The sequence below is a fragment of the Flavobacterium commune genome, assembly GCF_001857965.1.
GTDB classification, from domain to species: Bacteria; Bacteroidota; Bacteroidia; order Flavobacteriales; family Flavobacteriaceae; genus Flavobacterium; species Flavobacterium commune.
This window is the reverse complement of record NZ_CP017774.1, coordinates 3,229,603-3,344,945: the sequence shown is the minus strand read 5'-3', so window position 1 is coordinate 3,344,945 and position 115,343 is coordinate 3,229,603. Positions and strand designations below refer to the sequence as shown.

Sequence of the window (115,343 nt, the reverse complement as noted above, 5' to 3'; positions counted from 1 at the left end):
CGCTTTTAAAGCACGTCGTTCGGCAGTACTTAGTAAATTCTCATAAGCCGTAATGCTCATTCTGGCACTCACCCCACTTTTATGGTCGATAAATTCACTTTCTCTGGCTTCAAAACTAATTTGTTCCAATAAATCTTTGGCTAATGACGGAACATAAACCGTATCGTTTTGAGTCGCATCTAATTTGGCTTCCTGCTCGGTAATCTTTCTGGCAATCTTTAGATTTTCAGGATAATGCGTTAAAATTTGAGAACCTATCCTGTCTTTCAATGGCGTTACAATACTTCCTCGATTGGTATAATCTTCGGGATTTGCGGTAAATACAAATTGCATATCGAGTGGCATTCGCACTTTAAATCCACGAATTTGAATATCGCCTTCCTGCAAAATATTAAACAAAGCAACCTGAATTCGGGCTTGCAAATCGGGTAATTCGTTTATCACAAAAATACAACGATTGGCACGTGGAATCATCCCGAAATGAATCACACGATCATCGGCATAAGATAATTTCAGGTTCGCTGCTTTTATAGGATCTACATCACCTATTAAATCCGCAACAGTTACATCGGGAGTGGCCAGTTTTTCAAAAAAGCGTTCACTTCTGTGCAACCAGGAAATGGGAGTTTCATCGCCTTTTTCAGCGATTAAATTTTTAGCAAAACGAGAAATAGGATTGAATGGATCATCATTTATTTCAGAACCACTCACATACGGAATATACTCATCAAGTAATTCGACCATTTTTCGAGCCAATCTGGTTTTCGCCTGACCACGAAGCCCTAATAAATTGATATTATGTCGCGAAAGAATAGCTCTTTCCAACTCAGGAATTACGGTGTTTTCAAAACCATGAACGCCTTCAAATGTTAGAATTCCCAATTTTATTTTTTCCCGTAAATTGTTTCGCAATTCGTCTTTTATGGTTTTAGTTTTATAAGCCGATGCTTTTAATTCGCCTAAGGTATTTATGTTTTCTATTTTCATGTTTTTTTATTTAACCGCTAATTATATTTTTCTACCGCTAAGAATGCAAAGTTTTACGCAAAGTTCACTAAGTTTCTTTTTATTCATTAAGCTGATTTCTGCCTTCTCATTTCTAATTTCTAACCTTGAATCTACTTTAATCTCTTTTTACGATTCATTTCATAATCTTCAAAAATCATTTCGCCTAAACCTTTTAAGCCTGTGTAAAAAGCTTTTCCCTGATTGGCTTCGGTAAATTTATTGACAAATTTTTGCAAATACGGATCGCTGGCAATCATGAAAGTGGTGATTGGAATGTGCAGTTTTCTGGCCTGTTGCGCCTGAGTATAGCATTTATCAACAATATATTCATCAAGCCCGTTGCTGTTCATGTAATACGAACCATCACGTTCTCTTACACAACTCGGTTTTCCATCGGTAATCATGAAAATTTGTTTGTTGGTATTTCGCTTTCTTCGAAGTAAATCCATTGCCAATTGCAAACCAGCAACAGTATTAGTATGAAATGGCCCTACTTTTAAATAAGGTAAATCTTTGATCGCAATTGGCCAGGCATCATTTCCAAAAACCAAAATATCTAAAGTATCTTTTGGGTATCGGGTAGTAATTAATTCAGCCAATGCCATAGCTACTTTCTTGGCAGGCGTAATACGGTCTTCGCCGTACAAAATCATACTGTGACTAATATCAATCATCAAAACGGTACTCATTTGGGCTTTGAACCTTGTATCCTCAACAACCAAATCATTTTCGGTTAGCATGAAGTTATCCACGCCATTATTAATTTGGGCATTCCGCAAGCTTTCTGTCAATGAAATTCGTTCCAGGCTGTCACCAAAATGAAACTCTCTGAATTCACCCGTATGTTCATCGCCGTTTCCGGCGTATTTTGTTTTGTGATTGCCGTTTCCGGAACGTTTTAATTTACCAAATATCTGGTCTAAGGCTTGTTGCCGAATCGCTCTTTCAGTTTTTGCAGTAATGCCAAGCCCCGAAGTTCCATCGTCTTTTAATTCTTCTTTGAGGTAGCCTTTTTTCTTTAAATCTTCAATAAAGTCATCAATCGTATAGCGTTCATCAGTCAGTTTGTATTCCTTGTCTAATTCGCGCAACCAATCAATAGCTTCATCAAAATCTCCCGAAGTATGCGTGATTAACTCTTTGAATATCTCAAAAAGTTTGTCAAATGGAGATTGATTAGGAGCCTGATACTGTTTAAAATAGAATCCTTTTTTATTGCTCTTTTCCATAGTCCTTAAAATTACATCATTTTAAAATGTACTTTGACTGAACAGCTATTAATTTTAAGTTAAAAAGGAATATTCTTTTCCCCGTCCCTAAAGGGTGAAAAATCTCATGAAAGTTCATCAAATTTAGACCTTTAGGGATTGAGGAAGTTAATTTTGATGAATTTTAAACAGGCTCTAAAAATCAATAATATTCACCATCAACATAATACCAAATACCATCTTCCTGGACAAAAGTGGAAAATTCATGATGAATATGCGTTTTTTTATTTTGATCTAAATAATACGCTTTAAATTCTACTGTAGTTGGCGTGGATTTTAGCACTTCTAATTTTTGCCATTGATTAGAAGTAGCCCAAAGCAAAATATCTTCTTTAGAATGAAGACTTCTCTGGGATACATGTGTAGTTTTTACTAAATAATCGGCCTGATGGGTTGCATAAGCACTATAACGGGAGCGCATCAAAGCTTCGGCTGTTGGTGCCTTTTCTAATCCTTTGATATAAGGTTCGCAACAATCTTTAAATAATTTTTGAGAATTACAATAACAGAGACTCATACTATTAGAAACTTATATTTGACCGTTAAGCGCTACAATTTTTTGATACAATTGATTTAATAAAACCTGATATTTACTAATTTCTACTAAATCTTCATCCTCATCACTAGTGTCTAATAAATCATCTAATTGTTCGCTAACATCAACCAACTTATTATTTGCCTCTTTGGCATTTTTTGCCGCTATCAAATCAATTATTTCCTGAACTTCGGCTTTTAATGTGGCGTATTTATCGTTTTCCATTTCTATTTATTTTCTTCGTTTCTATTTTCATTGAACTTTTTGACAATCTCTTTCAGCTTTTCTTTTCTAAGCATTTCTGCTTGCTTGGCTTTAGCTTGTGCTTTATGCAACTTGTCGTTGTGTTTCTTTATGTTTCTCTCGTTATTTCGTCCCATTGCACCAATTTATTTCAACACAAAACCCTTTGGCATTGTATGATTGAATAGTTTTACAAAGTAAGGCATTTTTATATTAAAAATAAAACAAGTAATAAATAACGAAAATCTCAATAATGTTCAGCCATTTACTACAAAAAGATAAAATAATACAAAATCACAAAAAACATTAAAACGAGTAAGAATAAACCTCCGCGATTTAAAGTAATTTTACTATTTTTGGTAACATCATTGATTTTTGTCATATTTTCTACTGCATTTTAGTCATAAAATTGAATAAAAAATAAAAAACATAGTATATATAATAAATGGAAATAGGTAATCATTTTTCAAAAAACAAATACAAATCCTTAATAAGGCCTAAAAGGCTGGGACTTATAGTGTTTTTTATCTTATGTTCCATATTTTATTACATCCTTTTACAGCAATATCAAATAGCCCAAAAAGCTAAAAATGACGAAATGTACAAGACTCTGGAAGCAATTCGTCAAAATATTGATCAATCACTGAAGAACAATTATACTACAGCATTGTCTCTGGCTCTTACTATTAATGACAAAGGCGTACCTGAAAATTTTGACGAAATAGCCAAACAATTATTGGCTTCTAATAATGGTATCAATGCCGTACAATTAGTTCCTAACGGAATTATTAGTCATATTTATCCTTTAAAAGGAAACGAAGCTGCCATAGGATTAAATATTCTGACTTCTGAAAAGCATCAGTTTGAAGCTTCACAATCCATTAAAAACAGTAAAATGTATTTTGCCGGGCCTCTTGAATTAAAACAAGGCGGATTGGGCATTGTAGGCAGAATGCCTGTACATAAAGACAATAAATTCTGGGGCTTTTCGGCAGTTGTTATTCACCTGAACACCTTTTTACACAATTCAGGAATTAATAGTATTGACAGTTCTAAATATTATTTTCAACTTTCTAAAGTGAATCCCATCACGCAAAAAGAGCTGTTTTTTCTTCCGGTTAACAAAAATCTGTCTAAAAACAGTTCTGTCACCTCTGTTATTCCTGATGGAGACTGGAAATTGTATCTAACTGATAAAAAACCTCATGAGTTCTACCCTTTTCTATTCACACTTGGTTTTTTCGGAATTCTCCTTGCCGCCTTATTCGCATTTGTAACTACTCGTTTTTTAAAAAAACCGGCCGAATTAGAAGATTTACTGGAAAAGCAGGCTGATAAACTTTTAAAAAACGAAATTAAATTTAAAAGTATTTTTGATCAGGCTGCCGTAGGAATCACTTATATTGACACTAATTCAGGACAACTTTTAGAAGCAAATAAAAAATATTGTGACTTATTGGGGTATTCTGAACAGGAAATAAAACAAAAAAACATAAAATCCATTATTCACCCTGATGATTTAAAAGAGTCAATTTCTAATCTGGAAAAACTGAAACAAGGTATAATTAGAGAATATTCAGTCGAAAGAAGACATATTACAAAATCAGGAAACCTTATTTGGATCAAACTTACCATTTCTCCACTTTGGGAAATCAATACGACACCTACCAATTACATAGCTATTGTTGAAGATATAACAAAACGCAAACTTGCAGAAGAAGCCATCATTAATTCTCAACAAAAAATTGAATCACTCATTAATACTGTTGATGGAATTGTTTGGGAGTGCGACGCAAATACCCTAGAATTCACCTTTGTTAGTAAAAAAGTAGAAAATATTTTAGGTTATACTGCCAAAGAATGGATGAGTACTCCCACATTTTGGACAGATCATATTTACAATAAAGACAAAAATTTTGCGCTACAATTTTGTGCCGAACAAACGTCTAAAAAATTAAATCATGATTTTGAATACCGAATGATTGCCAAAGACGGAAGCATCGTTTGGCTCAGAGACATTGTAAATGTCATAACTGAAAATGGAGAAGTAAAATCCCTAAGAGGAATAATGATTGACGTAACTAAAAACAAAGAAACCGAAGCCGATTTAAACAACTCTTTTAATTTAGTTAGCGAACAAAACAAACGACTTTTGAATTTTTCATATATCGTTTCTCATAATCTAAGATCACACACCAGCAACATTACTTCTATTGTCGATTTAATAACAAATTCTGATTCGGAAGAAGAAAAAGAAGAAATGATTGAATTGTTAAAATCAGTTTCCGATTCACTAAACGAAACTATGCTAAACCTCAACGAAGTAGTTAATATCCAAACTAATGTAGGCTTAACAACCGAAAATTTAAACTTAAAACAGTATATAGACAATACACTTGCTATTCTTTCTAATCAAATTGAACTAAAAGGAATTCAGGTAATTTCTTCAGTCGAAAGCGATATTGAAGTCAACTATAATCCGGCTTATCTGGAAAGTATTTTATACAATTTAATATCCAATGCTATTCGTTATAGTCATCAGGAAAGACATCCGATTATACATATTGATACTTACAAAGAAGCTAAAAAAACAGTACTTAAAGTTTCTGACAACGGAATTGGAATTGATTTAAAAAGAAACGGTCATAAAATTTTTGGGATGTACAAAAAATTCAGCACCCACAAAGATTCTAAAGGGATAGGTTTATTTATAACTAAAAACCAAATTGATGCCATGGGAGGAAACATCACCGTAGAAAGTGAACCCAATCTGGGCACCACATTTAAAGTATATATATCATGACAGAAAAAACTATTTGGGTTATAGACGATGATCCTATCTACCAAATTATTATGAAAAAAATTATTCTTAAATCAGGACTTTTTTCATCCATTCGTTCGTTTCAAAATGGCAAAGATGCCATCACCGCTTTGAAAGAAATTATCTCAAACAATGATAGTTTTCCAAATATTATCCTGTTAGATATTGAAATGCCCATACTGGATGGCTGGGGTTTTATGGACGAAATAGCCATTCTAAAATCACGTATTAATACCGAAATTAAAATCTATATTTCCAGTTCATCAATAGCCATTGAAGATAGAGAAAGAGCTAAAAACAACAGCAGCATTCTGGGATATATGTGCAAACCGATAAGTATTGAAGATTTGACAAAAATTGCTTCAGCCTAATGACGAACTAACTTTTTCGGCTGTTTCCCGTTTTATTTCTTCTAAGCTTTTATCAGTATAAATTAATTCTTCGATAATTAGTTTTCTCAAAAGGCTAATATCATCACAATCATAATGCCTCGCCCAGGAAGTAAGTTCCAGTAAATTCCTGATTTGCTTAATTCTTTTAGTGGTTTCCAAGCTGTTGCGCAGCACTGCTTTTTGATTGTAATCAGGATTCATTTTATGCTGATAATTCACAGTATTCTTAGCCTGATCCATTTCCAGATAATACAATTTTTCAGTTGCATTATCGGGATAAAAACAATCCCATTTTGCAAAACCTATTTTATATTTCGATGCCGTTTCGGGTTCCATAGCAATTAATCTCCATTTGCTATTGGCCAACCGTCCCCAATGATTCGAAAGACGATACATACCTTCTTGAGTATAATAATAACTACTCCCTGCCTTACTTTCAAATTGTACTTTCAATCCTTCAACAGTATCAGGAAGCACTTCGTGAAAGACACAAAAGGTGTTTTTAAAAGAATTAGGATGTGGTTTATAGTTTTTTTGCATAGCTGCAAATATAATCAGAAAGCATAAAAACAAGTCTAAGCCACAAATAATTGATTAACTTTGCACAAAAATTTTTAAAGAAATCATCATGAGCAAAGCTTCAGAAGAAAAGATGTTACAAAAAGGAATCTATACAGGAATTATTGAAAAAGACGAAAATAACAACTTCTTTTGTGGCGAATATCTGTTAGACTACAAAATGGTTCAAACCAAATTTGCTATAGGCGATTGGATTACCATCAAGTCGGTTATAGAAAATCCAAGTGATATGAGTTATGACAAATATCCTAAAAAGTCTAAAAACTTTGATAAGGCCAATAACAAACCGCAGCAATAAACACTGATAATGTGTGTTTTACAATAAAAAAATCTTTTTTTCTTTTTTTTTACTGATAAAGTGAAAACTTAAAAAAAAGTGTACCTTTGCAAAAAAAATTGTCGAATTTGAAACTTAACAATATTTGTTTCATACTAACAGACAAGTAGTTACCTTAATTTATGAAAAAAATAGTTGAATACCGCAAGCTCTTAAATGTAGATAAAACTGCACAGCTAAAAGATTTGAAAACCATCTATCGTAATGCGATGAAAGAAGCACATCCTGATAAATTTCAAGGAGATGAAGAAGGTTTAAAAGCTGCTGAAGAAAACAGTAAAAAAATTATTGAAGCTTACCACTTTTTAGTAAGTATCAATCCTGAAACAATTAAAGCTAATTTACCTGAGTACAATGAAACTATTGCAACTGCAACTGTTACGGATTACAAATTTGTTGAAGGTCGATTAATTATTAATTTTTCTAACGGAAGTGTTTACGAATACATCAGTGTTCCTAAAGCTACTTACGTAAAAATGGTAAATGCTGATTCTCCTGCCAGATTTGCAAAAAGACACATTTTTAACGCATTTCCATACAGAAAAGTAACAAACCAAGATTAACTTAATTAATCTTGAATGATATTAAAAAGCCAGTAAAATTAATTTTACTGGCTTTTTAATTTTCATCAGAATTGGATTTTATTCTAAAACAAAATTCACACTTACATTAGCTGTAATAGTAATTTCCCCTACTGCCAGCGTTTCTTTAACAGCCGAATCACTTTCCATTGCGCCCATCGTTTTAAATCTTGCATAAACCGGTTGTGGATAATAAGCTTGAGAATTATCATTAATGGTTATTGCCTTACCAATTTTTTGACCTAAAACTGACACATAATCTTCTGCCTTGTGTTTAGCTTCTTTCATAGCCAGTTTTCGAGCTTCTGATTCGTATTGTGCCAATTTAGAAGATTGAAAAACCACATTGTCAATTCGGTTGATACCCTGACTTACCAAACCTTCCATCAACTCGTCATACTTATTCAAATCTCTAACAATAATTTCTATCGTTTGAGTAGCATTATAAGTAGTTTTCTTTTTTTCGTAATCGTATTGTGGATTTAAAGCAACACGTTGCGTTCTGTAATCTGAAGGTGCCAGATTCATTTTTTTAATCAATTTCAAAACAGCATCCATTTGTTCATCATTGATTTTTTTGACTTCTTTGGCAACATTGCCTTTGTTTTCAACAGTTGCGGTAATGGTAGCCTGATCAGGAACTACTTTTACTTTTCCTTCGCCGGATACTGTTATTTGCGGAATTGGTTTTATTTCCTGACCATAAGACAAGGTCATGAACATTAGGGATAGAAATACTACTGCTTTTTTCATTTTTTATACTTTTTAAAATTTTTAAACCAATATTCAAAAGCTGTGCCATTAAATCTTCTTCAGCTTTATTAAAATAAAAAGAATTACAATGGGAATGGTTAACAAACTAACCATCAGCGGATTTAGAAAAAGTAAATCAGGATAAACTAACAACGTAATTAAATAGCCGCCAATAGCTCCGCCAAAATGCGCCGTATGACCTATGCCATCGTTTTTAGCTTTCATGCCATAAATGGAATAGAACAAATACAATATACCAAATACATAAGCCGGTATAGGAATGATAAAAAAAATTCCTAACATCATATCAGGACGCAATAATATTGCCGAATACAAAATTCCTGTTACCGCTCCCGAAGCGCCAACAGCCCGATAATTGTAATCATTTTTATGCAAACCTAGAGTTAGCAAACTTCCAAAAAGCAAACTGGCAAGATAAATCATCAGAAAAACCCAACTCCCCAAATAGAGAATAACAACCGGAGCGAAGAAAAAAAGTGTAATCATATTGAAGGCTAAATGCGTAATATCAGCATGAAGAAATCCTGAAGTAAACATCCTAATTTGCTCTCCCGAACGAATACTTCCAATATGAAATTCGTATTTTCTAAAAAAAGAATAATCCTTAAATCCCTTATAACTAAAAAGTACATTAGCAATTATTATGGCTATCAAAAAAGTATTCATTGGCTGTTTCTATAATGATTGGTAAATATAATAATTCCGATAGTGCCGATGAGGCTTTTGAATATAAAAAAAGCTTAGTCGAAAATTTCAACTAAGCTTTTACTGTTTAGGTTTTGAATATGACTTTTATTTAAGAAATTATTCCAAATTGAATTTTGAGTTTTTTATCATTTATTTTCCGCCATTGGCACGAAGATCGGCAATACACTGTGCATCAAGTTGCGGAATTGTTCCTCCTAAAATATTGCTACCGGATTCCGATTCCCAGTACATCAAACAACTTTCTACATCGCAATGTCTTTTATGATTTGGATCCTCATGGTCTGATTGTAAAGCTGTTCCTGCATTAGTCAATCCTAAAATATGACCAAACTCATGCTCAATCACCGTAGTTTCTAAAACAGTGGTACTTGGTTTAAAAGCACCACCGCTTAGTTTTTTTACCGTATTTTCATAAATTACGAAAGAAGTATTTCTATATGCTGTCCCTAAAACAACCGAAGTATTTGTATCGGTAGCCGATTTTGCATCAGCAAAAAACGCCCAAACTGCTATTTGACTTCCATCATTATAATGAATTCGATTAGCATCTTCAATGGCTATAATTTGTGCATTCGTATAAGTTGTATTTCCCGGTGACGGAATCGCTCTTTTTTCGATACTTATCCCTCCCGGTTTGTTAATTCGACTATTTAAAAACGAAACAAAATTAGTAATTGCTGTTGCCGAAGGCTCAAAACCTTCCACATAAACTATTTCGATAATCATACTATCAAACTTATCATCTGACAATAAATCATGTGCTGAAGCTCCTAATGTTTTTTTATTATTAACTTGTATGTTTTCAGCACTGTCTTTTGAACAAGAACTTAATACTAACAGAAACAAGCTTATTACAGCAATTATTTTCTTCATTTTCTAAGTTTAAAAACTATTTTTAGAATATAAATTAAGCACAAATTAATTGCAAAAACTAATCATACTCAATTAAATTTGTTTTAAAACTAATTTTATAGCACTATTAGTCTTGCTTTCTAAAGTAATTGTTGAAGCGGTAAAACTAGTCACTTTCCATGTTTTATTAAACAAACTAAAATCAGTACTTCCTGCAAAACTCATTTGCAAATAAACGTTTGTATCCGAAGTTACAGTGTAAGTTCCTGTTGCAATGGTTGTCAAAGCATTCAAAGATTTAACTTTCCAGTCATTGGCAAAATCAATAGTAGCACCTAAATAATTATTCGTAGAATCCACTCCTGCATTGAGATACGAATTTACCTTAAAAGTACCGTTTACTAAAATAGTTTCTAAATCTTCTTTGTCATCTTCTGCTTCATCCATAGCTTCCTCAATATTCAGAGCGGTTGTAATGCTTGCTTTAAGTTCTAAATCACTATTAATTTCCATAGTAGATCCATCAGCAAGTGTAACATTAACAGGGTATTTTACAGAAAAATATTCACTATTACTCATACCTTGTATGTATGTAAAAAGTTGTTTCTCGGATGTAAAAGTCACACTTCCTGTTTGTACCAAACTGGCATCATAAGTTAGTACTGTAATAGGAAAATCAATATCCAGTGCCGAAATTGGATCTTTTCCGTCATCTTCAGCTTCATCACAATCATCAATAATAGCATCATATTGTGATTGGCTAGTTACAGTAACTTCGGTATAATCACTCATTTTTATGGTAATAGGAAATTGAATTTTTACTGAATCATCATCATTATTCAATGCTCCAAGAATATTGATTGCAGATTCATAACTCAACTGACTTACAAAAGTAAGTTCTACTCCGTTTACAATAGCGGTAAAAGGAAACTTAATAGAGGAACAAGAAGAATCATCTATAAAATCATCCGATGTTCCATCATACATTGAAACACGCTTTAAATTATTCGCTGTAGTTGAATTAGCTGTGTTCGTATTAGGATTTTCTCCCTGAACTTCATCTACTTCACTTTGGCATGATGTTAAACTAAAAATTCCCATCAATGCAATTCCTGCAATCCATTTTAATGTTTTCATAACTTACAAATTTAATATTTTCTAATAGTTTATAATGACGATTTATTCGCATTTCTATTAGTAAGACAACAGAAGCCATTTTTTCCCTACCCTAAAAAAAATAAAAATATCAAATATTTTATAAGAAACTGATTTACATACACTTTAAAGACATCAAAAAAACACATTTTTTCAAATAGTTCCAATTTCAAAAAAAATAATCTAATTTTACAAAACCCCTAAACCAATCCTACTATAAGAATGAGTGATAAAAACAATAATCTTTGCGAAGAATCTCATTTTAGCGAATTTTATATAAAAAACGTCCAGTCGGCAACCAACTTTGCCTATTACAAATCGGGCGATAGTGATGCTGCGCTGGATCTTGTTCAGGAAGCTTTTGCTAAAATTTGGGAAAATTGCTCTCAAATCGATTTTACTAAAGTAAAAACTTATTTGTTTACCACGGTAAATAATTTATTTCTCAATAGTATTAAACATCAAAAGGTAGTTATGGCTTTCGCCAAAGAAACGCCTTATTTAGATAGAACTAATCAAAGTCCCGAATACCTTTTAGAAGAAGAAGAATTCAAACATGCGCTGCAAAAAGCAATTGCCTCTTTAAGTGAAGCGCAAAGAGAGGTTTTTTTGATGAACCGAATTGACGGAAAAAAATACCGGGAAATTGCAGATTTACTGGGCATCAGTCAAAAAGCAGTCGAAAAAAGAATGTCGGGCGCCTTAAAAATTCTAAAAGAGCAAATCGAAAATATTTAATCAACTGAATAGTAGGGTAAAAAACAATTGAGTTGTCTTATCACTATAGCGAGAACTAATGAAAAAGGAAAAAGAAATATTAAAATGGCTTAACGGTGAACTTTCCAGTAAAGAAATCGAAGATTTAAAACAATCGGGAGATTTTGAAACACTTGAAAAGATTGCCCATTATTCTGCCCATCTGGCAACTCCACAAGTAGATGCGCAAGAGGCTTTGGCTGCATTAAAAAACAGAAAGCTAACTAAAAAAGAACCTAAGGTTCGAACTTTACACTTTAAAACCATTTTTAGAGTCGCAGCCGTTATCGCTGTGCTTTTAACTTCGGCTTATTTTTTATTTTATAATACAACCCAATCTTTTGAAACGGGAATTGCACAAACCAAAAGCTTTCAACTTCCCGACCATTCAGAAGTTTTATTGAACGCTTCGTCCAAAATCACTTTTAATGAAAAAAATTGGGACGAAAAAAGAGATTTAACCCTTGAAGGAGAAGCTTATTTTCAGGTACAAAAAGGAAAAACCTTTAGTGTAAAAACCGCTGATGGTGTGGTTAAAGTACTGGGAACTCATTTTGATGTAAAACAACGCAACAATTATTATGAAGTAAGTTGCTACGAAGGATTAGTAAGCGTAACTTACAATGACAAAACGGTAAAATTACCACCGGGAAAAACCTTTAGAGTCATCAACAAACAAATTGAAAAAACGGATGATTTTGATGCTGAAACACCATCTTGGTTACAAAAAGAATCCAGTTTTACACGCATTCCTTTAAATCAGGTAATTGCCGAATTAGAGCGTCAATATGATATTAAAATCGAAACTCAAGACGTTGATACTTCTAAACTTTTTACCGGAAGTTTTAGTCATACCAACCAAAAAATAGCCTTAGAAGCCATTACCATTCCGTTGCAATTAAGCTATAAAATAAAAGGTAAAACCGTAATATTTTATAAATATGAAGGTCAATAAATGGATTTTTTATATATTTTTATTTGTTGGGAGTATTTGTTGGGCACAAAAAAGCACTAACAAAACTCCTTTAACTACCATTATAAAAACCATTGAACAACAATACAATATAAAATTTTCTTATGCCGTAGAGGATATCGTCAATATTACTATCGAGAAACCATCACCTACTTTAAATCTTCAGCAAACGATTGATTATTTAAATGCCAATGTACCTCTTAATTTCAAAACATTAGACAGTCGGTACATTACCATTTCAAGATTAGATAAAAACATTAGTATTTGCGGAGTTGTGTTTACCGAAGATTCTAAAACTACACTTCCCGGAGCAACTATTCGAATTAAAAACAGTTCAGAAGGAAGCATTTCATCCAATAACGGAAGTTTCAATTTAAAAGATGTCGCTATTGATGCTGAAATTGTAATTTCTTATTTGGGTTATGAAACCAAAGAATTTAATGCCAGGGAGTTCTTTTCGACCGATAAAAATAATTGCAAAAACATCTTTTTAAAATCCACAAAAGAAGAATTAAACCCTGTTTTGATTAATGTATTCCTGACATCGGGTTTACAAAAAAATATTGACGGAAGTACCGTTTTAAACACTAAGAAATTCGGAATCCTTCCCGGACTAACCGAACCTGATATTCTTCAATCCATCCAAACACTGCCAGGCGTTGAAAGCAGCAACGAAAGCATTGCCAATATTAATGTCCGCGGAGGAACAAATGACCAAAACCTAATGCTTTGGGATAACATCAAAATGTATCATTCAGGACATTTCTTTGGATTGATTTCGGCTTACAATCCCAATTTGACTAATAAAGTAATTGTTACTAAAAATGGAACAAGTGCCGAATACAGCGATGGTGTTTCCAGTACGGTTAACATGAGTACCAATAACGAAATTAGGAATAACATATCAGGCGGAGCGGGTATCAATCTTATCAGCGGAGATGTCTTTGTGGAAATTCCTTTAGCCAAAAATCTGGAAATAGATCTTTCTGCCCGACATTCGATAACCGATATGATCAACACGCCTACTTATAGCAGATATTACAAAAAAAGCTTTCAGGACAGCGAAATCAACGCTAACAATTTGGATAAAAACACTAATTCTGATTTTTATTTTTACGATTACACGGCTAAAATCCTGTATGATTTGAACGATAAACATCAATTTAGAGCCAATATCATCGGGATTAATAATGAATTGAATTATTCTGAAAACAATAACAACGACCAAAGCCAATCTAAAGCAAGTACGCTTTCGCAAAAAAACCTGGGCTACGGTGGAAACTGGAAAGCACAATGGACAAATCAATTCAGCAGCCAACTTAGTACTTATTTTTCAAGATATAATATCGATGCCAGCGATTATCGTGTGACTACCGACCAGCTTTTAACCGAAGCCAACGAAGTTCTTGAAACAGGAACCAAGCTGAATTTATATTATGATTTGAATCAAAATATGAAATTCTTAGCGGGTTATCAAGTCACCGAAACAGGAATGCTCAACCAAACCCGAGTGAGTGCGCCGTTCTATTCCAGTACCAAAAAAGATGTTTTGCTAAACCATGCGCTATTTCTGGAAACGGAATACAACAAGAACAAAACCTATCTGAGATTAGGAATGCGTTTGAACTATTTTCAAAAATTTGAAAAATTGCTGTTCGAACCAAGAATTAATTTCAGACAAAAGTTTTCTGAGCAACTGGCATTAAAAATAGAAGGTGAATTTAAAAACCAAACCACAACACAAATCATCGATTTTGAAGATGATTTTCTTGGTGTTGAAAAAAGACGCTGGCAATTAGTCAACAACAAAGACATTCCAATTGCAAAAAGCAAACAGGCTTCGTTAGGACTGGAATTCAGTCAAAACGACTGGAACATAGAACTTACTGGATTTTACAAAATGGTGGACGGAATTACGGCTTCAAACCAGGGTTTTTACAATAATTTTCAATACAAAAAAGCGCATGGAAGCTATACCGATAATGGCGTGGAATTCTTAATTAACAAAACAACTAAAAAATACAGCACTTGGCTGAGTTACACCTACAGCATCAATAACTATGATTTTGAAAGTTTTACTCCTTCTACTTTCCCAAACAATGTAGATATCCGCCATTCGTTTACACTGGGATTCAATTACAATATTCTTGATAATTTAAAAATCTCAATTGGAGGAATCTGGCACAACGGATTACCTTATACCAAACCGGTCGAAGGAGATGAAACGGTTCAAAACGGAAACAATACTTTTGTAAATTATGATGCTCCCAATAGCCAAAACTTAGACAATTTCCTTCGTATCGATACTTCATTAAGCTACACTCTTAATTTTACCCAAAGATTAAAAGCAAGTCTTCGTGCCGGTATTATCAATTTGACCAACGAAAAAAACTACATCAACAGATACTACAAAGTGGATCCAAATAACACCGAAAAAGCAATCGAAGTCAACAATCAATCTTTAGGCTTTACACCAAATGTGAGTTTTAGAGTTAATTTTTAACTGTATCTCAGAAACTTTTTACAAAAAATTAAACTACATTTGACAATAGGATTGTTTTCCTAAATTCAACCATTAACCAACTTAATTTTTTCACTATGGGATTTTTCGGTTTTTTTCCTTTCGTTATTGCAATAATCTATTTTGGAATACTATTTGGAATATTTTATTTAATCTACACTTGGGTTAATAAGTTCATTCACTTAAAAGAAGAACACAATGACTTACTGAGAGAAATTATCAATAAAATGGACAATAAATAAAACGAAAAGCCCTTTCAAAATCAAATTTGAAAGGGCTTTTAAATTTATATAAACAGCAATTAAATTCCTGCTATTGCTTTAATTTCGTCAATGATTCGTAAAGCTAAAGCGTCCGCCTGTGATTGCAAAGGAGCTTCAGTATAAATACGAATAATAGGTTCTGTATTTGATTTTCTTAAATGAACCCATTCGTTAGCGAAATCAATTTTCACACCATCAATAGTGGTAATATCTTCGTTCTTGTATTTCTCAGTCATGGCAACTAAAATCGCATCCACATCAATTTGCGGAGTCAATTCGATTTTGTTTTTGCTCATATAATACTCAGGATACGATGCACGCAAAGCAGCAACACTCATGTTCTTGTTTGCCAAATGCGTCAGGAACAAAGCCACTCCTACCAAACTATCACGACCATAATGTGACTCAGGATAAATGATTCCACCATTTCCTTCACCACCAATAACTGCATTGTTTTTCTTCATCAATTCCACTACATTCACCTCTCCTACCGCACTGGCTTCGTAGCTTCCGTTGTGTGCATTAGTCACATCACGCAAAGCACGGGAAGAAGACATATTAGAAACCGTATTTCCAGGAGTTTTGCTCAATACATAATCAGCAACAGCTACTAATGTATATTCTTCACCAAACATTTCACCGTCATCGCTAATGAAAGCCAAACGATCCACATCAGGATCAACAACGATTCCAAGATGCGCTTTTTCTTCAACAACCAATTCACAGATATCCGTCAAATGTTCTTTCAAAGGTTCCGGATTATGAGGAAAATGTCCGTTAGGTTCGCAGTATAATTTTACTACTTCCACACCCATTAATTCTAACAATTTCGGAATAATAATTCCTCCAGATGAATTCACACCGTCAACAACTACTTTAAATTTAGCCGCTTTCACTGCATCAACATCTACCAATTCCAAGTTTAATACTTCATCGATATGAATATCCATATAAGCATCATTCTCAATAATTTCACCCAAATTATCCACATCTGAAAAATCAAACGCTTCCGCTTCCGCAATTTGAAGAATCTTTTCTCCTTCAACACCATTCAGGAATTCTCCTTTTTCATTCAGCAATTTCAAGGCATTCCACTGTTTTGGATTGTGAGAAGCAGTCAAAATAATTCCACCATCGGCACTTTCTAAAGGAACCGCAACTTCAACCGTAGGCGTTGTAGAAAGTCCCAAATCAATCACATCAATCCCTAAACCAATTAAGGTATTCACCACCAAATTATGAATCATAGGTCCTGAAATTCTGGCATCACGTCCTACCACAACCTTTAAATTCTTATTATCCTTACCATTAGTGTTTTTTAACCAGGTTCCATAAGCCGAAGCAAATTTCACTGCATCTACCGGAGTCAGGTTATCCCCTACTTTTCCGCCAATAGTTCCACGAATTCCTGATATCGATTTTATTAATGTCATCCTCTTATTTTTAAAATTTTAAGTAATTTAATATAAATTGGACACAAATATAATAATTGACTGCTTACAAAAGTCATTTAGAATTCATATTTTAGACGAATGAATTTTCTAGCACACATCTATCTTTCGGGAGACAATGATTTTATCAAAATTGGCAATTTTATGGCCGATGGTATCCGTGGGAAACAATTTGAAAATTTTACAAAGGAAATTCAAAAAGGGATTTTACTGCATAGAGCCATCGATACTTTTACCGATGCACATCCTGTTTTCAGAGAAAGTACAAAACGTTTGCACGAACGTTACCACCATTATGCGGGCGTAATTGTAGATATTTTTTACGATCATTTCTTAGCAAAAAACTGGAAGAATTATTCGGAGGAAGATTTAGAAGAATATATAGCCCGTTTTTACCAATCAATGCGGATAAACCATGATTTACTTAGCGAAAGAGCTAAAGGAATTCTGCCGTATATGGAAACACAAAATTGGCTTTCGAGCTATCAAAGCATTGAGGGAATCCATGAGATTTTAACCCGAATGGATCGCCGAACCGGAAACGAATCCAACATGCGTTTTGCTTCAGAAGAACTAAAGGAGTACTATTCTCAATTTGAACAGGAATTCATCACTTTTTTCGAAGAATTAAGAACTTACAGTAAACAAAAATTAATGTCGCTCTAAACATGTTTATAAATCAATTAGAAACAGCTTTTCAAAAACACAGTAATGCCGAAAACGCATTGCCAATGGCAAAATACATGAAAAACAAGTTCGATTTCTTTGGTATCAAAACGACTGAAAGGAGAGAATTATTTAAAGAAATTTGGAAACAAAACAAACAAGAAGTTTCTAAAAACAGCAGAGCAATTGCTTTAGCGCTCTACGCAAAAGAACAAAGGGAATTGCATTATTGCGCCATTGAAATTTTAATAAAAGAACTCAAAGGAAATTACCAAAAAGACGATATTGATTTTATTGAAAAACTGATAATCACAAATTCCTGGTGGGATAGCGTGGACACCATTGCCAAATATATTTTAGGGCAATATTTAATCGAATTTCCTGATTGCATAGAAACAACTGTTGAGAAGTTTTCTAATTCGAATAATATGTGGCTTAAGCGAAGTGCTATTTTATTCCAATTGGGTTACAAAAAAGAAACCGATTTTGAATTACTGAAAGCCATTTGCATTCAGCATCAATCTTCTACAGAATTTTTCATCCAAAAAGCCATTGGATGGGCTTTGCGCGAATATGCAAAAACTAATTCTGAAGCGGTAAAAAACTTTGTTATGGTTAATAACTTAAAGCCTTTAAGTCGAAAAGAAGCCCTTAAAAATTTAACCGATGCTTGAAATAATAGTAATTTAGCACTTTCAAAAAAATACAATAATGTTCAAAAAATATATTTCAAAATTAGAAAGTATAATTGGTTTAGCGCAATCGTTGTTAACTGAAAAACAATTTATTTTCCTTGCGAGTGTATTAGTGGGTATTAGTTCGGCCATTGCCGTAATTGTTTTAAAATCCTTTGCACACTGGGTATTTATTTTTGCTACCAATATTAATAAAATTCTAAAACTAAGTTTCATTAATAGTATTCTGCCTATCGCTGGACTTTTATTGACAGTATTTGTAATCAAACGCCTCTTAGGAGGAACTATCGAAAAAGGGACTTCGCAAATTTTATATGCTGTTGCTAAAAAAGCAAGTATCATTCCCAGAAAACAAATGTATGCACATATTGTTACAAGTTCCTTAACTGTAGGTTTAGGAGGTTCGGCAGGTTTAGAAAGTCCAATTGTGGTAACCGGAGCTGCCTTTGGTTCTAATTTTGCACAAAATTACAAACTAAACTATAAAGACAGGACCTTACTTATAGGCTGCGGTGTTGCTGCGGGTATTGGTGCAGCTTTTAATGCTCCTATTGCCGGAGTCTTATTTGCCATTGAATTTTTATTGGTTGATGTTAGTATTTCAGCCTTTACTCCTATCATGATTGCCGCTGCAACCGGAGCTTTGGTTTCTGTAATTACACTGGACGAAACCATTTTATTAAAAGTACAGCAACAAAAAGAATTTGACTACCATAATATTCCCTTTTATGTTTTACTGGGTGTGGTTACCGGATTTATTTCTGTTTATTATACTCGAAATTTCCAAAGAACCGAACATTTTTTCTCACATCTCAGATTGAGTCCCTATAAAAAAGCTCTTTTAGGTGCTTCCATATTAGCAGTACTGATTTTTATTTTCCCAACACTTTTTGGTGAGGGATACGAAAGCATCCGAACACTTGCTGATAACAATGCAGGAGAATTATTAGAAAACACCTTGTTTAGTTCTTTCCAAAACAACAAGTGGGTCATCCTGCTTTTTGTTGGTGCAACGATGATGATGAAAGTTTTTGCTACTTCGATTACCTTAGGTTCCGGAGGAAATGGAGGTAATTTTGCCCCTTCCCTTTTTATGGGCTCTTATGTAGGTTATGTTTTTGCAAAAACATTCAATCTAACAGGATTAACCCATTTACCTATCAGTAATTTTACAATGATAGGTATGGCTGGAATCTTGAGCGGATTGTTTCATGCGCCGCTAACAGCAATTTTCCTTATTGCCGAAATTACTGGAGGTTACAGCCTGATGCTTCCATTGATGATTGTAGCTTCCATCAGTTTTGCAATTTCAAAAACATTCGAAAAACATTCGATGGATGTAAAAAGCTTAGTTCAAAAAGGACATGCTTTCACCAATAATAAAGACACTAATGTACTAGCAACATTAAATACCAATTCAATTATTCATACTGATTTTTTAACCCTTTCACCCGATGAAAATCTTGAGAAATTGGTCGATTTGATTTCGCACTCCAATCAATCCGTTTTTGCGGTAGTTGATAAAGAAAAGCATTTATTAGGTGTAATTCACTTTAATGACATCCGCGAAATTATTTTTAATAAATACCGTGTAAAATATACTTTGGTCAAAGACATAATGACTCCACCAGCCGATGTTATTTATCCTTTTCATAGTATGGAAGTCGTTATGAATAAATTTGAAAAAACAAAACGAACTTTTTTACCCGTTATTAAAGACGAAAAATACTTTGGTTTTATCTCAAAATCAGAAGCATTAGAAGCCTATCGTGCCAAATTGAAATCGATGACTATTGAATAAATTTGATATCATTTTAAGAAAGAAAAAACACTAACTTCGGTTGGCGTTTTTCTTTCCTTTTAACAAAAACTTCTAAACTGTTGTATCGAAAGAACAAACCAAAATAGTAACTTTGCTGTCATTGCGATGAAAGAAGCAATCAGCAAAAAATATGTTAGACAAAGACAATACTATTGAGGTTTTAGGCGCTAGAGTTCATAATCTAAAAAATATAGACATTTCGATTCCGAGGGAAAAACTAGTAGTTATTACTGGACTTTCTGGCTCTGGAAAATCTTCCTTAGCATTCGACACGATTTATGCCGAAGGGCAACGTCGCTATGTAGAAACTTTTTCGGCTTATGCCCGACAGTTTCTGGGCGGTTTAGAGCGTCCTGATGTGGATAAAATTGACGGACTTTCTCCTGTTATCGCCATCGAACAAAAAACAACCAGCAAAAGTCCGCGTTCTACCGTGGGAACCATCACCGAAATTTATGATTTCCTGCGATTGCTTTATGCCCGTGGTGCCGATGCCTACAGCTACAATACGGGAGAAAAGATGGTTTCCTATTCGGATGAGCAAATCAAAGACCTGATTATACAGGATTTCACTAACAAGCGCATCAACATTCTTGCACCGGTAATTAGAGCCAGAAAAGGACATTATGGCGAATTGTTTCAACAAATAACCAAACAAGGTTTCCTGAAAGTGCGCGTCAACGGAGACATTCTGGATATCACGCCCGGAATGAAATTAGATCGTTACAAAACCCACGATATTGAAATTGTCATAGACCGTATCGTAGTTGACTCTTCGCCAGACAATGAAAAACGATTATCCGAAAGCATTAACACCGCTATGCATCATGGCGAAAACGTATTGATGGTTTTAGATCAGGATACAAAAGAAGTACGCTATTTCAGTAGGAATTTAATGTGTCCCTCGACTGGAATCTCATACCAAAATCCGGAACCTAATTTGTTTTCTTTTAATTCCCCAAAAGGAGCCTGCGAACATTGTAACGGACTGGGAACTGTAAACGAAATCAATGTCAAAAAGATTATTCCAAATCCAAAATTATCAATAAAAGCTGGCGGATTTTTACCTTTAGGCGAATACAAATCTTCCTGGATTTTTAAACAATTAGAAATCATTGGACAGAAATATGATTTTAAAATTACCGATGCGATAGAAACCATTTCAGAAGAAGCCATGGAAATGATTCTGAATGGCGGAAAAGAAAAATTCACGATCAATTCTAAAGATTTAGGTGTTGCCCGTGATTATAAAATCGATTTTGAGGGAATTGCCAATTTCATTAAAAACCAACACGACGAAAGTGGTTCAACAACTATTAAACGATGGGCAAAGGAATTCATGGACGAACTCGAATGTCCTGTTTGCGAAGGTTCGCGTTTAAAAAAAGAAGCTCTGTTTTTTAAAATCGATGAAAAAAATATCAGCGAATTATGCAATATGGATATTTCAGATTTAACGAAATGGTTTCATGATTTAAATTCGCATTTATCTGATAAACAAAAACGTATCGCTTCTGAAGTAATCAAAGAAATTAAGGATAGATTAGACTTCTTAATGAATGTTGGTTTAGATTATTTGGCGTTAAGCCGAAGCTCAAAATCACTTTCCGGTGGTGAAGCGCAACGTATCCGACTGGCAACTCAAATTGGTTCGCAGCTCGTTGGTGTGCTTTATATTTTGGACGAACCAAGTATTGGTTTACACCAAAGAGACAATGAAAAACTGATTCATTCTTTGGAGCAATTACGTGATATTGGGAACTCGGTAATCGTTGTCGAACACGATAAAGACATGATAGAACGCGCCGATTATGTGATTGATATTGGTCCGAAAGCAGGAAAATACGGAGGCGAAATTATCAGCAAGGGAACACCAACTGAAACATTGAAATCCAATACTATTACAGCACAGTATCTCAATGGAAAAATGAAGTTCGAAATTCCGAAAAAACGTCGTGAAGGGAATGGAAAATCTTTAAAACTGAGCGGAGCTACAGGGAACAATTTAAAGAATGTTTCGATTGAAATTCCTCTGGGGAAAATGATTTGTGTAACCGGAGTTTCCGGAAGCGGAAAATCAACATTGATTAACGAAACACTCTACCCTATTTTGAATGCCTATTATTTCAATGGTGTAAAAAAACCACAGCCGTACAAAAAAATAGAAGGACTCGAACATATAGACAAAGTGATTGATATTGACCAAAGTCCGATAGGTAGAACGCCACGTTCCAATCCAGCGACTTATACCGAAGTATTTACCGAAATCAGGAATTTGTTCACCATGACTTCCGAAAGTATGATTCGTGGTTACAAAGCGGGTCGTTTTAGTTTTAATGTCAAAGGAGGTCGTTGCGAAACCTGTCAGGGTTCAGGTGTACGAACGATAGAAATGAACTTTTTACCTGATGTTTATGTCGAATGTGAAAGCTGTCAGGGAAAACGTTTCAATCGGGAAACACTCGAAATTCGATACAAAGGCAAATCCATTTCGGATGTATTAGACATGACAATTGATGAAGCCGTTCCATTTTTTGAAAATATTCCAAAAATTCACCGAAAAGTAAAAACACTTCAAGATGTTGGTTTGGGTTATATCACATTAGGTCAACAAAGCACTACTCTTTCCGGTGGTGAAGCGCAACGCATCAAACTGGCTGGAGAATTATCTAAAAAAGATACCGGAAATACTTTTTATATCCTCGATGAACCTACTACAGGATTACATTTTGAGGATATTCGCGTGTTTATGGAAGTGATTAATAAATTGGTCGATAAAGGCAATACCATCCTGATTATCGAACACAATATGGATGTTATCAAACTAGCTGATCACATCATCGATATTGGCCCAGAAGGTGGAAAAGGCGGAGGAACTGTTGTCGCTAAAGGAACCCCAGAAGAAATTGCAAATAATAAAAAAAGCTATACAGCGAAGTTCTTGAAGAAGGAATTGATTTAATTATAATCTGCACCAAAACAAATAAAACTACTCTATGATTGCTATTCCTAATTTCCTATATAAAACTAACGAACTTGTTTTTAACAAATTAGGCTTAGAAATCAAAAGCATCTCTTTAGAAAAAGAAAGTGCCGATTATAATCCTTGTCAACTATTGCTCAATGAGAAAAAAGCACTTTTTAGAACCGCTAAAATCACTCCCACAAAAACAGGACAATTCGTTACCTTATGGAAAAGAATCCCCAAAGGTCCAATCGCTCCTTTTGCAATTGAAGACAATTTCGACTTAGTGATTATCAACACCGAAACCGAAAATCATTTTGGACAATTTGTATTTCCAAAATCAATACTTATTGAAAAAGGCATTTTTTCAACCGCTTTAAAAGAAGGCAAACGTGCTATTCGTGTTTATCCGCCTTGGGATAAAACAACAAGCAAACAAGCTCAACAAACACAACAATGGCAATTGAAATATTTCATGGTAATTCCTTTCGAGAAAGACGTAGCAAGCCAACTGTATTTTTAGAATCCAAAAAATAATTCTTTAAATATCCTTCAGTACAATACAACTATTTCACTCAAATAAAAGCATTTACTTTTTAGAAGAATATTTTTATATATTTGACTTCAAATTATATAAAATAATGTAAATCAAACAAAACCAACCAACCAACCAACCAACCAACCAACCAACCATGAACAAAATCAAATTCTCTCTGTTCTTTTTATTTCTTTTAAAAAGTCTTTTTGTTTTGAGCCAAGTTCCTAAAGAAATTCCTTTATTTCCAAATGGCATAAAAGACAATCCAATCGTTCATGAGCAAAAAGAAAGCTATGTCGATTCGCTTGTAAAACCAGGTTCTCTATCACAAAAAAATCGTGTTTTTAGCAATATCTCTGAACCTGCCTATATGATTTTCCCAGCATCCGAATCCAACAACAAACACATAGCCACAATCATATTTCCCGGAGGTGGTTTTGTTACTAATTGGGTTGATAAAGAAGGAACTGATTTAGCATTATGGCTTTCCAATCAAGGTATTACCTGCATGGTAGTAAAGTATCGAACCAACAAAAAAGATGCAAATGGTAAGTTTATCATCCCGATGGAAAAAGTCTATTTTGAGGAACTTAAAAAGGATGTAAATGCGAGTGTAATGACGATGACAGGATTAGCCGATAAATTAAAATTTGACAAAGACAAAATAGGCGTACTTGGTTTTTCGGCAGGTGGATTTATATCGGAATGGTTGACTTTTACAACGGTTAGCGAAAAAATGCCCTGGAAACCAGCTTTTGTAGGCCTAATTTATGCTGGAGACAAAATAAAATTATTGGAAAACGTCAAAGATAAAAGTACTTTACCTCCATTTTTTATGGCTATAGCCAGAGATGATAAAAAATGGACTTTAAAACGAGCACTTCCTTTTTTGTCGGCTGTTGTAGCCGAAGTTGACAAATCTGAATTACACGTTTACTCTAAAGGAGACCATGGATTTGGATTAGCTTATAACGAAGGACATTCAGTTGAAATGTGGAAAAATAGTTTTTACAATTGGTTATTAGATATTTACGAAAAATAAATTAATATCAATCTTATATAAAAGTGGCTAATAAAATAGACAAACCTATCTGTTAGCCACTTTTGTTATTTTTAAAGAAAAATATAAAACTTTTTTACCCACTTTCTAAGCAAAAAATCTTACTTTAGTAAAAAGCCTCTCTAACATTGTTAGAAACTAATATAGCTCCAAATTAAAAAACAATACTAAAATGAACAAGAAGATGAGACTAGAAGATTTTGATAATGATGAAGAAAAAATAATCCAAAATAGTTTAAAACAAAAAACATGGAATGAGATTCGTACCAATGACAGTTGGGCAATTTTCAAAATCATGTCGGAATTTGTGAATGGTTATGAAAACATGGGACGTATTGGTCCTTGTGTTTCTATTTTTGGATCAGCCAGAACAAAAGCTGATGACAAATACTATCAACTAGCCGAAAAAATTGCTTTCAAAATCAGCAAAGCCGGTTATGGTGTCATTACCGGTGGTGGTCCCGGAATTATGGAAGCAGGAAACAAAGGGGCTCATTTAGGCGGAGGAACTTCGGTAGGCTTGAACATCGAATTGCCATTTGAACAACATTTTAATCCTTATATCGACCACGATAAAAACCTGAATTTCGATTATTTCTTTGTTAGAAAAGTAATGTTTGTCAAATATTCACAGGGATTTGTGGTCATGCCGGGTGGTTTTGGAACATTAGACGAAATGTTTGAAGCCATTACTTTAATTCAAACCAAAAAAATTGCTCGTTTCCCTATTATTTTAGTCGGTAGCAGTTATTGGTCCGGATTAATCGACTGGATAAAAGCAGTCTTGGTAGAACAGGAAAAAACAGTAAGCCCTGAGGATTTACATCTGATAAAAATTGTTGATCACGAAGATGAAGTAGTCGAAGTTCTTGATAATTTCTACAAAAAATACACTCTTAAACCTAATTTTTAAAAGCTGTTTTTTAACAGCTTTTTTTATATTTTTTTGCATTGATATAATAAAAAAAATGTAACTTCAATTAGCATTAAACCCCAAACTACCGTTGAACACTATTGCTAAAATATGGCTATTACTACTTGTTGTTATTACCACAGCAAACAACAGTATTGCACAACATTATAACAAAGTTATTGCAGAAGTTGATACCGAAACTCACCTACTGAACATTGAACAGAAAATTATTTTTCACAACACTTCAGCTGACAGTATTTCAGAAATTATTTTAAACGACTGGATCAACGCTTATTCGGATGTTAAAACTCCTTTGGCAGAAAGGTTTTCGGATGAATTTTATCGCGGTTTTCATTTGGCAAAAGAAGAAGAAAGAGGTAAAACATCAAATATCAGTATTTTAAACAATGAGCTTTTACCACTATTCTGGAAAAGACCTGAGAAAAATCCGGATCTAATTGTTGTACAACTAGCCCAAAAACTAGCTCCAAACCAAAAAATCACACTTCAACTTCGTTATAAAGTAAAAATACCAAGCAGTAAATTCACTAAATTTGGTTATGACGAATTTGGAAATATTAATCTAAAAGACTGGTTCCTTACCCCTGCTTTATATACAAATCAGACTTTTGTACAATACAGCAACGAAAATTTAGACGACATCGCTAATGCTGTTTCAGATTTTGATATCGAACTAAAAGTAGCTGAAGGTTTTACAATTAATACCGATTTAGACACTGTTGAAGAAATTTCGAACAATGATTATTCTATCTACAAATTAAACGGAAAAAACAGGGTTAACTTTAGTCTTTTTATCGAACCCAAATCGACTTTTACAAATTTTAAAAGTGAAAGTTTCGAAGTGATAACTAATTTAGACGGAGACAAAATCACCCCTTTTGCTCAGGCCGAAGCAATAGACTGTGTGGTGCGTTTTGTAAAAAAACTAGTTGGCGATTATCCTTTTAAAAAAATACTTATTTCACAAACCGATTACGAAAGAAATCCTTTTTATGGACTGAACCAATTACCTTCTTTTATTCGACCTTTTACTGATGAATTTACATACGAACTAAAATTCTTAAAAACCTATCTTAATGTTTATCTCAACAACAGCCTTTTTATTGATAATCGAAAAGAAAGCTGGGTTCATGATGGTATTCAAATCTATACCATGATGAAATACATTGAAGAAAATTACCCTAACACTAAGATGATGGGAAATGTCTCTACTTTTAAATTATTAAAAAGTTTCAATCTCATCAATTTAGATTTCAACGAGCAATACAGTTATTTTTATATGTTAATGGCCCGAAAAAATCTGGATCAGGCATTGGGAACTCCTAAAAATACTTTAATAAAATTCAACGAACAAATTGCCAGTAAATACCGTGCTGGATTGAGTTTGCGTTTTTTAAACAGTTATTTAGAAAATCAGGCTGTGTCCAAAAGTATCTATGATTTTTATAGTAAAAATAAAGGCTTACAAACTACAGCAATTGATTTTGAAAACAAACTGAAACAGCAAACAAATAAAGATATTGACTGGTTTTTTAATACCGTAATCTATTCCCGAAATCTTATTGATTACAAATTCAACAAAGTCACTAAAACCGCTGACAGCATCCAGTTTACACTAAAAAACAAAACCGGAATTAACGTTCCTGTTCCTGTTTATGGAGTAAAAGGTAAAGAAATTGTTTTTAAAAAATGGCTGGAACCCGCTCCTAAAGACAGTATTTTCAACATTGAAAGAAGTAACGCCAGCAAAATTGTACTGAATTATAAAAATGAAGTTCCTGAATATAATTTAAGAAACAATTGGAAATCATTAAAGTCCTTTTTTCCAAATAATCGCCCTGTAAAATTTGTATTCATGAAGGACTTAGAAGATCCTTATTACAACCAAATTCTGTATGTTCCTACATTAGAATACAATTTATATGATGGATTAATCCCTGGAATGCGTCTTCATAATAAAACCATATTAGAAAAACCCTTTATTTTTGATATCAATCCTGCTTATTCTACTAATGCAAAAACAATATCAGGATCCGGATTTTTCTCGATAAATCAAAATTACAGAAACAGCCGATTGTACAATGTAAAATACAATATGTCAGCTTCTTATTTCCATTATGCTCCCGATGCTTCTTATACCAAACTAAACCCTAATATTCAAATTCGAATTAGAGAAAATGATTTCAGAGACAATAGAAAACAATTAATCTATTTACGTCAGGTACTCGTAAATCGTGAGAAGAGCGCCATTGTTACCAATGATCTTACAACCGAAAATTATTCAGTTTTTAATGCTAAATATTTTAATACTAAAACAGAAATCACAAAACACTTCAACTTTATCGGCGACTTTCAAGTTGCCAGTAACTTTGGAAAACTGGCTGGCGAAATTGAATTTCGAAAACTCTTTGAAAACAACCAGCAATTTAATCTTCGTGTGTATGCTGGAAAATTTTTATACAACAATACAAATTCTGATTTTTTCAGTTTTGCTCTGGATCGACCTACCGATTATTTGTTTGATTATGGTTATTATGGTCGTTCAGAAAGTAGTGGTTTCTTCAGTCAACAATTGATTGTTGCTGAAGGAGGGTTCAAATCCAAGTTAAAAACACCTTATGCTAATCAATGGATGAGTACTATAAATGCCAGTTACAAACTTTGGAACTGGATAGAAGTATATGGCGATGCTGGACTTTTAAAAAATAAATTTCAAAAAGAGACCTTTCTTTTTGACAGTGGCATCCGATTAAACCTGGTTCCTGACTATTTTGAAATGTACCTACCAGTCTATTCTTCAAATGGATGGGAAATAAGTCAGAACAATTATAATGAGAAAATCAGATTTATCATTACTCTTTCGCCAAAATCATTAATTAATTTATTTAATCGAAAATGGTTCTAAACAAACTACTTGCAATAAAGAATTGCACAATAATCAAATATTTAAACAAAAATTAATTTTTATTAAAAAAAACAATATTTTTTTTGAATAAAAACATCGAATTATAAATAGTTTTTCTTTTATTGGATTATGATAATAAGCAGTTTTTAAGTAAATTTGCGCCATGAATTATAATCTTTCAATTATGATAAAAGAAAAAAACAATGCTACATTGACTTTTGAGGATTTCAAGACTGAAGTATTGAATGATTATAAGATAGCTGTAACCAGTCGCGAATGCAGTCTGTTAGGACGCAGAGAAGTATTGACAGGAAAAGCTAAATTTGGAATTTTTGGTGACGGGAAAGAAGTGCCACAATTAGCAATGGCCAAATTCTTTAAAGATGGCGACTTTCGTTCAGGCTACTATCGTGACCAAACCTTCATGATGGCTATTGGCGAATTTACAATAGCTAATTTCTTTGCCGGATTATACGGCAATACCGATATTAAACAAGAGCCCATGTCGGCTGGGAGACAAATGGGAGGTCATTTTGTAACTCATAGTTTAAACGAAGACGGAAGTTGGAAAAACCTGTCTAAACAAAAAAATTCCAGCTCTGATATTTCTCCTACTGCTGCTCAAATGCCTCGTTTACTGGGTTTAGCCCAAGCATCTAAGGTTTATCGCAAAATAAACAATATTCCTAATCAAAGTAATTTTTCCAACAAAGGAAATGAAATTGCCTGGGGAACCATTGGAAATGCCAGTACATCCGAAGGAGTTTTTTTTGAAGCCATAAATGCCGCCGGAGTTTTACAAGTACCAATGTTAATTAGTATTTGGGATGACGAATACGGTATTTCGGTACACGCAAAACACCAAACTACTAAAGAAAACATCTCTGAAATCTTAGCTGGATTTCAACGCGATAAAAACAGTAATGGAATTGAAATTTTCACCGTAAAAGGCTGGGATTACTCTGACTTGATTACTACTTACGAAAAAGCATCAAAAATTGCCCGAGAGCAACATGTTCCCGTTTTAGTTCACGTAACCGAATTAACACAACCACAAGGACACTCAAGTTCAGGATCACATGAAAGATACAAAAGCACAGAACGACTGAACTGGGAAAGAGAATTTGACTGTATCAGACAAATGAGACTATGGATGATAGCTATTAATATCGCTTCTGCCGAAGAACTCAACGAAATTGATACCGCTATCAAAAAAGAAGTTTTAGAAGGTAAAAAGGCTGCCTGGAATTCATTCATAGCCCCTATTGTTAGTGAGAAAAACGAACTCGTTAGCTTATTGGAAAAAATTGCTCCTTCAAGTAAAAACAAAGAAGAAATTCTAAAACTTTCAAACAGCCTAAAAAACATTAAAGATCCTCTAAAAAAGGAAATCCTAGCTACAGCCCGAAAATCTTTACGTTTAGTTGTTAACGAAGTTCAGGGAAAAGAATTATCACTTTGGATACAAAAATACACTCAAATAAATCAGGCTACTTTCAGTAATCATCTTTATTCAGAATCTAAAAATAATGTTTTTTCAGTTAAAGAAGTATTACCTACTTATGCCGCAGATGCCAGAAAAGATACAGACGGACGAATGATTATCCGTGATAACTTTGATGCTTTATTTGCTAAATATCCTGAGGTGCTTATTTTTGGAGAAGACTCAGGAAATATTGGCGATGTGAACCAAGGATTAGAAGGAATGCAGGAAAAATACGGAGAAACCCGTGTTGCCGACGCAGGTATCCGAGAAGCCACTATTATTGGTCAGGGAATAGGACTCGCATTAAGAGGATTACGACCAATTGCCGAAATTCAATATCTTGATTATTTATTGTATGCTATTCAAATTCTGAGTGACGATTTGGCTTCATTGCAATACCGAACAGTAGGAAAACAAAAAGCACCATTGATTATTAGAACCAGAGGACATCGCCTGGAAGGGATTTGGCATTCCGGTTCTCCTATGGGAATGATTATCAATGCTATTAGAGGAATTCATGTTTTAGTTCCCAGAAACATGACTAAAGCTGCCGGTTTTTACAATACATTACTAGAATGCGACGAACCTGCCTTAGTTGTTGAATGTTTAAATGGTTATAGATTAAAAGAAAAAATGCCTTTGAATTTTGGTGAATTTAAAACACCAATCGGTGTAGTTGAAACCACAAAAGAAGGTACTGATATTACACTTGTTTCCTATGGTTCTACCCTTAGACTAGTAGAACAGGCGGCCAAAGAATTAGCCGAAACCGGTATTGATTGCGAAGTAATTGACATTCAATCCTTAATCCCTTTCGATATCAATCACGATATTGCCAAAAGTCTAAAGAAAACAAATCGCCTTTTAGTAATTGACGAAGATGTTCCTGGAGGAGCTTCAGCTTATATTTTACAAAAAATAATTGAAGAACAAGATGCTTATCAGTTTTTAGACAGCAAACCGCAAACTCTTTCAGCAAGAGAACACCGTCCTGCTTATGGAACTGATGGAGATTATTTTTCAAAACCTTCTATCGAAGACATTTATGAAAAAACATACAATATTCTTTCAGAATCTAATCCTGTAAAATATCCAAAATTATATTAAAATTGTATTTTCCGCTATAAACAAAAAAAGTCCCGAATTTTTCATCGGGACTTTTTCATAAATCAATGAGGCAACTTATTTTTTAGAACTCCATATAAAAAAGTTCCCAGTACAGCTCCCAGAAGCACCACAATAACACTTGTAAAACCAGCTCCAATCAAAATAAATATGGGACCCGGGCAAGAACCCGCTAATGCCCATCCTAATCCAAAAATTATTCCGCCTAAAAGATAACGCGCTGTTGAATGTTCCTTATCCGGAATACAAATTGGAGCCCCCGAATAATCTTTTAAATGGTATCGTTTTATAATTTGGATTCCTACAATACCTGTCAAAACAGCCACCATAATAATTCCATACATATGGAAGGATTGAAATTGGAACATTTCATAAATTCGATACCAGGAAACCGCTTCTGATTTGGTTAATACAATTCCGAAAACAAAACCAACTAATATAAACTTTACTAATTTCATATTTTAATATTTATTATTTTTTATAGGTAATACCTGTCTGCCGACAGGCAGGTGTAATTCGCATATAACCAATTTAGTAATTATAACCAATTTTAGTTGATGCTCATTTCATTACTTATACAATTAAAGGTAAAATAAAATGAGCCATAATTAATCCGCCAATAAAAAATCCCATAACAGCTATTAAAGAAGGAAGTTGTAAATTACTCAATCCCGAAATAGCATGTCCTGAGGTACATCCTCCGGCATAACGAGAACCAAAACCAATTAAAACCCCACCAATAATTAAAATCAAAATCGATCTTGGAGATTCAAAAACCTGATTCGAAAACAAGGCATCAGGCATTAATTTTCCTTGTGGCGCATCAATATTCATCATTTCAAGCTGTGCTATCGTTTCAGGATTTATCGACACATTAGAAGCGTCACTTAAATAATGAGTAGCGACAAAGCCTCCTAACATTGCTCCGGCTACTACAGCAAGATTCCAACGCTGTGATTTCCAATCAAAACTAAAAAAAGCTACTTTTTTTCCTGCACCTGCTATACTACAAAGCGTTCTTAAATTAGAAGACATTCCGAAAGATTTTCCGAAATAAATTAAAATCAGCATTATCAAGCCAATTATAAAACCCGAAATATACCATGACCAGGTATGATAAATCAATTCCATATTTTTTATTTTTTTGTCAAAGTTAAAAAGTATGTTCCCATTGGAGTGTGAGAAATGTTACATTCGATAAAATTAATTCACTTTCTTTAAAAAAAAGCAAATTAATAACTCCATTTTTGAAGTTCTCAATATCTTTGCAAGACTATTACAAAACCAACTATTCCCAAATTAATTCATTTATGAAATCACAATTGATAACCCATTTACGTAAGCAAATTCAAGGAAATAAAAAGCTGATACTTTTTATGATCTCTAAAAAAATAATTGTTACTCTGATCATATTATTTTTAAGCAGTTCTTGTATAAGTACAAAATCTACTTTAAAAAACGTAGATGACAATGCTCCTAATCTTAAACTAGCCAAAGACAATACTTTTGTCATTACTGAATACAGCAAAAACAAGAAATATGGCTATGATAAAGATTATCCCATCAATATTTTTTATTATAACACCTACAATGAACAAATCAATGAAGAACGTTTTTTGAACGCCTTAGCTGGACCTAAAGGAGAAAAAATCAGCTTTACTAAATTAGAAACCTGTTGTCCGTTCCCAACTAAAAGAAGTACTATGGGAGCCGGATTTTTAAATGTTTACGAAATCCGTTGGCAAGGTCAAAAAAAACCTGTTGTTTTATATTTGAACATCTATGAAAAAGGTGCGTTAATGTGTCCTGTAGGTTTAAGCATTCGAAAAAAAGAATAAATCCTCAACTAAAAAATAGTTGCTTTAGCCTTAATTTAATAGCTTATTAAAATCGGCAAACTCAAAAATCATAACTACCTTTGCAATCATTAAAAATCACTTATGAACATACAAAATATCCCTCAAATTAAACATACTGAAAGCGGTAATTTTTTCTTACTTTCAGGGCCTTGCGCCATCGAAGGAGAAGAAATGGCATTGCGCATTGCCGAAAAAATTGTTGGTATCACTGACAAGTTACAAATCCCTTACGTTTTTAAAGGTTCTTTCAAAAAAGCAAACCGTTCCAGAATTGACAGTTTTTCCGGAATTGGAGACGAAAAAGCATTAAAAATCCTTAGAAAAGTTTCTGAAACTTTCCATGTTCCTACTGTAACAGACATTCATACCAATGAAGATGCTGACATGGCAGCTCAATATGTAGATGTTTTACAAATCCCTGCTTTTTTAGTACGTCAGACGGATTTAGTTGTGGCTGCTGCCAATACAGGAAAAACAGTCAACCTGAAAAAAGGACAATTTATGAGTCCGGAAAGCATGAAACATGCCGTACAAAAAGTGTTGGATTGCAATAATCAAAACGTAATGGTGACTGATCGCGGAACTATGTTTGGTTATCAGGACATGATTGTTGATTTTAGAGGAATTCCTACTATGCAACAGTATGCTTCTACAGTACTTGATGTCACGCATTCATTGCAACAACCCAACCAAACAGCAGGAGTTACCGGCGGAAGACCTGATATGATTGAAACCGTTGCCAAAGCTGGAATTGCTGTAGGTGTTGACGGGATTTTTATTGAAACCCACTTTGATCCGGCTAATGCTAAAAGTGATGGAGCGAATATGTTGCATCTGGACTATTTTGAAGATCTAATGACCAAATTAGTCGCTATTAGAAAAACAATTAACGCATTCTAATTTTAAATTTATAATTAACATTTTCGTGAAAAAAATATTCACTACTGCTTTTATTACATTCTTATTCACTAACTGTCTAAGTGCTCAGGAAACAATTAAAATACAAGATAAATATACCGCTCATAACAAAGGAAAGTTCTTTGTTTCATGGGGCGGAAACAGAGAAAGTTATTCTAAATCGGATGTGACTTTTAAAGGAGAAGGTTATAATTTTACCATCGATAATATGGTTGCTCATGATAAACCAAAAGGCTGGCATATTGATTATATTAATCCCGCTCGAATGACCATTCCTCAAACCAATTTAAGAGTGGGTTACTTTATCAATGACCATTACAGCATTGCAATAGGTGTAGATCACATGAAATATGTAATGACTCAAAATCAAACGGCAAATGTTACAGGAACTATCGACATAGGCTCTGACTTTGATGGAACTTACAATAATACTTCTACCCAAATGACTGAAGCCTTTTTAAAATTCGAACATACTGACGGACTGAATTATGTAAATACCGAATTTTCAAGACATGATGATATTTCGACATTATTCAAAATTAAAAACACTGATAAAATCCAGGTTAATTTAACAGAAGGTATTGGTGTTGGAGTACTTTATCCAAAAACCAACACTACTTTATTAGGAAAAGAACGTCATGATGATTTTCATATTTCAGGCTTTGGAACTTCTGTAAAAGCCGGTTTAAACCTTACTTTCTTTAAGCACTTTTACATTCAGGGAGAATTAAAAGCAGGATATATCAACATGCAGGATATTCGCACTACACAAAGCAATGCCGATAAAGCTTCGCAGGATTTTTTCTTTCTGCAAAGAATTATTGCTTTTGGAGGAATTTTCAGAATATAAATTCTGAACCATTTTATTTTAAAGAGGTTTATTGCCCGGTAAACCTCTTTTTATGCTCTTAACATACAATTCAATCTATTTTATAAGTATTTTTAATGATTAAAATACTTATCTTATTTTAGAAAAACTCCCCAAGTCTTTTTAAAAAACCTATTTATTACAATACCGACATTATTTTAATAAATAACTATGACAAAAAATAGAGAAAATGGCGTTGTTCAGGATTTTGATTTTTTTAGCAACTTCGAGAAGTTTTTTGACCTATCACAAGATTTGTTTTGTATTGCAGGATATGATGGTTATTTTAAAAGAATAAATCCGGCAGTTTCAAAACTTTTAGAATATTCTAACGAAGAGTTATTAGCAAGACCAATAAACGATTTTGTTTATAATACAGATAAAGAAAAGACCAGTTTAGCCAGAAATGAACTTAAAAACAAGATTCCATTATTTAGCTTTGAAAACAGATATTTAACTAAAAGCGGACGAATAGTTTGGCTTTTATGGACTTCAATACCTGTTGAAGAAGAAAAATTAATCTATGCCGTAGCTAAAAACATTACTGATAAAAAAGAATTAGAACAGGAACGAAAACTACACATCAAACAACTTACCGAAATAAATAAAGAGTTCAAACAACTCAGTTATTCAGCAGCACACGATTTAAGATCGCCAGTTAATAATATGCTTTCTATTTTTGAATTGATGGATACCAATAACATTCAAAATGAAGAAACTTTAGAATTTATTTCTATTTTAAAAAGCACCGCAGATACCTTAAAAGAAAATCTGGATCAATACATCCGACTTTTAAATTCGAAAAACCAAACCGATTCACAATTAGAAGAAATTGATTTAAAAACTGCTTTGGATGAAGTTTTGATTGCCATAAATTCATTAATCCAAAATTCAAAAACTACAATAAATATCGACTTTTCTGTAACCGACAAAGTATATTTCAACAAAGCTTATTTGAAAAGTATTTTTTTAAACCTGATAACAAATGCTATCAAATACGCTAAATCGGATATTTTACCGGAAATAACCATTCGTTCAGAAAAGCGCAACAACAAAACGCAGTTGATAATTTCAGACAACGGAATTGGATTTGATCTCGAAAAAGTTAAAGATAAAGTTTTTGGTTTGCACCAAACCTTCAATGAACACATTGACAGCAACGGTATTGGACTCTATTTAGTATATAACCACGTTACTAATCTGGGAGGTCATATCAGTCTTGAAAGTGAAGTTGATAAAGGAGCTAAATTTGAAATAACTTTCAACAACTAAAAACAAAGATTTCATCTCACAGATTCACAAATTAAAACAATACAAGCTGTGAATCTGCGAGATAAACCCCTTAAAATTGAACTATAATTTCTTAGCGTTTTTTACTTTTTGATCCGTAATTGCAATCGCCAGTACTTCGCTCATTTCTTTTACATAATGAAAAGTAACACCTGTTAAGTATTCTGCTTTAATTTCATCAACATCACTTTTGTTTTCATGACACAAGATGATTTCTTTGATATTAGCTCTTTTTGCAGCCAGAATTTTTTCTTTAATTCCGCCTACAGGCAATACTTTTCCTCTAAGGGTTATTTCACCTGTCATTGCTATATGTTTCTTAACTCTTTTTTGTGTGAAAAGAGAAACTAACGAAGTTAACATCGCAATTCCGGCACTTGGGCCGTCTTTAGGCGTAGCACCTTCTGGAACATGTAAATGAATATTATATTTAGATAACAATTCAGAACTCAAACCTAATTGATCCGCATTGGCTTTGATGTATTCCAAAGCAATTGTAGCCGATTCTTTCATTACCGTACCTAAATTTCCGGTAATACTCATTCCACCTTTTCCTGGTGAAAGTAAAGATTCTATAAAAAGAATATCGCCACCAACGCTTGTCCAGGCTAATCCTGTAACTACTCCGGCTACATCATTACTTTCGTATTTATCACGCTCTAATCTTGGAACTCCAAGTACACTTACAATGTCTTCATCAGTCACTTTTTTATTGTACTCCTCCTCCATGGCAACTGATTTTGCTGCGTTGCGAATCACTTGAGCAATTTTAGCTTCCAGTCCACGAACACCTGATTCACGGGTATATCCTTCTACAATTTTTTCCAATTGTTTTTTTCCAATAGTTAAATCTTTCGAAGTCAATCCATGCTCTTTTAATTGACGTGGAAACAAATGCTGTTTGGCTATTTCTACTTTTTCTTCAATAGTATAACCTGACATTTTGATAATTTCCATACGGTCTCTCAAAGCTGGCTGGATAGCACTCATATTGTTGGAGGTAGCAATAAACATCACCTTAGACAAATCATAGCCTAATTCGACAAAATTATCGTAAAAAGCGCTGTTTTGTTCCGGATCTAAAACCTCTAATAATGCCGAAGACGGATCGCCATGATTACTATTAGACAACTTATCAATTTCATCCAAAACAAACACCGGATTTGATGTTCCCGCTTTTTTTAAACTCTGGATAATCCTTCCTGGCATCGCACCAATATAGGTTTTTCTATGTCCGCGAATTTCAGCTTCATCACGCAATCCTCCTAAAGAAATTCGAACATATTCTCTACCAAGTGCTTCAGCAACCGAACGTCCAATAGAAGTTTTACCCACTCCAGGAGGTCCTGTTAAACAAATAATTGGCGATTTCATATCGTTTCTCAATTTCAAAACAGCCAAATGCTCTATCATTCTTTTCTTTACTTCTTCCAGTCCAAAATGGTCACGGTCAAGTATTTTTTGAGCATTTTTTAAATCGAAATTGTCTTTCGAATATTCATTCCAAGGCAAATCCAATAGCAATTCCATGTAATTTCTCTGGATACCATAATCAGGAGCCTGCGGATTCATACGTCGCATTTTTGTCAATTCTTTTTCAAAAATAGTCTGCGTTTTTTCATCCCATTTTTTCGACTTAGATTTCACTAACATCTCGTCCATTTCTTCTTCCTGAGTCGAACCACCTAATTCTTCCTGAATGGTTTTCATCTGTTGGTGAAGAAAATATTCTCTTTGTTGTTGGTCTAAATCAAAACGTACCTTAGATTGAATATCATTTTTTAATTCGAGTTTTTGCAACTCAACATTCATATATTTAAGAGTCTCTAAAGCCCTGTCTTTTAAATTATTGATAGCTAGTAAATCTTGTTTTTCTTTAACAGATAAATTCATGTTAGAAGTAACAAAATTGATTAGGAAAGACTGACTTTCAATGTTTTTTATAGCAAAAGTAGCTTCACTTGGAATATTCGGACTGACCTTAATAATCTGGATAGCCAATTCTTTAATAGAATCCAAAATTGCTAAAAATTCAGAATCTTCTTTATCTGGTCGCTCTTCTGAAAAATCTTTTATCAATGCCGAAATATAAGGTTCTTCAGAAGTTACCGATTCGATTTCGAAACGTTTTTTACCCTGTAGAATCACGGTTGTAGTTCCGTCAGGCATTTTAAGTACACGCAAAATACGTGCAACTGTGCCAATAGAATTGATATCTTCTATTGATGGATCTTCGATTTCTTCATTTTTTTGAGCTACAACACCAATAATTTTTCCATCAGCATTTGCATCATCAATTAATTTGATCGATTTATCTCTGCCGGCTGTAATAGGAATTACCACACCCGGAAACAAAACCATATTTCGCAATGGCAAAATAGGAAGAGAATCAGGCAATTCTTCTTTTATCATTTCTTCTTCATCTTCCGGAGTCAATAAAGGAATCAATTCTGCTTCAGAATCGAATTCTTGTTGTGACAGATTGTCAATAGTAAGTATTTTATGTTTTGACATAGTGTAATTTAAGTCTTTTTGTCATTAAACAATTCAACCGCTCAATAACAAAGTTAGTATTTTCATGTTTTATACTACTGTAAATCAATTAGTAATATAAAATCGTGTTTTGTATAGTGTATATAAGTCAATCTTTATGCCATAAAGCCCAAAAGAAAACCCTCAAAAGATAATTGTCATTTGAGGGCTTTTATTTTATAAAAAAAACAGAAATTATTTTAATATTCCACATCAAAAGTACCTTCGGTTATTACAAATGGAATCGCTCCATCAGTTGTAAACTGAAAACTTCCTTTGATTCTGTCACTTGTTTTAGAAGTAATTGTAATATTTCCAGAAATTGCTTTGTATTCATCATCAGCATCTTCATAATACCCCTGAACATCCCCACTCAAAGTATTAGTAATAGTATAACTTCCTGTACTCAAAGTGTTTTTTATATCAATTGATAAATTATTTAAATTAGCATCTAAAGCACCGATAGTTATGAAATCATTAATTTCAGCAGTAAAAATATCAGTAGCAGCAAAATTAGCACTACCTACTTTTGCTGTAAAAACATCATTAGTTTCTTCCTGAGTTACATACGGAATGTCTTTAAAACTACCATTTGTAAACTGAATTGCCGCCCTGGGATTATCCGGATCAGTCCAATATCCTTTAAATTGAAAAGTTCCCGATATGGTTTTCTTTTCCGTATCAATTTTAGTAATAATAATCGAACCTGTGTTCTCAGTTGGATTATCATCATTTATAGCCCAATAACCATACTCTGTACCTGCTGGTGTATAAGCTACAAGATTCACGTTGGCTGCATAAGTCCCTACAGTATTTCCTTCTATCATAATTCCAAAGGCCTCCCCTTTAGAATTAATTGCTGAAATTTCGATAAAATTTCCTGAAATTATAGCTTGAGTTTCTTTTGCTGTCCATGTATTACCATTAAAATCAGCCTTAAAAACTCCTGAAGCCGAATTGCCCGGAACTGTTTCAACTGTACCATCAACAGGCTCATAAGTACAAGATGCAATTAATACAACTATAAACAATATGGCAAATTGTATTTTACCTTTAAATATTTTCATAAATTGGAGCTTTTTATATTATCTCCAAATATAATTTTTTATTTTATTTTTCCTACTATTTCTTAGGCACTTTTCTCAACAAAAGAACTCCAACAATAAAAAATACTGCTAAAAAAACAATGGCAAATCGAGGACTGCCTGTAATTTGATCTATAGCTCCATAAACAAGCATTCCTATTACGATTCCGATTTTTTCGGCTACATCATAAAAACTAAAAAAAGAAGCTGTATCCTTTGTTTCCGGTAATAATTTGGAATATGTAGAACGAGATAAAGACTGAATCCCACCCATAACTAAACCAACTAGAGCCGCCATAATATAAAAGTGCAAAGGCAACTTTATAAAGTAAGCCGCCGCACATAATACAATCCAAAAACAATTTAAAAAGATCAAGGTTGTAATATTTCCATATTTTTTTGATGCCTTTGAAGTTAATAAAGCACCAAAAATTGCTACTATTTGAATTAATAAAATACAGCTAATCAATCCTGTAGTTGCAGCCGATTTAGACTCCCACTGAATTTCCTGTTCACCAAAATAAGTTGCTACTAACATTACCGTTTGCACCGCCATGCTATACACAAAAAAGCTTATCAAATATTTCTTTAAAGCAAAATTATCTTCTAGTGCAATCCATACTTTTTTAAGTTCTTTAAATCCGTTAAATAGAATTTTGTTCGTTATTCTTTGGGAATTTTCATTACCCTTTGGCAAATAATAATAAGTATATTGACTAAAAACAATCCACCAAATTCCAACCATTACAAAAGAGTATTGCATTTGCATGATTTTTTCAGCATCCGGAGCAGACATAATCAAAAACAAACTTACAGCTAACAAAAGTACACTTCCGAAATACCCCAAAGAATATCCCTTTGCACTTATAGCATCCTGCTGTTCTTCAAACGCAATATCAGGCAAATAGGAATTATAAAAAACCAAGCTTCCCCAAAAACCTATTAAACCTAAAAAATAAAAGAGTAAACTAATGTAAATATGCTCTAAACTAAACCAGTACAGTCCAATACAAGAAAAAGCCCCCAAATAACAGAAAAACTTCATGAAAAACTTTTTGTTTCCCACATAATCAGCAATACCGGACAAAAGTGGAGAAATAAAGGCTACTTTTAAAAAAGCTGCTGCTGTAACAAAACTAATTAAAGCCGAATTTTTAATTTCTGTACCAAAAACATGAATATATGTTTGATCTTTACTGAATAAGGCCAAATAAAAAATAGGGAAAACCGCCGAAGCAATCACCAAACTATATACTGAATTTGCCCAATCGTAAAATGCCCAGGCATTTAATAATTTTTTATCTCCTTTTTGTAATGAATTCATATCGTTCTCTTTCTTTTTTTGCCGACGAATTTATAGTTTTTTATACAGTTTCTACCAAATATCAACTAAAAATATATTTTTAGTAGTAAACATAAAAAAAGCCAGTCTAAACGAACTGGCTTATAAAATATTTCTCTGTTTTTTATTTGAATGTTACACCAAATTTAGCTGCAATGGCTTTAGCTTCCGGAATCATCGCTTTTAAGTTCGCAATTCGGGTAGCATCAGATGGGTGTGTACTCAACATTTCGGCTGGAGCTCCGCCTCCTGAATTAGCCGACATTCTGGTCCAAAAATTAATTGCTTCTTCCGGATTATAACCCGCTATTGCCATCAATGTTAAGCCAATTTTATCAGCCTCGGTTTCATGACTTCTGCTAAAAGGAAGCATTACTCCTACCTGAGATCCAATTCCATAATATTGTTGCCACATTTGTTGTTTTTCGGCGCTTTGACCTCCTGTTGCAGCAGCAACACCTGCCGCTCCCAAAGTTTGTAATTGTGATGCACTCATACGCTGCGCACCATGATTAGCAAGAGCGTGAGAAACCTCATGTCCCATTACGGTGGCTAAACCGGCATCGTTTTTTGTAATTGGTAAAATCCCTGTATAAACTACAATTTTACCTCCAGGCATACACCAGGCATTTACTTCTTTATTATCTACTAACTTATACTCCCATTGGTATCCTTCTAAGTAATTTGTTTGACCAAGAGAAGCCAAATAACGTTCGGCAGCCAGTTTTATCTTAATCCCGACAGATTCTACTTTTTTAGCATCAGCTGTTCCTGAAACCACTTTGTTTTCCTTCAAAAAAGTTCCATATTGCTGAAAAGATGAAGGAAATAATTCGCTATTAGAAACAAAATTCAACGTTCTTTTTCCGGTTAACGGATTAGTTGCACAGGAATAAATCAATCCCAAAGTAGCAAGTCCTAAAAATAATATATTCTTTTTCATAGTAGTTGTTTTTCTACAAACAAAAATACGATTATTATCCAATAATATGCAAAACATTAAAGTCTTTAGGAACAATTAGATATTGATGCTCTTTAAAACCAGCAGCATCAAAAACTATCTCTTCATTATCAATTTCTACTGTTTTAACTTCAAATGGCAATCCAATGAAATTGATTTTAAATTTAGTATAATTAGTATCGTATTTACCTTCTTTGTGCAACTGAATATTCAATTCTGATTCTTTTCCTGTCATTTGGAATGATAAAAAGCTAAATCGCCCTTTTTTATAATCATAACCATCTTGTGCGTCTTCATAAACTACTGATTTCTCTTTACCTTCTTTATAATACAAATCCAATGTAAGTTCTTCAAATTCTATTTCGCCCACATATTGTTGTACAGGATATTTAGGAATAATGGCACCCGCTTTTACAAAAACAGGAATTTCGTCAAATTTGGTATCCACCCACATTTCTTTTCCTCCTTTTACCATACAATTAGTCCAGTAATTATACCATTGACCACGAGGAATATACATTCTTCTTCCTAAAGCATTAGGCTCTAAAATTGGACAAACTAATATTTGGTTACCAAATATAAACTCGTCATTTCGATAATGTGTCTGAATATCTTCTTGGTCAAAATATACTAATGGTTTCAACATTGGCGTACCTTCTTCGATATATTGCCAGAACATAGTGTACAAATACGGTAATAATTGGTAACGAAGATTCACAAATTTTCGGGTAATATCAATCACTTCTTCATCAAAAGCCCAAGGTTCCTGATTACCATGATCTCCGGACGAATGCGTTCTGCAAAACGGATGAAAAACACCAAGCTGAATCCATCTTGCATACAATTCTCCTGTAGGTTGTTCTGCAAAACCTCCAATATCTGAACCAGTGAATCCCATACCTGAAATAGACATTCTTTGTACTTGAATGTTGGCTATCCACAAATGTTCCCATGTAGCTACATTATCCCCAGTCCAGGACGAAGTATAACGTTGTGCTCCGGAATATGCCGATCGGGTAATGATAAAAGGTCTTTTTGGATAAGCAAAACGTTTCACTCCATTATAAGTAGCTCTTGCCATTTGCGTTCCATAAATATTATGTGCTTTTCTATGACTACATGGATTTCCGTCATAATTATGACGCACATCATTAGGGAAAGTTTTGTTAGGAACTTCCATTACCGCAGGTTCGTTCATATCATTCCACACTCCTTTTACCCCAATATCTGAAATTAATTCTTTAAATAATCCAGCCCACCATTCTCTTACTTCAGGGTTTGTATAATCCGGGAAATTACATTCTCCAGGCCACACTTTTCCTTTCATGTAAGGACCATCGGCTCTTTTGCAGAAATAATCCTTTGCCAAAGCTTCTTTGTAAACCCAATATTCTTTGTCTATTTTAATCCCGGGATCAATGATAACAATGGTTTTAAATCCATCTTCGGCTAATTCTGACACCATTCGTTTAGGATCCGGGAAATACTCTTTGTTCCAGGTAAAACACCTGAAACCTTCCATATAATCAATATCCAAATAGATTGCATCACAAGGAATTTGCAACTCCCTAAATTTAGCAGCTACTTCTTTTACATTACTTTCGGGGTAATAACTCCATTTACATTGATGGTAACCCAATGCCCATAATGGCGGTAATTCGGGTTTTCCGGTCAAATCAGTATAAGAAGTTACAACGTCCTGCATATTAGGCCCGTAGAAGAAATAATAATTCATTTCTCCCCCATCTGACCAAAAACTGGTTACATTTCTTCTTTCATGACAAAAATCAAAAAAAGTTCTAAAAGTATTATCAAAGAAAATCCCATAGGCTTGTTTATGATGTAAACCTATATAAAAAGGAACTACTTTATACAATGGTTCCTGTTCTTTTTGAAAAGCATATTGATCGGTGGCAAAATTCTCCACTCTCTTTCCTTTCAAATTCATTTGGGTAGCTTTATCTCCCAAACCATAAAAACATTCACCATCTCTGGAAGCCTTACTCATTTTTACGATGTTTCCACCAAATTCATAACACTCTTCCCAATGAAAGCCCAATTCATCTTCTAATAATACATTTCCTTTTAAATCATATATCGAAGCTCGCAAATCAGCTTTTTGAATTTTACAGATGATTTTATTAGTAGTAATTTTATAATAAGTCTCTTCCTCTGAAATTTCGAGATGATTGTATCCATGCGAATGACTCTCATCAATAGCGTAAGAAAAATCGTTGCTAAAATAGCCTTTCGTTGTAAAACGAAAACGAATTAAACTATCTCTTAAAACAGTTAGTTTTAAAATAACATTATTCTCTGTATAAAAATATACCGAATCAACATCTTGCGTATAGGAAACCACTTTTGAAGGATATAAATCTCCTTTATATTCTAATTCTGTATTTGTAATCATTTCAGTCCTTTTAGATTAGTATTTGTGTGTTCTCTCAAACTTACAAAAAAACTTTTTTATAAATAAACAATAGCTTTTTTATTAACGAAATCGTAATAGTTGACTAATTATCAAAAAAAAGAAGCATTAATAACAATATTAATACTTCTCTCTTAAAAAATTAAATTTTATGAAGTCTGATTTTAAAAATAGAAAAATTACTGTTTACAAAATTTTAAAAACAGTCACACTCAAGGGAGGCAACAACAATTCAACCGAATAATCTCTTCCTCCGTAAGGTGAAGATTCAATTTTTAAATCGGCTGTATTCAGCACATTACTTCCCTGATATTTCTCTGAATCGCTATTAAAAATTTCAGTCAGTTTTCCTTTTTTTGGAACACCTATTCGGTAATTCTTACGAACAATTTGGGTAAAATTGCACACTACAATCAAATCGTCTTTTGAATTATTTCCTTTTCGAATATAAGAAAGCACCGCATTTTGATGATCCGAATAATTAATCCATTCAAAACCTTCATGACTAAATTGTTTTTGATACAAAGCTGGTTGGGATTTGTATAATTGATTCAAATCTTTAATAAGCTCTTTTACACCATTATGAACTGGATATTGCAATAAATGCCAGTCTAAACTTTCCTGAAAATTCCACTCAGCCATTTGACCAAATTCGCCTCCCATGAAAAGTAAATTTCCTCCCGGATGTGTAAACATATAACCGTAAAGCAAACGTAAATTGGCAAATTTCTGCCATTCATCACCCGGCATTCTATCGGCAATAGATTTCTTACCATACACCACTTCATCATGAGACAAAGGCAACATAAAGTTTTCGGTGAAAGCATACGTCATTGAAAAAGTTAAATCGTTTTGATGATACTTTCTATATACTGTTGCTTTTTGAAAATATTTTAAGGTGTCGTGCATCCATCCCATCATCCATTTCATCCCAAAACCGAGTCCTCCTACCGATGTAGGTCGGGAAACCATCGGGAAAGAAGTACTTTCTTCAGCAATAGTCTGTACTCCTTCATAATTAGAATAAACTACCTCATTGAATTCTTTTAGAAAACTAATAGTATCCAGATTTTCATTTCCTCCAAAAATATTAGGTTCCCATTCTCCATCATTTCTGGAATAATCCAAATAAAGCATCGAAGCAACAGCATCAACCCTTAATCCATCTATATGATAATGTTGTAACCAAAACAAAGCATTACTAATCAGGAAAGAGCGAACTTCGTTTCTTCCATAATTAAATACTAAACTTTTCCAATCGGGATGATAGCCTTTTCGACGATCAGGATGTTCATAAAGATTGGAACCGTCAAAAAAACCTAATCCATGAGCATCATCGGGAAAATGAGAAGGTACCCAATCCAGAATAACTCCTATTCCTGCCTGATGTAATTTATCTACCAAAACCATGAAATCCTGTGGGTTTCCAAAACGGGAGGTTGGAGCAAAATAACCAACTAATTGATACCCCCATGAAGGATCATAAGGATATTCCATTACAGGCATAAACTCAACATGAGTAAATCCCATTTCTTTTACGTAAGCAACTAAATCTTCAGCTAATTCCAGATAAGTCAAAAACCGATTTCCTTCGCCGCGTTTCCAGGAACCTAAATGCACCTCGTAAACCGAATAAGGTTTATCTAAATCATTATGTTCTTTGCGGGTTTTCATCCATTTGGAGTCATCCCAATCATGATTTAAATCCCAAACTACAGAAGCTGTATGTGGGGGTTTTTCGCAATAAAAAGCAAATGGATCCGCTTTTTCAGTAACTAAACCATCATTATTAGAAAGTATTTTGTACTTATAATTTGCGCCTTTGGATATATTAGGAATAAAACCTTCCCATATACCCGAAGAATCCCAGCGTACATAAAGTTCGTGTTCACCTTGTGTCCAAAAATTAAAATCTCCCACAACAGAAACCGAATGGGCAGTTGGTGCCCAAACTGCAAAATATACACCTTGTACTCCATTTAATTCCATTAAATGAGCACCTAACTTTTCATACAATCTAAAATGTTTTCCAGCTTTGAATAAGTTAATATCAAAATCAGTAAAAAGGGAATGCGAGATAACTTTACTCATAGTATTATTGGTATAATTCTAAATCTTATAAAATAGAATATTGATATAAAAAAAACAGTTTATTTAACTTATTCAATTCTAAAATTATCAGGCAAAGTCACACCTTTTTTAATAACGACAATTCCATCTTTTATGGCATACAAATCAGTAGTAGTATTTTCTAAATGAGAACCACCATTAATGTAAACATTATTCCCAATTCGGCAATTTTTATCTACTAAAGCATTATTGATATAGCAACCTTCTCCTATACCAACTAATATTTTATTATTTTTAGAATCTACTTCCATGTCTTCAATACTTTGATAAAAATCATTACCCATTACATAAGTATTTTTAACAACTGAATCTTTTCCTATTCGAGAACGAATTCCAATAACCGAATGCACTATTTCTTTAGCATTTAAAATACAACCTTCAGAAATTAAGGATTTATCTACCATTGTATTTTTAAACTTAGATGGCGGTAACATTCGAGGCCTTGTATAGATTTTGTTAACATCATCAAACAAATTAAACTTAGGCACATCCTCAGTCAATCCTATATTTGCTTCAAAGAATGAATCAATATTTCCAATATCAGTCCAATAACCTTCGTATTGGTAACTAAGAATTTTATTCTTCCCAACAGCCTGCGGAATAATTTCTTTACCAAAATCTTTTGTATCAGGATTAGCCATTAAATCCACCAAAAGTTGTTTGTTAAAAATATAAATACCCATAGAAGCCAGATAATTTTTACCCTCTGCTTTCATTTCTTCACTCACATCCGATTCCCAGTCTGGTAATAATTCTTTAGCAGGTTTTTCAATAAAAGATTCTATACAACTATCACTATTTGTTTTTAATATTCCAAATTCAGGAGCATCTTTGGCATTAACCGGCAATGTAGCAATGGTAATATCAGCTTCTTTTTTAATGTGCTCTTCAAGCATATCATTAAAATCCATTTGATACAACTGGTCTCCCGATAAAATCAAAGCGTAATCAAAATTATGGTTCAAAAAATGAGGCATACATTGTCTTACTGCATCGGCAGTTCCCTGAAACCAGGTTGGATTATCCGGAGTTTGTTCAGCTGCTAATATATCTACAAAAGCCTGACTAAACGCACTAAAAACATAAGTATTTTTGATATGTGCATTCAATGAAGCCGAATTAAATTGTGTCAAAACAAACATTCTATAAATATCTGAATTCATACAATTTGAAATAGGAATATCTACCAATCTATATTTCCCCCCAACTGGTACTGCTGGTTTTGATCTCGTTTCTGTCAATGGATATAATCTGGATCCCTGTCCTCCTCCTAAGATAATAGCAATAACATTTTTTCTTTTTGCCTTCATATTTTGTTAAGTATTAAGTTGTACATTTCTATATATTCCTGACTGGCTTTTTCCCAGGAATGATCGGTGCTCATTCCTTTTTTTCTAATTTGATTTAATTGCTCTTTATCCTTGTACAAGCTAACTGCCCTTTGAATTGAATAACAAATATCTCCAACCGAAGATTGGTCATGACAAATTCCATTTCCATTGTCTCCAAAATCAATCACAGTATCTTTCAATCCTCCTGTTCTCCTAACAATAGGAATAGTTCCATATCTTAAAGAGTACATTTGATTCAATCCGCAAGGTTCTACTCGTGAGGGCATCAACAAGAAATCAGCTCCTGCATATATTAAATGCGCTAATTCTTCATTGTAACCTATAAATGTGTTGTAATTTCCTTTATAATCGACTAATAAACTATTCAATTGGTTCTCAATATTTACATTTCCCGAACCTAATATCAAAATATTAATCTCTTTATAATTCTCAGACAAGGCTAAAGCCGAAGCCTGTGGTAATAAATCGCCTCCTTTTTCATCCCATAATCTACCTATAAAACTAAACAGAGGTTTGGTTGGGTCAAGATTAAAAAGTGTACAAAGAATTTCTTTATTCTGTTGTTTTCCTTTCTCAAAATTGGAGACAGAATAATTCTTTTCTAACATTTTATCTTTTGCCGGATCCCAAACTTGTACATCAATGCCATTCAAAATTCCTTTCGATTTATAACGAACAAGATTAAAAAGTGATTCTAAACCATTTGCCGAATAATTTATTTCATTCAAATAACTTGGAGAAACAGTGGTAACAGCAGCAGCACATTTGACCCCAACAGCCAATGAATTAATACAATTATCCCATTCTAAAATTTTCACATGACCTAAATCAAATTCAGGAAAATAATTCAACTTTTCGAAACTAAACTTCCCTTGATACAAACCATTGTGAATAGTAATCATCGAAGGTGTATTAAATAATTTATGGTACTTATGACAATTTTGCATCATAAACGGAATCAAACCTGTATGATGATCATGACAATTAACAACATTTGGCATCGTTTCTCTTCCAATAATCCAATCTAAAGTTGCAATCTGAAAAGAAACAAAACGCTCAATATCATCCTCATAACCATAAACATCTTTTCTATCAAAAAGCTCAGGTATTTCAATTAAATACAATTCAAAACCAAGCTTATCTGTCTTTTCTTTAAGAACACTAAAAGGAAAACTAAAATTCCCTAACTGAACCGCCCCCCAATGCACACACTCAAACTCATTTTCATCCCTGAATTTAGTTTCATAACAAGGCATTACAACCCGCAATTTATGACCAGCATTACTTTGGTATTTTGGCAAGGCTCCTACTACATCAGCTAAACCACCTACTTTAGCTACCGGATAGCACTCTGCACTAATATGAAATATTTCCATTTATTGATTTAAGTTTAATTAGGGTTAAAAAAATATATTATAAAAAAGATTAGTTAAATTATCATTAAATAAATACAAACACTATCAAAATCATTAATGATATCATTTTTAACTTTTTCTAAATATAGTAAAAAACAGAAACAATAACACCAAAAACTTAAAAATATTATCCTCTAAAATTAACTTTTTTTATAATCAAAACCTTTCAAAAAGATGAGTTTTTAATTAAAATTATAGAAATTGATAATTCATAAATTAAGCCGCTACAAAATCATTATTTTCTTATAATATATTGCTTAAAATTATATAATTATAATTCCAAAATCAGTAAGACAAATCAAATAGTAATGATTTGATAACGATAAAGAATTTACTAAATTTGAAAATGGACTTATTTAGTGATACAATAGATTGGAAAGAAGAATTAAATCCAATCCTGAATAAATACAAATCAAGAAAACACCCGCTAAAATACCGTAATTTATACGAATTAGTAATTATGGTCATTTTATCTGCTCAAGATTCAGATGAAAATATTAACAGAATAACCCCTAATTTCTTTGATGCTTTTCCAAATATAGAAAATTTAACAAAAACAAAAGTTGAAGCTATATTTCCATATATTCTTCAGGTTAAATTCTACGAAAACAAAGCTAAATGGATTATCAACTTAGCGATGACCATCAAAAAAGAGGAAAATATTCCTCTAACAATGAGAGAATTAACCAGTATAAAAGGAATTGGTCGAAAATCAGCCAATGTAATTATGAAAGAAGCTGGAGAAACATTAGAAGGAATAATGACTGACCTTCATGTTCTCCGGGTAGTTCCAAGAATCGGAATAGTTAATCCAACAAAAGACGGATTGAAAGCAGAAAAACAATTAATGGCTGTTTTACCAAAAGAAATTTGGAACGAAATCGGCATGGCAATTTCATTCTTAGGAAGAGAAATATGCAGACCGAAACCTAAATGTTCAGAATGCCCGATAAATTCAGTTTGTAAATATCCCAAAAAATCCATTTAAAGTAATTATAGTCAACATTCTGTATCAGGACAAGACAGTATAAAACAAAAAACCCTATCTGATTAGGATAGGGTTTTCAAAGAAAGGCGACGACATACTCTCCCACAAAACTGCAGTACCATCTGCGCAGGCGGGCTTAACTACTCTGTTCGGGATGGGAAGAGGTGAGCCCCGCCGCAATAACCACCTTAAGGTTGTTAGTTTTCAGTTCACAGTTTATAGTTTGCAGTTTTTAAACTCTTAACTTATAACTCAAAACTCATAACTGCTCGCGTCGAGCAAATATCTTAACATACTGAGATAAATAATTTAAATTGTCATTAGAAAGTTTGCTGTCCCGATTTACATCGGGACAAGCGGATGTACATAAGCTTACAGGTTATTAGTACTACTCGGCTATGACATTACTGCCTTTACACCTATAGCCTATCAACGTGGTCATCTCCCACGACCTTTAAAAGAAATCTCATCTTGTGGTGGGTTTCGCGCTTATATGCTTTCAGCGCTTATCCCTTCCCAACGTAGCTACTCTGCAGTGCCACTGGCGTGACAACAGATACACTAGAGGTTAGTCCAATTCGGTCCTCTCGTACTAGAATCAGATCCACTCAAATTTCTTGCGCCCACAGTAGATAGAGACCGAACTGTCTCACGACGTTCTGAACCCAGCTCGCGTGCCACTTTAATGGGCGAACAGCCCAACCCTTGGGACCTTCTCCAGCCCCAGGATGTGACGAGCCGACATCGAGGTGCCAAACCCCCCCGTCGATATGAGCTCTTGGGGGAGATCAGCCTGTTATCCCCGGCGTACCTTTTATCCTTTGAGCGATGGCCCTTCCATGCGGAACCACCGGATCACTATGCTCTACTTTCGTACCTGATCGACCTGTATGTCTCTCAGTCAAGCTCCCTTATGCCATTGCACTCTTCGCACGGTTACCAAGCGTACTGAGGGAACCTTTAGAAGCCTCCGTTACTCTTTTGGAGGCGACCACCCCAGTCAAACTACCCACCAAGCAATGTCCCCCCGGTTGGGGGTTAGGCCTCAGATAAACAAAGGGTTGTATTTCAACAATGACTCCACAACGCCTGGCGACGCCACTTCACAGTCTCCAACCTATCCTACACATCATTTATCCAAGGTCAATACTAAGCTATAGTAAAGGTGCACAGGGTCTTTTCGTCCCACTGCGGGTAAACGGCATCTTCACCGTTACTACAATTTCACCGAGCTCATGGCTGAGACAGTGTCCAGATCGTTACACCATTCGTGCAGGTCGGAACTTACCCGACAAGGAATTTCGCTACCTTAGGACCGTTATAGTTACGGCCGCCGTTTACTGGGGCTTCAATTCAATGCTTCTCCGAAGATAACATCTCCTCTTAACCTTCCAGCACCGGGCAGGTGTCAGGCCCTATACTTCATCTTACGATTTTGCAGAGCCCTGTGTTTTTGATAAACAGTCGCCTGGACCTCTTCACTGCGGCCCGCCTTACGGCGGGCGACCCTTCTCCCGAAGTTACGGGTCTATTTTGCCTAATTCCTTAGCCATGAATCTCTCGAGCACCTTAGAATTCTCATCTCGACTACCTGTGTCGGTTTGCGGTACGGGTACTATTAACCTGAAGTTTAGAGGTTTTTCTTGGAAGCCCTTAGGCGCACTATCACTTCAACCGAAGTCTCCGTGTACTATCGTATTTCACCATTCTCTACGGATTTGCCTATAGAGAATATAGCTAGGTACTTTAACGAACTATTCCGTCAGTTCGCGGCGCTTTCATCACTCCGTCACCCCATCACAGTTAACAGTAGTACGGGAATATTAACCCGTGGTCCATCGACTGTCCCTTTCGGGTTCGCCTTAGGTCCCGACTAACCCACAGCTGATTAGCATAGCTGTGGAAACCTTAGTCTTTCGGTGTGCGGGTTTCTCGCCCGCATTATCGTTACTTATGCCTACATTTTCTTTTCCAGCCAGTCCAGCATACCTTACGATACACCTTCAACCCTGCTGGAATGCTCCCCTACCACTTTGCTTACGCAAAATCCATAGCTTCGGTAATATGTTTATGCCCGATTATTATCCATGCTCGTCCGCTCGACTAGTGAGCTGTTACGCACTCTTTAAATGAATGGCTGCTTCCAAGCCAACATCCTAGCTGTCTGGGCAGACAAACCGCGTTCTTTCAACTTAACATATATTTGGGGACCTTAGCTGATGGTCTGGGTTCTTTCCCTCTCGGACTTGGACCTTAGCACCCAAGCCCTCACTGCTAGAGAACATTATATAGCATTCGGAGTTTGTCAGGAATTGGTAGGCGGTGAAGCCCCCGCATCCAATCAGTAGCTCTACCTCTATATAACTTATATCTAGCGCTGCACCTAAATGCATTTCGGGGAGTACGAGCTATTTCCGAGTTTGATTGGCCTTTCACCCCTACCCACAGGTCATCCGAAGACTTTTCAACGTCAACCGGTTCGGTCCTCCACTGTGTGTTACCACAGCTTCAACCTGCCCATGGGTAGATCACACGGTTTCGCGTCTAACACTACTGACTAAAGCGCCCTATTCAGACTCGCTTTCGCTACGGATCCATACCTGAAGTACTTATCCTTGCCAGCAACGTTAACTCGTAGGCTCATTATGCAAAAGGCACGCCGTCACCCCACAAAAGGGCTCCGACCGCTTGTAAGCGTATGGTTTCAGGATCTATTTCACTCCGTTATTCACGGTTCTTTTCACCTTTCCTTCACAGTACTGGTTCACTATCGGTCTCTCAGGAGTATTTAGCCTTAGCGGATGGTCCCGCCAAATTCAGACAGGGTTTCACGTGCCCCGCCCTACTCAGGATACCACTATCTATTACAATCATTACTTATACGAGGCTATCACTCTCTTTGGCTCTACTTTCCAGTAGATTCTAATTCTTCATGCATAAAATCTCGTGGTCCTACAACCCCAACATTGCCGTAACAACATTGGTTTGGGCTAATCCGCGTTCGCTCGCCACTACTTACGGAATCACTTTTGTTTTCTTCTCCTCCGCCTACTTAGATGTTTCAGTTCAGCGGGTTTGCCCACCTATCGGTGTACTATGTCTTCAACATAGTGGGTTGCCCCATTCAGGTATCTACGGATCAAATCTTGTGTGCAGATCCCCGTAGCTTTTCGCAGCTTATCACGCCTTTCATCGCCTCTGAGAGCCTAGGCATCCCCCATACGCCCTTATTTTGCTTATTGTACCAATCTTGTTAATTAAAACAAGACCGTTTTGTTTGTTTCCTATTATAAATAATAGAAAACGCTTTCTACTTTTTAATATTTTTTATCTCAATATGTCAATGAACTTTAATAAGTATTAAGATTTTTGTATTAAGTATTAAGACATTGTCTTGATACTTTGTACTTATATCTTTGTACTTTTTTGTGGAGAATAACGGAGTCGAACCGTTGACCTCCTGCGTGCAAGGCAGGCGCTCTAGCCAGCTGAGCTAATCCCCCGGTTTTAGTGTACAGTTAACAGTTTTTAGTTAACAGTCCTATACGGTTCGTCACTAATAGTGCAACTCAACTTCTAAAATTTCCTTTTAAGTTTTTTACAGTCTTTTTAAGTTTTTGTCTTAAAAAGTAGTCCCGGGCAGACTCGAACTGCCGACCCCTACATTATCAGTGTAGTACTCTAACCAGCTGAGCTACGAGACTCTGTTTTTTACTTAAATTCTTATTCTTTTTTTTTAAATTAACAGCAAGAGTAATAAAATGTCAATATTAATGACCAATAGTTCTTTTCGTCTTTTTCCTTAGCGTGCATATAGCTAACACTAAGGCTCTAGAAAGGAGGTGTTCCAGCCGCACCTTCCGGTACGGCTACCTTGTTACGACTTAGCCCTAGTTACCAGTTTTACCCTAGGCAGCTCCTTGCGGTCACCGACTTCAGGCACCCCCAGCTTCCATGGCTTGACGGGCGGTGTGTACAAGGCCCGGGAACGTATTCACCGGATCATGGCTGATATCCGATTACTAGCGATTCCAGCTTCACGGAGTCGAGTTGCAGACTCCGATCCGAACTGTGACCGGCTTTGTAGATTCGCTCCTGGTCACCCAGTGGCTGCTCTCTGTACCGGCCATTGTAGCACGTGTGTAGCCCAAGGCGTAAGGGCCGTGATGATTTGACGTCATCCCCACCTTCCTCACAGTTTGCACTGGCAGTCTCGTTAGAGTTCCCGACATGACTCGATGGCAACTAACAACAGGGGTTGCGCTCGTTATAGGACTTAACCTGACACCTCACGGCACGAGCTGACGACAACCATGCAGCACCTTGTAAATTGTCTTGCGAAAAGTCTGTTTCCAAACCGGTCAATCTACATTTAAGCCTTGGTAAGGTTCCTCGCGTATCATCGAATTAAACCACATGCTCCACCGCTTGTGCGGGCCCCCGTCAATTCCTTTGAGTTTCAGGCTTGCGCCCGTACTCCCCAGGTGGGATACTTATCACTTTCGCTTAGCCACTGAAATTGCTCCCAACAGCTAGTATCCATCGTTTACGGCGTGGACTACCAGGGTATCTAATCCTGTTCGCTACCCACGCTTTCGTCCATCAGCGTCAATAAACTAGTAGTAACCTGCCTTCGCAATTGGTATTCCATGTAATCTCTAAGCATTTCACCGCTACACTACATATTCTAGTTACTTCCTAGTAATTCAAGTCTAGCAGTATCAATGGCCGTTCCACCGTTGAGCGATGGGCTTTCACCACTGACTTACTAAACCGCCTACGGACCCTTTAAACCCAATGATTCCGGATAACGCTTGGATCCTCCGTATTACCGCGGCTGCTGGCACGGAGTTAGCCGATCCTTATTCTTACAGTACCGTCAAGTTCCTTCACGAAGGAGTGTTTCTTCCTGTACAAAAGCAGTTTACAATCCATAGGACCGTCATCCTGCACGCGGCATGGCTGGTTCAGACTTGCGTCCATTGACCAATATTCCTCACTGCTGCCTCCCGTAGGAGTCTGGTCCGTGTCTCAGTACCAGTGTGGGGGATCTCCCTCTCAGGACCCCTACCCATCGTAGCCTTGGTAAGCCGTTACCTTACCAACAAGCTAATGGGACGCATGCTCATCTTTCACCGTTGTGACTTTAATAGTGGTTTCATGCGAAACTGCTATACTATGAGGTATTAATCCAAATTTCTCTGGGCTATCCCTCTGTGAAAGGTAGATTGCATACGCGTTACGCACCCGTGCGCCGGTCTCTAGTTCCGAAAAACTATACCCCTCGACTTGCATGTGTTAAGCCTGCCGCTAGCGTTCATCCTGAGCCAGGATCAAACTCTTCATCGTATATTGTTTGTCCGCCGTGGCGGACTATTTATTATTTGACTGAAGTTCTAGTGGTTTTATTCTAATCTCTCGATTCTATTACTCTTATTCTTTTGTCCCGATTAATCGGGACGGCTGTCAATTCAATATGTCTAGGAACGTGTTCTTCTTATTTTTTCTCTTCGTTTTTCACACCGTAGCATGTCTCTCGAAGCGGGTGCAAAAGTACAACTTCTTTTTAATCTCGCAAGAAATTTTTAAAGTTTTTTTTAGAAAATCTTACTCTTCTTTTCTTCTCAATTCCTTACCAGCTTTTCAAATAACTTGTCGCTTTTGCGGGGTGCAAATGTAACATCTGTTTTTAAATCTCACAAACTTTTTTAAACCTTTTTTTTAGAAATAAATCTCTAATTTAGATTTAATGTTTGCCAGTATTTTAATGAACGTCTGCGCTGTTGCGGGTGCAAAAGTAGAACCTTTATTCGTTTTGACAATAACTTTTCGAAACTATTTTGAAAGTATTTTTTAACACTCTGAAAACGTGGTTTTTATTTTTTAGCTTTTTTGAGTTTTGTAAGGTTTTAGAATTGTTAACGCTATTTTAAACACAAAGAACACCAAGAAAACACAAAGCCCGCAAAGGCTTTTCTAACAAACTATACTTAATATATTAGTACATCTCGCTATTTCTAGCACGATTTACTAGCCCCGATAGTAGTGAAAATCCTTTAGTGCCGGTCCCGAAGCCTCGGGACGGCACTAAAGATTGAAACGGATAGCGGGAAATAGCTTCAAAATAAAAAAGCTTACACTGTAATATAAATATAGTGTAAGCTTCTTATATAAGGTATGATTAGGTTTTTAAGGTTTAGCAGACAATTTAGATTCCCAATACTCATTTAACTTATCCACATCTACAGGAGTTGCTGCCGGCTGATTTGGTAATCGACCGGTTTCAAAGGCTTCTTTGAGAATATTTTCTATTAAATAATCCTCGTTAGATTCAAAAGGTGCATATTCAGATTTCAAATTGATATCAAACATACTCGCTGCTGTATTAGACCAGAAAGCTTTCCAGCCACTTTTCAATTTCTTAATCAATTCATAAGTCGTTGTTCCTGTCTGGCGATGGATTAGCTTTACTAAAATTCGTCCCTGACTACGAGACAATTTTTTAAGCCTAGCTTCAAACTCATTAGTAAGATAGTCTTCAACTATTTTAAAATACCTTTTCTTTTCTCTTTCAGATGTAAGACGATCCATCCCTTTATTCAAATTCACCAGTCTATCAGCAGCTAATTTAGCATAAGGATAGGTTCTGTAAACACGACTTTGCAAAATGAGGTATTGCTTTTTAGCTTCAGGATCGAGTTTTTCATTTGAAATAATAATCTCAGGCAGTCTTATTGTATCACTTAATACACTGTCTTTTTCGGTCAGCACATATCCCATGGCATTGGGGTCATAAGGTACTACTCCCTGACTAAAACCATAAAATGATACAAATAAAAAGAATATTAAAAAATAAACAGATTTCATAAAGACAATATTTTGATGTAAAATTATACAATATCTATGCAACTGTAATAGCAAATTTATATTTTAGCGAAAAAATATTTTTATGAGTACAAAATCAATACTGAACAATGATTCAATGGCTTTTTTAGAAAGCTACCTTAATAATGCTTCGCCAACAGGTTACGAAAGCAGTGGACAAAAGATATGGATGGAATATCTTAAGCCGTATGTTGATACTTTTATGACCGACACCTACGGAACAGCTGTAGGAATCATCAACCCGGACGCTCCTTTTAAAGTTGTAATTGAAGGTCACGCCGATGAAATTTCCTGGTATGTAAATTATATTACCGAAGACGGTTTGATATACGTAATTAGAAACGGAGGTTCTGATCACCAAATTGCACCTTCAAAACGTGTAAACATTCATACTAAAAATGGTATTGTAAAAGGTGTTTTCGGTTGGCCAGCTATACACACCCGAAACAGAGACAAGGAAGAAAACCCAAAAATCAGCAATATCTTTATTGATTTAGGTTGCGAAACTAAAGAACAGGTTGAAAAACTAGGTGTTCATGTGGGGTGTGTGATTACTTATCCCGACGAATTTATAGTTTTAAACGAAAACAAATTAGTTTGTCGAGCTATCGATAATCGCATGGGTGGTTTTATGATTGCTGAAGTTGCCCGACTTTTGCATGAAAACAAAGTAAAATTACCTTTTGGATTGTATATTACCAATGCCGTTCAGGAAGAAGTAGGTTTGCGTGGTGCCGAAATGATTACACAAACCATAAAACCAAATGTTGCCATTATTACTGATGTGTGCCACGATTCTACTACTCCAATGATTGATAAGAAAATCGAAGGCGAAACAAAAATTGGTAAAGGGCCGGTTATTACTTATGCTCCGGCTGTACAAAACAATTTGAGAGACTTAATTATTACTACTGCCGAAGAAAAAGAAATTCCTTTTCAACGTCTGGCTTCTTCACGCGTTACAGGAACCGATACTGATGCTTTTGCCTACAGTAATGGCGGAGTGGCTTCGGCTTTGATTTCTCTTCCGTTGCGTTACATGCACACCACAGTCGAAATGGTACATAAAGAAGATGTTGAAAACGTAATCAAATTGATTTATGAAACGATACTTAAAATAGAGAACAATGAAACTTTCTCTTATTTTAAATAATACCGTTTCTAACAATTCATAAAAAAAGTCGCAATTTTCTATTTTTGAAATTGCGACTTTTGATTTTTAATTCTTTTCGAAATTATTTTTGGCCTGATAAATAAGCCAAAACATTCTTTTCGATTCTTTCATTGATGTTCGAAATATCAGCTTTTACAAATTTTTCTCCAATGATATTTTCATATAATTCAATATATCTGTCCGAAACCGTTTCGATATAAGCATCCGTCATTTCAGGAATTTGTTGTCCTTCTTGTCCTTGGAAACCATTTTCAATTAACCAACGACGTACAAATTCTTTCGATAATTGTTTTTGCTCTTGTCCGTTGTCTTGTCTTTCCTGATAACCTTCGGCATAAAAATAACGGGAAGAATCCGGAGTATGGATTTCGTCAATCAACACAATTTGTCCGTCTTTTGTTTTTCCAAATTCATATTTGGTATCCACTAAAATCAATCCGCGGCTGGCAGCAATTTCAGTTCCTCTTTGAAACAAAGCTCTGGTATATTTCTCTAAAACCAAATAATCTTCTTCACTTACGATTCCTTTAGAAAGAATGTCTTCTCTGGAAATATCAGCATCGTGTTCTCCATTATCGGCTTTTGTAGTTGGTGTGATAATTGGCTCCGGAAATTTATCATTTTCTTTTAGACCTTCGGCCATCGCTACTCCACAAATTTGCCTTTTTCCAGCAGCATATTCGCGTGAAGCATGACCTGATAAATAACCTCTAATAACCATTTCTACCTTGAAAGGCTCACATAAATGACCTACAGCAACACTTGGATCCGGAGTAGCAATCAACCAGTTTGGAACAATATCCTGAGTCAACTCCATGAATTTAGTAGCAATTTGGTTTAGGATTTGTCCTTTATACGGAATTCCTTTTGGTAAAACAACATCAAAAGCCGAAAGCCTGTCGGTTGCCACCATTACTAATAATTCGTCATTAATATTATAAACTTCTCTTACTTTCCCTCTGTAAACTGATTTTTGCCCTGGAAAATTAAAATTAGTAGTAGTGATTGTATTACTCATTTAGATACGTATTTCGTTGATTTTATAAGAATGCAAATTTAGGATTATTTTAGACAGAAAAACAAGGAAACACCCCTATTCCTTTAAAAAATGCCACAGATTAAAAGGATTTTAAAGATTTGAAAAATGATAAAAATCGGTATTTATTATTTTTTAACCGCAAAGCATCAAGGTTTCACTAAGTTAACAAAGAAAAAACCTGTGCTAATCTGTGGTTAAATTTTTCTTATTTAGCTTCCAAACTCACATTATTCAAAATTTTATCAGCCAAATAATTAGCAACACCATCTTCATGATTTTTTAAAATTACTTCAAGGTGAGACAATTTATTTTTCAAACTATCAGGAGCATTACCCATCAATAAACCTTTAGCTGTAGAGGTTAGCATTCTTTCGTCATTATAACCATCTCCAAAAGAAACTGACTGATGAAATTGATAGTTTTCCATTTCTAAAATACGGGCAATTGCCACACTTTTATCAACTGATTTATCCATAAATTCCAAACAATGCGGCAAACTAAAAGCATGACTAAAAATATCAGGATGTTTCTCCAGAATCATTTCTCTTAACTCAATTAATTTCCCATGACTTTCGTGAGTAAAAAATATTTTAATTACGTCAAAATCGGTTACTTCTTTATAGTTTACCAATTCAGGAACATAATTCAGTTCTGTTTGAAATTCTAATAATTTATCATTGTGTTTATTGGTTTGCCAAACATTTTCTTTAAAAAGAACGGTAGTAAATTCGGCAGGAATATCCATTTCCAAAACCGATTTCACAGCCTCACTTTCCATGTTAGTGGCAAAAAGCAATTCTTTATTTGGTGCATGAATTCGGGCTCCGTTAGAAGTTACTAAATAAATAGGGAAACCTAAAGTTTCAATTATAGGCATGGCGTCTAAATGATGACGACCTGTAGCAACAATAATTAAATAATTCTGATTGTATAATTCTCTAAAAACCTCTTTGGTGTAATCTGAAATTCGGTGGTCACTGTTTAATAATGTTCCGTCTAAATCACTAATGATTACTTTTATATTTTCTTTTATCATATTCTCTTTCACTCTAATGTATTGCAAAAATATTGAAAATACACGGAAAACTCCCCCTAAACCAATTGAAATAACAGCAAATTAACGTATTACTAATTTTGACTTGACTGACTTTCCTTAAAATTTTCCATAAAAAAACTACGACTTAAAGTTAAAGTCGTAGTCCTTTATATTGCTATTGCTATTGTTTTACTTCACCTTATTCTGATTCGAATTGGGCTTCAACTCATCAGGGCTATCTTTTGTATAAGTTTGAAATTGTTCTTTGGATGGACTGACAAAAATATCCTGTATCACATCAAGAGTCAATTGATTTTTAGGGTTGAATTGATCTGAATTCATATAGTTTTGCAGTGAGAAAAACAATTCTCTCGAAGCGGGTTTATCTTGAACATCCGGTCCTAAATTAGCACTACTTACTATAATTTTTCCTTTTCCTACTTGTGCTTCAAAAACTAAAGCCAGTCTTCGATTCATAAACCAGGTATCAATAGGCTGAATCAACGGACGGAAATCAGCAGGGAAATCTTCCAAATTCATAACTTGGGCGCGGTTTTGAATATCCCACCATTGTAAATCACTGTGGAAACTAGTTGGAAAGTCTGCAAAAGCAGGACTTTTATCCTGAATCAGCATTCCGGTAACATGAGGAGGACGCATTTTAAACCAGGATGTATTCCAGAAAACAGGTAGAAAATGCATTTCTACTTCTTTTCCTTTCACCACTTTTCCTGCAGCATTCAAGAATACTTTTCCTCCCTTATTCAACACTTCTTTTGCCTTATCATCTAAGACTGCGGTGTAATAAATAGAAGAGGAAATTTCAGGATTTCTATTTGGATATACCCAAAAATTCCAATCGTTGGCAAAAGCCGTATTATTGACTTTTACTTCCAAATTTAATTTTGAGGCAACCTTAACATCATTTAATGCGAAACTAAGATTTCCAACGATGATACCATTTCCGTTTTCGTATGTTTTAGGATCGAATTTTCCAGAAGAAACAGTTGCTCCTTTTTCATTTTTAATGGTCCAACTGATTACTGCATTTTGCAATGGCGTTTTTCCCGAGTGAAAAAGAACAATTTCAGCCTTAAAAGTTTCACCATTATTGTAAACAAATTTTGGAATCTTAGCCAAAGGAACGGTTGCATTTGTAAATCTCGAATATTCTTTAGCTGTAACATATCCTTTTTCCTGAAAAAAGGCATCCAGCACCCCTACAAGAGCTGTTCCCTGACCTGGAAAATCCTGTAAACCCAGCGCCTGAAAACCAGCATAACCTGGGGTTCTCAACATTTTTTCAATTTCGCCTTTATAACATAAAACCTGTAATTTTCCAGAAGCATTCAGGAAATCTTTAGACTGATCGGCCATATTATGATCTGCTAAATCCTGACGGAACATTTCAAAGTTTTTAGCTCTGTAAACTCCTTTGTATTTTTGAATTTCTTCGAAATTAGGAAAAACACAATACTGACCAATTTCGTGTGCCACAAAAGGAACTTTAAACGGTGCAATACCAGCACTAAAATCCGATTCGGTTTCAGGCATTTTTTTCCATTCTAAACCTCTTACTCCACCACGGGATTGGTATTCAGCATTAGGAACTACAGGCCAGCTTCCGCCTACCGACATTCCTGTATATACTCTTCGATTGTCCTTGGCTTTCCAGAAATCAACAAAGGCATTCAAATATTTTACCTGATTTCCTGCAGGTTCATTTCCTGCTGACAACATGGTAAAAGAAGCATAATTGCCATATTCTTTAGCCATTCTTATGGTTTCATCATACAAATATTTATCCACTGGCTGCCCCAATCCTATTTTAGGACCGTGATTAGGCCAACTCGGGCCTTCGGGTTGCATATAAAGTCCCACTTTATCAGCTGCAATAAAAGCGGCTTCTGGCGGACACCAGGAATGAAAACGAACGTGGTTCAAACCATAAGATTTGATTTTCTGGAAAATTTTCTCCCAGGCATCTACAGTTGTTGCCGGATAACCTGTTAATGGAAATTCGCAATTATGAACCGTTCCTCTCAGGAAAACAGGATTGCCATTGATTAAAAATTGGTTTCCGTTAATTTTAAATTCACGCATTCCAAACTGAACTTTTTTATTGGCTTTAATTCCTTTGGCTTCTAAATTTACATCCAAATGATACAAAGCAGGATCAAATTCGTCCCAGGTCAGCATTCCTTTTCCAAAAGGCAAATCCAGTTCAAAAGTTTTAGTATCTGATGCAGCTACGACAATTTTGCTCTCTATTTCCTTAGTTTTATCAGACTTAGAGCTGTTGAAACTTTTTGCCGAAATAGCTATTCTTCCGCTAAAAATAGCTGGAGTGGTATTATTGATCGTAATTTTCACACGCGCTTTTCGGTTTTTTAAATCAGGATAAATTTGAACATCATCTATATAAACAGGTGCAATAGCTTCTAATGCAATTTTACCAATAATTCCATTCCAGTTTCCTTGTGTATGATCAGTAATACTATGCGAATCAGGACCAACATTGATTTCTTTGATGCTGTTGTCTATTCGAATAGAAATACGCTGTTTTCCTTCCGTCAAATAAGACGTTAAGTCATAAACATGTGGTGCCACTAAGGAGTTTTGCAAGCCTACTTCTTTATCGTTTACCCAAACTCTGGTCTCAATATGCGTTCTTTCTAAATGAAGAATAATGCGTTTGCCTTTCCATTTAGCAGGAATGTCCACTTCTTTTTGGTACCAGGCAGCTCCAACATAATGTTTTGCCGGAGTCAGCCAAAAAGGAATGTGAATATTTCCCGGTTGACGGTATTTTTTTAAACTCGGTCTAAAGTAAAAGGAACTATCATAAATAGAACCTGTCCACTTTGTTTTTAAGGTAATTTCGTCTCCTTTTAAGAATTCCGCCATCGAACCCGGCAACTTGATATTATCCGAAAGATTTCTATTGTACCATTTTCCAGTGATTCCTTCGTCATTTCGATCAATTTCAAAATGCCAATTACCATCCAGATTAATCACTTCGTCTTTTCCTTTAAAACTGCTTAAAGAAAATAGAATTGCCAAAAGAAGACAGACGTAATTGAGTTTTTTCATTAGATTGTATTTATTTTTTTATGACTATGCGTTACTAGTAACAATTTTTAAAATGGCACACGGATGACACGGATTTAAACTGATAAAAAAACAGATTTTTATATAACAATCAGCGAAAATCTGTCTAATCTGTGTCATCCGTGTGCCATTATTGAATTTTTAGTCCGCTTAGCGGACAATCATATTATTTTTTAATTGTAAATGAGCTTGGTTTAATATAAAAACGATAGTTTTTTACATTTCCATTGGTACTTTTATCCGTACGGGGCAAATATTTAAATCCTTTAATTTTAACAGATTCTTCCATGTTTACAACAACCTGATGCGGATGTGGCGTTTTTGAAACCGTCCAGGCAGTCGACCAAAAAGTAGACTCCTGTTGATCGAATATTTTTTCAGCCGAATAATTTCCTACTGAAACTTCTTCGCTATCAGCGTAAACAATCTTCCATTTAGAACGATTGACTGGCAAACCATCAGTACCAATCAATTCAATTTCAGCAATACTGCTGCTGGTATCTTTAGGATTCTGAGAATTTAAAACTTCAAAACAAAAATACTGACCTTCGAATTCTTTTTCGAAAATGACTTCTTTCCAACCCTGACCGCTGCTTAACTCTCCCTGATTTGCAGGTGTTTCAGCAGATAAATCCAAAATTTCTCCTTTTTTACGGTGCAAAAGCGATTCGTCTACTACAATTTTGTCTAAAACAGGAACCGTTACTCCTGTAACCTGAGTTTGTTTTGGCTTTTCTAAATCAAGAATGATAATCTTATTTTTGCCTTTTTTCAACCAACATCCAGGCATAAACAAGGTTTGTTGTGGTCCAATTTTCCAATAACGACCAATATTATATCCGTTTACCCAAACCATTCCTTTGCCCCAAGAACTCATGTCAATGTAGGTATCGCCTACAGAATTCAATTCGAAAGTAGCTTTGTACCAAGCCGGACCATTGGCTTTGGCTTTTTTGAATTTCATTTTCTTTTGAAAATCATAATCTACCGGAAAATTAAAAACTTCCCAATTGGTCAGATTAGTAGCAGTTGAACCCACCAGCATTTCTACTTTCTCCGTAATTCCTTTACGGTCAATAATGGTTTTTCCATAATTCACTCTGCCCAAAGCATCAACTAAAATATCAAGGACATCACCTTTTTTTGCTGCAGGTAGTTTTATTGTATTCTGATCTTTTCGACGATCTAAATTTCCAATCAATTTTCCATTGATATAAATAGCAGCCCAATCATGCAAATCCGTAATTTTTATATCAAATGAAGTGGCACTTTCTGGTAATTTGGTACGATACAAAATGCGCCCCCAGCCCTGATCAAAATTTTCCATCGGTTGGATTAATTCTGATTTATTAGCTTTTGGAAGATTTTCAAAAAGCGATGCTGATTCATTAAATGTAATCTTAGGAATCGAAATTACAGGATAATTGGCTGGCGGTTCTGGAATAGTTTCGCCAGGATTCAGATAATTTTTCATCAAATCACGCACTGCGTAAAATTTGTCTGTAGGCTTTCCTGCTTCATTAATTGGAGCATTGTAATCATAAGAAGAAACCATCGCACCAAACGGAGGCGAATTGGCTCCACCCCATTGTCCAAAAGAAGTTCCACCATGCGCCATATACAAACTAAATGAAATATTACGATCCAACATGTCTTTTAAACTACCTATAAAACTGCTAATTGATCGGGTTTCATGTGCTCTTCCCCAGTAATCAAACCAACCCGTCCAATATTCGCTGCACATGAGCGGCGCTTTCGGATAAATTTCTTTATACTTTTCAAACTGTTTATCAATATTTGAACCAGCACCAAAATTTAATGCCGTGTAAACTCCTTCTACATCATATTTAAAGAAATTCGAACTCCAGTCGCAACGGAACAATTGAACCTTGTCAAATTCTGAAGCACGAACAGCATCACGAATTTGGTTCATATAACCCAGATCATTCCCGAAAACACCATATTCATTTTCGACCTGAACCATGATAATATTTCCGCCATTTTGAATTTGGTACGGAGCCAATTGTTTCCCTACTTCTTTTAAATATTTTAAAGAACGTTCCATAAAATACGAATCATTAGACGTTCGAACCTGAAGATCTTTCTTTTTCAATAACCACCAAGGCAAACCGCCCATATCCCATTCGGCACAAACGTAAGGTCCGGGACGAACTACACAATACATTCCGTTTTTTTGAACAAGTCGCACAAATTCGGCTACATCTTTTTGTCCTGTAAAATCAAATTGATCTGGTTGTTGCTCATGAAAATTCCAAAAAAGATAAATACAAATGGTATTCATCCCCATGGCTTTACACATTTGAATGCGTTGTTCCCAATATTCTCTGGGAATTCTCGGAAAGTGGATTTCTCCAGCACGTACTAAAAATGGTTTTCCGTTTAATAGAAATGCTTTTTCTCCAGCCTCAAAAGTTCCAGCTTTTCCAGAAGTTTGAGCATGATTTGCCAAACTCATAAAAATTAGCAGGGCAAGAATTAATTTTGATATTCTCATGTGTTTTACAGTAATCTTGTTTTTCCAAAAATACATTTACCTTGTAGGAATCCAAAATTAAAATTCACTTTATTCCAGATTATTTTCGATTGCTCCAATTAGAAATTAATTCATTGTCAAATTATTGCTAATTAGAATCAGGAAAATTTGATGATTTATGAAAAGCATTTTATGTTACTTAAACTCAACATTCGCTTTGTATTCAACTGAAATTTGAGGTTGTTTCACTTCCAGAAAACTCTTTTTATCACTAAAATCAGGCAATACATTTTTGTCCAAATAACTTAAATAAGGAGCGTCTTTTAGCATTGGCATAAAATAGAAATACATATCTGTTGTTTTTAAAGCTTCCTGGAATCTTTTAAGTCCAACTGTCCAGGGTTTGCTCGTATAAAGATCGTCTGTTTGCAACTCACCGTTCATCATACAAATTCCACGATCGCCACGATAATCAAAAGTGATGAAAACATCATTTACTTTCGATAAATCAAGACTGCCCGCTTTCAGTACATAGTGACTGTTATCGGCTTGTATTAATTTAATAGTAGTATCTACTTTTGGTACACTCAACTTCCAGGCACTTATGTTTTTAATTGCCGCTTTTCCTTTTGTCAGCTTTCCATCAACCGAAGTTACAGCAATAGCAGGATATACAGCAAAATCAATGTTTTCCTGATTATTACTAACCAATGTTAGTTTTCCATTATTATCTAATACCAATGCGTTACTCAATACTAACTTTTGATTGTCAACTTCGCCAATCAAATACCCTTTTTCTGCTTCACTACTTGGTAAAACTAAAAATGAAACTCCGTTTATTTCAAAATCATTGATTTTACCAGCACTACAAACTACAACAGTATTCCCGTTTCTAGCTACAGTTTTTATTCCTGTACCACTAACTTTCACCTTACCTTGAAGTACAATTTCAGGAGCAATACCATCTATTGCAACCATCACATTATACTTTTTATTCTTATTGGTAAACTTGCAAAAAGGCTGTACCGTTGCCATACAAATGGCTACACCATCATAATTTACATTAAACGGAAAAAATGCTGAACTTCCTGCTTTTAAGGTAAAAGTTCCTGTTTGTGGAAATTGTATTTTTCCTTGTTTAGTAGCAATATCAATTTTTAAATTTGATAAATCTTTAGTTTCTAAATGATCCTGGAAATTATGCATGAACAAATAACCTTTTTCTCCATCTCCTCTTACAGCATAACGCAAAGTACTAGTATCAGTAGCTTTGATACTGTCATTAGTCGAAGGCAATATTGGATATAAAGGTGCTAAATCATTACCATAACCTTTCAAAAAGTAATTGATTAACTTTAAAGGATAATAACCACTGCTTACATTTCCAAATTCACCAATAGGAGCCTGATAATCGTAGGATTTATTAGGAAGTCCCGCCCCTTCAGTAAAAAAATAGTTCCCTATTGAAGGTGTTGTTCCGCCATGATACATATAAAATCCTAGTCCGTTAGTTCCGCTTCCCACCGTACGAACCATCATAGGAAGAAAACTTTCACCCGGAACACGTGGACGTCGTGAATAAGTAACCGCCATTCCGGTTCCTAATTCGGCTGCCATAGATGGATATAAATTTACATCGTAACTCACTGGAGAATAATCGGGCTTTTGATGTATATTTTTAAACAAATAAAATGGCGACGGACTATTTCCAGCTGTCCAAAACGGATAAGCATAACCCGCCATAACCGGAATAGACCCTTTTTCTACTATGGTTGCATAACCCCAACCTGTAGCCGTATAAATAGGTGCTATTAAACCCGCATCAATGGCCAGTTTTTTTAGTGTTTTCATGTGGTCACGCCCTACATCGGCAAATTCATTCCCCATGGTATTGATACCTACTCCATCCTGAATAATCTTTTTATCACGTCCTGCAACAGTGCGCTCTTTAGGAGCATCCTGATACGTAAATCCCCAAGGAGCTGTTGAATGCTGGTATTCATTTTCTAATTGCACACCAATAATAGGACCTCCATCTTTAAACATAAGTCCTTTTAACTGTTTGCCTATTTCCTGATACAAGCGGTTGGTATAAAACAAATAGACCTGATCATTGCTTCTTACATCAATAGGACGACCGTACAACCAATCCGGTAAACCGCCATTACGAATTTCGCCATGAGCGAAAGGGCCAACACGCATGAGCACTTCCAAACCATTTTTGGCACACAATTCCGTAAAACGACGAACATCGAGATCTCCACTCCAGTTGAAAGTACCTTCCTTGAATTCATGCATGTTCCAAAACACATAAGTAGCTACAACGGTGATCCCACCGGCTTTCATTTTCTTTAGCTGCTCGTCCCAATATTGATGCGGATAACGACTAAAATGAAACTCCCCAATAACCGGAATAAAAGGTTTTCCTTTACGTTCCAGATAAAAACTGTTTACGTCGATTTTATCACCTTTAGCATTAGTCCCACCTAAATCAAGATGACCGCGCTTTACTTCGGTATTCACTTTAGTAATATCAATCGAATAATTCGTTTGTGCCGATATCGAAAAAGTACCTAAAACAACATAAGCAATACTCAATAGTGATTTCGAAATTTTATTTTTTTTCATAAATAGGAAATTAAATGTATTTGCCAAATTCTTATGCAATTTCTGAATTAATTACTGTACATTCATTAACTATTGACAAATGCTGTTGAACTCCCTGATGGTTTACATCCATTTTCGCTGCTTCGTTCAGATGTGTTTTTGCTTTAGCTATTTCGCCTAATCCAAAATTACCTAAACCAAGCATGTAATGACAATGGATTTTATTGCGGAAAGTTAGATCATCCTCCCAAATCAATAAATCAGGTAATGAAACAGCAAAATAATCCAATTTTATGGTTTCGTTCAAATGTTTTGTTCCAAAGGCAATCAATTTGTTAAATCTGGTATTCGCTTCTTCAGCTAATCCTAATTTTAACAATGCCAATCCTTGATAAAATATTTTATCCGGTTTTTGATCATTATAAAAAATGGCTGCGGCAGGTTCGGTATTTCCGTCTTTGGCTAGTTTCCAGTATTTTTGAGCTTCTTCTATTTGATTCAAACCTTCGTACGCACAGCCCAACCAATAATGAAAATCATTTTCCTGTGCACCATATAATTTTCCTTCACCCAGATTATGAGGATACTCCAAGCATTCGTTCAATAATTGAATGGCCTCTTTGTATTCTTTTTTAGCCAAATGTTGTTTGGCTAATTCTACTCTTGCCAATTGGTATTGCGCCGGAACTTTTCCTTCGCCACCTTCCCAAGGATGAAAAATACGATTATCAATCAATGCAATAGCTTTTGCATAATCTCCTAATTGGTTACACAAAGTAACATATTCCAAATAAACATCATCACGTTGTTCTACCAGATTGAAATATTTTTCCAAAAAGGCCAATCGCTCTGAATGTGGTTTGCAAAGACGCTTGTACAATTGATCCAACTCCATCAGGATACGGGAATCACTTGTATCTAATGAAAAAGCTTTTTCCAGATATTGAAGTGCTTTTTCTTCCTGTTGCAATTTATTGAAATAAGCCAAAGAAAGATTTCTCACCACCGTAGGGAGTGTACCGTCAATTTCAACAGACTTTTCCCAACTTGCAATAGCTTCAGAATATTGACGTTTGTCATACCATAAATTCCCTAAATAATAAGGTGCTTTGGAATCCGTTGGATTTAGTTTTTGTGCCACTTCCAATGCTGAAATTGCTTCCAGACGATTAGGGAAACAATATTCAGGTGCATGACTTGCCGCTGCTTCAAATGCTGCTTTAGCATCTTTGTTGGCTAAGCTCAACGCCCAACCCATATAATAATAGGTCATTGGGGTTGTTGGACATACTTTGATTCCTTCTTCCAGTAATTGAACAGCTTCATCATACATTCCCGCAGCAATATAATCCAATGCTACCACTTCATAATTATGAATTTCGCCACGCATAAGCCTATTCATTTCTTCCAAAGCTACAGCCGAATTTGAAATAAGATATTCTTCGAAACGACATCCAAAATTGAATAAGTCAATTTTCAACGAATCTTCAATCAGTGACAAGGCTTCTTTTTCGTTTCCTGACTTTCGTAAAATCGCTGTTTTTAAAGTACGTGCTTTGTGATTATGCCAGTTACGAGTTAAAGACTTATCAATTTCATATAATGCATCAGTCAGATTATCGTGAACACAAGAAATCTGGGCACAGCCAAAATATCCGGCATCCTGCATGGCAGCATTCCAACATGATTTATAAAATGCAGCGTAGGCTTCCTTGTTTTTTCTTTGATACTGTAAAGCAAGTCCCAGATTATAACGAGGTTCTCCATCATACGGATTCGGGTTGCGTTGCAATTGGGTATCAATCGCAGCCTGGAAATACTTTTCCGATTCGACAAATTTCCCACGACGAAGTAACCAAAGTCCCATCGCATTATTATTTCTAACATCAGAAGGATCTCGTTTCAAGGCTTCCTGATAATAATCCGTAGCCAGATAAGTGGCATGACGGTATTGTTCTAAATGCAAGCCCGTAAGATACAATTGCTCACAAGTAGGCGTTTCTTCAGGTGAAAAAGCAGCTTTTGCTGCTTCAGGTGTTTCCTTTGCTTCTTGTTCTTCTGCTTTTATACTTAACAATTCTCGTCCGTTTGCAGCATACACTACTAACTTTAAATCAATAACAGCAATATCACCAACTGAAATTTCACGTTCAAAAACCTGTTCAGGACTCAAATCCAAAGTTTCTTCAAAAAATCCTTCAAGTACTACCTTTGCCTTTTTCTGTAATGATGTGGCAAAAATCTTTACAATGGCTTTGTCTCCTTCTTTATCAATATTTAAAAGCAAATCCTGAGAGGCATTTTTCACTACACCCAGTTCGCGATAAGGCAAAAAGTATTGAGTAAATGTTTTTTCCTCATAAGGTTGCATCCAAGTAAAATCTGGCTGATTATCCGTATAAACTCCTGCCATCAATTCAATGTAAGGGCCGTCTTCATCGGTAAGATTTCTGTCCCATGCTTTTCCAAAATCTCCATTACCCCAAGTCCATTGTTTTTTTCCCGGTGAAATATGATGATTGGCCACATGAAGTACACCTGCTTGGGTATCATTCTCATAACCTCCCACAAAGTTAAAATCAGAGTTGATAGCCATATAAGAAGTCGGAACCGGAATGTTTTTATAATTCGAAATATCAACTCCCGCCGAATAATCGATTTTATAATAGGTACCTGTTGCAATTGGGAATGTCGAAACATCGCGTTTTCCGTGGTCAAAAACCGCATGTACATCCGGTGGAAAAACCGATTGATAATGTTCGTTCACCGCCACAGCTGGATTAGCCCACCACAAGAACGTTTGTGGAACAGGCGTTGGGTTATATAATTTTCCTTTAATTTCTAAATAAGCTTTTCCAGGATGTAATGTAAATCCTGCCATCCCTTTTTGGTGGAACATTTTTTCGTTTTCGCTTACCCAAACGGTAATACTACCATCGGCATTATTTTCAATAGTATGATCTACCGGTAAAAAAGTACTCGGACGATGATGTTGCGGCCAGTTGAATTCGATTCCTCCTGAAATCCATGGTCCTGTCAATCCTACCAAAGCAGGCTTAATCACCTGATTGTAATAAATAAAATGACGTTTTTTGATTTTGTCATAAGCCATTTGCACACGACCACCCAACTCGGGTAATATCATCACCTTGATATATTCATTTTCTAAATAAACGGCTTGATAGCTTTTATCTTTTTTCTCATCTTCAATTTTCTCCACCACAGGATACGGATAAACTACTCCGCTACTTCCCTGATATACTCTTTTTTCAAGAAAAATAGGATTCTTTTCTGCTTTCCCAATTTCATAAGTAGGAATAATTACCTCATCTTGCCAAGCTTTAACACTCATCTTTTATATTTTTATAATTACTTAATTTTATTTTTTGCCATAAATTACTTCACCAATTCACTTTCAATTTCTTCCAATGTTTTTCCTTTTGTTTCCGGTAATTTTACCAAAATGAACAAAAATCCAAGAACACAAATTCCTGCATACACCCAGAAAGTACCGGCTGCACCGAGCGATTCATTAAGTAACGGAAAAGTATAAGTAAGAATAAAACAGGCTATCCACAAGGCAAAAGTTGCCAAAGCCATAGCTGCTCCACGCACACGATTAGGAAAAATTTCAGAAAGAATAACCCAGGTAATAGGTGCCAATGACATGGCATAAATAGCGATCGCCACTACCACCAATGAAAGAACTGCAACCCCTTTCAACTCAAAATAAAAGGCACTGCCTAAAAGTAAATAAGTAATCGCCAAGCCCGATGCCCCAAGAACCATCAGTTTTTTTCTTCCCCATTTATCCACTGTAAACATAGCAACCAAGGTAAACACCAGATTAACCGTTCCGGTAATTACAATATTGAACAAGGTATCGCTTACGCCATAACCTGCGGCGGTAAAAATTTCTTCTGCATAATTAAAAACCGTATTGATGCCACACCATTGCTGGAAAGCAGCCACCACAATTCCAATCAGTAATACATCTCTGAATTTAGGATTGAAAAGTGCCTTAAAATCAACTTTTTCAGTAATATCATCTATAGTTGCCTTTATATTAGTCATTTCTTCTCGGGCATACTCTTCACCGCCAATTTTATTCAGCGTTGGGAAAGCCTTATCCTCTTTTCCTGCTTTCATCAACCAACGGGGACTTTCGGGAAGCGTAAATACCAATAGAAAAAACACTACCGAAGGTACTGCACAGGCAAAAAACATCCATCGCCAACCCATTTGTCCGTTCCATGAATCACGAATAAATGCATCACTCACTCCTGCTGGAACTTTATCGGCAATCAACAGATTGACAATTTGCGCTGCAAGAATGCCTATTACAAGGGTCATTTGGTTTAAAGAAACAAAACGTCCCCTTAGATGAGATGGAGCCACTTCGGCAATATACATCGGTGAAAGTGCTGACGCCAGACCAATTCCCACACCACCAATTATTCGAAAAATAACAAATACCCAATAAGTCGATGCTAATCCTGTTCCTAATGAAGCTACTGTAAACAAGAAAGCCGAAAGTAATAGCGGCCATTTTCGACCAAACTTATCACTAATTACTCCAGATACTACCGCTCCAACAATACAACCAATCAAAGCCGAACTCATAGCCCAGGCTTGTAAATTAGCCGATGTGGTAATATCAAAAAAGCGTTCATAAAAAGGTTTGGCTCCGCCTATAACAACCCAGTCGTAACCAAAAAGTAATCCTCCCATTGCCGAAACCATAGATATTGCAAACAAATAGGAATTATTAAATTGCTTATTTTTATTTATCATAAAATTATATTGTGATTGAATTAATACTAAAACAAAAATACATTTACGAATTCATCTACAAATGGATTATTTATTGAAATAAATGGATTATCTTACGACCATGTTTCAATATACATAGAAATACCAATTTTATAATGAACAATCTACCGAAAACAAAAATTAAAGAAGGCTTCTTAGGACAAACCATGGTGGTCCTCTCTCCGGAACAAAAAGAAAAAGCACAACAACAGCCTTTTTTCCAAAATCTGTTTCCTGATGCTATTGGTTATTTTCCTAATGCCAAACATCATAATCGCTCCAGAAAAAATGGTATCGAAGAATACATTTTTTTATACTGTCTTGAGGGAGAAGGCTGGGTTAGAATCAATAAAAAAACAATTACATTAACTCCTAATACCGCATTTATTATTCCAAAAAACACAGCACACAAGTACGGAAGTTCATCAAAAGATGCCTGGAGTATCTATTGGATTCATTTTTCGGGAAATTATGCAGCCACACTGTATAAGCGTTTTTCGGTATCTAACCAGGAAGCCATCAAAATTGCATTCGATGAAAATCGAATTATAGTATTGAACGAAATAATAAAACTATTAGAAAATGATTTTGATGATGAAAAAATTGAACTCACACACTTCAAATTAATTGGTCTCTTAAGTTCTTTGTGCTATACAAACACTCTGGAAAACAATATTGATGATGCAATAAGTCACTCTATTATTTTTATGAAAAAAAATTTGAACGAAATACTAACTATTGAAGCATTAGCTAATCAGGCTTGTTACTCCATTTCCAGGTATTCGGAACTGTTCAAACAAAAAACTGGATATTCTCCTATTCAATATTTCATTAGATTAAAAATACAAAAGTCCTGCGAATACCTTCATTTCACCAATCTTAATATTAAAGAAATAGCTAAAGAAGTAGGCTTTGATGATCCTTATTATTTTTCACGTTCCTTTAAAAACCAAATTGGCTTATCTCCTATGCAGTATAAAAAACTGAACTATTAAAAAGCAAAAAGGCTGTCCGAAAATAACTTTCAGGACAGCCTCTCCAAATCTGATTAAGCAAAAATTGAGATTTGAAAAAAGAGCAATAATACGACAAACTGAAGCTTTTTTCGAAAGCTATTTTTATTGTGAATAGCCATATAATTAAGCTTTTCTTGTTTTTTCACGCTCCTGGGCATCAACTACAGCTACAGCGGTCATGTTCACTATTTCGTTCACGCTTGCGCCTAATTGAAGAATATGAACTGGCTCACTTAATCCCATCATAATAGGCCCAATGGATTCAGATTTATTCAATTCCTTCATCAGTTTATAAGTGATGTTAGCTGATTCTAAATTTGGAAAAACAAGCGTATTTACTTTTTTACCTGCTAATTTTGAAAAAGGAAAAGTCTTTTCTAACAATTCGGTATTCAAGGCAAAATCAGTTTGAATGTCTCCATCCACTACTAATTCAGGATTGTTTTCATGCAAAATGCTTACTGCTTTTCTAACTTTAGCAGAATTAGGATGAGTTGATGAACCAAAATTAGAATACGAAAGCATCGCAATAACAGAATCAAAACCAAAAGTGGTCGCAACATTTGCTGTCATTTGGGCAATATCTGCTAATTCTTCCGCTGTTGGTTCGATATTAATTGCTGTATCAGCTAAAAACATTGGTCCTCTTTCGGTTGCCAAAATATTAACCGTAGCCACTTTTTTCACATTCGCAGCTCTTCCAATCACTTCAAAAATAGGTTTTACAACTGTTGGATAAGCTCTGGTATACCCCGAAATCATTCCGTCAGCATCACCTTCAAGAACCATCATAGCTCCAAAATAGTTACGCTCTCTCATTTTTGACTGAGAACTGTATAAAGTAGCTCCGCTTCTTTTTCTATTGTTCCAATATTTCTCAGCATATTGTGTTCTTTTGTCCTTAGATTCAGCATCTTTGGAATCAATAATCACAACATCAGCATTAAAATCCAACTCTTTTTTAAGTTCTACAATAGTTTCTTTATTACCTAACAAAATAGGTATAGCAATTCCTTCTTCATAGACAATTTGGGCAGCTTTTAAAACATCTAATTGATCTGCTTCGGCAAATACAATCTTTTTAGGATTTGTTTTTGCTCTATTGTGAAGCATACGAACAACTTTATTATCATTACCTGAACGCAATAATAATTCTTCTTTGTAATTATCCCAATCTTCAATAGCAATTCGGGCAACACCTGAATCCATTGCCGCTTTAGCAACAGCCGGAGGAACTGAATAAATCAATCTTGGGTCAAAAGGTTTAGGGATGATGTAATCTCTACCAAAAGCCAGACGCGTTTCGCCATAAGCAATATTTACCTGCTCAGGAACAGATTCTTTTGCTAATTCGGCTAAAGCTTTAACAGCAGCCATTTTCATAGGCTCGTTAATTTTTGTTGCTCTGACATCCAAAGCACCTCTAAAAATATATGGGAATCCCAAAACGTTATTCACCTGATTAGGATGATCTGAACGTCCTGTTGCCATGATAATGTCTTTTCTGGTTTGTACCGCCAGTTCATAAGCAATCTCAGGATCTGGATTTGCCATAGCAAAAACAATTGGATCTTTTGCCATAGACAACAACATCTCCGGATTAACAACATCAGCAATAGATAGACCAATGAAAACATCAGCATCGACCATCGCTTCTTCCAGGGTGTCAATCTTTCTGTCTGAAGCAAATTCTAATTTCTCCCCAGACAAATTTTCTCTATCACTTCTAATTACCCCTTTACTGTCTAACATCACAATGTTTTCAGCACGGGCACCAAAAGCTTTATATAATTTAGTACAAGAAACAGCCGCAGCTCCAGCTCCACTGACTACAATGCGTACTTCTTCTATTGTTTTATTGGTAATTTCCAATGCATTCAATAAGGCAGCAGCCGATATAATTGCCGTTCCATGCTGATCGTCATGCATCACCGGAATATCCAATTCTTCTTTAAGTCTTCTTTCGATTTCAAATGCTTCTGGCGCTTTAATGTCTTCCAAATTAATTCCTCCAAAAGTAGGCGCCATGATTTTTACCGTTTCAATGAATTTATCCACATCCTTGGTGTCTAATTCGATATCGATACTGTCAATGTCAGCAAAAATTTTAAACAATAACGACTTTCCTTCCATTACGGGTTTAGAAGCTTCCGGACCAATATCTCCCAATCCTAAAACCGCAGTTCCGTTTGAAATTACTGCAACTAAGTTTCCTTTGGCGGTATATTTATAGACGTTACTGACATCAGCAGCAATTTCTAAACAAGGCTCGGCTACTCCCGGAGAATAAGCTAATCCTAAATCACGTTGTGTAGCATAAGGTTTTGTAGGTACTATTTTTATTTTCCCGGGTTGCGGTTCAGCATGGTATAGTAAGGCGTCTCTTTTTAATTTTTCTTTACTCATAAATTCAATTATAAAAATTTAATAAATTGTAATTCTAATTTGTCTTTTGATTGTGTCGTAATTATTAATCTTATAAAAATAACTATTTTAAAAATGCCTCCCAACATTAAAAAAATAGTTTATTTAATTTAGAACAATACCGGTTCTAATGTTGGTTCTGAATTGACTAAACGTTTTCCTTCTTCGGTATCCGTGTAGCGTTCAAAATTCTGGATGTAACAATAAGCTAAATTTTTAGCCTTTTCTTCCCATTCATGAACATCAGTATAAGAATCTATGATATGCAAATAAAAACTGCATATTAAATTAAGCTACATTTTTGTAATTAATTTGATTGTTAAATTCTTCGATTTTTTTGTAATTCAAAACAGAATGTCTTCTTTTTCGATTGTACCAAATTTCAATGTATACAAAGATTTCTAGTTTCATTTGTTCTTTAGAAATCAGTCTGTTTCCATAAATCAATTCCGTTTTCAAAGATTTAAAGAAGCTTTCAGCTACAGCATTATCCTAACAATTTCCTTTACGGCTCATACTGCGGTTTATTTTTTTATAAGAATCAAGAACATATACAAACTTTTTGCTGGCATATTGAACACCTCTGTCTGAATGAAAAATCAAACCTCTCCAATATTCGGTTTTTAACTGCCATTTTCCAAGCTTTAAGAGAGGGTTCCTTTTTACTCATTCCATCTCTCAAACTCCAACGTATAATTTTTCTGTCGTATAAATAAATCCACAATAGTAGTCAAATATAGAAATCCTTCTTTGGTTTGGATGTCATGTCTATAGTTTAATTTTTTCCAATCCAACAATTTCTCTAGCTATCACCATTATTCTAAAACAATAAAAGAGTACAAGTCTTTATATTTCCAAAAAACAAATTAATTTTATTAGGTTTTCCTAATGATTTTCAATCAGTTAGAACTAAATTAAAAAATTACAGTCCTTTTTTAGAAGAATAAGTTCTTAGGTAATCATTAAATATTTTTTTTATCAATAAAAACCTCCTATATTTGCACTCGCAATCACAAAATGATAGCGACATACTGGAGAAATGGCAGAGCGGTCGAATGCGGCAGTCTTGAAAACTGTTGACTGTAACAGGTCCGGGGGTTCGAATCCCTCTTTCTCCGCTAGCCGAAAAGCAAATTGAATTAAAACCCTTAAAATCGTATGATTTTAAGGGTTTTTTCTTTTTATCACATATCAAATTATTTATTCATTCGTGAACCTAAAGAGATAAAATCGGTTACCCTAAACAATCCAAATTTTGGGTAACCGATTTTTATTTCAGACTAGTATTCACAAGGCTTTGTAGCCAGTTCTATAACCAGTTTAAAAACTGTACATCTTGTGGATTAGTCATATTGAAGTTAAATTTAATAACAACTAAAAAGGTCGCCACAATGAAAACAAAAGTATCAATTCTCTTTTATGCAAAAAAAGCGAAAGCAGCTGCAAATGGTTTAGTTCCTATCTATACCAGAATTACAATCAACGGAAAACGTATCGAGTTAAGCACAAACCGATTTATAGAAATATCCAAATGGTCTACAGAAGCAGGCAAAATGAAAGGAACCTCAGAAGAAGCTCGTTCAATAAATAATCATCTTGATTTGTTGAAAAGTCAAATAAGAGATGCTGAAATGGAACTAATCCATAAAAAGATAGCTGTAACTTCAGAAACAATCAAGAGCAAACTATTAGGAGTAGATGAAAGAGCAAGAATGCTCATTCCTATCTTCCAAGACCACAACAACAAAATAAAAGAGCTTGTTGGAAAAGAATACGCTCCAGGAACATTAGAACGCTACACTACTTCTTTGAAACATACAATCGAATTTATGCAATGGAAATACAATATTTCCGATATAGATATTACAAAGATTGATCATGCTTTTATTTCGGATTATGAATTTTGGTTAAGAAGTGTTCGGAACTGCGCTAACAATACAGCAGTAAAATACATCAAGAACTTCAATAAAATTATCAAGATCTGTCTGGCCAATGATTGGCTTGACAAAAATCCTTTTGCTAACTATAAATCAAAAGTAAAAGAAGTAGAACGAGTTTATCTTACAGAAGATGAAATTCAATCCATTATTGAAAAAGATTTCAAAACAGAACGATTGTCTTTAGTACGCGATATTTTCCTTTTTAGCTGTTTTACTGGTCTAGCCTATATAGATGTCAAAAACTTAACAAAATCTCATATAAGTTACGGTATTGATGGCGAAAAATGGATATTCACGCACAGACAAAAAACAGAATCCGCTTCTAAAATTCCGATCCTCCCAGTAACGCAAATGATAATTGATAAATATGAAAATCATCCACAATGTCTAAATGAAAATAAACTACTCCCTATTTTATCTAATCAAAAAATGAATGCCTATTTAAAAGAAATTGCAGGAGTTTGCGAAATAGAAAAAGAATTAACCTTTCACATTGCCCGGCACACTTTTGCTACAACTGTAACACTTACAAATGGCGTTCCTATTGAAAGCGTAAGCAAAATGCTTGGACATAAAAATTTAAAAACCACTCAACATTATGCTAAAGTATTGGATAGAAAAGTAAGTGATGATATGAAGATTTTGAAAGATAAACTTATAATTATTCCCAAAAATCAAAAAGAGCAAGTTTCCTAATGCTGGAGATTATGTTACTAAATTAATACAGTGAATTTGTAAAGTTTTAAGAAGGATTTAAGCAATCATACGTCCGTTACAATCGCTTCAAATAATTGGATGCGTATCGAGTATGTTTCAAAATTACTCAATCATTTTTTTATCCAACAGACACAAATGTATACAAAATTGTAAGTAAGAAATTGGATTATGCGGTGGATAAGTATATAAACTAGAAGCAAACTATACTTTTTGTACATTTACACAATTGATAAGATTAATTATATATGCTTACAGAAGAAAATATAAATTTGTTCAAGAAAGTGGCTCGTAAATTAGAGCTAAAAAAGAGTGATTTTTTTATACGTGAAAACGAACTTTGTAACTTGATAGGTATTGTAGAAAGCGGAACACTTTATTCTTATTTTGAAGATGCAGATGGCGATATTATTGTAAATGAGTTGTATAGTAAAAATGCTGTAGTTACTTCTTATCGGAGTTTTTTAACCGAAATTCCTTCTCCGGCTTTCATTAAGGCATATTCTAACACTATAATTTATGTTGTAGATAAAGAACTGTATAATGAATTAGTTTTAGAGCATCAATTCTTACTCCTATTTAAAAAAATTATTGAGGAACTTTTTGTTAACAAGTGTTTTAAAGAAACATCTTTAGTAAAGCTCAAGGCGAAAGAGCGTTACTTGGAGTTGATTTCAGTTCGGGAAAATATTGAACAAGATTTCCCTCAACACCTTATTGCTTCTTATCTAAAAATTCGTGCAGAAACATTGTCTCGATTAAAAAGTCTTGACCTACATCAAGGTCGAAAATGAAACAGTTTTCAGAATTTTGTGGTATAATTAAATCAATCAATTATGCCACTTATAAGAATATCCCTTTCTGATAGTTATCAACAAGAAACTATCGACCTTGTTTCTTCTGCCATTCATCAAGCATTAATAGATGTGTTCCGTATTCCTAAAGATGACTATTTTCATATTATAGAATGTCTTAATGAAAAATATTTAAAATATCCTGAAACATATCTGGGGATTAAGCATTCATCAAAGATTGTTTATATCCATATTTTTGCTGCAAAGGGTCGTACCATCAAGCAAAAGAAACTTTTATACAAAGCTATTACAGATAACATAAATGCAGATGCAAGCATCCCGCCAAATGAAGTAATAATTCTCTTAAATGAGATTGAAGGAAAAGAAAACTGGTCTTTCGGAAACGGAGCAATACAAAATCCTAAGCATATATAATATGAAAGTTAACAATATTAATTTGGCATTAGAGGCTATCCAAAACAACCAGTATAATGGTATAAAATTAGCACGTCTTGCAGGAGACGAGGATGCATCTATTTTTGCTATAGAATTAGCACCTAATCAATTTATCCCTGCTCACTACCATAAAGTGGGTATAGAAACATATTTTATACTCTCGGGCGAAGGAATTATCTATTTAGGAAATATAACCAACGATAAGATAATTTGGGATTATGAAATAAAAGTTGCAGAGGGAGATTGTTTTTCTATACAGCCCAATCAAGTTCATAAATTCGAAAATAATTCAGCTTATAAATTAAGAATTATTGGCACAGCTCCTTTGACCCATGCGACTGACGAAGACCGTTTTTTCGTGTGATACCTAACTATAAAAACTGCATTTAAAAATAACCAAAAACAATTGTATAGACAAATCGCAACTATTTCTACTTTGACTGCATTGGGAAATGCACAATCTCAAATAAAGCTTAACATAAATGCGGGGCTAAATATTAATTTGACAGTTTAAAATATAAAAGAAATTATGCTTTTAATGACAGTTTATTGCGGATTCCCCGCTGCAATAAACGAACCAAATATTTTAAAAGAAGTTGTTTATGAAAAAAAAAGAGAAATATTAAATTTTGAAACTTGAACAACAAAGCACAGAACTACTTTCAAATCTAAATGAAAAATTAAACTTTACCGATTTAGAAATTGATGACCCAATTATCAGAAGCGAAAAAGCTATCGAAATGATTGTTAACGCTATTGAGAAATTAAAAACAATTTTCGAAAAGGAAAAGAATAAATCGCTGGAAGTTGAAATAGATTTCTTTAAAAACATAAAATCAAAGTTTACTTCAAAGCTTATTTATTATAATGCCATTTATAAAATAGAAACTAAAAAGCCACATGGAGGCGATCGAATTATAAAAAAATATCTAAACAATGAATTAGAAAAACTAAAAAGATATTTTGATAACAATTTAGACTTTTATAAATATTACAGAACAGGAAGTAGTTATCTAGACCATAAATATTTTGCAAGAGGAAAATTTGATGTTAAATTAGCTTTAGATAGTTTCTATTTTGAAGCAGATCGCTCTTTTTCTACATCACACGATTTCAAAGTGGCTAAAATTATGGCGCATGATTTAATTCAAGTGTACTTAGAAGATAAACTTTTAATTATAGAAAATAAAGAGCCAAGAGAAAAATCACAAGTCAATCCCAAGGTGAAACAAAACTGGACAGGTTCTAAAGTCGCATTAATAGAGCTTTTATATGCATTACATACCGAAGGAGTGTTTAACAATGGTACTTCAGATTTAAAAGAGATAGCAGAGTATTTCCAAAATGTGTTTAACATAGATTTAGGTCAGTACCACAGGGCTTTCCTTGAAATTAGAATGCGTAAATCCGACCAAACAAAATTCTTAAACGCATTAAAAGAAAAATTAGTAAAAAGAATGGAAAACACAGACGACTTGTTATAAAACCAATAAATATAATATTTTGAATAAAAATCATTCACAACTTGTGATTGACTTGTGATTTAAAACAAATCAAATCTTACAAATTTGTACCATAACAAACTAAAATACTATGTTATGGCAGTACAAGTAATTACACTCGAAGATTTAAACGAATTCCGTACCCTTCTACTAAATGATTTAAAAGAAATCATTCAATCCAAACCCCAGCAAACAAAACAATGGCTCAAATCCAATGAAGTCCGCAAGTTGTTAAACATTTCTCCAGGTACTTTACAAAACCTTCGCATCAACGGAACCATTACCTATACCAAAATTGGAGGGATTTTATATTACTCTAGTGCCGATTTAGACAAACTACTAGAAGCTAATAAAGTCGATGCTACAGTTACTCTATTCAATCCAAAATGGCTAGTCCGATAAATAGTTACAAAGCGAAATACCTTTTATCCACAGTAGTAACATCCTTTCCACACTTTACAGTCTAAGGACTAATCACTAATCACTCAAAATATGAACTACATAAAACACCTAACCGGCTTCTTCGAAAAAGTAGCCATTGACAAAACACTCAACCCAACACACATAAGTCTGTACATTGCACTTTTTCAATTCTGGAACTGTAACCGTTTCAAAAACCCAATAAGTATCAATCGTGATGAGGTAATGAGAATAAGCAAAATCAGTTCAAAAGCCACCTATCACAAATGCCTAAAGAAACTACATAATTTTGGCTACATCAATTATGAACCATCCTACAATCCATTCAAAGGCAGTCATGTCATTTTATTCAACTTTTCAGAAGATTTAAAGCCGCTACTAAAATCCGAAAGAAAACTAAAAAATGAACTTCTTTTTGAACAGGTCTCTGAACAAGCTTTGAACAAGTCTTGTACTAGTAGTAGGACTGGTACTGAACAAGCAGTAGTACCTTCTATAAACTATATAAACAATACAAACATTTCAAACAAAAAAAACGTTTCAAAATTGGACAAGCAAGCAAAAAAATTCACTGCAAAGAATGAAGCAATCTCTGAAAATGAGCTTTTAAAAAACGAAGCTGCCGAAGAAAAAAAAGAAAAAAATTCCGCGAAAAAAGAAGAAAAAGATGAAATTAAGAAATCCGATCTGTTAACCCGAGCGCAGTCGAGGGAACACAATCCAACAACCGAAGAAGTCAAAACCTATTTTCTGGAAAACAACTTCCCCGAACTGGAAGCCCAAAAATTTTTCAATTACTTCTCCAGTGTAGGCTGGTTAGTCGGTGGTAAAACACCCATGGTCGATTGGCAAGCAGCAGCACAAAACTGGATATTAAACAGCGTCAACTTTAGTCACAACATCGATACAACACCGTCAAACCAACGTCAAAACCTCAACGCAACAACCAACAAAAATTATGCTGAACCATTGTAGAGTTCATGACTTCAGAGTTTGGAAGCGAGTGTCACATATTCGAAGAATCCGTAAAATGAAAAGCTGTCTGAGTCTAACGGGTTCTTTTCTTTTAGGCTTGAGCCAATGGCGAACAGAGCGAAGCTAATTCAAGAATTAATTTGACCGCTGACACGAGCAAAATGCGAACTGAGCGAAGCTAAAATCCAAGTCTTGACCTTTTGTTTCTTTTGGGTCAAGTCAAAAGAAAATATTAAACCAATTACACATGAATAAATATTCTTATCATGATATAATCCTTTGGCTCGAAAAAAAAGGCGTAGAACTATACGGAAAACATTTCAAAATAGTAGAAACCGATTACCCAATAGTGTACAAACTCATCGCCTATTTCCTCAAAGACGAGCCTAGTTGTCTTCAATATGGTCTTAACCTCAACAAAGGAATTTTGCTTTCTGGTCCCATAGGTTGTGGCAAAACATCATTAATGAATCTGATGAAACACCTCACTTCAACAGAACATAAGTTTACAATAAAACCTTGTCGGGACATTAGTTTTGAATTTATCCAGGACGGCTACCAAATCATTCACAAATACAGTATCGGAAAATTATATGAATCACAACCAAAAACAATATGCTTCGATGATTTAGGAGTAGAAAATAACCTAAAATACTATGGAAACGAATGCAATGTAATGGCTGAAATCTTATTAAGCCGGTATGATATTTTTACCGCCAAAAAAATCCAAACGCATATAACAACAAACCTTTCGGCTTCTGAAATTGAGAATTCGTATGGCAATCGTGTTCGAAGTAGATTAAGGGAATTATGCAATTTAATAGCATTCGAAAATATAACTAAAGACAAACGAAAATAAATTGCATAATCACGAACTCCCCAAAAAAAATAACAAAGAGTGAACAGTAATAATACTATACAAGTGATAACATAGATCTGCGAACCCAAAGAAACTCTAGTTAATGGCTGCTATTTTTGATGCTATTTCAAAAAATTGTCTCGATAACTTATTAATGATTTTCTTGAAATCGGTTTTCCGTGTCCAAGGTAAAATGTTTCGGCATTCAATGAAAGAACATAATTGATACTGTTTTTTACTTGTTCTAAATTGTCGTGAAAAGGTGGGTGTTTTATTCTTGAGTTAAAAGCTAACCCGCCAAGAAGTATTCCCGAAGATGCTAAATCCATGATGATAGCGTCTCCGTTTTCAAGAACAATTGATAAAGAACCTGGAGTATGTCCGGGTGTGTGAATTATTTTTCCATTTATTCCATACATTGATAAATCATATTCTTGATTTTCATGTAATACAATATCCGGAAAACAAGGGAAAGCTTTATCTTTTGCTAAGATAGGCTTAAGAATAACATCCCAAATTTTATGATTGGGGTTTAACGTTTCAAGCATACTTTTTCCTGTTTGCAATGCTTCCTTGTCTGAGTTATGAATAAGAATAGGGACTTTGAGGATATCCTTCAATTCTTTTGCACTTCCAAAATGGTCAATATGTCCGTGTGTAATGACTATTAAGCCAATATCTTCTAATTTAATGTTGTGTTTATGTAGTTGCTTGATAATTTTTGTCTCACTTTTTGGAACGCCTGTGTCAACTAAAATATGTTTTGTTTCTCCTTTTATGAGAAAACAATTTATCATACCAAAAGGAAAAATAGAAAGTTGAATTATTTTACGCATCATTTTACAATTTTAAATTTTGATGCAAAGTTCAACTCTTAAAAATGCATATTGCTTGACAAATGTTAGGAAATTATTTTTTTTCGAATTCTGCTCAAAGATTCAGGTTTAATTCCAATGTATGAAGCAATAATTTGGATGGGGACATTTCGAATAATTTCTGGTTGCTCATTCAGTAATTTTAAGTACCGTTTTTCAGCAGATAATGTAATAAAATCAATCATTCTTTGTTGGTTTTGAGCTATCACTTTTTCGTATATCTGTCTACAGAATGTATTCCAAAAAACACTTTCCTTTGTTAAAATCTCATAGTCATATTTGTTTATATAAAAGACTTCACAATCTGAAATGCATTGAACATTTTCTTTTGAAGTAATTCCTGAAGTAAAACTATCAAAACTTGTGATAAATTTATTTTCACCTACAATTTGAGTTGTAATTTCAATACCGTCTTTGCTAAAAAAAGACCTAACAAAACCATTTCTAACATAGTATAGTTTTGAAGTAACTTTGTCTTCTCTTTCAATGATTGAGCCTTTTGAATAACTTGCAGTTTTAAAGTAATTGCTCAGCAAATTTATGTCGTTGTCGGTAATGTCTATGAGGTCTGAGATAAACAGAATTAAAGGGGTAATTATCATAATAGTTGATGTTAATATGGTCTGCCGCTAACGTTTGGCAATATGAAACGTAGCTAACTTTGTGGTTGCTAACTGACCACAGTTATCAGGTTTGTCAGTAAGAACTGAGTTTGTAAATTGTATTAAAGCGGCTATTTTATGACCATATACGCGTTAGGCAACGACATTTTATTTTCGTTTAATTTTTAACATCTGGTTTCCTCTTTTTTGAAATTCATAATCAACCAAATCGATACTAATCTGATAATCTGATTTAAAATAGTCTATTATACCTTCTAAAACCTCTGACTTAACGGCATTTAAATTTAGTATTGGAAATATCCGAATCTCTTTGCAAATCCGTAACATCTCGGAAATTGATTTGATATGAAAGTCCAGACCTAGTTGTGAATATAAAATAAGAAAGTGAGAACTTAATCCCAAATCAAATGATAAATCTGAAAATTTAGTTGAATTCGGCAATTCATGATAAATATATCGTTCCTTAGTTTTACCTAATTCAAAATCATCAATAAAATTATTCATAGCATCCATTCGAATGTGTTCTAAATCCTGAATACTTTTAATATTTGTCCAAACAAAATTATTGTGATTAGTCTTTGTTTGCTCAAGAATTGTATCTTTTGTTTCTGCAATCCTTTGTTTTAATTCATCTCTAGTAAACTGATAAATAGGGTCTAAAGAAACAACCTTTCTATCCAGTTTTGTCATCTCAAAGTTGAAACTTGCCGGTCCATCTCCAAAACTTATAATCCGACTTTTATAATCCGAATCCGTTAATTTAAAAATCCTTGTGTACTCTTCTAAATTTCGTCCCCAAGGAACAACGTTTTTTAATTCAAATGCCATACTGTGTAATGTTGTGTGCGTATTTTTTTTACTTTGTTATCCAACGTCAGACTTTGAAAAAGTCCACTAATCTAGCAAACAAATATAGTCTTTTATCTCATTTATAGCGATAAAGATCGTATTTTAAGGCAAACAATAACTGATAATGAATAATATATTAAAGGAATCCAAAATATAATTCAAATCCAAATGAGAGTATCAAAAAGATGAACAAGCAATAAAACCTATTTCCAGGAAAACAACTTCCCGGAACTCGAAGCCAAAAAGTTTTTCAATTACTTCTCCAGCAACGGTTGGTTAGTCGGCGGCAAAACCCCAATGGTCGATTGGCAATCAGCGGCACAAAACTGGATGCTTAACAGCTTTAATTTCAATCAAAACACTAACCCTTCAGACCGAGCCAAGCACTTCAACACAGGAATCGACAAAGATTATTCAGAGCCACTTTAACGTCATTGCGAGGAACGAAGCAATCTCACTTTGCGAACCCTGCAACGTCACACTGAGCCTGTCGAAGTGCTTTGTGCTTCTTGCAGTTAAATTTTAAAAATTATGGAAAATGAAATCAAATCCCACTACAGCTACCCTGATGTAATTAATTGGCTCCAAAAAAAAGTGTTGAACTATACGGTAATCATTTCAAAATCCTTGAATCTGATTACCCAATAGTTTACAAACTAATCGCCTACTTCCTCAAAAATGAACCAACTTGTTTCCAATACGATATCAACCTCAATAAAGGAATCCTCCTTTCCGGACCAGTAGGCTGTGGCAAAGCCTCATTAATGAATTTGATGAAACACCTCACTTCTACTGAACATAAATTTTTAGTAAAACCGTACCGGTACATTAGTTTTGAATTTATCCAGGATGGCTATCAAATAATCCACAAATACAGCATAGGAAAATTATATGAATCACAACCAAAAATAATTTGCTTTGACAATCTAGGAGTAGAAAATAATCTTAAATACTACGGAAACGAATGCAACATAATGGCTGAAATTCTATTAAGCCGATATGACATTTTTACTTCTAAAAAAATCCAAACGCATATAACTACAAACCTTTCGGCTTCTGAAATTGAGAATGCGTATGGAAACAGAGTTAGAAGCAGATTAAGAGAATTATGTAATTTAATTGCCTTTGACAGACAGATTTTTGATAACAGAAAATAAACAATTAAGTTTTAAGAATAACCAAAATAATTATTATCAAAACTTAACTAAGTTCTAATATCTTTTTCAACGATAAACATAGGCAAATAAATAAATATCCCTAATAATGAAAACAATAATCCTCCAATTGAGCCAGCAGCAAAAGAAAACCAAAAAGCTTCGTTTTGCCCTCCCCATACAAAAGGTATTAAACCTGCCATAGTAGATATAACAGTAAGCATTACCGGAATAATTTTATAATTAAATGCTTTAAAATAGATCAATTGTGAGTTCCTTAATGGATATTCTTTTCGTAGATTATTATAATCATTAATGATGTACAAGGCAGCGTTTACACTTATTCCGCATAATAAGATAAAAGAAGCATAACCACCTTGATCAAAATTAAAATCAAAAAGATAAAAAGTTAGAAAAACACCAATAAAAGAAATTGGAATCATACTGATTATCGCAAAAGGTTGTTCTAAAGATTCTAATAGTATTGAACAGATAAAAAATATAATCAAAATGACCACTAAGATGAAATAATATTGCTGATTATTTTTTTTATCCCATCCATCATAACTTTTTTCAGATATTTTGTAACCAATAGGCAACTTAGTTGTCAATTCAGCTATATTGTCTTCTCTTACTTTTTGGGCTAATTGTGCATCTCCAATAAAATTATACTCAACTGTCAAACGGTATTGCTGATTAAATTTTGAAATAGGATTTCCTGAGTTTCTTTTTTCAATGTCTGCCATTTGGTCTAATTTATATTGATTGTTCCCAATAGTAATAGGAACATGTTTCAAATCCCAAACATTAACTTTTTGATATTGATCAGATACTAATTTTACTTGTTGTAATTCATTATTATAAATAAAAGAAGTTATACCTCCCGCATGGGCCTGATTTTTTAAATATGAATAAAGCCCGGTTTGATATACCCCTGCCATTGCCATTTTTTCAGCATCAAAATCTAAAAAATATTCATTTGAATTAGCATTGCCTCCATTGGTTATTTCCACTTCCTGAATTCTGGAATTCGAATTGGCTATCAATTGGGTTTTTAAAAGTTCTGCATACGAATACAACTTATCATAATTATAACCTTCAACTATAATTCTATTGTTTTTGTATTCAGATCCTAAAGCATTCGAAAATCCCTGACCTACACCACTTACTGACCAATCCAGACCTCCTAAACTGATCGCTTTAGATTCTAAAAGGCTTTTCAACTTGAATGGAAAACCACTAAACTCATTTTCTTTTTTGAAATAAATGGAGATGGTTGAATTTTTATAACTACCTATACTGGTCTCAAATAGTTCAACTTCTTCAAAACTACTAATGTAATTTTCCATTTTGATGATAACCTCATTCAATTGTTCAATAGTACAACCCTCAGGCATACTTCCGCTAACTCTCAATGTTGTTCGTTCCGGGTCAGAATAATGAGAACTCTCATAAACATTTTCAGTAAACAACCTAAAAGTACCGCCTAGCACTTTTTCCAATGTTGGCTTAATTTCATCATAAAACCATTCATCTCCTATAGTACTATTATATGCTTTTTCTAAAAAACCATCTCCCTTTATTTCTTTAGGTAAAAATTGCAAAGGCAATCCAAACCCTAGCAACAAAACAACAATAAATCCCCATTTAAAACTTGGTTTTTTTAATATAAAAATTAATTTAGAATAGCTGTTGGTAAACTTGATTACTCTTCTTTTTCTTTTTCTCGAAAAAGGCTTCTTTTGTTGATTAACACGCATTTTTTCCAAAAGAGCAGGAACAAAAAACAATGCCACAAATAAGGATACCACTATATTTACAGCAATAACTAAAGTGAAATCTGTTAAATTGGCTTGTAGGGATTCATCTAATAAAAAAGTAGATAATAAAGCTCCTGTAGTAGTTAAAGTGGTGGCTAAAATAGCTAAAAAAACCTTCTTGTCTCCTTTGTTCCTAAGATGATCAATCATAATAATACAATTGTCAATAATAATCCCAAAAGAAATGGTAATCCCTGCGAAAGAATACAATTGTAATTCGACTTTGAATAGATAATAGAAGATTATCGCAATTAGAAGATTAGCAATAATGCTCAAAAACAAAATCAATATGTATTTTAAACTCCTGCTCGTTGCCAAAATAAGAAAAAATAATATGGCTAAAGACAACAACATTTTTTCTTCAATTTTTTGTAGTTCTTCACTAATATACTGAGAGCTATCATTAGTCAATTTCAAAGAGTATTCATTTTTTATTTCTCTTTTTAAATTATCTATTTTCTCTTTAACTTCATTAGATACAGTAATGGTATTTGCTCCTTTTTCGGCATAGACAACCATATTTATTGAATTCTTTCCATTGATTCTAAAATAAGCTTGCATAGGAGCTTCCTTAAATTGAACTGTAGCAATATCCCTAAGATAAATAATCCTATTTCCTATTTTTTTTATCGGAATACTATCCCAATCAATCTCTTTTTCGTATTTATAACTTAAAACCACTGAAATTTGTTCCGTTTCAGTGCTGTTTTTTGAAAGTAAACTTCCATTTCCTAATTGCTGTGTTTGAAAATATTGACGAACAGCATTTTCTATATCATTAACCGATATAGATAATTGTAACAGTTTATCTGAATCATATTTTATAACCCAATCAAAAGGATCAGCACCATATACCGAAACTTTATTTACACCTTTTATTGTGGACAATTTGGGGAGTAACTGATTTTCGGCATACTTCTTTATCAAATAAGGACTCTCATTAGCATGAATACTGTAGGTTAAAATTGGAGAGCTATTTTCATTTGCTCCACTAATAGACAACTGGGGATAACTTACCCCTTCAGGAAGTTCTGAATAAGCTTGGCGGATTAAATTGGCTATTTCAAAACGTACTGCATCTAAATCGGTATTTTTTTTGAATTTAATATTGATAGAACCATTTGCTTTGTTTGTGGTTGAATTGATTTCTTTAATACCTTTCACGGTATTAAAAATCCCTTCTAGCTTTGAAGTCACCTCTTGTTCTAAAACCTTTGCTGAAGCATTTTGCCAACTGTAGCTAACGCTTAATGAGGGTAGCGATTTTGACGGGTTTAATTGAACACTCAACAAAGGGATCATACTGACACCAATGATACATAAACAAATAAAACTGGCTAATACAGTAAATGAGGGAACTTTTAACTTCATATACATTTATCTTAGAACATCTTAATATTTTCTAGCCTATTTTTCTAGTATTTCATCAAAATTTTTACTAATAGTACTCTTATTCTGAAAATCATAAAGAGTCAATTGCTGCACTTCATAATAAAATTTCCAATAGTTGTACAAACTTGTTATATAATTTTCAGATGCGGTTTGCCATGCTTTTCTGGCACTGGTCAATCGTAACAAATCGATACTTCCTGATAAAAATCTTTTTTCAGTTACATCATATGAAGATTTTGAAATTTCACTACTTCGCAAAGCAACAGCTACTAATTGTTTTTGAAGATTAAAATCAATAATTTTCAGACTTAATTGCTGACTTAGTTTGTCGCTTTCTTGTTGTACAGCAACTTCACTTACTTCATTATTCATTTTTGCTGTTTTGATATTTCCTTTACGCTCACCCCAATCTAAGATGGGGATATTCATTTGGATACTAATCATCTGTTGGTCTAACAATCTGCCATAAGCTTCTCTGAAAGTATTTGCATTTTGATTCAAACCATAACTTCCTCTCAAAGACAAGTCAAAACGGTTTTCTTTGATTACCTTATCTAAATCCCTTTGTGCTTCAATTTTTTTTATCTTTAAATTAAAAATTTCAGGATTATTGACTTCAGCTAATGTTGTAGCCTCTTTGATATCTATTTGTAAATCGGAGATTAATTCAGGTAATTCAGGCACAGAATACAAAGGGCTTTCGTCTCTTAAAAACAATTTTAATTCCGCTTCTGCTTTTTGCAATTCCCTTTTATTTTGTGTTAAATTAGTTTCGGCATTGTAAACATCCAATTCTAAATTAAGCACATCATCCTTTTCTATAGAACCTAAATCATATCGTTTTTTTCCAATATTAAAAAGCTTCTGAGTACTTAATACATTCTCCTGAGCTAATTCTACTCGCTTGCTGGCTGAAGCCCAATTAAAAAAGTAGTTAACGGCTTTAAGTTTGATATCCTGTAATTCATATAGATATTGTTTTTTAGCTCGTTCAAATTGTAAAGGAGAAATAATATGCGCCCATTTAAAGCGATTAAAAGCCATAATGGGTTGTATAATACCAATTCGAATAGGTGTAGCTGTGAAATCTTCGGAATCAATTAATCCAAAGTTAGCCAATCGGTTAAAACTGGAATTGGCATAAATAGTTGCTCCTGTGGCTTTAATATTTTGATTGATACTAAGATTTCCATATGAATTCAAATTTTGCTGTAGTCGATAAACATCAATGTTATTTTCGGAATCATACCTTTTTAATACCGATTTATTATACGTTAAAGGTTCTAGTTCTAAACTCATTTTAGGTAATACACTTGCTTTAAATGATCTAAACTGCCAATAACTCGCTCCATATTGCTGTTTAGCTTTAAAAGCATCCAATGATTTTTTACTTGCAATGGAAATAATATCATCAAGTGTAACTGTTTTTTTAGTGCTATCTTTTTTATTAGTTTCTTGAGCCTTATTTTCTATTGTATAAAAAGTAAAAGTAATTAAGCTAAGAATCTGTAACTTTTTAATTATTTTCATGAATTATAAGTAAGATTGGTATTGTGTATAATTTAATTGCATAATTGACTCAATCAGGCTGCTTTCTGAAGTTCTGTATTCTTCATTCTGTTTTTTTTCTCTATTCTTTTAGCAAAATAATAATAGCATAAAGGGGTAAAATAAAGACTGATTATCGTACCCAATATCATTCCCCCGGTTAATACCGTTGCCAACGGAGCCTGAAGTTCAGCCCCTAAACCACCGGTAAAAAGAAGCGGTACTACGGCTAAAATAGTGGTCAAGCTGGTCATTAAAATGGGTTTCAACCTTCGCTGCCCAGCAATTAAAAGTGCTTTTAATAAAGAATTCCCTTGACGTTGCAATTGAATAATGGTATCTATTTTTAAAATAGAATCATTAATTACAATGCCACTCATTACTATAATCCCAATCATAGACATTAAATTGAGACTCATACCAAAAATCTTTAAGAAGAGAAAAGCTCCAGCCAAGTCCAACGGGATTTCGATTAATATAATTAATGGAAGAACGAGCGATTCAAATTGGGAAGCAAGGATAAAGTAAAGCAGTAATAATGAAATTAATAATACTGCTATTAATTCTTTCATTAACTCCTGATTATTAAAAAAACTACCGCTGAAAGAAACATTATATAAGCTATTATCCAGAATCACTTTTTTTATGTTGTCAATCACCTGATTAACATTCTCTCCATCGGTATTCAATTCTATTGGATAATATTCCCCCTCTATTCCTCCAACTATCGTTTTCATATCTTGTGAATTGACTACCTTAATAAAATCACTGGCATGGAATACAGCACTATCCCGGGATTGCACTGTTGTTTCGCTCAAAACCTCTTCTAATGTTTTAGTATCTCCTCCTAAAATCACAGGTACAAAATTTTGATTATCTACTACCGATAGAATTTCACGTTCATTAAAAGCACTTTTTAAGGCATCAAACAGCGTATTGGTTGATACTCCATAAGTCATTAATTTTTCCTGGTTGGCTACTAATTCAATATGCTCTTGCAAGGCAATAGGTTTTACTTCTAAACCATCTGCATTTTGCTGTACCTTATTCCAAACTTTTTTAAGTTGTTCATTTTGTGCACTTCCTAAATTTTCAACATTGCGCAATCGGGCAATCAATGTAGCTTCCTTATCTGAAAAAATAATATTAAAAATGTTATCCACTTCACTGTATGAAAAAACGGCATTCTTATATCTTTTTTGCATAAAAAGATTAATATCATATTGGATCTTTTCCAATTTTTCCTGAGACTCACAACTAATATAAATAGCACTTTCTGAAGGCATAGAAGTAGATTCTTTGTCTAAAATGAATTGCTGGGAACCTACTAAAGCACTATAGTTTAGTATTTCTTTTTTTATTGGTTGTAATAATTCTAATACCCTTCGTTTATTTTCCTCTACATTAATTGGCTTGTTCCAGTCAATTTTCAAGAGAGTTTCCGTTTTGGTCAGATACGGCATTTGGGTTTTGGGAAGAATCTGAAATAAAATCACGCCACTTACAAGCAACAGCATACAAATAGCCCAGCATTCTTTTTGTTTTCGCATCACAAAACGAAATCCTTTTTCATATAATTCAGCATAATCCAAAGTATTTGTTCTCTCCAAAAAACGATCGATGCTGTTTTTTTTACCGGACACTTTCAAATGAAACAAATGATATAATAAAGGCACCAAAGTAATCGATACTATTAAGGAAACAAACAACCCTATCGTTATGGCCATCGCCTGATCATAAAATAAAGCTCCTGAAATACCACTTAAAAAAGATAGTGGTAAAAAAACGGAACAGGTTGTCAAAACCGAGGAAAATAAAGGTTTGATAATTTCATTAGCACCTAAAACACATGATTTTGATAAACTGTATTTTTGCTCTCTATACTGTATGATGTTTTCAATTACTATAATCGAGTTATCAATCATCAAACCGATTCCTAAAATTAATCCTGATAACGAAATGATATTAATCGAAATATTGAATACATGAAAAAAGGCTAAACTGATAATAAGAGAAACTGGAACAGATATTCCAATTAACAAAGGAGATTTAACATCTTTCAAGAACAGAAACATGACCCCAAAAGCCAATAAAATTCCCCACACCAAATCTTGTTTTATATTGCTGATGGCAACATCTAACAATTTAGTTTGATCCCTGCTTATCGAAAATTCTATGTTTGGATAATCTTTTTTAAGTCTTTCAACAAGACTATTCAAAGATGTTTTTAAATTTTCCATCCGTGCATCACTTTGTTGAATGACAGCCATTGTAACGGCTTCTTTATCATCAGACAAAACCAATCCGGTACGTTTTTGTGGATGCTCCATCACTTGAGCAAGATCTTTTAATTGAAAAAGCCTCTCATTTTTTTTGATATAAATAGTTTCAATTTCCTGAATGGTATTTAGCTGAGATCCTAAACGGACATTATATTGATATTGATTGTCTTTAATTAATAAACTGCCAACTTCAACATCATAAGCTTTAATAGCTGATTCCAATTCATTTAAACTAATACCCAATGCATCCAATTTCTCTGAATCAGGAATAATTAGTATTTCAGAAAAAACCAAACCACTAACATCTACCATGGCAACCTCTTCAACCTGCTCAATACGTTTTCGAATGACCTGATTGGCAAAACGACTAAAATCAACAAACTGTTGAGAAACGGGATAAAGTTCATTATTAGAAACACTAGGCACTCCTTTATTTTTATCCTGATCTTTTAAGGTCATGCTTAAATAGAACACCGGTACATCCGTAATATTAGCCTTGATTACTTTAGGACGTTTAATTGTTTTAGGGAGATTTCCCATAGCCCGATCAATCTTTTCATTGACCTCAATAAAAGAATAATCAATTTTAGTTCCCTGTTCAAAACTCAATCGAATAATACCACTCCCATTACTGGATTCTGTTTTAATATCCTTTAGATGACTTAGCTGCATTAAGTTAGAGCGTAAATTTTTCACGATAACGTCTTCTACCTGCCTTGCCGACATATTATTAGCTTCAACTTGCACTGTAATTTCAGGAATATCAATATTGGGCATCAAAGACACAGGAATAAATCCAAACGCATAAAGCCCTAAAATAAGCATACAAAGCGTCGTCATTAAAACAGCAATTGGTCTATTGATTAAAAATTTTACCATAAAAGATTATTATAAAATGAAAAAAAATTAGTTAATAATTTAAAATCATTAAGTCAATGGGATTTTTTGTTTTTAATTGTCCTTAGCTTTAGCAGTCGAGTGTCAAATGTTTGAAGAATCCGTAAAAAGAAAAGCTGTTTGAGCGTAGCGAGTTCTTTTCTTTTAGGATTCGAAAACTAATTTGACCGACGAGAAAGCGTAAGACTTGATTTTTTTGTTTCTTTTTTGATCAAGCAAAAAAGAAAATTGAAAATCTAATTTTCCTTTTTTAATAAAGCATAAACGTAATAGAATTTATGGCTTAAGCACTACCTCACTATCATGAGCCAAATTCAAATTCCCGGAAACGATAACAGTATCTCCTAGATTTAATGTAGCACTGCTTTTATCGGGATGAGCAATTACTGAATAAGAACTACTATTTTCTAAAATAGTTTGTATATACGTCCAATAAGCTTTACCATCAACAACCTTAAATAATACTTCTTGATTATCACGTAGAACTACTGCCGATTTAGGTACGACTAATTGTCCTTTAACTTCCTTCTGAATACGAACTTTTACATTCATGCCTTCAGTAAGTTTGCCATCATTTTTGACAACCGCTTTTACTAAAATTGTTCCATTTTTTTCGATTAATGGATTAATTGAAGAAATATGACCACTGTAGATTTTTCCCAATGCAAAAGGGATTATTTGTACACTACTATTAATAGCAACATCTTTCATTTCAGATTCAATCAAATAAAATTCTACCTCAAAAACCGAATCATCTATCAAAGTCATAAAACTTTTTCCGGCATTTACATTCTCATAAACTCTACTCTCAATATTGGCTACTTTTCCATTAAACGGAGCTATCAGCTTAGTTGATCGTAATTCAAACTGAGCTGTTTTTAATTCCAGTAATGCAGCATCATAACCAGTTCTACTGGCTACCATATCATAAATAGCTTTAGGAATACTATCTCTCTTGGTAGTAAAAATCCCTCTCCCTACCAGCATATCTTCAAACTGAAATTTGGCTTTTTTTAATTCTATTTCAGCACGTGCTAATCGTTGTTGGTATTTAAATGAGTTTAAAGTTGCCAGTAATTGTCCCTTACGAACATTATCCCCATTTTTCACATACAGATGCTCTAGTTTGTCACTGACCTCAAATTGAACACTATTTTTTTGAGTTGCTATAATTTTACCGTTGCTGACCAACTCTTTTTGGAAATATTCATTTTTTAATACAATGGTTTCTACTTCATTTTTTTCGGCTACATAGTTTTTCTTTTCAATAGTGGTTTCATCGGCAGCTTTGGATTTAGTACAGCTTTGAAAAAAAAGAAAAACTAAAATTAAGTAAAATAGAATAATCAGATTCTTTTTTGAGTTGATAATATTGGTCATTATTGATTTTTTTATTTTTGATTGTGTCTATGTATTATTACTAAATTAATTCTTGTACCATTTAAATTTCTTTAAAGAGCCTATTCCATTGAAAAGAACCATCTTTATAAGAAAACAAAATAGTAGATGCTTTTCCAACAATTTTTTCTTCCGGTATAAAACCAAAATATCGGGAATCCCAGGAATCATTTCTGTTATCACCCATCATATAATAATAATTCTTCTTGAAAGTGTAAATTGAAATATTTTTACCTTCTACTGAAAAAATATTTTTCTCTTTTATAATATTGACATTTTCATATTCTTTTATGATAAACTTGTACAGATTAAAATTATCTTCTGTCAGTTGAATTTGCATTCCTTTTTTAGGGATAATAATAGTTCCATAATTGTCTAATGTCCACTTCTTATTTTTATACCATGGAAACATTTTACTCTTTATAGGCATACCAGCTAGAATTAAATGTAAAGAATCAATACTTTTTGAATGTTTTAATTCTGCTACTTCTAAAGAAGAAAATGTTGCCGTTTTCCAATTCTCATCATCTTTAGAGTAAAAAGAAGTTTTAATATTTAAAGAATCTACAGCTTTATAAAATACTGTTGGATTCTTTAGCTTAAATGAATATTTCCCTAATATACCTTCTGGGGTATAGAATAAATGATTATTAGTATAAATTTTAGAATTAACAATTTTAAAACTGTCTCCTGGTTCTGCCACACAGCGTTTGACTAGAAAGTCACTCTTATCATTTCTTTTAAAAACAACTATATCCCCTTGTTTTATAATGTCTAATCCAGAGAGCCTTTTAAGAGTCCATATTTTTCTTTGTACGGCTTCTTTTGAATTATTATTTAAATAATAGAAAAGATTAACCCATGGAATTTCATAAGGCGATTGCGGTAAATTAGGACCGTATTTTAATTTATTTACAAACACAACATCATTAATATACAAGGTGTTTTCCATAGACGAACTAGGGATCAAATAAATATCAACTGTAAAAACACGAATACCAATTGCTATAGTAATTATTATCAAAATAGATAACACACCTTTGCATAGTGTTTTAAAAAAGTCATATCTAATTAGCGAAATCAAATAATTAATACTAATATATAAAAGCGAAACTGTCAGTATAACTATAGATAACCAATAGAGACCGATGATGGCGAAAAATAGTAAAACTACAACTAGAATTAAATATTTCTTTTTAATGCTATAAATCCGTTTATTATTAATGAATGATTGTTTCTTAATAAATATCATTAAGCTCTTTATTTTTTAATGTCATAGTAAAGATTTTTAACCACAGGAATACCATTACTTGTAATTCCCTCTAGAGTTACTTTTACTTTAGTCTCAACCTTAGTATTGAAATAATTCACACTCGCATTTCCTGTCTTATCTGGATGAACATAAGGATTCCAATAAATGGTATTTCTAACCGAGGCTTTTTTATATAATTCTAGATCCAGTTTTTCAGGGTCTTGAGAGTAAAAAACACGAGCGGTATAAAATCCTTCAAGTTCTTGTTTAATAGATTGAAATGGATCTTTTTTAGGTTTATTTCCTCTCTTCCCATTTGTAAAAATGGAAATAACACTTCCATCAGTTTCCTTTTCTAATATAAATAAATCTTTAACAATTGAACTTTGTATTACATCTATTTTTTCGACATCAGTAGGTAAAATCCAATCTAATTGACTGGAATCTATCATTGGACTACCATCTATTAAAATTAGTGGACTTTTGTCAGGTATAGGTTCACCTTCCGGTGTTTCGTCGCGTACACCCACCCCCATAAGACGAGCACCTATAACACTAATCGCTCTATCAACAACTAAAATACCTGGAACTTTATCTAAAACATCATAAATAGTCGCTAATGTTTTAGTGTTTTTATCTGCTATATAACTATAATCAACAGCTCCATAAAAAACTGGCCTGATAAATTTATTTTTGGCTTTAATTACAACTTCTTTCAAAACATTTTCTCGTTTTACTCCATAAGCGATAAATTTCTTGTACACATTTTCAGCAACAGAATTAGTTGTCTCATTTAAATTGATTGGTTCTTTTTTAAACAAAACAGTTATCGGATCTTGTTCTATTGAGTCCAAAACAATTTCACCTCTGAATTTACCTTTTTCGTCTCTGGTATTCAAATACATATTTGTTTTTCCGGAAAACATCAAATTTTTAAATTCAAAATGACCAATAGAATCTGTATTTGTATTAAAAATATTGCGATTCTTTTTACTCATTAAAGCCAATGTCAGATTATTATTTACCAATGGTTTATCAGCAAAAAGCTGTTTTACTCTACCTGAAATTGTAATTCCTTTTTCTACTTTAAATTCGGTTTTAGGAGTTGGTAATGTTTTCCACACAAAATCTCGCCAGCCCTGAGTTAATAATAAATTATCTAAATGCTCTAATCGTTTGGGGTTTTTTGCTTCAAAATAATATCCTGGATGATATATTTTGCCCTTAATATCAGATTCCATTAAGAAATAAGAGCAAATGTTTGAATCTAAATTAGCATCTTCAACTCCATTAGTATCAGTTACACTCAATGAAAAACTAGCTGATTTGGCTGCTCCTTCTTTCGTTTTAGAACTTACATTCAACGTTACTTTTTCATCGGGTTGATAGGTCGTTTTATCAGTTGCGATTTGAACATCTAAATCTTGTTCTTTTTCAAAGTAAACCAATCGTTCACTTTGTGGTTTATTGCTATTATCGAATATCGTGATTTGGCTAATGCCTCCAAGAGCTTTGTCTTTGGGTAATTCAAACGACAGCGTGGTTTCTGTTAAAATTTGTGTTGTTTCCAGATAAGAAATTCCTTTGGCTTTGCAAACCACAGTTAAAACTGCATTCGGATTTTGTTGTAATGTAGTTTCATTTGTAGAAATTGTTAGAATATTTCTGCCTTTGAAATTTCTAAAAGACAATATATAACCTTGTTGTAAAACTTTTGGAAGTTTCACTTGAAGCTCTTCTCCATTTAGATTTTTAATTTTCGCATAATAACTTTTACCTTCTATTGGTAACATTTGAAGTTTTCCCATACCATCATGCACACTTTGAAAAGAAGTGACTAATTCATTATCCGAATCGTAAATTTCTCCTTTAATTTCAATTGGTTTTCCCGTTGTATCAACCGCTTTAAAACCTACCACACTGGATACATTTTCAATAAGCGAACCTCCTTCTGGGAAAAAATCGACTTTTAAAGTATTTTGCTTTTCGATGATTTTCGCAGAAGATTTTGAACTAAGATCGCTCTTAATCTCTTTTGAAGAATCTGTTTCAAAAACATCTATAATTTCAATCTCTTTTTTGAACACAAAATCATCTCCAAAATTCCGGTTCCAATTGGTGTAAGCCCGTAATTGGTATTTTCCTGGTTTTACATCTAAAGAATCCTGCAATTGAAAATCACCATGCCCTAAGCCCATTTCTAAATTGGTTTTGTTACGGGCAATTATTTTTGAATCGGAGGAAATTAATTCTACATATAGAATATTGCTGTTATCAAAAAGCAAATTATTAGAAGCTTTTACATTATAGGCTTTGTACCATAAATCTTCACCAAGAAAATAGGTGGGACGATCGGTATGGAGATAGACTTTTTCAACATCAAGAGTTGTGTTTTTGTCCTGTGCTTGTAAGAATACAGAAGTTAAAACCAAGCATAAAAAACTAAAGATACGGCAATTTTTATATAATACTTCAAACATAAATGTAATGTTAAATTGAACAACTGAAAGAAAAAGTGTTAAATCAAAGAAAATCCATTTATCCTTGATTAATTCAAGAAATTCTTAGAAGTACATTCTAAATAAACCTGTGATAACTTTGGTTTCTCCTTTTGAGGAATAAAAAAATTATTCATGATTAAATTAGAATTGACACAGAAATAATAAGGTATGTTTTGTTGATCTAATGGAATACCTAAACCTTTAGCTGGTGACAAATACATTTCAAAATTAACCAAGCCTTTTTTCTGAAACTCATTATAAAATACAAATAAATTTCTTGGATTTTGATAATATGAAATCAAAATAACATTTTTTTTAATTTTATCCTTATTATTTATTAAAGCATTAATTTCAGCATCTATACAGTCTCCACAATTTAATTCTGAAAATCGAAAAACTAAACTATTCTTTTTTAAAATATCTTTTGCAAAAACTTTATTACCTAAAATATCTAACAACTCAAAATTAGAATCTAATTGTAAATTCTCATTTTTTTGCTCCCGAATAAAATTATGTTCAAATTTTATTACTGCACTTTTATTCTTGTCTAACTTTTTATTTAATAATGAATAAATAGTTCTAAATTCAGTAGTATTGGATTTAATTTTATAGGCCAATACACTGTTTAAAACAATAAGAATTAGAATTATTATATAATTTATTTTCTTCATATAGCTTTAAATTATTTGAATTTGTAAATCATCAACACAGGGTTATCATTATCAGTAACCAAACTATCTAATTTCTTAATGTGATTAGGTACCTTATCCCAAATATCTTCTTCTTTGTATATATTCATTTGTTTTTTAAAGACTTTTGCCGGATATTGCAAAACAAAATTATTATCATTCCCATCATGAGCTAGATAATTCCCATACACCATATCGTCATTTATAATGCGTTTAATCTTTTTTGTCTTCTTTGTCTTTTTTGAGTAAATCGCCAAATTAGTCAATTGATAATTGAAAGTAATATAATCTTTATTTTCTCTAAAATTACAAATACCATAACCATAATTATTGGTTTCACCATAATCAAATAACTCTCTAAAACTTTTCTTAAGTTTATAAATATCTTCAGGCATTTTTTGTGTCCCAAAATCCACATAATATTTGGCTTCTACCCCTTTTTCATTCTTTTCGTAAATTGTTTCTGAATATGGAAAACTTAAATGAATATTTTTATCTTTTGTTAAAAAAGGAGTGCCTAGAATATGATCTGAATATGTTTTATCTCTATCACTAATATCCAAAAAACCTTGTTCTTCAGCCTTAGCTAGATTATAATCAAATAATAAACATTCATTTTTAACGTCCCTATTTAAAAATAATATCTTTCCATCAATAGAAGCCATGTTAATGTAAAAATTATCCAATCTTACTTTTTTTACAAATGCACCGTCTAACTTATGGATATATAAGCCATACGGTCTATGAGTATAGAGTACAAGATTATTGTTTTTTTCATCAATAGTAAAATCCATTAAACCCGTGTATTCTTGAGGACCTCTACCAATATTTTTTATTTTATATAAAAAAGAACCATCATTCTCGTTAAAAACGAAAATAGAATTTAACTTTCTGTCCAAGACAAAAATTTTGTGTTCATAAAAACTTATACGGTCAATTTGAGAAAAGATAGAATTTTCATTAGTTTCTAAAGCGATTACTTTTCTTGAACTAAAATAATCATCAAATGAAACCTCAACTTCTTCAGTTTTTAAATTAACTTGAATAGTTTCTATATTTTCTCTTTTAATTGGTTTATTACATGAGATAAAAAAAAGAAATGATAAAGTAACCATTTTCAAAATTTGATTTGAATAAATATTCATTATTTATAATTTAGTTAGTTTTTATAAAGTTTAATCTAATATTCAGAGAACATTAGATTAAACTTTTGATTAATTCAACTATTAATATTATTAAATGTTACTACAAGAATCATTGTAGTTCCAAATTTCTTCTTTTTCTTCACAGTATTTCGTACCAGTACCATGGCAAGTTGTTACTGCCACTTTGCCTGTAACTTTACATTCAACATATTTATTTTTATTTATGTCAAAAGTCCAATATACTTCGTTAATATCATAATTCCCTGTCATACTAGAATGATATATATAAGCACCATTTTCTGAATCAGCATTCGCATTTTGTAATATTGAAGCTAAGTCCACATTCTGATTTGCATCAACTACTGATGACATATTAAAAAAACTAACTGCGATAATCATTGAGATTCCTAAAATTCCTAATATTTTTTTCATTTTATAAATTTTTTAAATGGTTTATAAGGATACCATATCCTTATCATAAATTATTAATAACTTTGTAAAGTCTGAACAGGTATGCTACTTTACAGAACATAACAACTTTTTGAAATAGTAAAAGAGTTGTAAAGATGATACGTCTTAAAAAACAAAAATTCTCTGTTAATCACAGAATAAATCTTTCCTCTGGATACTGTTAGTTTATATTACATAGGCTTTCAATTTAATAGTTATACATTTCGAAGCTGTTTTAACTTTTTTAATCCAGAGGATTTTTATATTTTATCAAAATCTGATTTATTTCTTCTCGTATTTCTTTAATAGCTGTTGAGGGAATTTTGACTCCCTTGTTGAGTATATTATTTGCCATTATTAACACCTGTTTTTTATTATCAGTTTCATCGTATAATTTCACCAATAAATACATGGGGTAAAATTTAGAAGGACACATATTGTAAGCCTTCTGGTATGCTGTTTCAGCTTTCTTGTATTGTTTTGCTCCTTTATAGGCATCTCCTAAAGCCGTTTGTATAACAGTAGTATTCAAATACTGTTTAGCTTCTTCTAAGATTGTGATAGCTTGGGTATTTTTTCCTGCCAAAGACAATGTTTTCCCATAGCTCATTAAAAAATCACCTTCATTTTTAAAAATAGGATATGCTGTTTTATAATCTTTTAAAACAGTTTCATAACTCTCGAAAGGTAATGCAGCTGCTTGCCATGTTTTAAAACCTTTATCGAGTGTATTGATGTAAATACTTTGATTAATAGTAAGAATAATGTTAAACAATAAAAACATGGTTTTATATAAACTTAATGGCATATTATTTTGTGACAGTTTAAGTTCAAAAACATTTAAATCCAAACAGGCTAATAAAGCCAAAGCCATGATGAGTATAATTTTTATGGGGAGAATTTGCATAGGATAGGATAAACAGCCAAAAATTCCAATAGTAAGTAGTGCCGTTTTGGCTATTATAGATATTGCTTGATCCTCTTTATTTGATTTTGTTTGAAACAAAATATACAGTACAAAAAACAATAACACTAATCCAATCAAACCATTTTCGGATACAAACTGCACCCCCTCATTAAAAGCATAATAAACATTATCTGCTACTAATGATTCTGTGGTTTCGCCATTTTTAGCAAAATAATTAGCTTGATAATTCATATAATAAGTTTTGAATCTGTCAAAACCCACACCAAAAACAGGATTATCAGCAATCATTTCAGTGGTCACTTTCCAAATAAAAACACGTCCATCTGAAGAAGCCTTTTTATAATGATACAAACTAAAAAGTCCAATAATGAAAATAATGATGAGGATTGAAATAACAGCCATTTTTTGAAAACGGCTAGTTACTATTTTAAATACTATTTTAAAAAAATGATACTTTAACTCTAACAAAACTAAGCTACTTACTGTAGCTGCTATCCAGGAAGCTCTGGATTGTAAAGAAGGAAATACAATAGCCATACTGATAACTCCTAATAAAGGAATGTATTCAAAAACGAATTTAACAAGGTCGTTTAAAAATAGAGAGTTGTTTTTTTTATGTGATTGTACTTGCATTATTATATCATCTTTAAACAGATACATTCCTAAAGCAATAGTCCAAACACAAACCAAAAAACCGGCATAAGGTCCAGGATTAAAAAAACTGCCCGTCATTTTAAACAACGAATGGTTGGAATCATAATATCCTAGTAGTTGAAGATTACCATACACGGCTTGGATTACTCCAGAAACGACTACAGACAACAATAACCAAGAATAATTTTTAATAGCAATAGTTCTCAACACAACATAAAAGAAACTAAGTCCCAATAATTCTACATAACGAATGGAAAATCCATATTGTGATTGAATAAAATAGCGGTTCAAAGTGATATAAAACACCAATACAAAAAGCGCAATATCAATTTTAGAAATAGAGAATTTTATTTCTTTAGAAAAAACAATTTTTAAAGTGTAAATACCACAAATAATCATACAACCATAAAGAAAATAAATCATCTTACTCGTAATAGTAGGCAATACATATTCTGAAAAATTCAGCTGAGGTATAACCAAAATAAGTATAGTAACAAAAACAACAAGAAGTACTCTTGAAACACTAAGAAGCATCGATGATGTTGTTTTTAATTTATTCATTTTGTATCTAACTTTAAAATTTTTCTATATAAGTAATTATTTTTATTTAGTTATTAACCAAGCTCTTATATGAACTTAAGTCTCTATTTCTTACCAAATAAATAGATTAAACCTAAAAACCTATATGGCTTATATGGTTTAAAAAAAAGACAGTATTTTACTTACTATTCTACCACCAAATCTGTACCCCATTCTCATAAGTAAAAATTCGTTCTTCCTTCCCAGCTGTCAAACATCGCAACCAATATATAGTCCCGGATGGTATATTCGAATAATTTATGTAATCATTATCAGCTATTTTTTTCCCCGCTGATACCCATCCATTATCCCAATAAAACAATTCGTATTCATAATTAGGAATAACATAATTGGAGTCATTCATGGGAGTATAACGAATCTTGGATATGGGTACAGACGTACCAAAATCCAACTTAACACCTCCACCAACAAGATAATTAGAGAAATCCCCATCAAATGCATTTCCTTTTTGTCCTTCAAGAATTCCTTTTAAATAATTGACATCTTCAACTTTTTTTAAAGCTCCATTATTATTAGAAAAGCATTCTATTTCGGCTAATCGTAATTTTCCACCTTCAGGGGCTACCATTTTTATGTATCGAAAACTATCAGGCTTTTTAAAATCAACTTGTTTTGTACTAAACACCAAGCCATTAACAACATGTAAAAGCTTTGCATCTTTAAAATCAGGATCATTGGCTCCTTCAATTCGGCATTCTTTTAAATCTTCACTATGTGCGGCAGTATAAGAAAACAAAGGAAACTTTCGAATAAGCTTCATACTGATTCTTTTATCCTTATTACAAATCAACTCTTTTTTAATTCCTGAATTATCTAATATAAAAGGATTCTCATAAGCGTTTAATGTTCCATTATAGGTCATTGGTAAATACACTATGTTTTTACCCACATCTTTAAATGTTGCTTTACCGTACCAATTAAAAGTCGTAAAAGCAACAGGAGTCCAATCATTGGTATCAAAGGTGGCGAGATAAGCCATACTCTTATTCTCAAATAAGCTTTTATTCGTTGTAACAATAGTAGTTTGTAGGTACTGCGCTGTAACATCAATCATATTTGGTTTTATTAAATCTCTAAAAAGCTCTTCACTAGGCATTTTTGATAGCAAACCTTTCATTTCAGCTTGTGTTGTCCAGGTTTGTCTGTAAATTTTAGGTATAGTTTTCTCATACTCTACATACAAACCTTTAGGCAATTCTTTTGTCTTAAAAATTTTCATTTTCTTAGGACTCATCGCCGCATTCAAATTATCCACCATATTTTTAGGGTCGTTATTATTTTCCAATAATTTAGGTACCTGATTCTCTTTATTAGCTAAACCAACATAGGCATGTCTTGAAAAAGGTCTGTTACCCCAATTAGGAATATAATCATAGGTAGCTGGAACGCCGGCAGCTCGTAAATGATAAATAGCATATCGGCATCTTGAAACGCAATCCCCTTCTTTTGTTAGATTCATCCATGAATAATTTTCTTCTGATGGAAAAAGCATTCGCATAGAAACTTTCGAACTTAAAGAATTATAAGTTTTACTAGTGTGAAATTTGTATAGCGAATCCAAGTTCTTTAAAACAGGACTTGATACTATAAGTTTTTGATGCGACAAATAAAGACTGTCCCTCCAGCTATCATAAATTTCGTTAGTCAATTTATAAGGCAATATATATTCTTGATAGTCTTTAAAACTTACGGTATTCTTCCAATTCGATTCAAGTAAGCCTTTATAGGCAAGTTGATTGTTGTGTAATATTTTTGCCTTGGTGATATATTTTTTATCTAAAATCAAATAAGGCTTTTCATTTTCAGATATTTTAAATGATTTAGCAAGCAAATTAGCAATAGAATCTAAATTTTCTTTAGTCAAGATAGTATTTTTACGTTTGATACCATCTAAAGTACCCACAAAATTTAATAAGGATTTCATATTTCCGGAAAGTACAGTCGCTCTTTCTAAGTAAGAAGAATCTTTAGGAAATTCATTACTGCTTTTGCTAAGCCAATAATCAGGTTGTTTATCTGTTGCATCATTATTACAACTGAACATCAAACCACTTAAAATAAAAATGTATAGTAATCTTTGTTTAGTCATATTTAATTAAGAAACTCTTTTATTAATGCTTTAAAATTATTTTTCATAAACTTAAAATGAAATCCAGTTTTAAACATATTTGTTTTTTTTAGTATATTTTTTGTAAGAACTAAAATTTTATAACATATTTAAAACATAAATCTTAACTTGTTAAAAATATTATTTTGGAAAATAATGAGTATCCTGTACCGTCCTGTATTTTCTTACTTAATACTCTAAAAAAACATTCAAAGCCCTTACAAATGGGCATAAAATAGTACAAAAAATATTTTTTGTTATCATTAAAAAGATTGATAATAAGAGATAACAAGCAACTTTTAGTCTTACAAAGATTAATTTGATATGTAAAAGCAACGCTTAAAAGCTTAGCTCTTTTTTGAACAACAGAAATTTGAAACTGCTTATGTAAACAGGGTTAAAATTATTATCAAGAACAAAACAAAAGGGATAGAGTTAATCATCACTACCCCCTTACCTATTTAGCCTCTAGTAATAGAAAGTTGGAAAAAACAACACCGATAAGCCAATACAATATTACGGCATCATTTTACGAATAAACGAATTGTATTTCATCCCATTAGAAAATCCAAACAAATTAAATTATAGAATAATCAAGATGATATAATCGAATTGTACACCTTGAACAGTTATATAAAAGACAATAATCTTTTATTATGATGATAATTAAAGATTTAAAAATGAAATCAAATTATGACAAAAAATTAAAATTATTTCTAATTTTAGCATATATATATTTAAATATGATTGATATAATTTCTTGGGATAAATTAAAACCTTACAATTCAACTCAAAACAAAAGCTTTGAAGAATTGTGCTTTCAAATATGTCTAGAAGAATATAAAAATGAAGGTAGATTTAACCGTATTGATGATAGCGGCGGTGGCGATGGAGTCGAATTTTACTTAGAATTAACTAACGGGGATATTTGGGGTTGGCAATGTAAATTTTTTGGAAGATTTGACGAAGGAGGGAGAAAAGAACAGATAAAAAAATCGCTACATACTGCTTACAATAAACATGGAAATAAATTAAAACGATGGATTCTTTGTTCTAAAAATTCATTGACTAATGAAGAAAAAAAATGGTTTGATGGGGTTGGTAATCTAAAACACAATGGATTTATAGTTTTACCAACCAGTAGTAACATTATTATTGATCATTGGGGAGATAGCATAATATTAAATCTTTTAAGAAAGCATCCAAGTATATATAAATTCTTTTTTTCTGATAAGATTTTAGATGAAAACTGGTTCAAAGAAAAGTTTGAATTAATTTATAACTCCAATGTTATTAAATCAAAATATCTAGATTCCTTACATGTCAAAGGTGAAGTTGATGATTTTATAACAAGCCGTTTAGGAGGTAAAGAATTAGTTAATTTGATAGAAAAAAATGAAGACAATATTGGAATTTATCACTTTCAAAAAGAATTCAATGGAGAGATAAATAGGATCAGAAATGAAGAAAACAAATTTGAGTTTAACGAGATTTATCAGGAAATAAAATCATTTATATTTGAAAATAAATATGATACTATAGTTAATGATGGAGCAAAGTTACTTAATGATATAAAATCTCATTTTTTGGCTGATAATTACAAATTATCAGTCTCTCTAGAAACAAAAATTGAAGATTATAAAAATCGCTACAGAGACTTTTATGAAGCCTACATGTCATATAAAAATTCTGAAAAACTTAAATCAATTCACTGGGATAATGAAGAATTAGAAAAAAATGAATCTTCGAAAGATAAAATTAAGAAATGTAGAGAAACATTACTTGGACCTTATTTTACACTCAGAAATTATGATTATTTCTTGGGTACTTTTGAAGAATTAATCACTTTAAAATCTAATGAAGTTCATATTAACGGTAATGCTTCAAAAGGTAAAACACATATCTCTGTTGATATTGTAAAAAAACAGTTAGATAAGAATAAACCAGCTGTCTTTGTTTTTGGCAAAAGTTTCAAATCCGATTTACCTTTAAAGGAACAATTGAGAAGTATTTTAGATTTGCCAACAGATTGGACAATAAGTGATTTTCTCAGTGTTTTAGATATTGCCGGAAGAATTAAAAAGACCAAAGCAATATTGCTAATTGATGGACTTAATGAAGCTGTAAAATGGAAATTTGTTTGGGGGGATAATTTAGAAGAATTAATAAACGAGATAAATGCAAAATATCCCAATATACTCTTTATCACTACTTTTAGGACGTCCTACAAAAAAGAATTATTCCCTAAAGATTATTTTAATTATGATTCATGCAACTATGCCAAGCTGATTAGGATCAATGGATTTACCAATTACAATCTCAATGAAGCAATGGATAAATACTTTAAATATTACAATATAACTCTTATTCATTCTTCCGAAGCTGTAAATGCTTTTTCCGAGCCGCTTTATCTAAAAATATTTTGCGAGACAAAACAAGGTAAATCCGTTTCATTCCAAAATGAGGACTTGTTTGATGTTTTTGAAGAATATTTAATAAAATGCAATGAAAATATTAGCGAAAAACTAGGAAAAGAACTCCGATTCAATAAAAATTTCACCATTAATATTCTTGAAAAAATTTCTAAATCTCTTTGGGAAAATAGCTCAAGGGAAATTGATTTTGAATATGCAATTCATAATATATTTGACCAAGAAGAGTTTCTGGTTTTTGAAAAAGAAGATTTATTAATTTTCAGAGATTGGAATAATGTGGAGGTTATAACCTTTACTTATGACCTATTAAGTGGTTATTTAATTGCAAAAAACCTATTCAAATCAATTGATTCTGAAGAAAAACTAAATACCATAATCAAATCAACAAAATTTAAAAATGAACTTTTAAATAGAAAAACATGTCACCCACTATTTAATGATATACTGAGGAGTTTTTGTGTATTGGCAATCAAAAAATTTGGATTAAATTTTTATTCATCTATCAAGAATGAAACTTTAAACGATTATTTATTAAAATCTATTTTCGAAGTAAATCAAAAAAAGATTATTGATAATAAGTCTATTACAATTAATATTATCAAAGAAAACTTCAAAGATGTTAGCAAACATAATCTTATTTATAGTTTATTTAAAAACACTGATTTGGATAGTCAAAATCCTTTAAACATAAATTTATTATCCGATTTATTGTTCAACATGAAAGTTTCTGAGAGAGATTTAAGTTGGACAGAACATATAAGATCTAACAATTATATATACGATAAGAAATATCGGAATTTCTTAATAGGCTTTGAAGAGGCAAGTAAATCTAAAAGAAAATTAAGAACAGATAAAATTCATCTGGCAGCCAAAAAGACAATGTGGTTTTTAACCTCAACTAATAGAGAATTTAGAGATCTATCAACTAGAGCATTGTATTATTATGGCAGGAAGTTTTCCAATGAGTATTTAGAACTAGTTAAGTATTCATTGTCTGTCAATGACCCTTACATTTGGGAAAGGACATTAGCTGCATTATATGGAGTTGTAATGGCCAAACACAATAATGATGAAAATTTCAAAAAAAAATTATTACCAAAAATTGTATTATGTTTATTTGAATTAATCTTTAAAAACGAGGCTCCTTTTGCGACAACTCATATTCTGGCTAGGGATTATGCTTCAAAAATTATTGAAATTGGATTATTACACCATAATGATTTATTGAAACCCGAAGAAATATTACTTACAACTGCTCCATTCACAATAGGTGGTAATCGAAATCCTAATGAATTTGATTATGAAAAGAAAGAAGGTATTTTTTCAGAACCTATCAGTATGGATTTTAGTAATTATACTATCGGCAGAATTGTAGAAGGAGGGCATTCCTATTCTGACCCACCAGAGAAGAAAAAAGTTAGAAGACAGATATATGCCAGAATTTATGAATTAGGATGGAATGAAGCACAATTCAATGAAATTGATGGTAGGATAAGATCTGAAAGTTATCGTTCTAGAACGGAACAAGCGCATACTGAGAGATATGGGAAGAAATATTCATGGATTGCTTATTTTGAAATAGCTGGATTAAGGATTGACAATAAACTGATAGAAGATGATTGGGATAGATTCCGCTTTTCAGATGCGGATATAGATCCAAGTTTCCCTGAGCGTGCTAAAAACAAAAAATTTGTTTTAAAAGATTATCTCGGTGATTCAAAGCAGTCGTTGTTAGAATGGTATATCAATGGAGGTAAACCGGACATTAACGAATATCTAAAAATAGATAAACTAAAAGGTCATGATGAAAGTTGGATATGTTTAGATGGGTTTATAGTACAGGAAAGAAAAAAAATTAACCGCGAAGTTTTTGTATTTATCAGAGGATTGTTAGTTAAAAATGATAAATATGAAGAACTAAAAAAACTGCTTATAAAAAAGAAAGATATAGGTGGCCGCTTTTTACCCGACCCAAGAAGTAATTACTACTCTTTTGCAGGTGAACTATATTGTATCAGGGAATCTGTAGCCGATAATTCTTGTATAATAAGTTTTGAAGCAAACAGAAAAACAGTTAAAGTTAAAAAAGGAGATCCAGGATATTTTGCCAGACCCGTTTTTGATAAAAACAAAATAAAATATTCATATCCAGAATTCATTGAGATAGATTCAGTAACCTATGATGAATATGAAGTACTATTACCTGTTATGGATTACAGTTGGGAAAGTAATCATAGTGAATTAAATCAGGCTGGTCATGAAACAGTTATTTCAAAAGAGCTGGCAAATTCATTAAATTTAATTAATAAACCTCAAACTTTTGACCTTTTTGATGATAAAGGGAATTTAGCTTCTCACAACTTATTCTATAAAAAAAATTATAACAACAATCACAGATTTACCTACTTAAGAAAAGATTTACTGGATAAGTTTCTTTTGGAGAATGATTACAAACTCATTTGGGGGATTTGGGGTGAGCGCAATGTAAGATTTAAAGATATAGATTACAGTAGAAAATTTCATAGAGATAATAAGGTATCCGATTTACAGATTTTTAGCGATGTTATTGAATACAAATGATTATGAATATAATTTTATCCTTGTAAATTCATCTCAATTAAATACCACCAAATAATTGTCCCATTTTTTTACTAAATTTGGGACAAACACAATATCAACATGAAACCACAATCGATTCACAATCAAATAGAAGAAAAAATAAAATCCTTAAAAAAAGGGAGCATTCTATTTATAGCTGATTTTATTGAGTTCGGTACTGCCGAAAATGTAAAAAAGGTACTATTGCGATTAGAAAAAAAAGAAGTTTTAATTCGATTAGCACACGGTATTTATCTATATCCCAAAAAAGATAAAATTCTTGGAACCCTATTTCCTTCAACCGAAGAAATTGCAGTTGCTATAGCAAAAAGAGATAAAGCAAGAATAATTTCTACAGGTGTACAAGCATTGCAACAACTTGGTTTATCAACACAAGTACCTATGAATGTGGTTTATTTGACTGATGGAGCACCAAGAAAAATTAAAGTGGGCAAAAGAACTATCACATTCAAAAAAACTACTCCCAAAAACCTGACCATCAAAGATAAAAAGCTTAACATTATAATTCAGGCATTAAAAGAGCTAGGCAAAGAAAATGTAGATGAAATTGCTAAACAAAAAATTAAAAAAGTATTGCAACAAATGACGATTGAGAGTTTAAAAGAAGATAGTGTTACAGCACCAACTTGGATTAGAAATACAATCCTTGAATTAATAAACAACGACTAATATGAACGAGTGGCTTAAACTATCCGAAAAGAGACGTCTTGAAATACTAAACCAAGTCAATAATCAAACAGGACTTCCTACCGATGCAATTGAAAAAGATTGGTGGGTAACCATTACGTTAAAAGCAATATTTTCTTCAAAATTTGCTCAACATTTAGTTTTTAAAGGTGGCACATCACTAAGTAAAGCTTATAACTTAATAGAACGTTTCTCAGAAGATATAGACTTATCAATTGATAGAACAATCTTAGGTTTCGAAGGTGAATTATCAAAAACACAAATAAAAAAACTTCGCAAAGCTTCGGGGAGTTTTATAGTAGGTGAATTTAAAGAAGAGTTGAGTAATCAATTAGAAAAACTTGGTGTAAATAATGAAAATTACAATTTAATAGTTGACGATGAAATAGATGATACCAGTGATCCATATCGCATAGAATTAGAATACAACTCAATAGTTGAATCAGGAGAATACATTCCCCAAAGAGTTATCATTGAATTAGGAGCTAGAGCTTTGTTAGAACCAAATCAACCTAAAATAGTTCAATCCATCATTGGCCAAATATATCCGGAGCAAGCTTTTACTATTCCACCATTTGAAGTAATTGTAGTGGTGCCAATCAAAACCTTTTTAGAAAAAATAATGTTGCTGCATGAAGAATTTCTAAAGCCAATTGAAAACATAAGACATTACAGAATGTCAAGACATTTGTATGATGTAGAAAAACTAATGGATCACGATTATGGAAAAGAAGCAATAAAAAATAAAGAGCTATTCGAAACATTAGTCCAGCACCGAAATAAATATACACCAGTAAGAGGAATTTCTTATGACTTACACACACCACAAACAATAAATTTCATACCACCTGCAGAAGTAATGGAACTTTGGAAAAAAGACTATCAAGCAATGCAGGAATATATGATTTATGGGGAAACTTTGGAGTTTGAAGAATTGATTGAAAGATTAAAGGAACTTAAAATAAGATTTAATAAAATATCTTAATGAGGAAATGATGAATAAATTTAATTTCTAATAAAATTATGAAAATAAAATTTTTACAAGCATTTAATGGTGATTCAATATGGATTTCATTTACTGAGGGAGAAGAGCATGTAAATATTTTGATTGATGGGGGAACATCAACTACATATTCTTATAAAGACAAGAAGGATGGAAAAATAAAACCTGGAGACTTAAAAGTGATTATTGAAGAACTTAAAACTAAGAATCAAAAGTTGGATTTAGTAATTCTTACTCATATTGATGATGATCACATAGATGGATTTTTAAAATGGTTCAGCAATGATGAATTAGCTGTCCAGTCAATAAAAGAAGTATGGTTTAATTCTGGAAGGGTAATAAAAACTTATTTAAATGATATGGAGTCTGAGATTGAATCATTAAAATTCAAAGAAAAAACAACTTTGACAAGTGTAAAACAAGGTGTTGATTTTGAAAATTATATCAAAGATAAAAACGTTTGGAATGAAAAAATAATTAAACAAGGAGATGTTATCAATTGGAATAATATGGTTTCTTTTCAAATTCTGTCACCTGGTAAAGAAAAAATGGAAAAATTATTAAAAGAATGGAAAAATAAAGCTCCGGAATCT

Annotated in this window: 83 protein-coding genes, 3 tRNA genes and 3 rRNA genes (2 of these 89 only partly in view); 38 read left to right on the top strand and 51 right to left on the bottom strand. The window is 33.4% G+C overall.

The features are described from left to right. The 5 genes from BIW12_RS13815 to BIW12_RS16450 form a co-directional block, all read right to left on the bottom strand. A protein-coding gene (locus BIW12_RS13815; RefSeq protein ID WP_071185648.1) for an AAA family ATPase crosses the window boundary here: on the bottom strand, positions 1-987 show its 5' portion. It extends 477 nt beyond the left edge of the window; only the first 987 of its 1,464 coding nucleotides appear in the window; the start codon lies at positions 985-987; its stop codon lies off the left edge, out of view. Positions 988-1,118: 131 nt separating this feature from the next. Further along, positions 1,119-2,237: a vWA domain-containing protein gene (locus BIW12_RS13810; RefSeq protein ID WP_071185647.1), complete on the bottom strand. Its 1,119-nt coding sequence runs from the start codon at positions 2,235-2,237 to the stop codon at positions 1,119-1,121. A 181-nt stretch (positions 2,238-2,418) separates the two neighbouring features. Beyond that, positions 2,419-2,793 carry a YchJ family protein gene (locus tag BIW12_RS13805; RefSeq protein ID WP_071185646.1) on the bottom strand — a complete coding sequence of 125 codons (375 nt, stop codon included), beginning with the start codon at positions 2,791-2,793 and terminating at the stop codon, positions 2,419-2,421. A 12-nt stretch (positions 2,794-2,805) separates the two neighbouring features. After that, positions 2,806-3,036: a hypothetical protein gene (locus tag BIW12_RS13800; RefSeq protein ID WP_071185645.1), complete on the bottom strand. Its 231-nt coding sequence runs from the start codon at positions 3,034-3,036 to the stop codon at positions 2,806-2,808. A gap of 2 nt (positions 3,037-3,038) precedes the next feature. Further along, entirely contained in the window at positions 3,039-3,191 is a 153-nt protein-coding gene (locus BIW12_RS16450; RefSeq protein WP_198033424.1) for a hypothetical protein, read from the bottom strand. A gap of 461 nt (positions 3,192-3,652) precedes the next feature. Here BIW12_RS16450 and BIW12_RS13795 point away from each other — a divergent pair, with 461 nt between their 5' ends. Next, positions 3,653-5,857 carry a sensor histidine kinase gene (locus BIW12_RS13795; RefSeq protein WP_198033423.1) on the top strand — a complete coding sequence of 735 codons (2,205 nt, stop codon included), beginning with the start codon at positions 3,653-3,655 and terminating at the stop codon, positions 5,855-5,857. Then, the gene (locus BIW12_RS13790; RefSeq protein ID WP_071185643.1) at positions 5,854-6,246 is read left to right on the top strand and encodes a response regulator; all 393 of its coding nucleotides are present in this window, start codon (positions 5,854-5,856) and stop codon (positions 6,244-6,246) included. Before BIW12_RS13795 ends, BIW12_RS13790 begins: the two co-directional genes overlap by 4 nt. Here BIW12_RS13790 and BIW12_RS13785 read toward each other — a convergent pair. Then, positions 6,238-6,807 (bottom strand): hypothetical protein, encoded by a 570-nt coding sequence (locus BIW12_RS13785; protein WP_071185642.1) that lies wholly within the window; start codon positions 6,805-6,807, stop codon positions 6,238-6,240. The two genes, BIW12_RS13790 and BIW12_RS13785, sit on opposite strands and share 9 nt — an antisense overlap. An 88-nt stretch (positions 6,808-6,895) precedes the next feature. On the opposite strand from BIW12_RS13785, the gene BIW12_RS13780 reads away from it, so the two are divergent. Both BIW12_RS13780 and BIW12_RS13775 read left to right on the top strand, forming a co-directional pair. Next, complete coding sequence (locus tag BIW12_RS13780; protein ID WP_071185641.1) at positions 6,896-7,144, top strand: hypothetical protein; 249 nt, start codon at positions 6,896-6,898, stop codon at positions 7,142-7,144. Between the two features lie 161 nt (positions 7,145-7,305). Further along, positions 7,306-7,746, top strand: coding sequence for a KTSC domain-containing protein (locus tag BIW12_RS13775; RefSeq protein WP_071185640.1), 441 nt, complete (start codon positions 7,306-7,308; stop codon positions 7,744-7,746). Between the two features lie 78 nt (positions 7,747-7,824). Here BIW12_RS13775 and BIW12_RS13770 read toward each other — a convergent pair whose 3' ends face one another. The 4 genes from BIW12_RS13770 to BIW12_RS13755 all read right to left on the bottom strand — a co-directional run bounded on the left by BIW12_RS13770 (position 7,825) and on the right by BIW12_RS13755 (position 11,235). Continuing rightward, on the bottom strand, positions 7,825-8,517 hold the full coding sequence (locus tag BIW12_RS13770) for an SIMPL domain-containing protein (RefSeq protein WP_071185639.1): 693 nt from the start codon (positions 8,515-8,517) through the stop codon (positions 7,825-7,827). A 48-nt stretch (positions 8,518-8,565) separates the two neighbouring features. Further along, the gene (locus BIW12_RS13765; RefSeq protein ID WP_071185638.1) at positions 8,566-9,204 is read right to left on the bottom strand and encodes a rhomboid family intramembrane serine protease; all 639 of its coding nucleotides are present in this window, start codon (positions 9,202-9,204) and stop codon (positions 8,566-8,568) included. A 171-nt stretch (positions 9,205-9,375) separates the two neighbouring features. Then, positions 9,376-10,119 (bottom strand): membrane metalloprotease, encoded by a 744-nt coding sequence (locus tag BIW12_RS13760; RefSeq protein ID WP_071185637.1) that lies wholly within the window; start codon positions 10,117-10,119, stop codon positions 9,376-9,378. A 72-nt stretch (positions 10,120-10,191) separates the two neighbouring features. Next, positions 10,192-11,235, bottom strand: a complete 1,044-nt coding sequence (locus BIW12_RS13755) for a hypothetical protein (protein WP_071185636.1) — start codon at positions 11,233-11,235, stop codon at positions 10,192-10,194. A gap of 240 nt (positions 11,236-11,475) precedes the next feature. On the opposite strand from BIW12_RS13755, the gene BIW12_RS13750 reads away from it, so the two are divergent. The 3 genes from BIW12_RS13750 to BIW12_RS13740 are packed head-to-tail and all read left to right on the top strand — an operon-like array spanning position 11,476 to position 15,485. After that, positions 11,476-11,991: an RNA polymerase sigma factor gene (locus BIW12_RS13750; RefSeq protein WP_071185635.1), complete on the top strand. Its 516-nt coding sequence runs from the start codon at positions 11,476-11,478 to the stop codon at positions 11,989-11,991. A gap of 58 nt (positions 11,992-12,049) precedes the next feature. Beyond that, a complete protein-coding gene (locus BIW12_RS13745) occupies positions 12,050-12,964 on the top strand; it encodes a FecR family protein (protein ID WP_071185634.1) in 915 nt (304 codons plus the stop codon). Further along, a complete protein-coding gene (locus BIW12_RS13740) occupies positions 12,951-15,485 on the top strand; it encodes a TonB-dependent receptor domain-containing protein (RefSeq protein ID WP_071185633.1) in 2,535 nt (844 codons plus the stop codon). The genes BIW12_RS13745 and BIW12_RS13740 overlap by 14 nt, the downstream gene beginning before the upstream one ends. A gap of 319 nt (positions 15,486-15,804) precedes the next feature. On the opposite strand, the gene glmM is transcribed toward BIW12_RS13740, so the two are convergent. Then, positions 15,805-17,199, bottom strand: a complete 1,395-nt coding sequence (glmM, locus tag BIW12_RS13735) for a phosphoglucosamine mutase (RefSeq protein WP_071185632.1) — start codon at positions 17,197-17,199, stop codon at positions 15,805-15,807. A gap of 99 nt (positions 17,200-17,298) precedes the next feature. On the opposite strand from glmM, the gene BIW12_RS13730 reads away from it, so the two are divergent. The 9 genes from BIW12_RS13730 to BIW12_RS13685 all read left to right on the top strand — a co-directional run bounded on the left by BIW12_RS13730 (position 17,299) and on the right by BIW12_RS13685 (position 31,395). Further along, complete coding sequence (locus BIW12_RS13730) at positions 17,299-17,883, top strand: acyl carrier protein phosphodiesterase (protein WP_071185631.1); 585 nt, start codon at positions 17,299-17,301, stop codon at positions 17,881-17,883. Between the two features lie 2 nt (positions 17,884-17,885). Further along, positions 17,886-18,557: a DNA alkylation repair protein gene (locus BIW12_RS13725; RefSeq protein WP_071185630.1), complete on the top strand. Its 672-nt coding sequence runs from the start codon at positions 17,886-17,888 to the stop codon at positions 18,555-18,557. A 37-nt stretch (positions 18,558-18,594) separates the two neighbouring features. Beyond that, positions 18,595-20,379, top strand: coding sequence for a chloride channel protein (locus BIW12_RS13720; protein WP_071185629.1), 1,785 nt, complete (start codon positions 18,595-18,597; stop codon positions 20,377-20,379). A 151-nt stretch (positions 20,380-20,530) separates the two neighbouring features. Next, positions 20,531-23,362: an excinuclease ABC subunit UvrA gene (uvrA, locus tag BIW12_RS13715; RefSeq protein WP_071185628.1), complete on the top strand. Its 2,832-nt coding sequence runs from the start codon at positions 20,531-20,533 to the stop codon at positions 23,360-23,362. 34 nt (positions 23,363-23,396) lie between these two features. Then, the gene (locus BIW12_RS13710; RefSeq protein WP_071185627.1) at positions 23,397-23,888 is read left to right on the top strand and encodes a MepB family protein; all 492 of its coding nucleotides are present in this window, start codon (positions 23,397-23,399) and stop codon (positions 23,886-23,888) included. 169 nt (positions 23,889-24,057) lie between these two features. Further along, positions 24,058-24,945: an alpha/beta hydrolase gene (locus BIW12_RS13700; protein WP_157499557.1), complete on the top strand. Its 888-nt coding sequence runs from the start codon at positions 24,058-24,060 to the stop codon at positions 24,943-24,945. A 202-nt stretch (positions 24,946-25,147) separates the two neighbouring features. Continuing rightward, a complete protein-coding gene (locus BIW12_RS13695) occupies positions 25,148-25,876 on the top strand; it encodes an LOG family protein (protein ID WP_071185624.1) in 729 nt (242 codons plus the stop codon). Positions 25,877-25,967: 91 nt separating this feature from the next. Further along, complete coding sequence (locus BIW12_RS13690; RefSeq protein WP_232227098.1) at positions 25,968-28,802, top strand: gluzincin family metallopeptidase; 2,835 nt, start codon at positions 25,968-25,970, stop codon at positions 28,800-28,802. Between the two features lie 184 nt (positions 28,803-28,986). Next, the gene (locus BIW12_RS13685) at positions 28,987-31,395 is read left to right on the top strand and encodes an alpha-ketoacid dehydrogenase subunit alpha/beta (RefSeq protein WP_071185623.1); all 2,409 of its coding nucleotides are present in this window, start codon (positions 28,987-28,989) and stop codon (positions 31,393-31,395) included. A 62-nt stretch (positions 31,396-31,457) separates the two neighbouring features. On the opposite strand, the gene BIW12_RS13680 is transcribed toward BIW12_RS13685, so the two are convergent. Both BIW12_RS13680 and BIW12_RS13675 read right to left on the bottom strand, forming a co-directional pair. Next, positions 31,458-31,871 carry a DUF6691 family protein gene (locus BIW12_RS13680; RefSeq protein ID WP_071185622.1) on the bottom strand — a complete coding sequence of 138 codons (414 nt, stop codon included), beginning with the start codon at positions 31,869-31,871 and terminating at the stop codon, positions 31,458-31,460. 115 nt (positions 31,872-31,986) lie between these two features. Further along, the gene (locus BIW12_RS13675) at positions 31,987-32,544 is read right to left on the bottom strand and encodes a YeeE/YedE family protein (RefSeq protein ID WP_071185621.1); all 558 of its coding nucleotides are present in this window, start codon (positions 32,542-32,544) and stop codon (positions 31,987-31,989) included. Positions 32,545-32,789: 245 nt separating this feature from the next. Between BIW12_RS13675 and BIW12_RS13670 the strand changes: the two genes are divergently transcribed. The 4 genes from BIW12_RS13670 to BIW12_RS13655 all read left to right on the top strand — a co-directional run bounded on the left by BIW12_RS13670 (position 32,790) and on the right by BIW12_RS13655 (position 36,330). Next, entirely contained in the window at positions 32,790-33,251 is a 462-nt protein-coding gene (locus BIW12_RS13670) for a 2-dehydro-3-deoxyphosphooctonate aldolase (protein ID WP_071186435.1), read from the top strand. A 102-nt stretch (positions 33,252-33,353) separates the two neighbouring features. Beyond that, positions 33,354-34,172 (top strand): 3-deoxy-8-phosphooctulonate synthase, encoded by an 819-nt coding sequence (gene kdsA / locus BIW12_RS13665; RefSeq protein WP_071185620.1) that lies wholly within the window; start codon positions 33,354-33,356, stop codon positions 34,170-34,172. 25 nt (positions 34,173-34,197) lie between these two features. After that, on the top strand, positions 34,198-35,040 hold the full coding sequence (locus BIW12_RS13660) for a hypothetical protein (protein ID WP_071185619.1): 843 nt from the start codon (positions 34,198-34,200) through the stop codon (positions 35,038-35,040). 189 nt (positions 35,041-35,229) lie between these two features. Further along, positions 35,230-36,330 carry a PAS domain-containing sensor histidine kinase gene (locus BIW12_RS13655; RefSeq protein ID WP_071185618.1) on the top strand — a complete coding sequence of 367 codons (1,101 nt, stop codon included), beginning with the start codon at positions 35,230-35,232 and terminating at the stop codon, positions 36,328-36,330. Positions 36,331-36,411: 81 nt separating this feature from the next. Here BIW12_RS13655 and lon read toward each other — a convergent pair whose 3' ends face one another. The 8 genes from lon to BIW12_RS13615 all read right to left on the bottom strand — a co-directional run bounded on the left by lon (position 36,412) and on the right by BIW12_RS13615 (position 49,557). Then, complete coding sequence (lon, locus tag BIW12_RS13650; RefSeq protein WP_071185617.1) at positions 36,412-38,862, bottom strand: endopeptidase La; 2,451 nt, start codon at positions 38,860-38,862, stop codon at positions 36,412-36,414. A gap of 218 nt (positions 38,863-39,080) precedes the next feature. Beyond that, a complete protein-coding gene (locus BIW12_RS13645; RefSeq protein WP_071185616.1) occupies positions 39,081-39,947 on the bottom strand; it encodes a DUF6252 family protein in 867 nt (288 codons plus the stop codon). A gap of 55 nt (positions 39,948-40,002) precedes the next feature. Continuing rightward, positions 40,003-41,289, bottom strand: coding sequence for an MFS transporter (locus BIW12_RS13640; protein WP_071185615.1), 1,287 nt, complete (start codon positions 41,287-41,289; stop codon positions 40,003-40,005). 142 nt (positions 41,290-41,431) lie between these two features. Beyond that, complete coding sequence (locus tag BIW12_RS13635; protein WP_071186433.1) at positions 41,432-42,250, bottom strand: M48 family metallopeptidase; 819 nt, start codon at positions 42,248-42,250, stop codon at positions 41,432-41,434. Between the two features lie 34 nt (positions 42,251-42,284). Beyond that, complete coding sequence (locus BIW12_RS13630) at positions 42,285-44,681, bottom strand: glycoside hydrolase family 31 protein (RefSeq protein WP_071185614.1); 2,397 nt, start codon at positions 44,679-44,681, stop codon at positions 42,285-42,287. A 204-nt stretch (positions 44,682-44,885) separates the two neighbouring features. After that, positions 44,886-46,790, bottom strand: a complete 1,905-nt coding sequence (gene glgB / locus BIW12_RS13625) for a 1,4-alpha-glucan branching protein GlgB (protein ID WP_071185613.1) — start codon at positions 46,788-46,790, stop codon at positions 44,886-44,888. A gap of 68 nt (positions 46,791-46,858) precedes the next feature. Further along, a complete protein-coding gene (locus BIW12_RS13620) occupies positions 46,859-48,139 on the bottom strand; it encodes a glucose-1-phosphate adenylyltransferase (RefSeq protein ID WP_071185612.1) in 1,281 nt (426 codons plus the stop codon). Continuing rightward, positions 48,136-49,557, bottom strand: a complete 1,422-nt coding sequence (locus BIW12_RS13615) for a glycogen synthase (protein WP_071185611.1) — start codon at positions 49,555-49,557, stop codon at positions 48,136-48,138. The genes BIW12_RS13620 and BIW12_RS13615 overlap by 4 nt, the downstream gene beginning before the upstream one ends. A gap of 385 nt (positions 49,558-49,942) precedes the next feature. Between BIW12_RS13615 and BIW12_RS13610 the strand changes: the two genes are divergently transcribed. Next, the gene (locus BIW12_RS13610; RefSeq protein WP_071185610.1) at positions 49,943-50,584 is read left to right on the top strand and encodes an endonuclease III domain-containing protein; all 642 of its coding nucleotides are present in this window, start codon (positions 49,943-49,945) and stop codon (positions 50,582-50,584) included. An 81-nt stretch (positions 50,585-50,665) separates the two neighbouring features. Here BIW12_RS13610 and rrf read toward each other — a convergent pair. The 6 genes from rrf to BIW12_RS13580 all read right to left on the bottom strand — a co-directional run bounded on the left by rrf (position 50,666) and on the right by BIW12_RS13580 (position 57,451). Beyond that, a 5S ribosomal RNA gene (rrf, locus tag BIW12_RS13605) occupies positions 50,666-50,775 on the bottom strand. 171 nt (positions 50,776-50,946) lie between these two features. Beyond that, positions 50,947-53,826, bottom strand: a 23S ribosomal RNA gene (locus tag BIW12_RS13600). A 187-nt stretch (positions 53,827-54,013) separates the two neighbouring features. Further along, positions 54,014-54,087: transfer RNA gene (locus tag BIW12_RS13595), tRNA-Ala, on the bottom strand. Positions 54,088-54,214: 127 nt separating this feature from the next. Continuing rightward, positions 54,215-54,288, bottom strand: a tRNA-Ile gene (locus BIW12_RS13590). Positions 54,289-54,419: 131 nt separating this feature from the next. Next, a 16S ribosomal RNA gene (locus BIW12_RS13585) occupies positions 54,420-55,933 on the bottom strand. Together the 16S, 23S and 5S rRNA genes with 2 tRNA genes alongside form the textbook arrangement of a ribosomal RNA operon. 840 nt (positions 55,934-56,773) lie before the next feature. Beyond that, the gene (locus BIW12_RS13580) at positions 56,774-57,451 is read right to left on the bottom strand and encodes a DUF4294 domain-containing protein (RefSeq protein ID WP_071185609.1); all 678 of its coding nucleotides are present in this window, start codon (positions 57,449-57,451) and stop codon (positions 56,774-56,776) included. Between the two features lie 82 nt (positions 57,452-57,533). Here BIW12_RS13580 and BIW12_RS13575 point away from each other — a divergent pair, with 82 nt between their 5' ends. Continuing rightward, the gene (locus BIW12_RS13575; protein WP_071185608.1) at positions 57,534-58,622 is read left to right on the top strand and encodes a M42 family metallopeptidase; all 1,089 of its coding nucleotides are present in this window, start codon (positions 57,534-57,536) and stop codon (positions 58,620-58,622) included. A gap of 82 nt (positions 58,623-58,704) precedes the next feature. Here BIW12_RS13575 and BIW12_RS13570 read toward each other — a convergent pair whose 3' ends face one another. From BIW12_RS13570 to BIW12_RS13540, 7 genes are all read right to left on the bottom strand, one after another. Next, positions 58,705-59,661 (bottom strand): phosphoribosylaminoimidazolesuccinocarboxamide synthase, encoded by a 957-nt coding sequence (locus BIW12_RS13570; RefSeq protein WP_071185607.1) that lies wholly within the window; start codon positions 59,659-59,661, stop codon positions 58,705-58,707. Positions 59,662-59,887: 226 nt separating this feature from the next. Then, positions 59,888-60,718, bottom strand: a complete 831-nt coding sequence (locus BIW12_RS13565; RefSeq protein ID WP_071185606.1) for an HAD family hydrolase — start codon at positions 60,716-60,718, stop codon at positions 59,888-59,890. Between the two features lie 189 nt (positions 60,719-60,907). Further along, positions 60,908-63,811: an exo-beta-1,4-galactosidase gene (locus BIW12_RS13560; protein ID WP_071185605.1), complete on the bottom strand. Its 2,904-nt coding sequence runs from the start codon at positions 63,809-63,811 to the stop codon at positions 60,908-60,910. 184 nt (positions 63,812-63,995) lie between these two features. Further along, the gene (locus BIW12_RS13555) at positions 63,996-66,344 is read right to left on the bottom strand and encodes a beta-galactosidase (protein WP_071186431.1); all 2,349 of its coding nucleotides are present in this window, start codon (positions 66,342-66,344) and stop codon (positions 63,996-63,998) included. 174 nt (positions 66,345-66,518) lie between these two features. Beyond that, positions 66,519-68,951 (bottom strand): beta-galactosidase, encoded by a 2,433-nt coding sequence (locus tag BIW12_RS13550; RefSeq protein WP_071185604.1) that lies wholly within the window; start codon positions 68,949-68,951, stop codon positions 66,519-66,521. 31 nt (positions 68,952-68,982) lie between these two features. Continuing rightward, a complete protein-coding gene (locus tag BIW12_RS13545) occupies positions 68,983-72,282 on the bottom strand; it encodes a DUF5107 domain-containing protein (protein WP_071185603.1) in 3,300 nt (1,099 codons plus the stop codon). Positions 72,283-72,326: 44 nt separating this feature from the next. Further along, positions 72,327-73,745, bottom strand: coding sequence for a sugar porter family MFS transporter (locus BIW12_RS13540; protein WP_262494227.1), 1,419 nt, complete (start codon positions 73,743-73,745; stop codon positions 72,327-72,329). A gap of 113 nt (positions 73,746-73,858) precedes the next feature. On the opposite strand from BIW12_RS13540, the gene BIW12_RS13535 reads away from it, so the two are divergent. Further along, entirely contained in the window at positions 73,859-74,737 is an 879-nt protein-coding gene (locus tag BIW12_RS13535) for an AraC family transcriptional regulator (protein WP_071185601.1), read from the top strand. Between the two features lie 144 nt (positions 74,738-74,881). On the opposite strand, the gene BIW12_RS13530 is transcribed toward BIW12_RS13535, so the two are convergent. The 3 genes from BIW12_RS13530 to BIW12_RS16245 form a co-directional block, all read right to left on the bottom strand. Then, positions 74,882-77,164 (bottom strand): NADP-dependent malic enzyme, encoded by a 2,283-nt coding sequence (locus tag BIW12_RS13530; RefSeq protein ID WP_071185600.1) that lies wholly within the window; start codon positions 77,162-77,164, stop codon positions 74,882-74,884. A gap of 128 nt (positions 77,165-77,292) precedes the next feature. Continuing rightward, entirely contained in the window at positions 77,293-77,451 is a 159-nt protein-coding gene (locus BIW12_RS16400; protein ID WP_157499556.1) for a hypothetical protein, read from the bottom strand. A gap of 19 nt (positions 77,452-77,470) precedes the next feature. After that, positions 77,471-77,641, bottom strand: a complete 171-nt coding sequence (locus BIW12_RS16245; protein WP_083382138.1) for an IS3 family transposase — start codon at positions 77,639-77,641, stop codon at positions 77,471-77,473. Positions 77,642-78,215: 574 nt separating this feature from the next. On the opposite strand from BIW12_RS16245, the gene BIW12_RS13525 reads away from it, so the two are divergent. The 9 genes from BIW12_RS13525 (at position 78,216) to BIW12_RS13485 (ending at position 84,842) form a co-directional block, all read left to right on the top strand. Then, positions 78,216-78,300: transfer RNA gene (locus tag BIW12_RS13525), tRNA-Ser, on the top strand. 273 nt (positions 78,301-78,573) lie between these two features. Then, the gene (locus BIW12_RS13520; RefSeq protein ID WP_071185599.1) at positions 78,574-79,818 is read left to right on the top strand and encodes a site-specific integrase; all 1,245 of its coding nucleotides are present in this window, start codon (positions 78,574-78,576) and stop codon (positions 79,816-79,818) included. 266 nt (positions 79,819-80,084) lie between these two features. Further along, positions 80,085-80,630 carry a Crp/Fnr family transcriptional regulator gene (locus BIW12_RS13515; protein WP_071185598.1) on the top strand — a complete coding sequence of 182 codons (546 nt, stop codon included), beginning with the start codon at positions 80,085-80,087 and terminating at the stop codon, positions 80,628-80,630. A 42-nt stretch (positions 80,631-80,672) separates the two neighbouring features. After that, the gene (locus BIW12_RS13510; RefSeq protein ID WP_071185597.1) at positions 80,673-81,065 is read left to right on the top strand and encodes a tautomerase family protein; all 393 of its coding nucleotides are present in this window, start codon (positions 80,673-80,675) and stop codon (positions 81,063-81,065) included. A gap of 1 nt (position 81,066) precedes the next feature. Then, complete coding sequence (locus BIW12_RS13505; RefSeq protein WP_071185596.1) at positions 81,067-81,450, top strand: cupin domain-containing protein; 384 nt, start codon at positions 81,067-81,069, stop codon at positions 81,448-81,450. 265 nt (positions 81,451-81,715) lie between these two features. Further along, positions 81,716-82,570 (top strand): RteC domain-containing protein, encoded by an 855-nt coding sequence (locus tag BIW12_RS13500; protein ID WP_071185595.1) that lies wholly within the window; start codon positions 81,716-81,718, stop codon positions 82,568-82,570. A 114-nt stretch (positions 82,571-82,684) separates the two neighbouring features. Beyond that, a complete protein-coding gene (locus tag BIW12_RS13495; protein ID WP_071185594.1) occupies positions 82,685-82,990 on the top strand; it encodes a helix-turn-helix domain-containing protein in 306 nt (101 codons plus the stop codon). Between the two features lie 243 nt (positions 82,991-83,233). Beyond that, a complete protein-coding gene (locus tag BIW12_RS13490; RefSeq protein ID WP_232227097.1) occupies positions 83,234-83,983 on the top strand; it encodes a transcriptional regulator in 750 nt (249 codons plus the stop codon). Positions 83,984-84,230: 247 nt separating this feature from the next. After that, positions 84,231-84,842 carry an ATPase gene (locus BIW12_RS13485; RefSeq protein ID WP_071185592.1) on the top strand — a complete coding sequence of 204 codons (612 nt, stop codon included), beginning with the start codon at positions 84,231-84,233 and terminating at the stop codon, positions 84,840-84,842. A gap of 122 nt (positions 84,843-84,964) precedes the next feature. Here the strand turns inward: BIW12_RS13485 and BIW12_RS13480 are convergent, their stop codons facing one another. The 3 genes from BIW12_RS13480 to BIW12_RS13470 form a co-directional block, all read right to left on the bottom strand. After that, complete coding sequence (locus BIW12_RS13480) at positions 84,965-85,681, bottom strand: MBL fold metallo-hydrolase (protein WP_071185591.1); 717 nt, start codon at positions 85,679-85,681, stop codon at positions 84,965-84,967. Positions 85,682-85,743: 62 nt separating this feature from the next. After that, positions 85,744-86,319 (bottom strand): Crp/Fnr family transcriptional regulator, encoded by a 576-nt coding sequence (locus BIW12_RS13475; RefSeq protein ID WP_071185590.1) that lies wholly within the window; start codon positions 86,317-86,319, stop codon positions 85,744-85,746. 168 nt (positions 86,320-86,487) lie between these two features. Continuing rightward, on the bottom strand, positions 86,488-87,168 hold the full coding sequence (locus tag BIW12_RS13470; RefSeq protein WP_071185589.1) for an SAM-dependent methyltransferase: 681 nt from the start codon (positions 87,166-87,168) through the stop codon (positions 86,488-86,490). Between the two features lie 318 nt (positions 87,169-87,486). Between BIW12_RS13470 and BIW12_RS16650 the strand changes: the two genes are divergently transcribed. After that, positions 87,487-87,618, top strand: a complete 132-nt coding sequence (locus tag BIW12_RS16650; protein ID WP_262494214.1) for a hypothetical protein — start codon at positions 87,487-87,489, stop codon at positions 87,616-87,618. Between the two features lie 149 nt (positions 87,619-87,767). Next, on the top strand, positions 87,768-88,346 hold the full coding sequence (locus tag BIW12_RS13465; RefSeq protein ID WP_232227096.1) for a P-loop NTPase family protein: 579 nt from the start codon (positions 87,768-87,770) through the stop codon (positions 88,344-88,346). A gap of 47 nt (positions 88,347-88,393) precedes the next feature. On the opposite strand, the gene BIW12_RS13460 is transcribed toward BIW12_RS13465, so the two are convergent. The 11 genes from BIW12_RS13460 to BIW12_RS13410 form a co-directional block, all read right to left on the bottom strand. Beyond that, positions 88,394-91,534: an efflux RND transporter permease subunit gene (locus BIW12_RS13460; RefSeq protein ID WP_198033422.1), complete on the bottom strand. Its 3,141-nt coding sequence runs from the start codon at positions 91,532-91,534 to the stop codon at positions 88,394-88,396. Positions 91,535-91,570: 36 nt separating this feature from the next. Next, entirely contained in the window at positions 91,571-93,085 is a 1,515-nt protein-coding gene (locus BIW12_RS13455; protein ID WP_071185587.1) for a TolC family protein, read from the bottom strand. Positions 93,086-93,138: 53 nt separating this feature from the next. Continuing rightward, a complete protein-coding gene (locus BIW12_RS13450) occupies positions 93,139-96,264 on the bottom strand; it encodes an efflux RND transporter permease subunit (RefSeq protein WP_071185586.1) in 3,126 nt (1,041 codons plus the stop codon). 294 nt (positions 96,265-96,558) lie between these two features. Continuing rightward, positions 96,559-97,662: an efflux RND transporter periplasmic adaptor subunit gene (locus tag BIW12_RS13445; protein WP_083382136.1), complete on the bottom strand. Its 1,104-nt coding sequence runs from the start codon at positions 97,660-97,662 to the stop codon at positions 96,559-96,561. Between the two features lie 61 nt (positions 97,663-97,723). Beyond that, on the bottom strand, positions 97,724-98,932 hold the full coding sequence (lepB, locus tag BIW12_RS13440; protein ID WP_083382135.1) for a signal peptidase I: 1,209 nt from the start codon (positions 98,930-98,932) through the stop codon (positions 97,724-97,726). Between the two features lie 8 nt (positions 98,933-98,940). After that, on the bottom strand, positions 98,941-101,412 hold the full coding sequence (locus BIW12_RS13435; protein ID WP_071185584.1) for a Plug domain-containing protein: 2,472 nt from the start codon (positions 101,410-101,412) through the stop codon (positions 98,941-98,943). 68 nt (positions 101,413-101,480) lie between these two features. Continuing rightward, a complete protein-coding gene (locus BIW12_RS13430; protein WP_071185583.1) occupies positions 101,481-102,104 on the bottom strand; it encodes a hypothetical protein in 624 nt (207 codons plus the stop codon). A gap of 11 nt (positions 102,105-102,115) precedes the next feature. Then, entirely contained in the window at positions 102,116-103,267 is a 1,152-nt protein-coding gene (locus BIW12_RS13425; RefSeq protein WP_071185582.1) for a 6-bladed beta-propeller, read from the bottom strand. A gap of 90 nt (positions 103,268-103,357) precedes the next feature. Next, positions 103,358-103,699 (bottom strand): hypothetical protein, encoded by a 342-nt coding sequence (locus BIW12_RS13420; RefSeq protein ID WP_071185581.1) that lies wholly within the window; start codon positions 103,697-103,699, stop codon positions 103,358-103,360. Positions 103,700-103,961: 262 nt separating this feature from the next. Then, on the bottom strand, positions 103,962-105,860 hold the full coding sequence (locus tag BIW12_RS13415; protein ID WP_083382134.1) for an O-antigen ligase family protein: 1,899 nt from the start codon (positions 105,858-105,860) through the stop codon (positions 103,962-103,964). Between the two features lie 169 nt (positions 105,861-106,029). Further along, a complete protein-coding gene (locus tag BIW12_RS13410) occupies positions 106,030-107,988 on the bottom strand; it encodes a hypothetical protein (protein ID WP_071185579.1) in 1,959 nt (652 codons plus the stop codon). 698 nt (positions 107,989-108,686) lie between these two features. Here BIW12_RS13410 and BIW12_RS13405 point away from each other — a divergent pair. The 4 genes from BIW12_RS13405 to BIW12_RS13390 form a co-directional block, all read left to right on the top strand. Further along, entirely contained in the window at positions 108,687-113,021 is a 4,335-nt protein-coding gene (locus tag BIW12_RS13405; RefSeq protein ID WP_157499554.1) for an NACHT domain-containing protein, read from the top strand. Between the two features lie 99 nt (positions 113,022-113,120). Then, a complete protein-coding gene (locus tag BIW12_RS13400) occupies positions 113,121-113,729 on the top strand; it encodes a DUF6088 family protein (RefSeq protein WP_071185577.1) in 609 nt (202 codons plus the stop codon). A gap of 1 nt (position 113,730) precedes the next feature. Beyond that, positions 113,731-114,732: a nucleotidyl transferase AbiEii/AbiGii toxin family protein gene (locus BIW12_RS13395; RefSeq protein WP_071185576.1), complete on the top strand. Its 1,002-nt coding sequence runs from the start codon at positions 113,731-113,733 to the stop codon at positions 114,730-114,732. Positions 114,733-114,770: 38 nt separating this feature from the next. After that, positions 114,771-115,343, top strand: partial view of a ComEC/Rec2 family competence protein gene (locus tag BIW12_RS13390; protein ID WP_071185575.1) — the 5' portion only. It continues 486 nt past the right edge of the window; 573 of the gene's 1,059 nt are visible here — the first part of the coding sequence; it begins with the start codon at positions 114,771-114,773; its stop codon lies beyond the right edge, outside the window.

Excerpts from the sequence above, each read along its gene's own strand:
- BIW12_RS13700 (WP_157499557.1), top strand. The coding sequence starts at position 24,058 with ATGAACAAAATCAAATTCTCTCTGTTCTTTTTATTTCTTTTAAAAAGT.
- BIW12_RS13530 (WP_071185600.1), bottom strand. The coding sequence starts at position 77,164 with ATGAGTAAAGAAAAATTAAAAAGAGACGCCTTACTATACCATGCTGAA.
- BIW12_RS13655 (WP_071185618.1), top strand. The coding sequence starts at position 35,230 with ATGACAAAAAATAGAGAAAATGGCGTTGTTCAGGATTTTGATTTTTTT.
- BIW12_RS13640 (WP_071185615.1), bottom strand. The coding sequence starts at position 41,289 with ATGAATTCATTACAAAAAGGAGATAAAAAATTATTAAATGCCTGGGCA.
- BIW12_RS13760 (WP_071185637.1), bottom strand. The coding sequence starts at position 10,119 with ATGAAGAAAATAATTGCTGTAATAAGCTTGTTTCTGTTAGTATTAAGT.
- BIW12_RS13495 (WP_071185594.1), top strand. The coding sequence starts at position 82,685 with ATGGCAGTACAAGTAATTACACTCGAAGATTTAAACGAATTCCGTACC.
- BIW12_RS13450 (WP_071185586.1), bottom strand. The coding sequence starts at position 96,264 with ATGGTAAAATTTTTAATCAATAGACCAATTGCTGTTTTAATGACGACG.
- BIW12_RS13505 (WP_071185596.1), top strand. The coding sequence starts at position 81,067 with ATGAAAGTTAACAATATTAATTTGGCATTAGAGGCTATCCAAAACAAC.
- BIW12_RS13570 (WP_071185607.1), bottom strand. The coding sequence starts at position 59,661 with ATGAGTAATACAATCACTACTACTAATTTTAATTTTCCAGGGCAAAAA.
- BIW12_RS16450 (WP_198033424.1), bottom strand. The coding sequence starts at position 3,191 with ATGGGACGAAATAACGAGAGAAACATAAAGAAACACAACGACAAGTTG.
- BIW12_RS13475 (WP_071185590.1), bottom strand. The coding sequence starts at position 86,319 with ATGATAATTACCCCTTTAATTCTGTTTATCTCAGACCTCATAGACATT.
- BIW12_RS13680 (WP_071185622.1), bottom strand. The coding sequence starts at position 31,871 with ATGAAATTAGTAAAGTTTATATTAGTTGGTTTTGTTTTCGGAATTGTA.
- BIW12_RS13740 (WP_071185633.1), top strand. The coding sequence starts at position 12,951 with ATGAAGGTCAATAAATGGATTTTTTATATATTTTTATTTGTTGGGAGT.
- lepB (WP_083382135.1), bottom strand. The coding sequence starts at position 98,932 with ATGATATTTATTAAGAAACAATCATTCATTAATAATAAACGGATTTAT.
- BIW12_RS13620 (WP_071185612.1), bottom strand. The coding sequence starts at position 48,139 with ATGAAGGCAAAAAGAAAAAATGTTATTGCTATTATCTTAGGAGGAGGA.
- BIW12_RS13795 (WP_198033423.1), top strand. The coding sequence starts at position 3,653 with ATGTACAAGACTCTGGAAGCAATTCGTCAAAATATTGATCAATCACTG.
- lon (WP_071185617.1), bottom strand. The coding sequence starts at position 38,862 with ATGTCAAAACATAAAATACTTACTATTGACAATCTGTCACAACAAGAA.
- BIW12_RS13755 (WP_071185636.1), bottom strand. The coding sequence starts at position 11,235 with ATGAAAACATTAAAATGGATTGCAGGAATTGCATTGATGGGAATTTTT.
- BIW12_RS13805 (WP_071185646.1), bottom strand. The coding sequence starts at position 2,793 with ATGAGTCTCTGTTATTGTAATTCTCAAAAATTATTTAAAGATTGTTGC.
- BIW12_RS13560 (WP_071185605.1), bottom strand. The coding sequence starts at position 63,811 with ATGAAAAAACTCAATTACGTCTGTCTTCTTTTGGCAATTCTATTTTCT.
- uvrA (WP_071185628.1), top strand. The coding sequence starts at position 20,531 with ATGTTAGACAAAGACAATACTATTGAGGTTTTAGGCGCTAGAGTTCAT.
- glgB (WP_071185613.1), bottom strand. The coding sequence starts at position 46,790 with ATGAGTAAAGTTATCTCGCATTCCCTTTTTACTGATTTTGATATTAAC.
- kdsA (WP_071185620.1), top strand. The coding sequence starts at position 33,354 with ATGAACATACAAAATATCCCTCAAATTAAACATACTGAAAGCGGTAAT.
- BIW12_RS13420 (WP_071185581.1), bottom strand. The coding sequence starts at position 103,699 with ATGAAAAAAATATTAGGAATTTTAGGAATCTCAATGATTATCGCAGTT.
- BIW12_RS13445 (WP_083382136.1), bottom strand. The coding sequence starts at position 97,662 with ATGACCAATATTATCAACTCAAAAAAGAATCTGATTATTCTATTTTAC.
- BIW12_RS13745 (WP_071185634.1), top strand. The coding sequence starts at position 12,050 with ATGAAAAAGGAAAAAGAAATATTAAAATGGCTTAACGGTGAACTTTCC.
- BIW12_RS13520 (WP_071185599.1), top strand. The coding sequence starts at position 78,574 with ATGAAAACAAAAGTATCAATTCTCTTTTATGCAAAAAAAGCGAAAGCA.
- BIW12_RS13645 (WP_071185616.1), bottom strand. The coding sequence starts at position 39,947 with ATGAAAATATTTAAAGGTAAAATACAATTTGCCATATTGTTTATAGTT.
- BIW12_RS13580 (WP_071185609.1), bottom strand. The coding sequence starts at position 57,451 with ATGAAATCTGTTTATTTTTTAATATTCTTTTTATTTGTATCATTTTAT.
- BIW12_RS13400 (WP_071185577.1), top strand. The coding sequence starts at position 113,121 with ATGAAACCACAATCGATTCACAATCAAATAGAAGAAAAAATAAAATCC.
- BIW12_RS13610 (WP_071185610.1), top strand. The coding sequence starts at position 49,943 with ATGGACTTATTTAGTGATACAATAGATTGGAAAGAAGAATTAAATCCA.
- BIW12_RS13415 (WP_083382134.1), bottom strand. The coding sequence starts at position 105,860 with ATGAATAAATTAAAAACAACATCATCGATGCTTCTTAGTGTTTCAAGA.
- BIW12_RS16650 (WP_262494214.1), top strand. The coding sequence starts at position 87,487 with ATGGTCGATTGGCAATCAGCGGCACAAAACTGGATGCTTAACAGCTTT.
- BIW12_RS13545 (WP_071185603.1), bottom strand. The coding sequence starts at position 72,282 with ATGAGTGTTAAAGCTTGGCAAGATGAGGTAATTATTCCTACTTATGAA.
- BIW12_RS13575 (WP_071185608.1), top strand. The coding sequence starts at position 57,534 with ATGAGTACAAAATCAATACTGAACAATGATTCAATGGCTTTTTTAGAA.
- BIW12_RS13695 (WP_071185624.1), top strand. The coding sequence starts at position 25,148 with ATGAGACTAGAAGATTTTGATAATGATGAAGAAAAAATAATCCAAAAT.
- glmM (WP_071185632.1), bottom strand. The coding sequence starts at position 17,199 with ATGACATTAATAAAATCGATATCAGGAATTCGTGGAACTATTGGCGGA.
- BIW12_RS13675 (WP_071185621.1), bottom strand. The coding sequence starts at position 32,544 with ATGGAATTGATTTATCATACCTGGTCATGGTATATTTCGGGTTTTATA.
- BIW12_RS13810 (WP_071185647.1), bottom strand. The coding sequence starts at position 2,237 with ATGGAAAAGAGCAATAAAAAAGGATTCTATTTTAAACAGTATCAGGCT.
- BIW12_RS13435 (WP_071185584.1), bottom strand. The coding sequence starts at position 101,412 with ATGTTTGAAGTATTATATAAAAATTGCCGTATCTTTAGTTTTTTATGC.
- BIW12_RS13430 (WP_071185583.1), bottom strand. The coding sequence starts at position 102,104 with ATGAAGAAAATAAATTATATAATAATTCTAATTCTTATTGTTTTAAAC.
- BIW12_RS13775 (WP_071185640.1), top strand. The coding sequence starts at position 7,306 with ATGAAAAAAATAGTTGAATACCGCAAGCTCTTAAATGTAGATAAAACT.
- BIW12_RS13720 (WP_071185629.1), top strand. The coding sequence starts at position 18,595 with ATGTTCAAAAAATATATTTCAAAATTAGAAAGTATAATTGGTTTAGCG.
- BIW12_RS13510 (WP_071185597.1), top strand. The coding sequence starts at position 80,673 with ATGCCACTTATAAGAATATCCCTTTCTGATAGTTATCAACAAGAAACT.
- BIW12_RS13405 (WP_157499554.1), top strand. The coding sequence starts at position 108,687 with ATGAAATCAAATTATGACAAAAAATTAAAATTATTTCTAATTTTAGCA.
- BIW12_RS13630 (WP_071185614.1), bottom strand. The coding sequence starts at position 44,681 with ATGATTACAAATACAGAATTAGAATATAAAGGAGATTTATATCCTTCA.
- BIW12_RS13480 (WP_071185591.1), bottom strand. The coding sequence starts at position 85,681 with ATGATGCGTAAAATAATTCAACTTTCTATTTTTCCTTTTGGTATGATA.
- BIW12_RS13410 (WP_071185579.1), bottom strand. The coding sequence starts at position 107,988 with ATGACTAAACAAAGATTACTATACATTTTTATTTTAAGTGGTTTGATG.
- BIW12_RS13725 (WP_071185630.1), top strand. The coding sequence starts at position 17,886 with ATGTTTATAAATCAATTAGAAACAGCTTTTCAAAAACACAGTAATGCC.
- BIW12_RS13490 (WP_232227097.1), top strand. The coding sequence starts at position 83,234 with ATGAGAATAAGCAAAATCAGTTCAAAAGCCACCTATCACAAATGCCTA.
- BIW12_RS13615 (WP_071185611.1), bottom strand. The coding sequence starts at position 49,557 with ATGGAAATATTTCATATTAGTGCAGAGTGCTATCCGGTAGCTAAAGTA.
- BIW12_RS13455 (WP_071185587.1), bottom strand. The coding sequence starts at position 93,085 with ATGAAAATAATTAAAAAGTTACAGATTCTTAGCTTAATTACTTTTACT.
- BIW12_RS13395 (WP_071185576.1), top strand. The coding sequence starts at position 113,731 with ATGAACGAGTGGCTTAAACTATCCGAAAAGAGACGTCTTGAAATACTA.
- BIW12_RS13460 (WP_198033422.1), bottom strand. The coding sequence starts at position 91,534 with ATGAAGTTAAAAGTTCCCTCATTTACTGTATTAGCCAGTTTTATTTGT.
- BIW12_RS13765 (WP_071185638.1), bottom strand. The coding sequence starts at position 9,204 with ATGAATACTTTTTTGATAGCCATAATAATTGCTAATGTACTTTTTAGT.
- BIW12_RS13670 (WP_071186435.1), top strand. The coding sequence starts at position 32,790 with ATGATCTCTAAAAAAATAATTGTTACTCTGATCATATTATTTTTAAGC.
- BIW12_RS13635 (WP_071186433.1), bottom strand. The coding sequence starts at position 42,250 with ATGAAAAAGAATATATTATTTTTAGGACTTGCTACTTTGGGATTGATT.
- BIW12_RS13515 (WP_071185598.1), top strand. The coding sequence starts at position 80,085 with ATGCTTACAGAAGAAAATATAAATTTGTTCAAGAAAGTGGCTCGTAAA.
- BIW12_RS13780 (WP_071185641.1), top strand. The coding sequence starts at position 6,896 with ATGAGCAAAGCTTCAGAAGAAAAGATGTTACAAAAAGGAATCTATACA.
- BIW12_RS13785 (WP_071185642.1), bottom strand. The coding sequence starts at position 6,807 with ATGCAAAAAAACTATAAACCACATCCTAATTCTTTTAAAAACACCTTT.
- BIW12_RS13710 (WP_071185627.1), top strand. The coding sequence starts at position 23,397 with ATGATTGCTATTCCTAATTTCCTATATAAAACTAACGAACTTGTTTTT.
- BIW12_RS13535 (WP_071185601.1), top strand. The coding sequence starts at position 73,859 with ATGAACAATCTACCGAAAACAAAAATTAAAGAAGGCTTCTTAGGACAA.
- BIW12_RS13555 (WP_071186431.1), bottom strand. The coding sequence starts at position 66,344 with ATGAGAATATCAAAATTAATTCTTGCCCTGCTAATTTTTATGAGTTTG.
- BIW12_RS13770 (WP_071185639.1), bottom strand. The coding sequence starts at position 8,517 with ATGAAAAAAGCAGTAGTATTTCTATCCCTAATGTTCATGACCTTGTCT.
- BIW12_RS13685 (WP_071185623.1), top strand. The coding sequence starts at position 28,987 with ATGATAAAAGAAAAAAACAATGCTACATTGACTTTTGAGGATTTCAAG.
- BIW12_RS13790 (WP_071185643.1), top strand. The coding sequence starts at position 5,854 with ATGACAGAAAAAACTATTTGGGTTATAGACGATGATCCTATCTACCAA.
- BIW12_RS13425 (WP_071185582.1), bottom strand. The coding sequence starts at position 103,267 with ATGAATATTTATTCAAATCAAATTTTGAAAATGGTTACTTTATCATTT.
- BIW12_RS13750 (WP_071185635.1), top strand. The coding sequence starts at position 11,476 with ATGAGTGATAAAAACAATAATCTTTGCGAAGAATCTCATTTTAGCGAA.
- BIW12_RS13730 (WP_071185631.1), top strand. The coding sequence starts at position 17,299 with ATGAATTTTCTAGCACACATCTATCTTTCGGGAGACAATGATTTTATC.
- BIW12_RS13470 (WP_071185589.1), bottom strand. The coding sequence starts at position 87,168 with ATGGCATTTGAATTAAAAAACGTTGTTCCTTGGGGACGAAATTTAGAA.
- BIW12_RS13485 (WP_071185592.1), top strand. The coding sequence starts at position 84,231 with ATGAATAAATATTCTTATCATGATATAATCCTTTGGCTCGAAAAAAAA.
- BIW12_RS13565 (WP_071185606.1), bottom strand. The coding sequence starts at position 60,718 with ATGATAAAAGAAAATATAAAAGTAATCATTAGTGATTTAGACGGAACA.
- BIW12_RS13550 (WP_071185604.1), bottom strand. The coding sequence starts at position 68,951 with ATGAAAAAAAATAAAATTTCGAAATCACTATTGAGTATTGCTTATGTT.
- BIW12_RS13800 (WP_071185645.1), bottom strand. The coding sequence starts at position 3,036 with ATGGAAAACGATAAATACGCCACATTAAAAGCCGAAGTTCAGGAAATA.